Source organism: Paraburkholderia sp. DD10, assembly GCF_049177125.1.
Lineage (GTDB): Bacteria > Pseudomonadota > Gammaproteobacteria > Burkholderiales > Burkholderiaceae > Paraburkholderia > Paraburkholderia terricola.
The window spans coordinates 620972-734830 of sequence record NZ_CP185392.1; the positions used below are offsets into that span (position 1 = coordinate 620972).

102 protein-coding genes and 5 pseudogenes (2 of these 107 only partly in view) are annotated in these 113859 nt (G+C 62.1%); 48 read left to right on the forward strand and 59 right to left on the reverse strand.

Features of this window, described 5'->3' with window-relative positions; all coding sequences use genetic code 11:
- Both ACOCG7_RS02905 and ACOCG7_RS02910 read left to right on the forward strand, forming a co-directional pair.
- Nucleotides 1–667, forward strand: partial view of a sugar-binding transcriptional regulator gene (locus ACOCG7_RS02905; protein ID WP_310312440.1) — the 3' portion only. It extends 314 nt beyond the left edge of the window; only the last 667 of its 981 coding nucleotides appear in the window; its start codon lies beyond the left edge, outside the window; the stop codon is at nt 665–667.
- A 108-nt stretch (nt 668–775) separates the two neighbouring features.
- Nucleotides 776–1810 (forward strand): NAD(P)-dependent alcohol dehydrogenase, encoded by a 1035-nt coding sequence (locus ACOCG7_RS02910; RefSeq protein WP_421376753.1) that lies wholly within the window; start codon nt 776–778, stop codon nt 1808–1810.
- Here the strand turns inward: ACOCG7_RS02910 and ACOCG7_RS02915 are convergent.
- Together ACOCG7_RS02915 and ACOCG7_RS02920 are read right to left on the reverse strand one after the other, a co-directional pair.
- Nucleotides 1785–2714 (reverse strand): LysR family transcriptional regulator, encoded by a 930-nt coding sequence (locus ACOCG7_RS02915; RefSeq protein ID WP_114163896.1) that lies wholly within the window; start codon nt 2712–2714, stop codon nt 1785–1787. The genes ACOCG7_RS02910 and ACOCG7_RS02915 overlap by 26 nt on opposite strands.
- A gap of 102 nt (nt 2715–2816) precedes the next feature.
- Entirely contained in the window at nt 2817–3770 is a 954-nt protein-coding gene (locus ACOCG7_RS02920; protein ID WP_421376756.1) for a 2-hydroxyacid dehydrogenase, read from the reverse strand.
- A 358-nt stretch (nt 3771–4128) separates the two neighbouring features.
- On the opposite strand from ACOCG7_RS02920, the gene ACOCG7_RS02925 reads away from it, so the two are divergent.
- Nucleotides 4129–5529, forward strand: coding sequence for an MFS transporter (locus ACOCG7_RS02925; protein WP_421376758.1), 1401 nt, complete (start codon nt 4129–4131; stop codon nt 5527–5529).
- A gap of 6 nt (nt 5530–5535) precedes the next feature.
- On the opposite strand, the gene ACOCG7_RS02930 is transcribed toward ACOCG7_RS02925, so the two are convergent.
- From ACOCG7_RS02930 to ACOCG7_RS02945, 4 genes are all read right to left on the reverse strand, one after another.
- Nucleotides 5536–6534 carry a GlxA family transcriptional regulator gene (locus ACOCG7_RS02930; RefSeq protein WP_421376760.1) on the reverse strand — a complete coding sequence of 333 codons (999 nt, stop codon included), beginning with the start codon at nt 6532–6534 and terminating at the stop codon, nt 5536–5538.
- Nucleotides 6525–7007 carry a hypothetical protein gene (locus ACOCG7_RS02935; protein ID WP_421376762.1) on the reverse strand — a complete coding sequence of 161 codons (483 nt, stop codon included), beginning with the start codon at nt 7005–7007 and terminating at the stop codon, nt 6525–6527. Before ACOCG7_RS02935 ends, ACOCG7_RS02930 begins: the two co-directional genes overlap by 10 nt.
- Before the next feature lie 417 nt (nt 7008–7424).
- The gene (locus ACOCG7_RS02940) at nt 7425–8003 is read right to left on the reverse strand and encodes a phosphatase PAP2 family protein (protein WP_073430424.1); all 579 of its coding nucleotides are present in this window, start codon (nt 8001–8003) and stop codon (nt 7425–7427) included.
- 507 nt (nt 8004–8510) lie between these two features.
- Nucleotides 8511–10088 carry an alpha-amylase family glycosyl hydrolase gene (locus ACOCG7_RS02945; protein ID WP_421376764.1) on the reverse strand — a complete coding sequence of 526 codons (1578 nt, stop codon included), beginning with the start codon at nt 10086–10088 and terminating at the stop codon, nt 8511–8513.
- A 34-nt stretch (nt 10089–10122) separates the two neighbouring features.
- On the opposite strand from ACOCG7_RS02945, the gene ACOCG7_RS02950 reads away from it, so the two are divergent.
- A complete protein-coding gene (locus ACOCG7_RS02950; protein WP_083082714.1) occupies nt 10123–11787 on the forward strand; it encodes an alpha-amylase family protein in 1665 nt (554 codons plus the stop codon).
- Between the two features lie 29 nt (nt 11788–11816).
- Here the strand turns inward: ACOCG7_RS02950 and ACOCG7_RS02955 are convergent, their stop codons facing one another.
- From ACOCG7_RS02955 to ACOCG7_RS02970, 4 genes are read right to left on the reverse strand one after another with little or no spacing between them, the layout of a single operon-like run.
- Nucleotides 11817–13289: an efflux transporter outer membrane subunit gene (locus ACOCG7_RS02955; protein WP_421376767.1), complete on the reverse strand. Its 1473-nt coding sequence runs from the start codon at nt 13287–13289 to the stop codon at nt 11817–11819.
- 12 nt (nt 13290–13301) lie between these two features.
- Nucleotides 13302–14444 (reverse strand): ABC transporter permease, encoded by a 1143-nt coding sequence (locus tag ACOCG7_RS02960; protein WP_073430420.1) that lies wholly within the window; start codon nt 14442–14444, stop codon nt 13302–13304.
- Nucleotides 14441–15385: an ABC transporter ATP-binding protein gene (locus ACOCG7_RS02965; protein ID WP_073430419.1), complete on the reverse strand. Its 945-nt coding sequence runs from the start codon at nt 15383–15385 to the stop codon at nt 14441–14443. Before ACOCG7_RS02965 ends, ACOCG7_RS02960 begins: the two co-directional genes overlap by 4 nt.
- Entirely contained in the window at nt 15382–16338 is a 957-nt protein-coding gene (locus ACOCG7_RS02970; protein ID WP_421376770.1) for an HlyD family secretion protein, read from the reverse strand. The genes ACOCG7_RS02965 and ACOCG7_RS02970 overlap by 4 nt, the downstream gene beginning before the upstream one ends.
- 122 nt (nt 16339–16460) lie before the next feature.
- On the opposite strand from ACOCG7_RS02970, the gene ACOCG7_RS02975 reads away from it, so the two are divergent.
- Nucleotides 16461–17135: a TetR/AcrR family transcriptional regulator gene (locus tag ACOCG7_RS02975; RefSeq protein WP_073430417.1), complete on the forward strand. Its 675-nt coding sequence runs from the start codon at nt 16461–16463 to the stop codon at nt 17133–17135.
- A gap of 32 nt (nt 17136–17167) precedes the next feature.
- Here ACOCG7_RS02975 and ACOCG7_RS02980 read toward each other — a convergent pair whose 3' ends face one another.
- Nucleotides 17168–17878: an autoinducer binding domain-containing protein gene (locus ACOCG7_RS02980; protein WP_114163886.1), complete on the reverse strand. Its 711-nt coding sequence runs from the start codon at nt 17876–17878 to the stop codon at nt 17168–17170.
- Nucleotides 17879–18414: 536 nt separating this feature from the next.
- On the opposite strand from ACOCG7_RS02980, the gene ACOCG7_RS02985 reads away from it, so the two are divergent.
- On the forward strand, nt 18415–19038 hold the full coding sequence (locus ACOCG7_RS02985; protein WP_083082706.1) for an acyl-homoserine-lactone synthase: 624 nt from the start codon (nt 18415–18417) through the stop codon (nt 19036–19038).
- Nucleotides 19039–19132: 94 nt separating this feature from the next.
- On the opposite strand, the gene ACOCG7_RS02990 is transcribed toward ACOCG7_RS02985, so the two are convergent.
- From ACOCG7_RS02990 to ACOCG7_RS03000, 3 genes are all read right to left on the reverse strand, one after another.
- Entirely contained in the window at nt 19133–19690 is a 558-nt protein-coding gene (locus ACOCG7_RS02990) for an inclusion body family protein (RefSeq protein WP_073430415.1), read from the reverse strand.
- 151 nt (nt 19691–19841) lie between these two features.
- Nucleotides 19842–20399, reverse strand: a complete 558-nt coding sequence (locus ACOCG7_RS02995) for an inclusion body family protein (RefSeq protein WP_083082705.1) — start codon at nt 20397–20399, stop codon at nt 19842–19844.
- Nucleotides 20400–20542: 143 nt separating this feature from the next.
- Nucleotides 20543–21868 carry a PQQ-dependent sugar dehydrogenase gene (locus ACOCG7_RS03000; RefSeq protein ID WP_083082703.1) on the reverse strand — a complete coding sequence of 442 codons (1326 nt, stop codon included), beginning with the start codon at nt 21866–21868 and terminating at the stop codon, nt 20543–20545.
- Nucleotides 21869–22097: 229 nt separating this feature from the next.
- Here ACOCG7_RS03000 and ACOCG7_RS03005 point away from each other — a divergent pair, with 229 nt between their 5' ends.
- Complete coding sequence (locus ACOCG7_RS03005) at nt 22098–23282, forward strand: acyltransferase family protein (RefSeq protein ID WP_083082702.1); 1185 nt, start codon at nt 22098–22100, stop codon at nt 23280–23282.
- 36 nt (nt 23283–23318) lie between these two features.
- Here the strand turns inward: ACOCG7_RS03005 and pncA are convergent, their stop codons facing one another.
- Together pncA and ACOCG7_RS03015 are read right to left on the reverse strand one after the other, a co-directional pair.
- A complete protein-coding gene (gene pncA, locus ACOCG7_RS03010) occupies nt 23319–24068 on the reverse strand; it encodes a bifunctional nicotinamidase/pyrazinamidase (protein ID WP_143326546.1) in 750 nt (249 codons plus the stop codon).
- A gap of 827 nt (nt 24069–24895) precedes the next feature.
- Nucleotides 24896–25057 carry a hypothetical protein gene (locus ACOCG7_RS03015; RefSeq protein WP_421376774.1) on the reverse strand — a complete coding sequence of 54 codons (162 nt, stop codon included), beginning with the start codon at nt 25055–25057 and terminating at the stop codon, nt 24896–24898.
- Nucleotides 25058–25161: 104 nt separating this feature from the next.
- Between ACOCG7_RS03015 and ACOCG7_RS03020 the strand changes: the two genes are divergently transcribed.
- A complete protein-coding gene (locus tag ACOCG7_RS03020) occupies nt 25162–26883 on the forward strand; it encodes a hypothetical protein (protein ID WP_421376776.1) in 1722 nt (573 codons plus the stop codon).
- Between the two features lie 191 nt (nt 26884–27074).
- Complete coding sequence (locus tag ACOCG7_RS03025; RefSeq protein ID WP_073430409.1) at nt 27075–27332, forward strand: hypothetical protein; 258 nt, start codon at nt 27075–27077, stop codon at nt 27330–27332.
- Between the two features lie 13 nt (nt 27333–27345).
- Here ACOCG7_RS03025 and ACOCG7_RS03030 read toward each other — a convergent pair whose 3' ends face one another.
- From ACOCG7_RS03030 to ACOCG7_RS03040, 3 genes are all read right to left on the reverse strand, one after another.
- Entirely contained in the window at nt 27346–28422 is a 1077-nt protein-coding gene (locus ACOCG7_RS03030) for an MBL fold metallo-hydrolase (RefSeq protein WP_083082698.1), read from the reverse strand.
- 11 nt (nt 28423–28433) lie between these two features.
- Entirely contained in the window at nt 28434–29312 is an 879-nt protein-coding gene (locus ACOCG7_RS03035; RefSeq protein ID WP_227470557.1) for a quinoprotein dehydrogenase-associated SoxYZ-like carrier, read from the reverse strand.
- Nucleotides 29313–29377: 65 nt separating this feature from the next.
- Nucleotides 29378–30658 carry a quinoprotein relay system zinc metallohydrolase 2 gene (locus ACOCG7_RS03040; RefSeq protein WP_421376779.1) on the reverse strand — a complete coding sequence of 427 codons (1281 nt, stop codon included), beginning with the start codon at nt 30656–30658 and terminating at the stop codon, nt 29378–29380.
- A gap of 67 nt (nt 30659–30725) precedes the next feature.
- Here ACOCG7_RS03040 and fae point away from each other — a divergent pair, with 67 nt between their 5' ends.
- From fae to ACOCG7_RS03070, 6 genes are all read left to right on the forward strand, one after another.
- Nucleotides 30726–31259 (forward strand): formaldehyde-activating enzyme, encoded by a 534-nt coding sequence (gene fae / locus ACOCG7_RS03045; RefSeq protein ID WP_073430408.1) that lies wholly within the window; start codon nt 30726–30728, stop codon nt 31257–31259.
- A 173-nt stretch (nt 31260–31432) separates the two neighbouring features.
- Nucleotides 31433–32746 carry an MFS transporter gene (locus ACOCG7_RS03050; RefSeq protein ID WP_083082695.1) on the forward strand — a complete coding sequence of 438 codons (1314 nt, stop codon included), beginning with the start codon at nt 31433–31435 and terminating at the stop codon, nt 32744–32746.
- 81 nt (nt 32747–32827) lie between these two features.
- The gene (locus ACOCG7_RS03055) at nt 32828–33652 is read left to right on the forward strand and encodes an AraC family transcriptional regulator (RefSeq protein ID WP_083082693.1); all 825 of its coding nucleotides are present in this window, start codon (nt 32828–32830) and stop codon (nt 33650–33652) included.
- 88 nt (nt 33653–33740) lie between these two features.
- Nucleotides 33741–34142, forward strand: coding sequence for a cupin domain-containing protein (locus ACOCG7_RS03060; protein ID WP_073430405.1), 402 nt, complete (start codon nt 33741–33743; stop codon nt 34140–34142).
- 407 nt (nt 34143–34549) lie between these two features.
- Nucleotides 34550–35404, forward strand: coding sequence for an SDR family oxidoreductase (locus tag ACOCG7_RS03065; protein ID WP_073430404.1), 855 nt, complete (start codon nt 34550–34552; stop codon nt 35402–35404).
- 47 nt (nt 35405–35451) lie between these two features.
- On the forward strand, nt 35452–36399 hold the full coding sequence (locus ACOCG7_RS03070) for a quinone oxidoreductase family protein (protein WP_073430403.1): 948 nt from the start codon (nt 35452–35454) through the stop codon (nt 36397–36399).
- Between the two features lie 144 nt (nt 36400–36543).
- Here the strand turns inward: ACOCG7_RS03070 and ACOCG7_RS03075 are convergent, their stop codons facing one another.
- Nucleotides 36544–37020 (reverse strand): MarR family winged helix-turn-helix transcriptional regulator, encoded by a 477-nt coding sequence (locus ACOCG7_RS03075; RefSeq protein ID WP_073430402.1) that lies wholly within the window; start codon nt 37018–37020, stop codon nt 36544–36546.
- A 103-nt stretch (nt 37021–37123) separates the two neighbouring features.
- Between ACOCG7_RS03075 and ACOCG7_RS03080 the strand changes: the two are divergent.
- From ACOCG7_RS03080 to ACOCG7_RS03090, 3 genes and pseudogenes are all read left to right on the forward strand, one after another.
- Nucleotides 37124–37493: pseudogene (locus ACOCG7_RS03080) on the forward strand (antibiotic biosynthesis monooxygenase family protein).
- A 32-nt stretch (nt 37494–37525) separates the two neighbouring features.
- On the forward strand, nt 37526–37972 hold the full coding sequence (locus tag ACOCG7_RS03085; protein WP_073430400.1) for a hypothetical protein: 447 nt from the start codon (nt 37526–37528) through the stop codon (nt 37970–37972).
- A gap of 388 nt (nt 37973–38360) precedes the next feature.
- Nucleotides 38361–39178, forward strand: a protein-coding gene (locus tag ACOCG7_RS03090) for an IS5 family transposase (RefSeq protein WP_421376784.1) whose coding sequence is annotated in 2 segments (ribosomal slippage) — nt 38361–38709 and nt 38709–39178 — 819 coding nt in all. Because the reading frame shifts where the segments join, the coding sequence is not laid out codon by codon here.
- A 74-nt stretch (nt 39179–39252) separates the two neighbouring features.
- Here the strand turns inward: ACOCG7_RS03090 and ACOCG7_RS03095 are convergent.
- The 4 genes and pseudogenes from ACOCG7_RS03095 to ACOCG7_RS03110 form a co-directional block, all read right to left on the reverse strand.
- A complete protein-coding gene (locus tag ACOCG7_RS03095; protein ID WP_421376786.1) occupies nt 39253–39633 on the reverse strand; it encodes a copper resistance CopC family protein in 381 nt (126 codons plus the stop codon).
- Nucleotides 39634–39647: 14 nt separating this feature from the next.
- Entirely contained in the window at nt 39648–40544 is an 897-nt protein-coding gene (locus ACOCG7_RS03100; RefSeq protein WP_073430398.1) for a hypothetical protein, read from the reverse strand.
- A gap of 102 nt (nt 40545–40646) precedes the next feature.
- Entirely contained in the window at nt 40647–41030 is a 384-nt protein-coding gene (locus ACOCG7_RS03105; protein WP_083082686.1) for a DUF2946 domain-containing protein, read from the reverse strand.
- Between the two features lie 262 nt (nt 41031–41292).
- A pseudogene (locus ACOCG7_RS03110) lies at nt 41293–41711 on the reverse strand (DUF5131 family protein); the annotation flags it as partial.
- A gap of 86 nt (nt 41712–41797) precedes the next feature.
- On the opposite strand from ACOCG7_RS03110, the gene ACOCG7_RS03115 reads away from it, so the two are divergent.
- Nucleotides 41798–42241: a hypothetical protein gene (locus ACOCG7_RS03115; RefSeq protein WP_083082685.1), complete on the forward strand. Its 444-nt coding sequence runs from the start codon at nt 41798–41800 to the stop codon at nt 42239–42241.
- Between the two features lie 38 nt (nt 42242–42279).
- Here the strand turns inward: ACOCG7_RS03115 and ACOCG7_RS03120 are convergent, their stop codons facing one another.
- From ACOCG7_RS03120 to ACOCG7_RS03130, 3 genes are all read right to left on the reverse strand, one after another.
- Nucleotides 42280–42666 carry an ester cyclase gene (locus ACOCG7_RS03120; RefSeq protein ID WP_421376788.1) on the reverse strand — a complete coding sequence of 129 codons (387 nt, stop codon included), beginning with the start codon at nt 42664–42666 and terminating at the stop codon, nt 42280–42282.
- Between the two features lie 107 nt (nt 42667–42773).
- The gene (locus tag ACOCG7_RS03125) at nt 42774–42938 is read right to left on the reverse strand and encodes an FmdB family zinc ribbon protein (RefSeq protein WP_073430801.1); all 165 of its coding nucleotides are present in this window, start codon (nt 42936–42938) and stop codon (nt 42774–42776) included.
- Nucleotides 42939–43174: 236 nt separating this feature from the next.
- Complete coding sequence (locus ACOCG7_RS03130; RefSeq protein ID WP_421376791.1) at nt 43175–44044, reverse strand: NmrA/HSCARG family protein; 870 nt, start codon at nt 44042–44044, stop codon at nt 43175–43177.
- Nucleotides 44045–44211: 167 nt separating this feature from the next.
- Here ACOCG7_RS03130 and ACOCG7_RS03135 point away from each other — a divergent pair, with 167 nt between their 5' ends.
- Entirely contained in the window at nt 44212–45087 is an 876-nt protein-coding gene (locus tag ACOCG7_RS03135; protein ID WP_347143704.1) for a LysR family transcriptional regulator, read from the forward strand.
- Nucleotides 45088–45187: 100 nt separating this feature from the next.
- On the opposite strand, the gene ACOCG7_RS03140 is transcribed toward ACOCG7_RS03135, so the two are convergent.
- From ACOCG7_RS03140 to ACOCG7_RS03150, 3 genes and pseudogenes are all read right to left on the reverse strand, one after another.
- The gene (locus ACOCG7_RS03140) at nt 45188–45703 is read right to left on the reverse strand and encodes a cupin domain-containing protein (RefSeq protein ID WP_421376793.1); all 516 of its coding nucleotides are present in this window, start codon (nt 45701–45703) and stop codon (nt 45188–45190) included.
- Between the two features lie 148 nt (nt 45704–45851).
- A pseudogene (locus tag ACOCG7_RS03145) lies at nt 45852–45963 on the reverse strand (IS5/IS1182 family transposase); the annotation flags it as partial.
- Between the two features lie 52 nt (nt 45964–46015).
- Nucleotides 46016–46522, reverse strand: a complete 507-nt coding sequence (locus ACOCG7_RS03150; RefSeq protein WP_421376795.1) for a hypothetical protein — start codon at nt 46520–46522, stop codon at nt 46016–46018.
- 141 nt (nt 46523–46663) lie between these two features.
- On the opposite strand from ACOCG7_RS03150, the gene ACOCG7_RS03155 reads away from it, so the two are divergent.
- Nucleotides 46664–46804 carry a hypothetical protein gene (locus tag ACOCG7_RS03155; protein WP_347143726.1) on the forward strand — a complete coding sequence of 47 codons (141 nt, stop codon included), beginning with the start codon at nt 46664–46666 and terminating at the stop codon, nt 46802–46804.
- 490 nt (nt 46805–47294) lie between these two features.
- Here ACOCG7_RS03155 and ACOCG7_RS03160 read toward each other — a convergent pair whose 3' ends face one another.
- From ACOCG7_RS03160 to ACOCG7_RS03185, 6 genes are read right to left on the reverse strand one after another with little or no spacing between them, the layout of a single operon-like run.
- Entirely contained in the window at nt 47295–48719 is a 1425-nt protein-coding gene (locus tag ACOCG7_RS03160) for a M20 family metallopeptidase (RefSeq protein ID WP_073430812.1), read from the reverse strand.
- 29 nt (nt 48720–48748) lie between these two features.
- Nucleotides 48749–49615 carry an ATP-binding cassette domain-containing protein gene (locus ACOCG7_RS03165; protein WP_114163873.1) on the reverse strand — a complete coding sequence of 289 codons (867 nt, stop codon included), beginning with the start codon at nt 49613–49615 and terminating at the stop codon, nt 48749–48751.
- A complete protein-coding gene (locus ACOCG7_RS03170; protein ID WP_421376798.1) occupies nt 49612–50601 on the reverse strand; it encodes an ABC transporter ATP-binding protein in 990 nt (329 codons plus the stop codon). Before ACOCG7_RS03170 ends, ACOCG7_RS03165 begins: the two co-directional genes overlap by 4 nt.
- A gap of 14 nt (nt 50602–50615) precedes the next feature.
- The gene (locus tag ACOCG7_RS03175) at nt 50616–51521 is read right to left on the reverse strand and encodes an ABC transporter permease (RefSeq protein ID WP_073430815.1); all 906 of its coding nucleotides are present in this window, start codon (nt 51519–51521) and stop codon (nt 50616–50618) included.
- Between the two features lie 9 nt (nt 51522–51530).
- Complete coding sequence (locus tag ACOCG7_RS03180) at nt 51531–52448, reverse strand: ABC transporter permease (protein ID WP_073430816.1); 918 nt, start codon at nt 52446–52448, stop codon at nt 51531–51533.
- Nucleotides 52449–52505: 57 nt separating this feature from the next.
- Nucleotides 52506–54032, reverse strand: a complete 1527-nt coding sequence (locus ACOCG7_RS03185) for an ABC transporter substrate-binding protein (protein ID WP_073430817.1) — start codon at nt 54030–54032, stop codon at nt 52506–52508.
- 170 nt (nt 54033–54202) lie between these two features.
- On the opposite strand from ACOCG7_RS03185, the gene ACOCG7_RS03190 reads away from it, so the two are divergent.
- From ACOCG7_RS03190 to ACOCG7_RS03220, 7 genes are all read left to right on the forward strand, one after another.
- Nucleotides 54203–55129, forward strand: coding sequence for a LysR family transcriptional regulator (locus ACOCG7_RS03190; protein WP_073430818.1), 927 nt, complete (start codon nt 54203–54205; stop codon nt 55127–55129).
- Between the two features lie 197 nt (nt 55130–55326).
- The gene (locus ACOCG7_RS03195) at nt 55327–56163 is read left to right on the forward strand and encodes a transporter substrate-binding domain-containing protein (RefSeq protein ID WP_073430819.1); all 837 of its coding nucleotides are present in this window, start codon (nt 55327–55329) and stop codon (nt 56161–56163) included.
- A 40-nt stretch (nt 56164–56203) separates the two neighbouring features.
- The gene (locus tag ACOCG7_RS03200; protein ID WP_154872148.1) at nt 56204–56920 is read left to right on the forward strand and encodes an amino acid ABC transporter permease; all 717 of its coding nucleotides are present in this window, start codon (nt 56204–56206) and stop codon (nt 56918–56920) included.
- A gap of 22 nt (nt 56921–56942) precedes the next feature.
- Nucleotides 56943–57593, forward strand: coding sequence for an amino acid ABC transporter permease (locus ACOCG7_RS03205; RefSeq protein WP_083082665.1), 651 nt, complete (start codon nt 56943–56945; stop codon nt 57591–57593).
- The gene (locus ACOCG7_RS03210) at nt 57590–58342 is read left to right on the forward strand and encodes an amino acid ABC transporter ATP-binding protein (protein ID WP_421376803.1); all 753 of its coding nucleotides are present in this window, start codon (nt 57590–57592) and stop codon (nt 58340–58342) included. Before ACOCG7_RS03205 ends, ACOCG7_RS03210 begins: the two co-directional genes overlap by 4 nt.
- Before the next feature lie 30 nt (nt 58343–58372).
- Nucleotides 58373–59134, forward strand: coding sequence for an IclR family transcriptional regulator (locus ACOCG7_RS03215; protein WP_073430823.1), 762 nt, complete (start codon nt 58373–58375; stop codon nt 59132–59134).
- A gap of 214 nt (nt 59135–59348) precedes the next feature.
- Nucleotides 59349–59678: a hypothetical protein gene (locus ACOCG7_RS03220; protein ID WP_073430824.1), complete on the forward strand. Its 330-nt coding sequence runs from the start codon at nt 59349–59351 to the stop codon at nt 59676–59678.
- A gap of 27 nt (nt 59679–59705) precedes the next feature.
- Here ACOCG7_RS03220 and ACOCG7_RS03225 read toward each other — a convergent pair whose 3' ends face one another.
- The 11 genes from ACOCG7_RS03225 to ACOCG7_RS03275 all read right to left on the reverse strand — a co-directional run bounded on the left by ACOCG7_RS03225 (nt 59706) and on the right by ACOCG7_RS03275 (nt 71338).
- On the reverse strand, nt 59706–60206 hold the full coding sequence (locus ACOCG7_RS03225; protein ID WP_421376806.1) for a low affinity iron permease family protein: 501 nt from the start codon (nt 60204–60206) through the stop codon (nt 59706–59708).
- 139 nt (nt 60207–60345) lie between these two features.
- Nucleotides 60346–61785, reverse strand: a complete 1440-nt coding sequence (locus ACOCG7_RS03230) for a sialidase family protein (protein WP_310125368.1) — start codon at nt 61783–61785, stop codon at nt 60346–60348.
- A 603-nt stretch (nt 61786–62388) separates the two neighbouring features.
- The gene (locus ACOCG7_RS03235; RefSeq protein WP_083082654.1) at nt 62389–64131 is read right to left on the reverse strand and encodes an ABC transporter substrate-binding protein; all 1743 of its coding nucleotides are present in this window, start codon (nt 64129–64131) and stop codon (nt 62389–62391) included.
- A gap of 95 nt (nt 64132–64226) precedes the next feature.
- The gene (locus ACOCG7_RS03240) at nt 64227–64508 is read right to left on the reverse strand and encodes a DUF2160 domain-containing protein (protein ID WP_073430828.1); all 282 of its coding nucleotides are present in this window, start codon (nt 64506–64508) and stop codon (nt 64227–64229) included.
- Complete coding sequence (locus ACOCG7_RS03245) at nt 64508–65320, reverse strand: carbohydrate ABC transporter permease (RefSeq protein WP_073430829.1); 813 nt, start codon at nt 65318–65320, stop codon at nt 64508–64510. Before ACOCG7_RS03245 ends, ACOCG7_RS03240 begins: the two co-directional genes overlap by 1 nt.
- Nucleotides 65310–66224: a carbohydrate ABC transporter permease gene (locus tag ACOCG7_RS03250; protein ID WP_073430830.1), complete on the reverse strand. Its 915-nt coding sequence runs from the start codon at nt 66222–66224 to the stop codon at nt 65310–65312. Before ACOCG7_RS03250 ends, ACOCG7_RS03245 begins: the two co-directional genes overlap by 11 nt.
- On the reverse strand, nt 66221–67345 hold the full coding sequence (locus ACOCG7_RS03255; protein ID WP_421376810.1) for an ABC transporter ATP-binding protein: 1125 nt from the start codon (nt 67343–67345) through the stop codon (nt 66221–66223). The genes ACOCG7_RS03250 and ACOCG7_RS03255 overlap by 4 nt, the downstream gene beginning before the upstream one ends.
- On the reverse strand, nt 67332–68426 hold the full coding sequence (locus ACOCG7_RS03260; protein ID WP_421376812.1) for an ABC transporter ATP-binding protein: 1095 nt from the start codon (nt 68424–68426) through the stop codon (nt 67332–67334). The genes ACOCG7_RS03255 and ACOCG7_RS03260 overlap by 14 nt, the downstream gene beginning before the upstream one ends.
- Nucleotides 68427–68998: 572 nt before the next feature.
- Nucleotides 68999–70084 (reverse strand): type VI immunity family protein, encoded by a 1086-nt coding sequence (locus ACOCG7_RS03265; RefSeq protein WP_421376814.1) that lies wholly within the window; start codon nt 70082–70084, stop codon nt 68999–69001.
- Between the two features lie 4 nt (nt 70085–70088).
- Nucleotides 70089–70823, reverse strand: coding sequence for a VRR-NUC domain-containing protein (locus ACOCG7_RS03270; RefSeq protein ID WP_421376816.1), 735 nt, complete (start codon nt 70821–70823; stop codon nt 70089–70091).
- A complete protein-coding gene (locus tag ACOCG7_RS03275) occupies nt 70820–71338 on the reverse strand; it encodes a PAAR domain-containing protein (protein ID WP_421376818.1) in 519 nt (172 codons plus the stop codon). The genes ACOCG7_RS03270 and ACOCG7_RS03275 overlap by 4 nt, the downstream gene beginning before the upstream one ends.
- Nucleotides 71339–71459: 121 nt before the next feature.
- On the opposite strand from ACOCG7_RS03275, the pseudogene ACOCG7_RS03280 reads away from it, so the two are divergent.
- Nucleotides 71460–71576: pseudogene (locus ACOCG7_RS03280) on the forward strand (SDR family NAD(P)-dependent oxidoreductase); the annotation flags it as partial.
- Between the two features lie 43 nt (nt 71577–71619).
- Here the strand turns inward: ACOCG7_RS03280 and ACOCG7_RS03285 are convergent.
- Genes ACOCG7_RS03285 through ptsP form a run of 4 tightly spaced genes read right to left on the reverse strand, consistent with a single transcriptional unit; the run spans nt 71620 to nt 77336 of the window.
- Entirely contained in the window at nt 71620–71991 is a 372-nt protein-coding gene (locus ACOCG7_RS03285; RefSeq protein WP_421377688.1) for a DNA-binding protein, read from the reverse strand.
- 29 nt (nt 71992–72020) lie between these two features.
- Nucleotides 72021–73799: a PTS fructose-like transporter subunit IIB gene (locus ACOCG7_RS03290; protein ID WP_421376820.1), complete on the reverse strand. Its 1779-nt coding sequence runs from the start codon at nt 73797–73799 to the stop codon at nt 72021–72023.
- 13 nt (nt 73800–73812) lie between these two features.
- Nucleotides 73813–74832, reverse strand: a complete 1020-nt coding sequence (locus ACOCG7_RS03295) for a 1-phosphofructokinase family hexose kinase (protein WP_421376822.1) — start codon at nt 74830–74832, stop codon at nt 73813–73815.
- Entirely contained in the window at nt 74829–77336 is a 2508-nt protein-coding gene (gene ptsP / locus ACOCG7_RS03300; protein ID WP_421376824.1) for a phosphoenolpyruvate--protein phosphotransferase, read from the reverse strand. Before ptsP ends, ACOCG7_RS03295 begins: the two co-directional genes overlap by 4 nt.
- Before the next feature lie 224 nt (nt 77337–77560).
- On the opposite strand from ptsP, the gene ACOCG7_RS03305 reads away from it, so the two are divergent.
- Entirely contained in the window at nt 77561–78553 is a 993-nt protein-coding gene (locus tag ACOCG7_RS03305) for a LacI family DNA-binding transcriptional regulator (protein WP_310125390.1), read from the forward strand.
- Nucleotides 78554–78624: 71 nt separating this feature from the next.
- Nucleotides 78625–78828, forward strand: coding sequence for a hypothetical protein (locus tag ACOCG7_RS03310; protein WP_421376827.1), 204 nt, complete (start codon nt 78625–78627; stop codon nt 78826–78828).
- A 125-nt stretch (nt 78829–78953) separates the two neighbouring features.
- On the opposite strand, the gene ACOCG7_RS03315 is transcribed toward ACOCG7_RS03310, so the two are convergent.
- Nucleotides 78954–79283, reverse strand: coding sequence for an ArsR/SmtB family transcription factor (locus tag ACOCG7_RS03315; RefSeq protein WP_073430839.1), 330 nt, complete (start codon nt 79281–79283; stop codon nt 78954–78956).
- 86 nt (nt 79284–79369) lie between these two features.
- Between ACOCG7_RS03315 and ACOCG7_RS03320 the strand changes: the two genes are divergently transcribed.
- A complete protein-coding gene (locus tag ACOCG7_RS03320; RefSeq protein ID WP_073430840.1) occupies nt 79370–80467 on the forward strand; it encodes an NADH:flavin oxidoreductase/NADH oxidase in 1098 nt (365 codons plus the stop codon).
- Between the two features lie 827 nt (nt 80468–81294).
- Here ACOCG7_RS03320 and ACOCG7_RS03325 read toward each other — a convergent pair.
- A complete protein-coding gene (locus tag ACOCG7_RS03325) occupies nt 81295–81759 on the reverse strand; it encodes a hypothetical protein (RefSeq protein WP_421376829.1) in 465 nt (154 codons plus the stop codon).
- A gap of 458 nt (nt 81760–82217) precedes the next feature.
- Here ACOCG7_RS03325 and ACOCG7_RS03330 point away from each other — a divergent pair, with 458 nt between their 5' ends.
- On the forward strand, nt 82218–82640 hold the full coding sequence (locus ACOCG7_RS03330) for a phasin family protein (protein ID WP_073430842.1): 423 nt from the start codon (nt 82218–82220) through the stop codon (nt 82638–82640).
- Nucleotides 82641–83178: 538 nt separating this feature from the next.
- On the opposite strand, the pseudogene ACOCG7_RS03335 reads toward ACOCG7_RS03330, so the two are convergent.
- Both ACOCG7_RS03335 and ACOCG7_RS03340 read right to left on the reverse strand, forming a co-directional pair.
- Nucleotides 83179–84243, reverse strand: a pseudogene (locus ACOCG7_RS03335) (zinc-binding metallopeptidase family protein); the annotation flags it as partial.
- Entirely contained in the window at nt 84240–84593 is a 354-nt protein-coding gene (locus ACOCG7_RS03340) for a hypothetical protein (RefSeq protein WP_244745909.1), read from the reverse strand. The gene ACOCG7_RS03340 and the pseudogene ACOCG7_RS03335, both read right to left, overlap by 4 nt.
- Before the next feature lie 19 nt (nt 84594–84612).
- Between ACOCG7_RS03340 and ACOCG7_RS03345 the strand changes: the two genes are divergently transcribed.
- From ACOCG7_RS03345 to ACOCG7_RS03385, 9 genes are all read left to right on the forward strand, one after another.
- The gene (locus tag ACOCG7_RS03345) at nt 84613–88092 is read left to right on the forward strand and encodes a DUF2126 domain-containing protein (protein WP_244745910.1); all 3480 of its coding nucleotides are present in this window, start codon (nt 84613–84615) and stop codon (nt 88090–88092) included.
- Between the two features lie 64 nt (nt 88093–88156).
- The gene (locus tag ACOCG7_RS03350) at nt 88157–90835 is read left to right on the forward strand and encodes a circularly permuted type 2 ATP-grasp protein (RefSeq protein ID WP_310125411.1); all 2679 of its coding nucleotides are present in this window, start codon (nt 88157–88159) and stop codon (nt 90833–90835) included.
- Nucleotides 90832–91722 (forward strand): transglutaminase family protein, encoded by an 891-nt coding sequence (locus ACOCG7_RS03355; RefSeq protein WP_073430846.1) that lies wholly within the window; start codon nt 90832–90834, stop codon nt 91720–91722. Before ACOCG7_RS03350 ends, ACOCG7_RS03355 begins: the two co-directional genes overlap by 4 nt.
- A 167-nt stretch (nt 91723–91889) precedes the next feature.
- The gene (locus tag ACOCG7_RS03360; protein WP_244745914.1) at nt 91890–92312 is read left to right on the forward strand and encodes a MarR family winged helix-turn-helix transcriptional regulator; all 423 of its coding nucleotides are present in this window, start codon (nt 91890–91892) and stop codon (nt 92310–92312) included.
- 79 nt (nt 92313–92391) lie between these two features.
- Nucleotides 92392–92814, forward strand: coding sequence for a MarR family winged helix-turn-helix transcriptional regulator (locus tag ACOCG7_RS03365; RefSeq protein WP_073430848.1), 423 nt, complete (start codon nt 92392–92394; stop codon nt 92812–92814).
- Nucleotides 92815–92900: 86 nt separating this feature from the next.
- On the forward strand, nt 92901–93992 hold the full coding sequence (locus tag ACOCG7_RS03370) for an HlyD family secretion protein (RefSeq protein ID WP_193615223.1): 1092 nt from the start codon (nt 92901–92903) through the stop codon (nt 93990–93992).
- A 7-nt stretch (nt 93993–93999) separates the two neighbouring features.
- Nucleotides 94000–95571: a DHA2 family efflux MFS transporter permease subunit gene (locus ACOCG7_RS03375; RefSeq protein ID WP_073430871.1), complete on the forward strand. Its 1572-nt coding sequence runs from the start codon at nt 94000–94002 to the stop codon at nt 95569–95571.
- Between the two features lie 10 nt (nt 95572–95581).
- Entirely contained in the window at nt 95582–97015 is a 1434-nt protein-coding gene (locus ACOCG7_RS03380; RefSeq protein WP_244745916.1) for an efflux transporter outer membrane subunit, read from the forward strand.
- Between the two features lie 207 nt (nt 97016–97222).
- On the forward strand, nt 97223–97696 hold the full coding sequence (locus tag ACOCG7_RS03385; protein ID WP_244746106.1) for a VOC family protein: 474 nt from the start codon (nt 97223–97225) through the stop codon (nt 97694–97696).
- Between the two features lie 99 nt (nt 97697–97795).
- Here the strand turns inward: ACOCG7_RS03385 and ACOCG7_RS03390 are convergent, their stop codons facing one another.
- Nucleotides 97796–98638, reverse strand: coding sequence for a DMT family transporter (locus ACOCG7_RS03390; RefSeq protein WP_244745918.1), 843 nt, complete (start codon nt 98636–98638; stop codon nt 97796–97798).
- A gap of 99 nt (nt 98639–98737) precedes the next feature.
- On the opposite strand from ACOCG7_RS03390, the gene gcvA reads away from it, so the two are divergent.
- A complete protein-coding gene (gene gcvA / locus ACOCG7_RS03395) occupies nt 98738–99652 on the forward strand; it encodes a transcriptional regulator GcvA (RefSeq protein ID WP_244745920.1) in 915 nt (304 codons plus the stop codon).
- A 537-nt stretch (nt 99653–100189) separates the two neighbouring features.
- Here the strand turns inward: gcvA and ACOCG7_RS03400 are convergent.
- Entirely contained in the window at nt 100190–106531 is a 6342-nt protein-coding gene (locus ACOCG7_RS03400; RefSeq protein ID WP_421376835.1) for an NACHT domain-containing protein, read from the reverse strand.
- Nucleotides 106532–107250: 719 nt separating this feature from the next.
- Here ACOCG7_RS03400 and ACOCG7_RS03405 point away from each other — a divergent pair.
- Nucleotides 107251–107784: a GNAT family N-acetyltransferase gene (locus tag ACOCG7_RS03405; protein WP_114163848.1), complete on the forward strand. Its 534-nt coding sequence runs from the start codon at nt 107251–107253 to the stop codon at nt 107782–107784.
- 203 nt (nt 107785–107987) lie between these two features.
- Nucleotides 107988–108620: a LysE family translocator gene (locus ACOCG7_RS03410; RefSeq protein ID WP_154872124.1), complete on the forward strand. Its 633-nt coding sequence runs from the start codon at nt 107988–107990 to the stop codon at nt 108618–108620.
- Between the two features lie 132 nt (nt 108621–108752).
- Here ACOCG7_RS03410 and ACOCG7_RS03415 read toward each other — a convergent pair whose 3' ends face one another.
- Both ACOCG7_RS03415 and ACOCG7_RS03420 read right to left on the reverse strand, forming a co-directional pair.
- Complete coding sequence (locus ACOCG7_RS03415; protein WP_421376838.1) at nt 108753–110393, reverse strand: hypothetical protein; 1641 nt, start codon at nt 110391–110393, stop codon at nt 108753–108755.
- 188 nt (nt 110394–110581) lie between these two features.
- The gene (locus ACOCG7_RS03420) at nt 110582–111274 is read right to left on the reverse strand and encodes a phosphatase PAP2 family protein (protein ID WP_073430855.1); all 693 of its coding nucleotides are present in this window, start codon (nt 111272–111274) and stop codon (nt 110582–110584) included.
- Nucleotides 111275–111536: 262 nt separating this feature from the next.
- Between ACOCG7_RS03420 and ACOCG7_RS03425 the strand changes: the two genes are divergently transcribed.
- The 3 genes from ACOCG7_RS03425 to ACOCG7_RS03435 all read left to right on the forward strand — a co-directional run.
- Nucleotides 111537–112280, forward strand: a complete 744-nt coding sequence (locus ACOCG7_RS03425; protein ID WP_073430856.1) for a hypothetical protein — start codon at nt 111537–111539, stop codon at nt 112278–112280.
- 61 nt (nt 112281–112341) lie between these two features.
- Nucleotides 112342–112716 (forward strand): VOC family protein, encoded by a 375-nt coding sequence (locus ACOCG7_RS03430; RefSeq protein WP_083082596.1) that lies wholly within the window; start codon nt 112342–112344, stop codon nt 112714–112716.
- 97 nt (nt 112717–112813) lie between these two features.
- On the forward strand, nt 112814–113859 hold the 5' portion of the coding sequence (locus ACOCG7_RS03435; RefSeq protein ID WP_244745928.1) for a NupC/NupG family nucleoside CNT transporter. 232 nt of this gene lie beyond the right edge of the window; only the first 1046 of its 1278 coding nucleotides appear in the window; the start codon lies at nt 112814–112816; the stop codon falls past the right edge of the window.

Below are 113859 nucleotides of genomic sequence, written 5' to 3' on the forward strand. Positions count from 1 at the left end.
GGCCGCGATCGGGATTGGCGCGGCGAACTACCTGGCGCGGCAGATCGAGGCGGGGCAGACCATCGGGCTCGGTTGGGGCCGCACGATCCGCGCCGTATTGCGGGCGCTGCCGCATCGGGCTTATGGACCGTTATCCGCGGTGTCGTTGCAGGGTGGGCTGTCGCATTGTCCGAGCATCAATACGTTCGACATCGTGTCCGACTTCGCCGACTTATGTCAGGCCGATGGTTTCCTGTTCCCGGCGCCGATCTACGTGAGCAGCCAGGCGGTGCGTGACATGCTGCTGCGGGAAGATGCGGTTCGCGAGACCTATGAACGTGCCCGGAAATCGGATCTCGCGCTGCTGACATGCGGCGACCTGGCGGAATCGCTGGTGGTGACATATGGCATCACCGATCCCGAGCAGGTTCGGGCACTGAAGAAAGCGGGCGCGGTGGGCGACATGCTCGGCCACTTCATGGACGCCGACGGCGAGGCCATCGACCATCCGCTGAACCGTCGCACGGTTGCCGTCACGCTCGACGATCTGCGCAAGATTCGCCGCGTGATTCTGGTGAGCGGCGGCGCGAAAAAGTTTGCCGTGACGCGGGCCGCGTTGCGCGGACGATATCCGTCGGTGCTGGTGACCGATGAAGACACGGCTCGCCGTCTCTGCGATGAACCTTGAAGCAATGATGAACCGGTTTTGATGCATTCAGCGCATGGATCGAATGCAGGAGAGCACGGCCTTCGACGCGGTTCTATTTCCTTTATCCCTTAGTAGAGGGCTTTAGCCATGGAAGCACTGGTTCTCGAAGAAGCGCATCGCATCAGCCTGCGCCCGTTCACGCTGCCGCAAGTCGTGGGTCCGCGCGACGTGCGCATCCGTATCAATACGGTGGGTATTTGCGGCAGCGACATTCATTACTATCAGCACGGGCGCATCGGACCGTTTGTCGTCAACGAACCCATGGTGCTCGGCCACGAAGCGGCCGGCACCGTGGTGCAGATCGGCGACGAGGTCACGCATCTAAAGGTGGGCGACCGCGTCTGCATGGAGCCCGGCGTGCCTGACATGGAATCGCGCGCGGCGCGCGAAGGCGTGTATAACCTCGATCCGAGCGTGCGCTTCTGGGCGACACCGCCGGTGCATGGCTGCCTCACGCCCTCCGTCGTGCATCCCGCCGCATTCACGTTCAAGCTGCCGGACAACGTCAGCTTTGCCGAAGGCGCGATTGTCGAACCGTTGGCGATCGGCATGCAGGCGGCGACGAAGGCGAAGATAAAACCGGGGGACGTGGCCGTTATTCTGGGCGCGGGCACCATCGGCATGATGTGCGCGCTGGCCGCGCTCGCCGGGGGTTGCAGCCGCGCGATCGTATGCGATCTGGTGCCTGAGAAGCTCGAACTGATCGGCAAGGTCCAGGGCGTGACGGCGGTCGACATCCGCGACCGGAAGCCGAAGGATGTCGTCGCGGAACTCACCGATGGGTGGGGCGCGAACGTCGTCTTTGAAGCCAGCGGCAACGAAAGAGCATTTGATGGCATTGCCGATTTGCTGTGTCCCGGCGGTTGCCTCGTGCTCGTCGGAATGCCGCAGCGCGCGGTGGCCGTGGACATCGTGGCGGTGCAGGTCAAGGAATTGCGCATCGAATCGGTGTTCCGCTACGCCAATATGTTCCCGCGCGCGATCCAGTTGATCGCTTCTGGCCGGCTCGACGTCAAACCGTTCGTTTCGCGTTCGTTCGCTTTTGCGGATGGCGTGAAGGCATTCGAGGAAGCGGCAAGCGGCAACCCCAGCGACGTCAAGGTGCAGATCGTTCTGGAGTGAGCGGGTGAAAGGCGCGTTTCTCGGCGAAGTACTCCGTCGCCATCAGTTTGAAGGCGGTGACGGCGGGGTTGTCCTGATCGGAGCGCCAGGCCATGCTCATTTCGGCCTGAGTGGAGTTGTTGGCAATGGACCTGAACTCGACGTTGTCGTAGTGGAATCGTTGCGCGGAGGCTGGAAGAATTCCCACGCCCAGCCCCGCGCGAACCAGGGACAAGATCGTCGGCGTCTGATCGATGTACTGGGTAATGTTGAGTTGCACGTCCTCGGCGGCGAGCATGCTCATGATCCGGTCATGAAAGTACTTGCCGTGGAGGGGTGAGTGCATGATGAATGGCTGATTGTGCAATTGTTTGAGTTCAATCCGCTTATGCCGGCAGAGTGCGTGCCCTTTCGGTAAAGCGACAATCAGCGGTTCTTCCTCCACCAGCAGAAACTCCAGTTTCTGCCGCGAAGTGATGGGCCGGAGAAATCCCAGATCGATGGTATTCGCGGAGAAGGCTTCGATCTGCGCGACGGAGATCAGTTCGAGCAGCACCACGTCGATGTCGGGCAAGACATTCTTTGCGGCGACCAATAACCCCGGTATCAATTCGTAGCCGGCCGCGCCGGTGAAGCCGATCCGCACGCGGCCCGTTTTTCCCTTGCTCGCGCGCCGGACCGTGCTCTCAGCTTGCTCGGAGAGGTTCAGCAGCCGTGTCGCATCCGCGAGGAACACGCGCCCTTCCGTGGTCAGCTTGACCGTGCGGCCAACCCGCTCAAACAGCTTGACCCCCAGATTGTCTTCCAGCAAGTGAATCTGTCTGCTTAACGGCGGCTGTGTCATGTTCAGCAGTGCCGCGGCGCGTCTGAAATTCAATTCAGTCGCCGCGGTGACGAAGCAACGTACCTGTGCGAGATCGAGCATTCTGTGTCGACGTGAAGGGATAAGTCGACGGTCATTATAGGTGCGGACGTTGGAATACGTGCCGTGGCCTTCGCCGGCGCGACGCGCTAGCCTGCTCGACGGTTACGTGGTCAGGCTGCCTTCGGGTCGTTGCCCGGCGAGCGCCTGCGACAAACTCGCCAGCACCATTTCGCCCATCGCCGTGCGCGATTCGACGGTTGCGCTCGCGCGGTGCGCCTGAAGCACCACGCGATCCATGCCTAAGAGGGCGGCAGGCACATTCGGTTCGTCGACGAACACGTCCAGGCCCGCGCCGGCAATGGCGCCTTTGGACAACGCTTCCACCAGATCGCTTTCCACCACCAGTTTTCCGCGCGCTACATTCACCAGGTAGCCGTCTTTCCCGAGCGCGTCGAGCACTGCCGCATCGACGATGCCTTGCGCCTTGTCGGCGGCCGCGGCCAATACGAGGATGTCGCAACCGCGCGCGAGCGCCAGAAGATCAGGAACAAATTGATGGGGGACGTCCTCCATGCGGCGCAAATCCGTATACGCGATCGGGCAGCCGAAAGCGCAAGCGCGTTGCGCGATAGCGCGGCCGACTTTTCCCATGCCGACAATGCCGACGCGTTTTCCGCTGAAACGATGGGACAGCGGCAATGCGCCCGGATGCGGATTTTTTTTCCAGTTACCCGTTTTCACGAAATCATTGCCCGTGCAGATTTCGCGGCAAACCGCCAGCATCAATCCGATGGCGAGATCCGCCACATCCTCGGTCAATGCACCGAAGGTCGCGGTGACCGGAATGCCGCGGGCACGCGCAAACGCCAGATCGACTGCATCCGTGCCGACGCCGTTGACGGCAATCACTTCCAGTGCGGGAAGTCTTGCGATCAGATCGTTGGAAATGCCGGTATGTCCGCCGGTAATCACGCCCCTGATCGAGGCGCCGTGTTCACGAATGAAGGCATCCTTGTCGTGCTGTTCGAACAGGCGATGCACGGTGTAGCGTTCGCCCAATGTGTCGTTGATTGCCGGAATCAGGATGGGATTCAGTTGCAGGATGTTCGGCTTCAATTCAGACGCTCCTTGTTGACGGACAACGTGTTTGAGTCAGTGTCGCCGCGGATGATGTGCCATTTGCAGAATCGCGTCCAATCCGAAAAGTCTATCAATTGATCCACGAATCGATGGGACCGTGCCGTGGTTCGCGATCGATTCAATCCGGGCATCAAGTAATAGCGAGAAAAGATTGGACGGTGGGCTCGCCGATCAACAGAATTGGTCCTGTCATCAGAGAAGATCATTAAAAAAGCCTTTTCAATTAGATCGGAGACAACGTCGTGACAATGCCTCTCGGTACATCCCTATCCCTATCGGTCGCCGTTCTCGAACACAGTGCCGGATTCCGGCCGGAGAATCGGAGGGAAGCAGAATGAACAATGCTGACAGCGTTGTCGCCACTCCCGAAGCGGGCTCCGTCGCCGAAAGACGCACGGGCCACCGTTGGATAGTCATGGGCCTGATCTTCTGCATCTGGGCGATCGCCTGTGCCGACCGGGCCAACTTCGGTATCGCCTTGCCCTACTTGAAAAAGGAGTACGGCATATCCAACACGCAAGCCGGCTTGATCGTCAGCCTTTTCTCGTTCGCATACGGCTTCGTGCAAATTCCCGTCGGCCTGCTTTATAAGCGGCTCAGTGAAAAGACGACTGGCTTTCTGTTCGCGGTCTTCATGATCTTCACTTCGATTTTCACAGGCCTGATGGGAACGACTTCGTCGGTCTTTCTGATGCAGGTGTACCGCGTCGGCCTCGGCTTATCCGAAGGTCCGCTGGGCATCGGCTGCACGAATGTGATCAATCGCTGGTTCCCCGCCAGGGAAAAAGGCACGGCCACAGGTCTTTGGATTGCCGCATCGAAGCTAGGCCCATTGATCGTGCCTTCGGTGTGCATCGTCGTGATCCAGTTGTGGGGATGGCGAGAGATCTTTTATGTTTTCGCCGTACCGGGAATATTGTTTGCGATCGTCTGGATGCTGCTGGTCACGAACTCGCCCAGCGAGAACAGGTTTTGTTCTCCGGCGGAACGCCGCTATATCATGGACGGCGCGTCCGTTGAGAGCAGCGGCAGAGAGTCATTACGCCGTCATCAATGGGCAAGCATTCCGTATCTGGACGCCTTCAATCGTACCAGGCGTGTACCGCAACTCGAGACGATTCGCCAGGTGTTCGGTTCATGGAATATCTTCGGCGTGGCTATCGGCTATGGCTGCATGATCGGCATCAGCAACATCTTCATGTCTTGGATGCCAACCTACCTCGTCACGGTCAAGGGCTTTGCCTCCGTGAAAATGGGCTTTCTTGCGTCGGCGCCCTTCATTGGCGCAGTGGCGGGGAACATGCTCGGCGGCGTCATTTCAGATCGCATCCTTGGCGGACGACGCAAGCCGATGATGATTCTCGGCGCGCTGGGAACAATGCTCATGATGCTGCTGCTCATCGACGCACCCGACAGCGTCGCCTTTCTTGGCGTGGTGCTGGTGATGTCGGGTCTCATGCTGGGTATCGGTTTCGCGGGATATTCCGCCTATCCGATGGGCCTTGCCACTAAATCGACATACCCGACGGCATTCGGCATTGTGAACTGCGTCGGGCAAATCGGCGGCGCATGCGCACCGTTGGCCGTCGGCATGCTGCTGGATGCCTATAGCTGGACCAGTGTGTTTCTGTATATGGTCGGGACGGCGCTGTTGTGTGCGGTGCTGTTGCTCAGCGTCGTGGAGCCGGTGGCGGGGGAGACGGGTGCGAGTGGCGGAGTGCGGAAACCCAAATAGACCGCGTTACGGGACGATGTTCTGCACCGGCCAGCAATGCGGATCACTTCCACACTGTCCCATGAGCGCGCGGTATTGCGTCGGTGTTGTCGACAGATGCTTGCGAAACAGTTTCGCCAGCCGGCCGCCACCGCCGATCCCGCAGTGCCTTGCAATCTTCTCGACCGGCAGGCTCGTCTCAACCAGCAATCGCCGGCTCATGTCGAGACGTGCCTGAAGCAGATGATCGGACGGCGTTCTCCCCATCTCGTTCTTGAAACGCCGCAGGAAGTTCCGTTCGCTCATCATGGCGACGCGCGCCGCTTCGTCCATGGTCACGGCTCGGCCGATGTTCGCTTCCAGCCAGCGCGCGGACTCCATGATCTGAGCGCTGACGCGCGCCTCCGGCACCGTGTGACCACGTGTTACCGACTCGGCAACCCGTCGCGCGACGGCGGGCCCGAGATCGTCTTCGACAATACATAGAGCCGCGCGTATTCGATGCGGCACGTTCGAGCACAGCCCCTCGGCAAATCGCGACCAGGTGACGTCGTCGTCGAAAAAGCCGGTTGTTCCGGCGCGGTCGATACCCGCCGCCTCGAGCAACAGGCGGCCCTCCGCGATGGGATGGATCGTCTCGCCGCGCCTCGACGCCTCGCGTAGCCAGGCGATCAGGCGAGCATCGCGCAAAGCGCCGTCCGCGCCCGTCCCTCCCACGACGAAAAGGGCACGGGATTCGCCCGTGGGACCATGGGAAGCGAAACTTTCGGTCCACACGAACACCGACGACGAACTCGCGATCCGCCCGCCCGAAGCGGAGAGAAGCGTCGCCTCGTATTGCACGGAGCCGGCGTGCGCCTCACGATTCAGCGCATTCGCGGCCTGAAACAGTTCGACAATCGACGCCGCGTCCGGCAGCGAGAACCCGTTGAACACTGCGATTTCGATGCGTTTGACGGTGCTCGTTTGCGGCAAAACGACTGACTGCCGCGCATGGTGTGATTGCGCATATTGAATCAGTCCCATGAACTTCCCCGGTGACAAGGTTTACCCTGCTTGAGCCGCCTAACGCCTCGATTCAGCGCTTCGTCCACGACCGCGATTGCTACGGAATTGCTTTTGGGGCCGTGGGCGAGCACGCGCTGCGAGGCAAAAAAGGCGCTTGGAAAGCGGGCAGAAGATGTGGAGATTTTCACGCCGGCTTTAACGCATCCAAAGATATCGGCGTGCGCCTCGATTGCTAGCCTTATATTGCAATGGAATATGAAATATGCATTGAGAGCGCCGGTTGCGATTCGCAAACGTTTTACGCCGATAAATTGTTCGAAACACCCGAATTCAATGACACGGCGGGTTTGAGAATGCCCGATGCTTAAATTGACGCCGGCAATATCATGCATGGCAATTTGAAATGGCATTCGGGTTTTGAATCGGACCAGGCCCGCAGCGGAAAGCGCTCGGATAATACGCGAACGTTCGTTCGTCGCGCCATCGGGCATGCGGTGCTCGGCTGCGGAGCAGCAAATCGTCCTCAGATTGCCATACCAGATTGCGCGAAGCAAGAGCGCTTTCACTTAGTAAGAAAAGGCTGGGCGCCGCGTAAATGCGACTATGTTGCATTGCCGCAGGTGTTTAGTGTTTCGGGCGTTTAGGCGCGTCGGTTCATGTGGCGGATTCCGCCATCCAGCGGTTTATCGCTGGCGTAAAAAGAACATAGAAATAACTTTGCAATGAATTGAATATCAGTTATGCGCGCTCTTCCTGAATTAATTGGGCAAAGATTTATCTCATCCATGAAGAGCGCCTCGCGAAGACGTTAATCTTGCCAATCGTCTGCATCGGCGGGATAACCGCGATTATTACGACCTGCTTCTCGTCTCCGCCAGGCGCATTCAGGAAGTAACGACCGAGGCGCGCTAAATGCCACGCCCGCACAAGAAGGGCGAATACGTATCGATCGCCTCCTGGATCGGCGCGTGGTGTCCATATGCGAGGGTCGAGATGCCGAGCAGCGACGCGATAGCGAGCGGCCGAAACCGCGCCGGCAGCACGGGAGCATTCTTCCAGCACACGAACAGCACGGTAACGAGCGAGCCGACCCCCCAGCCTGCGATGACCTCGGACACGGTATGCGCGTCGTCGAACACGCGCGCGGTGCCGATGCCGGCCGCCAGTGCGAGTCCGAGGGTAAGCGCGAGGCGGGGCTGCGCGTTATCGCGACGAGGCAGACACAGAATGAGCGCCATCGGCCACACGGCGGACGCGAGCATCGTGTGGCCGCTGATCACGCGAAAGTCGATAGCGCGTATCTGTATGCCGCAACCGGCATACAGGATCTTCGTCACGCCGACCATGAACGCGCCGGCCGCCAGCAGCGTCAGCCACGATGTCGCCGAGCGCCAGCCGGCCAGCGACATGGCCAGCCACGCCGCGCAGGCAATGGCGAGCGGCAGCGTGAGCGCCGCGTCGCCGAGGTTGCTGAGAGCAGACCACATTCGGATTCCTTTTTGGTTGGGCGGCGCTGCAAGCGCCCGCCGTTTTCGGTCAAATATGCATCGTCGCCATGCAGGCAGCGAAGTGGTGTTCGAAATCCGCCGCCACTTTGGGGTGCTGCAGCAGTCGAAACGAGCGCCATCATACCGGTAAGCGAATAGCCGCTCGTTCTCGCCCGTCGGCAACGACTGGATTGCATCTGTCAGTTGCAAGGCATCGCCGCTAGCGGGCCGCAACGCAAGGCACTCGCGGAAAGACCGGAACGGGTGTGCCAGCTACGCATCGACGCTGCGCCAGGACGCGCGTGACTTTACCGGCATGGAAGAAAAAAAGCCTGTCGGACGGGAGTGTCGACAGGCTAAGCGTCCAAGCGGGGTAACTTCCAATCAGAGAAGCTTCTTGGACGGACCAAGGCGGACTATAGGCGAGTTGCCGATGGAAAACGACATGACGGCGGCATACAACAAGTTCTTGGCGGAAGCAGTCAAAACCTGGCAGTACCAGCGCGACTAGCCGAGCCGGACAATGAGCGCCTCGCCGCCCGCAAGACAATCGACGCCTTCGGTAATCGGTCCGCTATCGCGGCTCGGTATCGTCGACAACAACACGATGCCCGGCGGCAAATGCACGGCTGCGTCGGCGGCACTCATGTTCAGCGCAATCAAAAGCCGTTGAGTTCCCGAACGCCGCTCATAAGTCAGCACGTCGCCGTTCGCGGTGACGTGTTCAATCGCGCCGTCCACGAGCGCCGTATAGCCGCGTCGAATCGACAAGAGCCGGCGATGCAGCGACAGCATGCTCGACGCATCATCGCTTTGGCTGGCGACGCTCGTCGTCGAGTTCACCGGCAACCATGGCCGGCCACTCGTGAAACCCGCATTGGGCAGGGACGAATCCCATTGCATCGGCGTGCGCTCAGGGTCGCGGCCCTGGCCGATGCCGGGCTGCCGAAGTTCGGCCGGGTCCCGCACCTGTTCGGGCGCAATGGCGCTGTCGGTCATGCCGATCTCGTCGCCGTAATAGAGCGTTGGCGTGCCGCGCAGCGTCAGCAACAGCACCGCGGCCACGCGTGCTTGCGCGGCGCCAAGGCGCGACGCCACGCGCGGGTTGTCGTGATTGCCGAGCACCCAGTTGGGCCAGGCGTGTTCCGGCAATGCGCGATCGTAATCGCAGATTATTCTGCCGATGTCGGCCGCATTCCACGCCGCGTTCAGTAGCTGAAAATTGAACGGCATGTTCGCGCCATCGCCGCTCGCGCCGTAGTACCGCATCAATTGCGGCACGGGCAGATAGATTTCGCCGATCAACACGCGTTCGCCGTATTCATCGAGCGTGGCGCGCATCGAGCGCACGATCTCGTGTACCTCCGGTTGATCCTCGGTATAGGTCTGCAATAGCCGATGATGCTCGGGCTCGCGCGGCGTGAAAGCAGGGTTCGGCGGATTATCGCGGAACTGGGCGTCCTTGATCAGCAGCCACAACACGTCCACGCGGAACCCGTCGACGCCGCGAGCCAGCCAGAAGCGCAGCACCTCGTCCATCGCGCGGCGCACCTCGGGATTGCGCCAGTTCAGGTCGGGTTGCTCGCGCAGGAACGCATGGTAGTAATACTGGCCCGTATGCACGTCCCACTGCCACGCCGGCCCTCCCATGCGGCTCAACCAGTTGTTCGGCGGGCCGCCGTCGGGCGCGGGATCGCGCCACAGATACCAGTCGCGCTTCGGGTTATCGCGGGAGGATCGGCTTTCCTCGAACCACGCATGACGCTCCGACGAATGATTCGGCACGAAGTCGAGCAGCACTTTCAGCCCGAGTGCGTGGGCGCGGTCCAAAAGTTGCTGGAAGTCGTCGAGCGTGCCGAAGATCGGGTCGATATTGCAATAGTCGGCGACGTCGTAGCCGAAATCCGCCATCGGCGAAGGGTAGATCGGGGAGATCCAGACTGCATCGACGCCAAGCGCCGCGAGGTACTCGAGACGCGCGCCAATGCCCGCCAGGTCGCCGATGCCGTCGCCGTTGCTGTCCTGAAACGAGCGCGGATACACCTGATAGATCGCGCCGCGTTGCCACCACGTCAGTTCGGGCATTGCCGTTCCTTTCACTGATCGATCGTTTAGACCTATGCTAAATGACCTCTGGTACAAGAATGCAATCGTCTATTGCCTCAGCGTCGGCACTTTCATGGACTCGAACGGAGATGGTGTCGGCGACTTTCAGGGCTTGGTGCGCCGGCTGCCTTATCTTCAGGGACTCGGCGTCACGACGATCTGGCTAATGCCGTTCCAGCCGTCGCCCGGTCGCGACAACGGCTACGACATCTCCGATTACTACAACGTCGATTCGAAGTACGGCACGCTGGGCGACTTCGCCGAGTTCACGCATGCGTGCCACGAGCGAGGCATGCGCGTCATGGTCGACCTCGTGATCAATCACACGTCCGACCAGCACCCGTGGTTCAGGGAAGCACGCAGCGATCCCGCCTCGAAGTATCACGACTGGTACGTATGGGCCGACAGGCAGCCGCCTCATGCCAGGGACGGGGTCGTGTTTCCCGGCGTTCAGAAGTCGACCTGGACCTTTGACAAGCAGGCGAAGCGCTGGTTTTTCCATCGCTTCTACGATTTCCAGCCGGATCTGAATACCGCGAACCCGCAAGTGCACGCCGAACTGCTCAAGATAATGGGCTTCTGGCTTCAACTGGGCGTGTCGGGATTCCGCATGGACGCCGTGCCTTTCGTGATTGGCACGAAGGGCGCGAAGGTACGCCAACCCGTCGAGCAATACGACATGCTGCGCTCGTTCCGCGAGTTTCTGCAATGGCGCACGGGCGACGCGATCATCCTTGCGGAAGCAAACGTCCTGCCCGATACCGACCTCGATTACTTCGGCGACGAAGGCGAGCGCCTGCAAATGATGTTCAACTTTCAGGTCAACCAGAACACGTTTTACACGCTCGCGACCGGCGATACGGGTCCGTTGAAGAAAGCGCTGACAGCGACGAAAGCGCGTCCCGCGACCGCGCAATGGGGCGTATTCCTGCGCAATCACGATGAACTCGATCTCGGCCGCCTCGCGCCCGAACAACGCGCGGCCGTGTTCGCCGCGTTCGGCCCGGACCCCGACATGCAGCTCTACGGGCGCGGCATTCGCCGCAGGCTTGCGCCGATGCTCTCGGGCGACAGGCGCCGCGTCGAACTCGCTTACAGCCTGATGCTGACCTTGCCGGGCACGCCGGTATTTCGTTACGGCGATGAAATCGGCATGGGCGAGGACCTGAGCTTGCCGGAGCGCGAATGCGCGCGCACGCCGATGCAATGGTCGACTGAACCCCACGGCGGCTTCACGAAGCACCCCAATCCTTCGTCGCGCGTCATATCGGGCGGCGCATACGGGTTCGAGCGCGTGAACGTCGCGAGTCAGCGGCGCGATCCGAATTCGTTTCTGAACTGGACCGAGCGCATGATCCGCATGCGCCGCGAAGTGCCGGAAATCAGTTGGGGCGATTTCGCGATATTGCGTGCGTCGCGCAACGATGTTCTCGCCTTACGCTACGACTGGCGCAACAACTCGGTGGTGTGCGTGCATAACTTCGCAGCCGAGGCCTGCACGGTGAAATTCCGCTCGGGCTGCAACGGGCCAGGCGAGAACCGCCTCGTCAATCTTCTCTCCGACGACCACAGCGAGGAGGGCGATGATGGCCGGCATACGGTGGTGCTGGAGCCGTATGGGTATCGCTGGTATCGGGTGGGCGGCCTCGATTATCTGTTGAAGCGAAGCGAGCTTTAGGCGCACGCGTTGCGGGCGCGCAGGATGCCTCACGGCGCGCTTTGCAGCGTCGTTTTCGTTTGCGTGTCCGTAGTGCCGCCGCCTAGCGACTGAAACAACGCCGCCGTATCCGTCAAGCGGCCCGCGTGCGCGCGCGTTCTGTCCAATGCGGTTTCCAACGCCTCGCGTTCGGCATCGAGCAGGTTAATGTGACTGATGCCGCCAGCCGAATAACGCCGGCGCGCGACGTCGAGGCTGGCCCGCGCCTCGTCGGCGGCTTCGTCGCGTGCATGGAGTTCGTGCGCGTCGTTTTGCAACGCCGTCAACGAATCGGCTACTTGCTGCAATGCCTGCAACACCGTCTGCTGGTATCCGGCAAACGCGGCGTCGTAAGCCGCCTGGGCCGCGCGTCGTTCGGCGCGCAGTTGTCCGCCGCGAAAGACGGGCTGCGTCAGGTTGAGTCCCACGTTCCAGATGTTCAGGCCGTTCACGATGTCCTGAATGCGGGTTCGCTCGGAGCCGATACCCGCGGACAACGAAAACCGCGGATACAGATTCGCGGTCGCCACGCCGACGTTGGCGCTCGCCTGATGCAGCAGCGCTTCGGCGGCTCGAATGTCGGGACGCTCGCGGGCGAGTGTCGACGGCAACGTGACGGGCACGTCGTCGGGCAGATGCAGCGCGTCCAGCGTGAGGTCGCTGAAATCCGCCTTCGACGGCGCGACGCCCGCCAGGATCGCGAGTTGATGATCGGCCTGGGCGAGTTGCGTCGCGAGTGGCGGCAACGTTGCCCGTGTCTGTGCAAGCAGCGTGCGCTGACTGTGAACGTCGAGTTGCGAAACGCCGCCGGCCGCCAAACGTGCCTCGATGATTTCAAGTTGCAGCGCCTGTGCGTCGGCGAGGCGTTGCGTCAGCGTAATCTGCTCCTGCAATGAAGCACGCCGTACCGCCGTGGAGACGATATTGCCGGCGATGGACAAGCGCGCCGCGTCGAGTTCGAACGACTCGTAATCCACTTGCGCGAGACTCGCTTCGAGTGCGCGACGATTGCCGCCAAACAGATCGAATACATAAGACACGCTTACCGACGCATTGAACAACGAAAACGGCCCCGGATTTTGCACATTCGGAATGCCGAAGGCAGCGGGATCGACTTTTTGCCTGGCGGCGGAGAAGCTTGCATCGATCGCCGGAAACTGCGTCGCGCCCGCTTGCGCGGTGTAGTTTTCGCGGGCCTGGATCAGTTTCGCGCGAGCTTGCGCGAGGGTCGGGCTTTGATGCAGCGCCTGGTCGACCAGGCGATCGAGCGCGTCCGAACGGAACTGTCGCCACCACATCGGCAGCGCATTGCCGGCGGTGCTGAATGTTTGCGCCGGCTCCGCCGCGCTGCTCTTCAATGTGGCAGAGCCGGGCGCCGTGTCATGCAGATAGCCTTGCGTGTCCGGGGCCGCCGGCGCCTGAAAATCCGGGCCGACCGCGCAGCCGCACAGCGCCAATGCGTAAAAGATAGCGAGCGGTTTCATGGGCGTATTTCCCTAATCGAGCGTGCGGCGATAAAAGCGCAGCGCGATTGCCATCACGATGACCGTAAACAGCATCATGGGCCATACCGAAGGCCACAGGTCCGTCCAGCCATTGCCCTTGAGCAGAATGCCGCGAATCAGCCGGTTGAAATACGTTAGCGGCAACAGGTTGCCGATCCAGCGCGCCCATTGCGGCATGCCCGCAAACGGAAACATGAAGCCCGACAGCAGGATGTTCGGCAGAAAGTAGAAGATGGTGAGCTGCACCGCCTGCAACTGATTTTTCGCGAGCGACGACAGCGTGATGCCGACCGTCAGGTTCGCGGCAATAAAGAGCAACGCCGCGAGGTAGATCGCCACCGTGCTGCCGACAAAGGGCACATGAAATACGAAGCGCGTCGCGACCAGAATGATCGATACCTGAATCAGGCCGATCGCCACGTAGGGGACGATCTTGCCCGTCATGACCTCGACCGGCAGCACGGGCGTGGCGAGCAGGTTCTCCATCGTGCCGCGCTCGCGTTCGCGCGTGACGGCGAGGCCCGTCATCATCACGAGCGTCATCGTGAGAATCACGCCCATCAAGCCGGGAACCACGTTGTATTGCGTAATGCCTTCCGGGTTGTACAGGTTGTGAACCTGCACGCCGAACGCGCTTTGACCGCCGCGCAGCGGCGCGAGCGGACCGGTGATGTCTCGTTGCGCGACGGTCTGGGCCAGATTCGGCAACGCGGCGACCGCCGCGTTGGTCGCGGTCGGATCGGTGGCATCGGCTTCGACCAGCAATGACGGATGCTCGCCGCGCAGCAGTCTCTTCGAGAAATCGACGGGTACGTTCAGCACGAATTGCACGCGGCCCTGCGCGAGCGCGCGGCGCCCGGCCTGCTCGTCGGGCAGGGTTTCGACGATGTCGAAATAGGCCGAATTTTTCATCGCGGCGACGAAGCTGCGCGAGAATTCGCTCTGGTCGTGAACGATCACGGCGGTCGGCAGATGCCGCGGGTCGGTGTTGATCGCGAAGCCGAACAGCGCCAGTTGAACGATCGGCAAGCCGACGATCATGCCGAAGGTGACGCGATCGCGCCGTAATTGAAGAAACTCCTTGAGCACGATGCTCCACCAGCGGCTCAGCGAGAACACGACGCGCTCGCTCACGATGCCGCTCCGAAATTGTCTTTCGCGTGGCTCATCAAATAGATGAATACGTCTTCGAGACCGGTGGCGATCGGCTCGATGCGCAGCGGCATGTTTTCGGTGGCTTGCCTCACCGCGCGTTCCAATGCCGCGTGGTCTCGTCCGCTCGCGTGCAGTTCCGCACCGAATACGACGGTCTGGTCGACGCCGGGCGTTGCGCGAAGCCGCTCCGACAGCGCGCTCAGGCGCTCGCCGTGAATCGCCCAGGTGGCGAGATTCTGCGATTCGATTACCTCGCTCGACGTGCCTTGCGCCAGCAGCTTGCCATAGGCGATATACGCGAGCTTGTGGCAACGTTCCGCTTCGTCCATGTAATGCGTGCTGACGAGCACCGAAATGCCGCGCGCCGCGAGCCGATGCAGTTCCTCCCAGAAGTCGCGCCGCGCGGTGGGATCGACACCGGCAGTCGGTTCATCCAGTAGCAGCAGTTTGGGCTCGTGCAGCATGCACGCGGCGAGCGCGAGACGTTGTTTCCAGCCGCCGGACAACGAGCCCGTCAACTGATGCGCGCGGCTTTGCAATCCAAGCGATTCGAGCGAGCGGTCGACGGCTTCGCGCCGGTTGCGCATCTGATAGAGGCGTGCAACGAAGTCGAGGTTCTCGCGGATGGTCAGATCTTCCCAATACGAGAAACGCTGCGTCATGTAGCCCACATTGCGTTTGATCTGCCCGCTCTCGCGCTGGATGTCGTAACCGAGGCAGGTGCCGGTGCCCGAGTCGGGGGTGAGCAGGCCGCACATCAGCCGGATGCAGGTTGTCTTGCCGCTGCCGTTCGGCCCGAGAAAGCCGAAGATCTCGCCACGCGCGACGCGCATGGATACGTCGTTGACCACATGCTTGTCGCCGAAACGCTTGTTCAGATCATGAACGTCGATGGCGTAGTCGTACTTTTTTTCTGTCATTTCAACACCACCGTCACGGGTTGCCCCGGATGAAGCATGGCGGCGTCCGCAACCTGTGGGTGCGCTTCGATCAGAAAGACCAGCTTGCTGCGGCTCTCGTTGCTGTAGATGACGGGCGGCGTATATTCCGCCTGATTCGATAGGTAGGTGATTGTCGCGGATATGTCGGCTGCGCAGCCGTCGCAATGTATCGCCACCGCACGCCCCGGCGCGAGGCCGCCGACGATGTTCTCGGGAACGAAGAAGCGCACCTTGATGTTCCGCGGCGGCAACATCTGCACGACGGGGCTCCCGGCGGGCACCCACTCACCGATGCGATAAAGGGTGTCGTAAATCCGTCCCTCGGCTGGCGCGCGCACGTGTTTTTGATCGAGCTTCCACTGGGCTTGCGCGAGAGCGGCTTCGGCGGCGGCGACCTGCGCTCGCTGGGCGGCGATCTGCTGAGCGCGGCCCGGCAAACGCGCCACTTCGACCTGGTTGGTCATTTCCCGCACTTGCGCGGCGGCGGCTTCCGCGTTCGCGCGCGAATCGTCGAGTTGGGCTTTCGCAATGCCGCCTGCCTTGAACTGCGCCTCGTCGCGCACGAGCTGCAATGACGCTTTGCGCGCGTTGGCGACGGCCTCGGCGAGCTGCGCCCGCGTGACGTTCACTTCGGGCGCACGCTTGCCCGTCTCGATGTCCGCGAGTTGCGCGCGCGCCGACGCGAGCTGCTGCCGGGCTTGTTCGAGCGCGGCTGTTTCGTCCACGGATTCCAGCGCAAACAGCGGCGCGTCCGCTCTCACCATGTCCCCGCGTGCGACCGGCAACTGTGTCAGCCTGCCCGCTTGCGACGACCCGAGATAAACGTATTCGCCCTCGACGTAGCCCTGATACGCAGGTGTCTCGTGACGCGAGCAACCCGCAAGCATGCCGCCGACCAGCAGCGGCAATACGATGAAGAGAACACGGGTCATGCCATCCTCCACGAAGCGGGGCATGGGTTCTATTCCCACACAGACGTTGTCGTCCGAAGTAGAATCGATCATATGCGAATTTGAATTCGTATTCAAAGTGTTTGCAGCCTGACGCTCTGACCATGCCGACGTCCCCGAGAAAAACCGCAGCGAAACCGCCACGGCGCGCCACGCGGCCCGACGGCGCGGCCACGCGTCAACATCTGCTCCACACCGCTGGGCAAGTGTTCGCCGAACGCGGTTTCGCGGACGCGACGAGCAAGGAAATCTGCGAGCGCGCCGGCACGCCGATGGCCTCGGTCAACTATCACTTCGGCAGTCGCGAGGCGCTTTATGAAGCGGCGCTGGTCGAGGCGCACCGGCAGGTGGTCGGCCTCGAGGAACTCGCGGCGCTGGTTGAGGGATTGGACGACCCGAGAGACAGGCTTCGCGCGGTGATTTCGCGGTTTGTCGGTCTTTCAACCAACGCGGCCACGCCGTGGGGTTTCATGCTGATGCTGCGCGAGGCGTTTTCCCCGTCGCCCGCCATGCCCGCGTTGATCGAGAAAGCGGTGCGGCCCAAGGCCGTATTCCTGTTGGGCTTGCTCAGCGAGGTCTTGGGATTGAATCCGCTGGCGCCGGTCGTGCAGCGCGCAATGATGTTCACGATCCTGCCGTGCATCGCAATGATGATCGCGCCGAAGCCGATGAAAGAGGCCTTGCTGCCGGCCGTGGCACAAGACGCGAAAGCGCTCGAGCAGGATCTCGTGTGCTTCGTGATGGCCGGGCTCGACGCGATTGCCGCGGCTCATCGTTAGCGCCGCGCCAACGCATGAGATTGCCCCGCCGGCTAGATCAGCCCAGTTGCGATGGCCTTGACGACGGCTTGCACCTTGTTGGTGGCAGCCAGTTTCGATAGCACGTTGTTGACGTGAAAATTGACCGTGCGCTCGGAGATGCTGAGGATTTTCCCTATCTCATAGGACGTTTTGCCGTCGCCGGTCCAGCGCAGCACCTCGCGCTCCCGGGCGGTCAGCATGATGCTCGCCTCGGCTGCGAGCTTGCTTTGAAGGAACTGACTCATCAGCATGTGACAAACATTCGACAGCCAGTTAGCCGGCATTTGCAACTGCTCGATCTCCGCGGGCGTCAACGGGTCTGCGTGGCGCGACATTGTCAGCAACCCGAAGGCGCCATGCGTCGTCCAGCTCGGGTGGGCGACGCCGACCTTGATGCCGAAGTCGCGCGCATCGGACCACAAACGTTGAGCCTCGTCATGCGTCGATTGAGGCCAGACGATCAGATCGGCGCTGCGCATGCCCGCGCGTACGGTCGGATCGATGTCGAGAAAACGATTGACGTGGTAGTGCGTCATCCAGCCCGGCGGATAAGTATCGAAAATCGCGACCGTGGGTTTCGATACCGGCAACGGCATGCGAATGCCATAGCAACAATATTCGAATCCAAGACGCTCCGCGAATGACGCAATCTTCTCGAACAGCTCGTATTCGTCTTTTGCCGAGCGGAATAGCTGGTAAGCATCATCAAAGTACGATTCCATTGCGTCCCCGAACTAACCGTTTTTATGAGCAAGCCCGTCCAGGGGCTACATAGAATGGCAACGCGCAATCCCTCCATTGACCGGGCGGGCGTCAGGTGGGCGGGATGGGTGTATCGACGGTACGTGAGGCACTTTCCTGATCGCCCGGGGCGACGTGCGAAGCAAGCTCATGGGCGTTGATCGCATGGGCGTCGATCTGGAAATGGGCGGTGCCGCATAAGCGCTTGCACACCGGCTCATGCGCTTGAACTGGCCGCATACGGTGGCGGCCACGATTCCGCTTACCGTCAAGGAGCCGCAGTCCATTGTCTCCTCCGTTTGCCGACACTGAGCGTTGCATCTGAAATGCATGGATCTCGAACGTCGCCGCACTCATTTATAAGCAAAAGCGGATCGCTTTTCAATCATGGGTAGTTACTAGCCGAGCATTTCAGGCGATGGCGATTTTTTGCCGTCATGCCCTGTCAACTCTATCAGTTACCCCACGCCAATCCCCGCGCTTTAATGCGCTCGATAAAAAGAAACGGGGATGCATGATGGAGACTTTCGTTCACGACAATGGACGGCTGCCTGAGGCCGTGGGCGACGCGCTTGCGCAGTATCGGCATGCGGTATTCGTCAAGCAGTTGGGATGGCGCCTGCCCATGGCACACGACGGCTTCGAACGCGATCAATATGATCGTGACGATACGGTGTACGTCGTCGCCAATGACGAGGCCGGGTCGATTTGCGGCTGCGCCAGGCTTTTGCCGACAACACTGCCGTATCTTCTCAAGGACCTGTTTCCGTTTCTGCTTGCCGAAAGAATGTCGGCGCCGGAATCGCCTGACGTGTGGGAACTGTCGCGCTTCGCCGCGAGTACGCTTAGCGCCGGTCATGTGGCGGCCGGCAATCTTGCGTGGGTGTTTCGCCCGATGCTCGCTGCCGTCGTGCGATGCGCGGCGCAGTTGGGCGCGCGGCGCCTGATCGGCGTGACTTACCTCAGCATGGAGCGGCTATTCCGGCGCATCGGCGTGCAGGCGCACCGTGCCGGGCCCGCGCAATGCATTGATGGAAGAATGGTCGTTGCATGCTGGATAGATATCGACAATCAAACGCTTTCGGCGCTCGGTGTCGAAGTCGCGCATGGCGGAATTCGCCAACTGGTCGCGCCCGTTTAATGCGAATTCAACGTGCGCTGGAACCTGTTGGATCCGTCCTCGTGAATCCAACAGGTACATGCGGATTGTTATGAAGCTCCGCTAGTTCAGCACATTACGCGACGGTAATGTACGGGTCCCACCAGAAGTAGCCGTACAGTTCCTGGTCCTGTCCATTGTCGGCCAGTTTATAAAGTCCGAAGGCGATGCCGAATCCTTCCCTGCCGCTCGAGCGGACTTTCGAATCGAACACCGAGAAGTTCGTCTGCTTCCGAATGGGTGGGAGTCCATTCCGGCTGGGTGAATCGGCGTTGGGTTGTACCGCGCCGTTTCGCACGACCATGTCCGCATTGAACTGATTGAAGACCTGATCGCCCGAGAAATGCTTGACGTCGTACACGATCACGGCGTCGTCGGAGTTGTTGTAAATCGAAACGCCGGTGAAGGCCACGTTGTCCCCCACGTTCGCCCTGAATTCCAGATCGCCCGTGCCCTGGCCGGAGATGATGCCTCGCGAACCCGTGCACAGCATGAACTGATGATCGTGAGCGATACCGGTCGGCGTGTTCTGGTCCTTGCTCGGGTTCGGATACGCTTGCTTGATATATTCGGTGTCAACGACGACGAGCACGTTGATGTCCACACCGCTTGCTTTCAACACTGTTTCAGCCATGATGTTCCTCTCCAGTTTCCTTTGTTTGTCCGAGACTGCCTGGCGACACCTGGTCTAAGTGTCACGTGCAATGTCCTCTTATTTCCGGGTTCACACAGCTCGCAAAGTAAACAGGAGAGGGAGTAGATCGACAGCGGTCAAATCACTTTTTTCATATCGAGGCGATGACAAAGTGACAGGCGTAATAGCCGAAAGTCTTCTGGGTCTGTCCATCGTCAGCCAGCGTATAGAGCGCGAAGGCGAGCTCCAGTGTCTCGACACCGCGTTCGAGAACGGTCGATGAGATACGCGAGAAACTGGCTTCCCTGTGGGTGGGCGGCAAACCGTCGCGATCCTGCGAGTCCGGGTTAGGTTCGACTGCCCCCGATCTCGTGAGAACGACGAGTTGTGGCGGCGCGACAATGCTTCCGTCGACGGAAGGTCGCAAAGAATAGAGCAGCACGGCATCTTGCGAATTGGCGGAACTGGAGGTGCCCGCAATCGAGACGATGTCGCCAATATTTGCGTTGAGCCTCGGCTTTCCTGTTGCCTGAAAGCGGATTGCGTCTCGCGCGTCCGTGCAGATCGAAACCGGGCAATGGTGGCCCAAAACCTTCGGGTGCGATGCGTCGCGATTGGGTCGATAGGCGCTGGTGATTTCGTCGGTGTCGACGACGACAAGCACATTGATGCGCCGCGGGGCCGGTCGTATCGGATATTCGGATTCCATATGCGCTCGATAGGTTCGCCACTCGCCGTGGCGTGAACAACACTGGTGGAACGTGTCGAGCCAATTTTGCGCTTAGGCCCTCTCTTGTGAACCTGTCAGTATCGTCAGGGCGAACCCGGCCCGCGCGCCATTCGCCGCGCTATTCATGGCTGGCCGCCCGCGCCAGCCGGTGCGACACGCCAGACGGTATTGCCGACGTCGTCCGCGACCAGCAATGCGCCTTTTGCATCGATCGCCACACCCACGGGTCTGCCTTGTGCATGCCCGTCGGGTGTGAGAAAGCCGGTCAGGAAATCTTCGGGTCCGGCGCCCGGTCGTCCGCCCGAAAACGGCACGAACACGACTTTGTAGCCGCTATGCGGCTTGCGATTCCACGAGCCATGCTGGCCGATGAATGCGCCGTTCCAGTAATGTTTCGGGAATAGCCGCGCGGTATAGAAAACCAGTCCGAGCGACGCGGTGTGATTGCCCAGCGCGTAATCGGGCACAACCGCCTTCGCGACCAGATCCGGGCGTTGCGGTTTGACCCGCGTGTCGACATGCTGGCCGTAGTAGCTATAGGGGAAGCCGTAAAACGCGCCGTCGTGCACGGCGGTCATGTAGTCGGGCACGAGTTCATTGCCGAGATCGTCGCGTTCATTCACGACGGTCCATAGCGCGCCGCTTTCGGGTTGCCACGACAGGCCATTGGGATTGCGCAAGCCGGTCGCGAACGGCCGCAGGGTCTGCGTGGCGATATCGAATTGCAGAATCCGTGCGCGGTCCGCTTCGGCCTCCATGCCGTTTTCGGCGACATTGCTGTTCGATCCGATCGTCACGTACAGATGCTTGCCGTCGCGGTCCGCGACAATGTTCTTGGTCCAGTGATGATTGATCGGCCCGGCCGGCAGATCCGCCACTTTCACGCCCGGCGAGGTGATCGTCGTTTCGCCGGTTCGATAGGGGAAGCGAAGCAATGCGTCCGTATTGGCGACATAAAGCTGATCGCCGACGAGCGCCATGCCGAAGGGCGAGTGAAGGTCCTTGAGAAAAACCGCTTGCGTTGTCGCAGCGGCCCCGCCGCTTCTAGCACGCAGAAGAATGATCCGGTCGGGGCTCGGCACGCCGGCTCCGGCGCGTTTCATCACCTGCCGTGTGATCCAGCCGAATACGCCGCTTCCCTGGTCGTGCGCCTTCGGCGCATTGCTTTCGGCAACCAGAACGTCGCCATTCGGCAAGGTATACAGCCAGCGTGGATGATCGAGGCCCTCGACGAATGCCGTGACGGTGAAGCCCGGCGGCGCGGCCGGCGCGGTGCCGGGTGTGCGCGGTTGAGCGGGCGCGATGTTGAGGGTCGGCAGCAAGGACGACTGCGGGGCCGGCAGGACAGGATTCGGGCCGAAGCCCGTTTCGACCGATGCCGAGGGACCGATTGCGCACGCCAGCAGGGGCAGTGCCAACACGGCGATGAGATGAGCAGGCACCCGCATGGCATCTCCGGGAATGATTCGTTGAGTTCACATCCTCGGTAGCAAGATATCTGCCCGGCGGTTCGGGCCATCAGGCATGCCGGCGTGCAAGTCGCACAAGCTGTTTCGGATCGTGAGAGCCGGGATAGTCGAGATTAGCGAAAAAAACAGGAACTTCCGCGGAACACGTCTTGTCCACGAAGCTCGCGGCCCCTGACCGGGCGGCACGAACCGCGAGGAGGATGTATCGATGGAAAAAGGACGCGTTGCCGCGCTCGACGTCGGCCGGGCGCTCGCGATCGTCGGTGTGGTTGCAGTACACCTGTCGTTTCAGTTTCCGAATCTGCCGCATAGCGTCACGTTATTGGCGCGCATGGGTCAATACGGCGTGCAGTTGTTCTTCGTGATCAGCGCCATCACGATCTTCATGACGCTCGAGGCGGACCATGAGCGTTGCGCGGGCGCGCGGCACGTCACATTGCGTTTCTATATCAAGCGTTTCTTTCGCATTGCCCCGATGTATTACGCGGCGATCGCCGTCTATGGACTGATCAGCTACGGCGCGACGCAGTCGGGCTACGAGCGCGCGTGGGTGCTCGGCGCGCACGGCGCAACGGACATCCTGCTCAACGTACTGTTTCTGCACGCGCTGTCGCCTACCGCGATCAACAACGTGGTGCCGGGAGGGTGGTCGATCGGCGTCGAAATGCTGTTCTATCTGATCGCGCCGCTGCTGTTTTTTGTCGCGATGAACCGTCTGCGCTTATTGATCGCCACGGTGCTGCTACTGGCGCTTTCTCTCTTCGCGTTGTCGATCGGCGATTGTCGCGGCACGTTCGTTTGTCATGTGAGCAATAACTCGTTCAGCTATTTCTGGCCGCCGGTGCAAGGGCCGTGCTTCATCGTCGGCATGTGGGCGTGGTACGCGTTCCGCTCGCATCTGACGGGCGCATCGAGCGTGACGCGGCGCACGGCATGGTTATTTTTCTCGCTCGCTTCGGTCTTCGCGCTCGCGACCGCGGCGCTCGGCGTGTGGCTTGCGAAAGCCCATGAACTCGCGCCGATTTTCGCCGCATGCAGCGCGGTCGCGTTTCTGCTGTTCGTCTGCTCGCGCCGCCATGACGCGCGTGGCGGCGAACCGCGCGGCGCGTTGATTCGCCGCTGTGCGGACGCGCTTGGCCGCGAAAGCTACGGCATCTATCTGTGGCACTTCGTCTGCGTTTATGCGACGTTGCATTTCTTCGAGGGCGTGTTCGGGCAGAGCGACCGCAAGACGTCGCTCGTGCTCTTCATTGCGACGGTGCTGGCGGTACTCGCCGCGTCGTATGCGTTCTCGCGCGTCTCCGACCGGATGATTCAGGGACGCGCGACGCGTCTGTCACGCAGCATCCTCGCGCATGTGGACCGGCGCTTTCATGGCGGTGGCCGGGCGTGATGGTTGATGCGGCAAGGCCTGTTGCGAGGCCGCCGGCTAGGCCGACAAAATGTCCTTCGATTGAATCCGCTTCACGCCCGCGCGGTCCATGTTCTTCCACGCGGCCGCTAGCGAGCCGTTCAGGTCGATGGCGCGCGTCGCATCTTCGATCACATAGGCCTTGAATCCCGCCTTGCGGGCGTCCAGTGCCGTCCATGCAACGCAGAAGTCGGTTGCCAGGCCCGTCACGAACACGGTGTCGATATGCCGCTGCTTGAGGTATCCCGACAGGCCGGTTTTCGTCTTGTGATCGGCTTCCTCAAACGCGGAGTAGCTGTCGATGTTCTTGTGAAAGCCCTTGCGGATGATCAATTGTGCCGTGGGCAGCTTGAGATTCTTTTCGAGCGCGGCGTCTTCGGTGCCTTGCACGCAGTGGTCCGGCCACAAGACCTGCGTGCCGTACGACAACTGCGCCGTCTCGAACGGCTTCTTGCCGGAATGGGAGCTGGCGAACGACGCGTGCCCCGCTGTGTGCCAGTCTTGCGTGATGACAATGTTCTCGAACTTCTCGGCCAACTGGTTGATGAGCGGCACGACCTCGGCGCCGCCCTTCACCGGCAAGGAGCCGCCTTCGATAAAGCAATTCTGGACGTCCACGACGATCAATACGGACTTGCTGTCGGGCTTGATCGTCGTTCCCGATGACGCCGACGCCGCAAAAGCGCTCAAACCTCCCAGGCCGAAAAGATGAGTCAGACCAAGCGCGGTGGTCGATTTGATGAGCGCCCTGCGATGGTTTGCTATCACGACGAATCTCCATTCTGATCGAAACCTTAATCATAGCGGCGCCAAATTCATGTCGCGCGTTGCCGTCATTCCGAGCATGGCGTCAGGATATCCCTAGCGGCCATTCCGGATACCTGTCGTTTTTTTCCGTGCTTCCTGACTGCGTGAGATTCGCGCTGCAATTAGCATCGGGTATCGATACACCCCTGCGGTTGCCTTTCGGCGATTTCCCATCTTTCCAGGCGCGAGAACAAAGCGGAGCCGGCGACGCACGTCTGCGTGCGCCCGTTCCGCACGTGCCGTGAAGAAAGCGAGCGCGCCGCCCTTGGCTTATCTGCCGCATTGCTGTCCGTTCGTGGAATGTTCATGCGAGCGGATGACGACACATCTAAACACCGGCTTCACCATCAATAGAGCGCAGTCAGCGCGCCCTCTGGTTTTACTTCTCTACTCGATAACGCCAAAGCGGGACGACTTTGATCGATCCGGCTGAATCCTTGGGGCTAACCGGCTTTTTAGCGAATACATACAGGCGATGATGAGACATCCAAGATTACTTCAGGTCGCCGCGGCGACAGCGTTGGTGTGGTTTGGCGCGGAAAACGCATTGGCTCAAACCAGCACGATTACCGTTTCGGGACTGCAATACGCGCTGTGCGGACAGGAGAATGGCAATTGCACATTCTCGGGAACCGGTTCGGTGGTGTTCGGGGCCGTTCCGCCCAATTCGCCGTCGGTCATGCTGACGGCGCCGCGTACCTTCAGCAATGGGGTGGGCTGTTACGTCGGCGCGGTTTCGCAGACGGATCCCGCATTCGGCTACGGCAAATCATGCTGGGTGAGGCTGGCTACCACCGCCACGCCGACACCGGCACCGGCACCGGCACCGGCACCGGCACCAACGCCAACGCCAACGCCAACGCCAACGCCAACGCCAACGCCAACGCCAACGCCATCACCAACTCCATCACCAACTCCATCACCAACGCCCGCACCAACAACAACGCCATCACCGGCTCCATCACCAACTCCATCACCAACGCCCGCACCAACAACAACCTCGACACTCTCCTGCGGCACGCCGACCCAAACGGCGGGTGGCAGCACGAACGGATTGATCAGCGCGGACACCCCCACCACCGATGGCCTGCGCATCTTCCAGAACAACGCACCGTTCAAGCTCGCGATCACGACGAATTCGCAGAGCGCGGATACGGTGATCTGGTCCGTTGCCGACACGAATGGCGCGATCAAGGCGCAGGGAAGTTTCGCGGTGAGCGCCGGCGCGCAGACCAATACGATTCCCTGTACGTCGACATGGTCCGGCTACGGCGCGCTTACCGCGACGCTGCGCGCGAATGGCGGCACGCTGCCGAGAAGCGGAACGCGCCCGATAGGTATCGCGACATTCGGTGTATTGCCCAATCTCAAGCCGGTATTGGGCACCGTGACGTACGCGCACCAGGATCAACACCGTTTCGGCATGCAGGGTTTCAACGGCAATATCGCCGCGCTGCGCGCTCTGGGGATCTCGTGGACGATCGACGACCGTCAGCAGTCGGTCATGGAGCCCAATGGCCCTAACACCTACACGCCGAGCGTGAACGATCTCGATCCGTTCTATAAAGCCAATCCCGATCAGATGCGCATCGTGCGTCTCGATGGACTGCCCGCCTGGAATTCGAAGACCGGCCAGTACACCGACAGCTACTATGCGCCGCTGAACATGCCCGAGTTCCAGAACTTCATGGCGAGAGTCGGTAGCGATACGAGCCTGATCCGCGCGGCAAACTATCCGAACCAGCAGAAGAACTACTATCAGGTGACGTGGGAGCCGAGCCTCGGCTGGTCGGATAGCGACGCGAATTTCGTCGCCATGTACAAGGCTGCTTACGAAGGCATTCACTCCACCGATCCGAACGCAGTCGTGATGGGCACGGCCAATCCGTTCGCCGCGAATTGCGACACCTGCACCACCGGCTATCTGAAGAAGTTCGGCGCGCTGGGCCTGTGGAATTACATCGATGCCGTATCGACGCATGGCTACTGGAATGCCGGCACCTATCCGGCTCATCCGCCCGAGTTGCAGGATTCCGATCCCGATCCGGCGAACCAGGCCAACGCGCTCGACAAACAGATGGCGCAGTTGCGCTCGGTGATGCAGGCGGGCAAGCCGAACATGAAGCTCTTTTTCACCGAAGCAGGCGCGAGCTACGATCCCGGCCTCAGCTACGGCCCCACGGTGCCGTCGCAGAACCAGTTGTTCGCGCATGCCGCGGTTGGCGTGCGGGCGCACATCATCGTGCTCGGCGGCGGCGCACAGCTCACCACGTTTTTCTATGGCGCTGACTATCCGGGCGAAGTGGGATACGGCACGTTCTTCGACCTGAATAACGCACAGGGCGCATTCGGCGCGACGAATCTTTCGCCGAAGCCCGAAGCGATGGCCTTCGCCACGATGACTCGCGTTCTGGACGGCACCAACACCTTGGGCCGGGTCACGGGCGCGCCGTCGGGAACCTTCGTGTATGCGTTCCAGCAACTCGGCAACGGCAAGGTCGTGACCGCCGCATGGACGCACAGCAACGCGCAGTGGCCCACCAGCGGCGGCGTGTATAGCCAGACGTACTCGACCGGTTATTCGCTTCAGGTCGACAGTCCGGGGACGTCGGGTAACGTGACGAAGATCGACGGTTACGGGAACACGAGCACGCTCCCCTATACCGACGGCCGGGTCGCGCTGACACTCACGGAGGTGCCGCAGTACATCGTGTCGAATAACGCGACGATTGCGAAAAGCAATGCGACGGTGCCGCTCGGCTATACCGGTCAATAAACGCCGACGATAAACGCCGACGAGAAACGCCAATAAGAGAGCGTTCAGAACCATTGACGCGCCGCTCGCGAACGGCGGCGCGTCGATAACCTCGGTTGGATTTCCCGTTCGTCTCAACGGTTGCTGGCACGCGTGATGCTGATATCACTGTGCCTATACGGCGACGAGACAGCTTCGAATGGGAGACGACCATGAACATGATCAGAATAGCGAGCGGCGCGATAGCGATCGCCGCCAGCGTCTGCGCGTTTGCGCAAGGCGGAACCGATAAATCGACCACGCAGGCCCAGCCACGCGAGGAACCGGGAAAGGCCGGACAGCAGATGCAGGAAGAAGCCGGCAAGGGCGTTCATGGCAACGCGTCGGGCACCCTGATGGACAAGCGCGCGAAAGCGATGTCGCCCGAGGGAGCGTCGGCGTCGAGCGAGACAGCACCGATCAAGCAATGAGTTTCCTTATCGCTCAGCGCTGCTCCAACTCCAGATAAACCCGTTGCACGTTTTGCGGGTGCGCCACCGAATACAGTTTCCATGTACGAAAGCGCGGTGTTTGCGTGCGCTCCTTCGCGCTCACGAGTCCGTCGCCGGAAGCGTACGCGTGACGCACCGCCGCATCGAGTGCGCGCAGATACTCGCCGGTCTCGCCGATGCGCGCAGGCGCGACCACCGGACCGAAGGCGGGCACCACCTTGGCGACGCCAGGCGTATTGTCGATCTGCTTGAGCGCGGCGAGCCAGCCGGGAATCGACTCGTTGCGAAGCTCGGGAATACGTCCGATGTTCACGAGCGCGCCGGCGAACAGCACGCCGGTTTGCACGTCGCGCACCGCGAGGTCGCCCGGCGTCGCGGCGGCGCCGAAGTAGAGCAGTTCGAGTTCGCGCCCGCCCACCTGGAGGCGCGTCGAATCGTCGACGGTGCGATCGGGCACCGTCACGCGCGAGCCGGCCATTTCGTCCTCGCCCAGCGTGCGGCGCAGATTCTTCAAACAGATCGCGCAGCGTGCGGCGATCAATTCGGCGGTGCGGCGGTGCGCCAGAATCGGCACGCCCGCATCGCGAAACGCGGCCGCGCCGAACACGAATTCGGGCGCTTGATGGGTGAGAATCACCAGATCGATCGGCAAGGGCGTGACGCGATGAATCGCTTCGATCATCGCGCGGCCATAGCGGTACGACGAGCCGGTGTCGATCACCACCACGCCGCTCGGGCCCACCAGAAAGCCGTTATTCGCGACGATGCCATGATTGCGCGGCGCGACCGCGTCGCCGTTGCCGAGCATCGCGTAGACGCCCGGCGCGAGTTCGACGGGCTTCGGAATGTCACGCCCCGTCGCGACCGCGGGCAAGACAGCGCTACCCGATGCCGCCATCGCGGGCGACGCTTGCGTGGACGCTGCGTCGGCCTCGGCCGGCTGCGCGTGCGCGGTGCGCAACGGCAGGACCAGCATCAGCAATGCGAGCCATGTACGGGCGAGCGCTGCCGCCGTGCACCGCGAGATGCGCTGGGTCGAAGCGGCGCGCGCGTGACGTGCCTCGCTCATCCGCTTCTTCGTCACATGTGCGCCGGCGCGGGCTGGGCCGCGACGCCCTGCGCCGGCACGCTGATCGCGCTTTCGAAGACGTGTTTTTGCGTGTCCTGTACGGCCGCCTTCAGTTCGCCGCTACCGCGCGGCATGAAATAAAAGCGGAAGTTCGGATTCTCGCTGATCGAGAAATTCACGTTCGCGGTCATCACCGGTTTGCCCGCGTAGGTCACGTCGATCTTGCGAACGTAATAGGCGGACGCATACATGCGGGTGATCTGGTTCATCGCCATGCCGGTGCGATTGGGATGGCTGATCATCAGCTGCGCGAGTTGCGGTTGGCCGGCGGGCGCGGCGCCCTCGGTGCGCAGACGCATCTTGCCGACGTTCGCCGCGGCGGCTTCATCGTCCTTGCCGGCCGGCGCCGAACAGCCGCCCGACGCCTTGACGAAACGCACCGCGCTATACAGGCGGCCGTCGTTGGTCTCCGCAATGGCGCGCATGAACGTGTAATCCTCCACACGTACACGCGTTTCGATGCTGGCGCGTCCCGACTCGGGCGTGAACTCGAACCATCCCGCGTAGGGTTCGGGGTTCTGGTCAATGAACAGATAAATCTTGCGGATGTAGCGCGTGGGCGTTTGCGGGAATTGCGCGGTGATCGAGATCGGCACGATCGCGGCGTCGGCGGCGCGCTTCGGCGCGTCGAGCTTGATGACCGCATCGCCGTGGGCGTCGATCGGCCGGTCCTGGAAGGTGCCCGCGCGGAAATCCAGCCAACTGGCCACCTTGTTGGGGTCGTCGTCGGGCGAGGACTGCGCCGCCTGGGTCACGTGGCCCATCGTCAGCATGCTGACGAGCGCGAATCCTGCGGCCCATGTCACCGCGTGAGGTTTCATGGCTTGCATCTGTCGTCTCCTTCATTCGCGGCGCGGGCACGGCATGCGCGCGGCGCTCATGGGTCCTGCTACTGCTACTGCTCCCACTCGAGTTCGGCATACGCCGCCGTCACATTGCGGCGGTGATAGACATCGACCAGCCGCCACCGGCCGCGCTGATCGACGCCGATCGTATCGACGGCCTGCTGCATGGTCTGGCCGGCACGGATTGCCGCGCGGACATCGCGCGCGAGGCGAGCCAGATAGTCGCGTTCGGCATCCAGCGCCTGGGGCCATTGAACGCGCAGGGGACCGTGCCCCGGCACCACACGCCGCACGCCCGGCAGTGCGCGGATTGTCGCGAGGTCGTCGAGCCAGCCGAGCACGCTGCCGTCGATCACCGGCAGACAGCCCGCAAACAGCAGATCGGCGAGCCACAGCGTGCCTGTTCTTTTATCGTAGACGGTCAGATCGTTGTTCGTATGGGCAGTTTTCCACGTGCGCAACGTCAGGACGCGCGAGCCGAGGTCGAGATCGAGCGTGTCGTGAACCGGCAGCGTGGGCGGAATCACGCGGCTGCCGGCGGCGACGTCGCCCAGTTCGCGCGTCAGCACGCGCAGATAGTTTGCCGCGTGCGACATCTCCGCTTCCGCCAGTTTGTCGCTGCCGACGAATTGCGGATGATCGTCGACGAACGCGGCGTTGCCGAGAATGTGGTCGGGATGCATGTGGGTATTGATCACATAACACACCGGCAGCGGCGTGACGGCGCGAATCGCGGCGCGCAGCGCGCGGCCCTCGGCGGCGGTGCCGCCGGTATCGATTACCGCGACGCAGCGTGTGCCGATCACGAAGCCGACGTTGGCGATGTCGCCGCCGTTCTGACGCGTCGCAACATCGTCGTGGCCGCGGTGGGCGTAGAGCCCCGGCGCCAGTTGCGTGACGCTCAACACGGCCGGCTGGGATACGGCCTTGGCCGTGGATGGCGCCGCATCCGCTGACGGCGTTGCTGCGGCGCACAGCAACGCGACGCATAACGCTGCGATGAGCGCGCGGATCTCCGGGCGGATCAAGCCGTTTATTTCCGCGACCATAAGGAACCGGAGATGGGATGCACTGCGGTCTTCACCGTAAGTTGATAAAGAAGTGAGGCTCGGCGAAATCATAGCGCGGGCTTCCGCGAATAACCTAGCGACTTCCCGTGGCTTGCTGTAACGAAAGGCTGACACTTTGCTCACTGTCACCTTCCACGGCCGCCCGTCATGCGTATCCGTGCGCCGTGCCGCCAGAAACAAAAAAACGCCGTAGCGCCACGACTTCGCGCCGATATCGCGGCATGTGCGCCGGTCGCGCACTCGATCGCGCGCCCTGGGCATTGTCCTTGCATTCAGCCGTCTTTTCGACCAGCGATTTATCCCTGCAACACAGCCAAGGAGCTTACCCATGAGTACCGATCTGACATTCCGCGCGGGCGAAGCGACCGTGTTCGCCGCCGACGGCCAGGCGACCGACGCCATGCCGGAGATCCTGATCGGCCGCGTCGACGGCCCGGTCGGTCACGCGTTCGCCGGCATGATGGCGCAAAGCAAGGGGCACACGGCGATGTTCGCGATTCGCGCGTGCAATCAGATGGTGCGGCCCGCGACCATCATCGTCCCGAAGGTCACGCTGAAGGACATGGCGACCATCGATCTGTTCGGCGGAGTCGTGCAGTCCGCCACTGCCGACGCGGTGGTCGATTGTTTGATCGAGGGTATTCTGCCCAAGGACCAGGCCAACGACCTGTGCATCATCAGCCTCGTATGGATCGACCCGCGTTGCGTGACGGACCCCAACCTCGACAAGAAGGACATGTACCGCACCAACTACGAGGCGACGAAGCTCGCGATCCAGCGCGCGATGAACAACGAGCCGAGCGTCGAGACGCTGATCGCCAATCGCCACAGCATCAAACACGATATGGATGACTGGAGTTGAGCGGCGGCGAGCCGACTTGTGAATGCTCGATGAAAGCCGCCATTCGATAACGCAAACGCTATCGGCCCATCCGGTTTCGACATTGAAGCCGGAGCGTTTCCATTCGTACACTTTCCGTTCAGTCACCCACGACCAAAAATGGCCGCGCGAGGCCATCTGAACGGAGACGCGATTTGGACAAGGACATCATCACCGCATCGGCCGCCGCAACGCGGCCCGCGCGCCTCAATTACCGCTGGCATGTGCTGATCTGGCTGCTGCTTGGCGGGATCATCAACTATCTGGACCGCGCGAGCCTGTCGATCGCCGCGCCCGGAATGATTCAGGAACTCGGGCTCACGCGCACGCAGATCGGCTTGCTCGGCAGCGTGTTCGCATGGACTTACGCGGTGATGCAGTTGCCGGCCGGATGGGTGATCGACCGCTTCGGCGCGAAGCGTGCGTACGCGCTCGGCATGATCTGGTGGAGCGTGGCGACCTGGTTGACGGGCGTGGTCGGGTCGATCTCGGGGTTAGTGGTCATGCGTGCGCTGCTCGCGGTGGGCGAGGCGCCGTGCTGGCCGACCTCGGCGAAAATCACCGCTGCATGGTTCCCGGCCAAGGAGCGCGGCTTCGCGACCGGCGTGTGGGACTCGTCGTCGAAATGGGGACCGGCGCTCGCGCCGGCCATGCTCGTCGCATTGATGATCGCGTTTGGCTGGCGCTCGCTGTTTCATGTGACGGGTGCGTTTGGCATCGGCTTTGCGCTGCTGTTTCTGCTGCTTTATCGCAACCCGGTCGACAGCAAACGCTTGTCGAAGGAAGAACTCGACTATATCGAGGCGGGCGGCGGCGGCCGTGAACGATCGCTCGCGACGTCGTCGCTCAAGTGGCGCTCGCTGTTCACTCGCCGCAGCGTGTGGGGGATGATTCTCGGCTACTTCTGCACGATCTGGCTGTGGAATATTTTCCTCGTATTTTTACCGTTGTATTTGCTCGACCGCTTTCATATCTCGTTCGCGCAACTCGGCATGTATGCGGGTATTCCTTGGGTCGGCGGCGCGTTGGGTGAAATCGCGGTGGGCTATCTGGCGAAGAAGATCGTCGATCGGGAACTCGCGTCGCCCATCGGCGCGAAGCGGCTGTTGATCGCGTGCTGCGCGGCGGGCGCCGCCGTTTGCGCGATTGCCATACCGTTTACGCATGCGCTGAGTGTGACGCTCGTGTTGTTTACCATCGGCCTTGCTTTCATTGCCGCGGTGATTGGTTCGGCCTGGGCGCTCGCGGCGGATATTGCGCCGTCGTCGATGATTGCGTCGGTGAGCGCGATTCAGAACTTCGGCGGTTATTTCGGCGGGGCCTTCTCGCCTGTTGTCGCGGGTTTTATTGTCGACCGGACGGGATCGTATGCGCTCGCGTTTATTTCAGGTGGCGCTATCGCAGGGTGTGCGGCGCTGTTCTACTGGTTCATGGCTCGGCAACCGATTAGCGACGATGCCGCTGCGTAGAGCGGCAAATCGCGGCTGCGTTATTATCGAATGCCTTAGGAGACAGGCTCAACTTTCGATCGCCGGCGTGCGATAACCGCGATGAAGCAACGAGACAATGTTCTGAAACGCGCTGATTGGGTGCATCGGGCTGAACCGATGGAAGGGATCGAACGCATCGAAGCCTTCTTCGAAGGCAAGGCTTATGCGCTGCATCGGCACGATACGTACGCGATCGGCCGCACGCTGGCCGGCGTGCAAACGTTCAACTACCGGCGCGGCATGCGCCACAGCTTGCCCGGCCATACGATGGTGCTTCATCCCGACGAACCGCACGACGGTCAGGCCGGCACGGGTGAAGGCTTTCATTACCGGATGGTTTATATCGAGCCGGCGCTGTTTCAGGACGTCCTGGGCGGCCGGGCGCTGCCGTTCATCGAGGGCGGCGTGACGACGGACGTCCGTTTGTCGATGGCGACCGAGACCCTGCTGCAGCAACCGTCCCATCGCATCGAGCCGCTCGAACGACACGACGCGCTCGCTGAACTGGCGCTTGCGCTCGCCGCGGTGTCCGGCACGCCGTCGCCGCGCGCCGGCGGAGATTTCGCCAGCGCCCGACTCGCGCGCGACTATCTGCATGCGCACTCGCAACGGATCGTCACGCTGGAGGAAATCGAAACAGCAACCGGACGGGACCGCTGGAGCCTGTCGCGCGATTTTCGAACGTTCTATGGCACGAGCCCTTATCGCTACCTGACCATGCGCCGGCTCGATGCCGCGCGAGCGATGATGCTGCGTGGCGTCACGCTAACCGACGTGGCCGCGGCCGTCGGCTTCGCCGACCAGAGCCACATGACGCGGCACTTCACGAAGACATACGGCATGCCTCCGGCTCGCTGGCTGCAAATCGCGAAAGGCGTGCGTTAGCGCCGAGCCGGTACGCACGATCGTTCAAGACGGGCTTCGCTGCGAGTCGTATTCTCTGCTTCATGTTCAACAGCAGACGGAGCAGATCATGACGCAGATAATCGGACCCGCGCCCGCATCGCGTGGTCAGGGCGAGGCAATCAATCTGATCGGGAAGATCGGCCTGATCGACGGTCATTGGCAGCCACGCGTGGTTGCCGAAATGAACGACTATCAGTTCAAGGTGGTGAAGATCGAAGGCGATTTCCTCTGGCATCGGCACGCTGAAACCGATGAAACTTTTATCGTGCTCGCGGGCGAATTGCGGATCGACTTTCGCGACGGTTCCATCCTGCTGCGCGCGGGCGAACTGGCGGTGGTGCCGAAGGGCGTCGAACATAAGCCGTATGCGGAGTCGGAGGTCAAGCTTTTGCTCATCGAGCCGCGTGGTGTTGTCAATACTGGGGATGCGGCGAGCGATCGGACGGTGATGAATGATGTGTGGGTTTGATGTGGTGCCGGCGAGGGGGAGTTAGCGGGCGAGTTTCGTAGGGCGCGGCGGCGGCTCGCGCTCAGGAATGTGGGGCTCGCGGGGCAAGCATCTAAAGACGGTGGGCGAACGATCGGGGTTGGCCGGACCAGGGCTGAAGCGAGTCCGATTGTTTGTTGATCGTGGCGAATAGGGCGGTTGGGGGAAACGATCCACAAGGAACGGTCGAGGCAGAGGGAAGCGGACGTTCCCCTCTTCACCAACAATGTCTCAATCGCGATATGAGGCTTCTTCCATCCTTGGCGTGTCGGTATCAGCGATAGCAGCCCGAATGTGCGGTATTTCTTATTTGATACAATGTACCCTTGTTGACATCATGATGTCAACAAGGGTACATTGCTCAGAATGGCATTTACCTCGGAGGCCCTTTGATCGCAGTTACCGGCGCTACTGGCCAACTGGGCAAACTCGTTATCGACGCTCTTCTGAAGACCGTTCCCGCAGCGGAAATCGTTGCCGTCGTTCGCAGTCCCGCCAGGGCCGATGTCTTGAAAGCCAACGGTGTAACGGTCCGTCAGGGAGACTATGACAACGCGCAGTGCCTCGAGCGGGCCTTTGCCGGCGTGGACAAGCTGCTTCTGATCTCATCCGCCGACACCGGCGAGCGTGTGCATCAGCACCGCAACGTGATTGATGCCACAAATAAGGACAAGGTCGGCCTGATCGCCTATACAAGCTTGCTGCATGCCGACAGTTCGCCGCTCGGCCTTGCCGCTGCGCACAGGGAAACAGAGGCGATGCTCAAGGCAAGCGGTTTGCCATATGTGCTGCTCCGCAACGGCTGGTACACGGAAAACTACCTGGCGTCGCTCTCGTCGGCCCTTCAGCGCAATGCCTTCATCGGCTGCGCCGGCAACGGCCGGATCGCCTCGGCGACCCGTCGCGATTATGCCGAGGCCGCGGCCGCGGTTCTCACATCGGCGGGACAGGCTGGAAAGGTCTACGAACTGGCGGGGGACGAGCCCTACACGCTAGCTGAGCTTGCTGCCGAAGTGGCGCGCCAGACCGGCGGATCCATCGGCTATACGAATTTGCCCGAAGGGGAGTTTCGCGCGGCCCTGATCAGGGCCGGTCTGGCCGAACCGGTAGCCAATAAGCTCGTGGAATACGATGTCGCCGCCTCAAAAGGCGCCCTGCATGATGACAGCCACAGCTTGAGCCGTCTGATCGGCCGCTCCACCACATCGCTATACGATGCCGTAGCTCAAGCCCTGAAAGGCTGAAGGCGGTTTTTATGAAATTGAGATGCTTTTCGTAAAAGGATAGGCAAATGCGGGCTGCAGTCGTTCATGCATTTGGATCGCCACCCGTCTTCGGCCATTACGACGAACCAGAGGCGGGTGAGGGTGAGACGGTCGTCAATGTGAGTGTCGCACCGCTTAGCCCGATCGTGAAAAGTCTCGCCGCCGGCAAGCACTACGCCAGTGGTGCCGCGGCCGGTTTTGTGCCGGGGATCGATGGCGTCGGGACCGACGCTGCCGGTCGGCGGGTGTACTTCCTGTTTCCAAAGCCGCCGTTCGGATCCATGGCGGAGAAAACGCTCGTTGCGACGAGTTCCGTCGTTCCCGTGCCCGAGGGCGTCGCCGACGAGCGCGCGGCGGCCGTCGTGACCGCAGGGCTCTCCTCCTGGGTTGCGCTCAGAAGCCGCGCCGAATTTCAAGCAGGCGAAACTGTGCTGATCAATGGGGCAACGGGTTCCGCCGGCGCACTCGCCGTCCAGATCGCGACAAATCTCGGGGCGAGCCGGATTATTGCCACTGGTCGCAACGAGACCAAGCTGGCCTCACTGCCCGAGGCAGTCGATAAGATCCCTCTGGACCAGAATGCGGATGAGGCGCTGCGTCGCGCCTTTTTGGAGGGGGTCGATGTGGTGCTGGACTACCTTTGGGGTGAACCGGCCACTCGCATAATCGCTGCTGCGACGGCCAATCGCGGCTCAAGTGCCGGAGAGCCACGGCTTCGCTACGTCCAGATTGGTTCGATCGCGGGAGAGTCGATTGCGATCAGCGCTCACAGCCTGCGTAGTTCAGGACTGGAGATTCTCGGATGTGGCATCGGAAGCCTCTCGATGAACGAGCTGGTTGCAGGCGCTGGCGAGTTGCTTGCCGCGATACCGGAGGCTGGTTTTGACACGCCGGTTAGAACGTTGCCGCTTTCGGCTGTCGCTGAAGCGTGGGAAGACGGCGCGGACGATTACCGGCTCGTACTGCGTGCCTGAAACCGCCAACCGCGCCCCATTCTTCGGGACGCGATGGCGGTCACCACCGCGCGCGCCAGCGTTGTCGTCAAGGCAGCGAACTGGCCAGTCGCGCCGGTCTAGCGCCTGCCTACATCCGCTTCGCGGCCGTACGCGCCGCTGGGCTCAGCTTTCTCCTCCCGCACCTTCATCTCCTTCGAGTCTCTTCCGCAAGGCCGTCATGACACGGCCGGCGATTTCGATGTCTTCGAAGGTGAATTCGTCCGCGAGTGCGTTCACCTGAGGGTCGTACAGGCTGATGGCGGCGTCGTATGTCCGCTGTCCCTTGTCGGTTAGCACGACGAGTTGCGCGCGGCGGTGATGCGGATTGGGCTCGAAGCTGATAAGCCCTTCCTTACCCAGATCGTTGACGATGCGCTGCACGTTCTGGCGATTGGCGCCGAGATCGCGTGCGAGCCAAGCCACCGGCTGGGGGCGATCCGCCGCCACAATGGCGCCGAGAATCTGCCAGCGGGCGCTTGTTAGTCCAAGAGGAGCGACAAGGCGGTCGCCCCACGCCAATGTAAGATTATTGGCCCGAAACATGCCGAGGATGAGGTCAGTCAGAGCCGTTCCCGCCCGGGTTCGCTTGGTTTTTTTCATTTGGTTACCAGAAATCCAATATGAATCAAAGTTTACCAATTGACAACATAGTGTCAACATAGGAAGCTTCGTATCGTTATCCACTCATCTTCCGGGTCCAATCATGCCATCCATCCGCCCTCTGGATGCTGCCTTTCCGCTTGAGCGTCAGATCGCCCTCGACGTCTCCCCCGTCATCCTGGTGAATGTGTTCACGTTGGACAGAAGCGACGAGCAGGTATTCCTCCAGGCTTGGCGAGACGACGCGGGGTTCATGAAGCAGCAACCGGGTTTCATTTCGACCCAGCTTCACCGGGCGATCGGCGATAGCCCGGCCTATCTCAACTATGCCGTCTGGGAGACGACGTCCCATTTCCGGGCAGCGTTTACACATCCGGAGTTTCGGGCAAAGCTCTCGACGTATCCGTCCTCGACCCGTTGCCAGTCCGCATCTGTTCCAGAAAGTTGCAGTGTCGGGCATCTGCGTCGCATAGCGAAAACAGGTTTGCGGAAAAGGAAGGACACCATGCTCAAAATGATTCATCCAGTTGCCGGCATGCTCGCGATTCTCACGATTGCGGCGTTCTGGATGTCAACGGTTCTTGCGGAACTGTTCGCGTCTCACGCGACCGTTGCTGTAGTCAAAGCGGCCATATGCTGGGGCTTCACGCTACTTGTTCCGGCGCTCGCAGCAACGGGAGGCTCAGGGTTCGCTTCCGCCAGGGGACGGCGACCGATGCTGGTCGACGCGAAGATCAGGCGCACACAGCTGATCGCCGCCAACGGCATTCTGGTGCTCATGCCCGCGGCCTTTTTCCTCGCGGCCAAGGCGAAGGGGGGCGAGTTCGATGCTGTCTTCTATAGCGTTCAGGCTCTCGAGCTTTTTGCGGGAGCTGCAAATATCGCATTGCTCGGCTTGAACATGCGCGATGGTCTGCGAATGAAAGGTCGGTTTCGCCGACGACCAGCGTAAACACGCAAACAGCGATGGAGCGACTTTGGTTGTCAGCGATCCGCGCAGGCGTGTGGAATCGGTGAGATTGGGCGGTCACCGCTCTGTCGCCGATTCGCGGCACGCGACCGACCCGTTGCTGCCTCTCAATTAAAAGTGGCGGGCGTCCGCTTGCCGGCTCGAATGAATCGGTCAGGGATAAAGTAATGTCCTGCTCAATTCTCACGGTCACACACAAACCGCAAGTCGCGATCTTTGCAGACCCTCGACCCCGATACGAAATTCGACGAGAAGATAGTCGAACACGTCTTCAACGCCTTAAGAGAGTGTTTCAAAAAGAGCTTTAGTCCCCTGTTAACTCAAACGCAAAGCTGTTAACCTCGACCGTTGTGACAAGCGGAACGAGGAGATGGCCAAGCCAATCATCGACGACGAATTGTGGGCATTGATCGAACCACTCTTGCCGCCAGCAAGGCCGAGGCGCTTCCGGTATCCGGGGCGCAAGCCTGTGGCCGATCGGGCTGCGCTGACCGGAATACTGTTCGTGCTCAAGAGCGGCATTCGCTGGAGCGAACTACCCTCCGAGATGGGCTGCGGATCGGGCATCAGTTGCTGGCGTCGCCTGCGCGACTGGCAACAGGCTGGCGTTTGGGACCGGCTGCACGAGATCCTGCTCGCGAAGTTGCGCGCTGCCAATCGGATCGACTTCTCTCGCGTCGTCATCGATTCCACTTCTGTTCGAGCGGTTGGGGCGGGCGAAAAACTGGACCGAACCCCACCGATCGTGCGCGACCCGGTTCCAAACATCACGTCGCCACCGACGCCAACGGCACACCGCTCGCGATCATCCTGACGGGCGCGAATCGCAACGACATCACGCAACTGCTTCCACTGGTCGACGCCATCCCACCGGTTCGCGGCGTGCGTGGTCGGCCACTGCGCAAGCCAGGCCGAATCTATGCGGATCGGGCTTACGATCACGACCGGTATCGCCGGCCGTTGCACGCTGCCGGGATTCCTACATCGATTGCCCGGCGCGGCGAACCTCACGGCAGCGGTCTTGGCAAAGTACGTTGGGTCGTCGAGCGCACCAATGCGTGGCTGCACGGATTCCGCCGTCTTCGCACGCGATTTGAGCGTCGTGCCGACATCCATGAAGGGCTCCTCAAACTCGCCTGTTGCCTGATCTGCTGGCGAACGCTTCAGCGCTCGGAAGACTCTTTTTGAAACACGCTCTAAAGGCCGGACGGCACCGCAAACTGTACGAGAAAGAATTCGACATGCTGCGATGCCGCCGACGCCTACTTGACTTCGAACGTGTAATCGCCGTGGCTGCGATGCCCGTCCGAAGCGACTGCCACCCAGTGCACGATATAGCGCCCGGTCTGCAGAGGAGGCAGTGCAACGGTGATCGCTTCTGGCTGATGCGGGTCGACCAGGGACTTATCGGCGTTGACCTGCTTTCCTGCGGCATTGGTGATCGTGAGCGATGAAAATGCCGGCTCCAGCGGCCCGTCGAAGATGATTTTCACCCCCGACGGTGCAGCAACGCTCGCGCCGGCTCCCGGTTCCTGTTTCTGCGGAAATACGTGTGCAAACGCGGTGTCGGCGAAAACAAGGCCGGCGAAGAAGCCGGCCATGCCCGCGATGGCCTGTCTCCGGGTGCCTCGATTCCGGTTCATCGTGGACTCCTTCATCACTGGAACAGCGGTTTGCCGAGTGTTCTCGGCGCGACATCATCGAGGAAGATGTGGGCCTGTACGAGAATGCCCACGTGCGAGCCGCTGGCGCGGTTCACTGGGATCTGCGCTTCGACGCCGAATTGACCGTAGCGGTTGACCCAGATGAAACCAGGGTTGACCGTGCCAGTTGTCTGCCCCTGGCTTCTCGACAACGGAACCTCGACTATCGGAATGATATTCGCAAGCGGTTGCGGCAAACCCAGGTCACGTACATGCTGCTGCAGGTACGGCAGGCTGTACTGGAACGTGAAGCCGTAGTTGAAGGCGTTAGGCTGTCCCGCGCCCGTGGTGAGGGCGGGTGCGGCTTCGGCGGTAAGCGCGATAGGACGCAGGTAGGCCAGCGAATCAGGCAGGTCTCCCATGCCCTTGCCGACATAAACGGTCGGCGAAATGGTCGAGAAGTTGTCGGCAATCGCGCGGCTTCCCGTGCCGCCAAATTCGGCATTGACGCCGACAGACGTCATGAACTCGTGCGCCTCGTTGACGTACAACAGGTACTTCAGGCCGAGACCGAAGTTGTTGAAACCACGGGCGGTCGGGTTGTTTTGCATCTCATAGGAGCCGGTGACCGAGAGGGCCAGCCTTGGTGTGATCAGCTTGTCGTACTCGAAATCAAAGGTATTGATACTCTGATCGCCATCGTCACCGGGCACGCGCTGGTGGCCGTATACAAGGTTGGCTTCGTCGCCTACGCCGGGATCATCCACGGCCATGGTGGCCGGAAAGACGCGGTCGCCCGCAATCGCATGAGCAGATGCGAGCGAGGGGAATAGCAGAAGTGAACTGATGGCAGCCGAAAGGATGGCTGCCGCGAACAGCGGTTTACCGCCGCGCCTTGAAATGGTGTGCATGATTCATTCCTGTTTGAAGTCGTCGTCAGGCCGCCGCCTGTCTGGTGACAGGCGCGCGACACACTGCGATGCGGCTAATGCATCGCGTCGCTAAGACTTGATTCAGAATGACGCTGGCGGGGCGCGGGGCTGGGCAGCGACGAATGGCAGGACGCGCCGGATGCTATCGAACCGGGTTGCAATGCGATGCTGGATTGCCCAGACCACAACGGCAAACGCGACTTGAACGCCTGGCAACGCTGGCATGTGCGCAAGCAGGTTGCAGTATCCGCAGGCCTGCAAGTGGGACGCCAGCGAGTGGGAAGCACCATGGCTATCCGGCGCGTCGTCTGGCGACGATTGCGCGGAGCAAAGCGTGGCGGAAAAAAGAGCCGTCCCATCGCGGCTCGCGGCGAGCGTCTGGGACACGGTCGGCGCGAATGTCGCCATCAGGATCGCCAGCAATCCCAGAAGGCTGCCAATCTTCAGGTGGAAACGCGCGAGCATGGGTCGGGCCGGTTGGGGCGACGCTGTCGTCATGGTGCGCGATTATGGCACCCAGCGTATAAGGCGCGTATGGGGTACATCACATTTGTTGATGGGACGATTCCGCGAGATCAATATCCTGGCGACATGCCGTCGAGACGTACGTCAGCGTTGCCACGCAATGCTCACCGATATCGCCTGCCGGCTACCTCGTCTGATTTTCTCGCATCTGGGAAAGCAATCGGCCGCACCGATCGAGGTCCGGCCCGGGCATTGGCCGTTCGACATCGACCGGACCGACCAGTAGTTCCGCGCAAAGGATCGCGCTCGCCGGCATCGCGAGTGACTGGGGATGTCACAGATCCGCTTCTGTTTGGTTTACCACTGTCGCGCGGAGCCAGACGTTCGACAATGGCCACGGTGCGTTGACGTCCCGCCCGACGAGGCGAAGGCTCTTCTCGATCATTGCCGCTGCATTTCCGATCCGCTTCGTGAGCAGAAGCCAGTCTGGACCACTGCAGCGGTTTGCGCCGGTTCGCTGCCGACGTGCGGCGCCGCAAGTACGCCCGCGGCCGTGCCGTCAGAGAAGCGCGCGTTGTGCGTTTGAGCGTAGCGGTGGTCGCAGCCGGGGCCGACCTCCTGACAACCCTCCCACGGGTCGAACGTGTGGTCAATCCATGCGATTTTGCTGTTCTCGCTCATGACAGGGTTGCCCCTCAACAAGGGCCGCGAGACCTGGGTCGCCCTTTTCGCTGCTGTCGTGGCCACCTGACGGAGGTGTCTGCAGAATGAATCGACTTATTGGTCATCTCGTAGTCGCCGCAAGCTTCTGGTTTTTACCCGACCAGATAGCCACCTGGATGCCCTTCGAAAATGAAGTTACTGTTTACATGTTGTCTTGTGATGGAGAACAGGTAAACGGCATTTGCCGCGGCAACGAAAAGACCGACATCCCGATGACTTACAAGGTTCTGATTGATCAGAATTTCGTGTCGGCTCGGAGGATGAATGATATGAGCCGACCCCAGCGCTTCCCGTACTGTCTTGTTGGCGATACGAAGAACTGGTGGTGTCAATGGTCAGAGGACGAAGTTCCAGACTCGCGGTTCGGAATGGTGGCTGGAAAATACGCTGAGATCACGACCTGTATGTCTATTACAACCACTCAGCTTTATCATCAGGTACCGATGTGGCGTTGGTGGATCGTATGGTTGCACGAGAATCTTGCCTGACCGAAGTCAGCCAACCCGGCGCCGGCGCCCATGCGCCGCTACAATTGCCTCTCAATCGCAGCCTTATCGATAACCGACCAGACTTCCTGAATTTTCTCTCCGCGAAACTGATAGAAGACGTTTTCGGCGAACGCCACCCGTTTCCCTTGCACGGGAAGCCCGAGAAACGTACCGACCGGCGTACAGTCAAAATGCAATCGGCTTGCGATGTGCGGCGGCTCGCAAACGAGGAGCTGAATCTCGAAGCGTAGATCCGGAATTTCGCGGAAATCTCTTTCAAGCATCTCGCGATAGCCTGATAAGCCGATCCGTTGGCCGTTGTATTTCACGTTGTCGCCAACAAAGCGTCCGAGCTTCGACCAGTCCTGCGCGTTAAGGCAGGCAATATAGCCCCGATAGACTTCCGAAAGATTGGGTTCGCCCATCGCAAGCCCCCGTGCGTTAACGGATCAGCTAAGTGATAACGATCCGGGCCATGATGTCGAACGGCCGGCTCTGGCCGGATTTTTACCTTTGCTCGGCCAGCCGGATTTCAGCTCTTTCTGGATGTCTTCGCGACAAATGGCGTGGGTGTGTGCTGAACCTGCTGGCTGCCGCACTTCGGGCAAGCCGGATGAGCGGTTTCATGTTCAGCAAGATGCTCGGCATGTTCGAACATTTCACCGCACTTCTCGCACCTGTACTGGTAAGTCGGCATGGCATTCCTCCAACGAGAATCCCGCACGTCGTGCTGGCCAGATATTGCCGGCGACGGCCCGCAGCCAAGAATAATCCATTCTAGTGCAGGAACGCGCAGGAAACGCCGGCGGACGCGTCTCACGCCGCGCTCAGCGTATGCGCCGCAGGCAACGCCGATATTCCCGTTCACGACCTGTCGCCGCAATATCCATGAGCTGAACGGACCGTGCCCGCGTCTCACCTCACCTGCGCCGTCTAGCCCGCAGTAGTGGCCTCCGCCACAAAATCGACGTACGTGCGCAAGGGCCGCCCCAGAATCGCCTGCAGGCGATCCACCGCGTCCTGCGCGCCATGCATCCCAAACTTCTGGATGCCTCCCATCATCAGACGCATGTCGTACGCGAGCCAGGCGGGACCCCACGAGGCTATCTGCGCCTCGAACGCCGCCACGTCATCGCCCCCGTAAGTCACCTCGCGTCCCAGCGCGGAACTCCAGATCCGCGCCGCCGACGCGCCCGTCAATGCATCCGGGCCGACCAGTTCCAACGTGGTTCGCGCAAGCGGAGCCGAAGCCCGGTCACGGCGCAGGAGTTCCGCGACGGCAACGTCCGCGATGTCTCGCGTATCGACCATCGCGACGCCGGCCGAGCCGATCGGCATCGGATAGACGCCATGGTTTTGGATCACCTGCTGGACCATCTGCTCGTTCTGCATGAAATAGGCCGGACGCAGGATGGTCGCGGGAATATCGAGGCTCTCGATCATGCGCTCGACCGTGTGCTTGCTCGTGAAGTGCGGCACGTTCGTGTACTTGTCCGCATGGATCACCGACAGGTACACGATGCGCTCGATGCCGGCCTCGCGAGCCAGGTTCAGCGCGATAAGGCCTTGTGTCAACTCGTCGGGCGTGACGGCGTTCAGCAGGAATAGCGTTCGTACCGACGACAGCGCTGAGCGCATCGAGGGTACGTCCGTCAGGTCGCCGGCCACTTCGGTGACGCCCGCGGGGAAGCTCCGCTTGCCCTGCTGGCGAACGAGCGCCTTGACCCCGGCGCCAGCGTCGGCCAGGCGTTGAACGATGAGAGAACCAATGGTGCCATTCGCACCGGTAACCAGAATGCTCATGTGAATCTCCAGAAAGGGATGGATTAGCGCGAGAAGTCCGCCACGACCTCGCCGCTGCGGGAGTCGTTTGCGCTCTCTATCGAGTTGCGGTAACGAGAAGATAAGCTGTTGCACTCTTAAAACGAAGACGTGAAAATGTAGACACCTTGTTTCAAAAGTGAAACACCATGGATCTGAACGCTCTGGCCGACTTCGCGCTTGTCGCAATACATGGCGGACTGGGAAAGGCAAGCCGTGCAAGTGGCAAGTCGAAGGCGACGCTGTCCCGGCGGATTGCCGATCTGGAAGAGCAACTCGGCGTGCGGCTCATCGAGCGCGGCGTCCGCGGGCTGAAACTCACGGAAGCCGGCGAGATGTTGATGGCTCGAACCGAAGGGCCGATGTACGAGGTGGCCGAAGCCATGACCGCGGCCAGGGAGGGACTGTCGGCGCCGCGCGGACGCTTGCGTGTCGCAGCGCCGATGCTGTTCTCGCAGCTCGCGATGGGGCGGATTTGCGCCGGGTTCTGTGCGGCCTACCCGGAGATCACGATCGAACTGGTGGCTGAGGATCGCCTCGTCGACCTCGTCGAGGAGCGGTTCGATGTCGCGATCCGGATCAACCCGAGCCCGGATAGCAGTCTGGTGGGCCGGTGCTTCGCCAAGGACCGGCTCGTCGTGGTGGCCGCGCCCTCGGTACCCATGCCCGACCCGGGCGCGGTCAGCGCGGTTCCCGGCATCGTGTTTTCGAACTTCGAACCCACCAACTGGATCCTCGATGACGGGCGCCTGGTTTTGCAACCCGTCCCAAGGCTCAGACTTTCCTCGTTCCTCATGATCCGCGACGCGGCTGTCGCGGGCGGAGGCGCTGCCCTGCTGCCACAGTCGATTGCATGGAGCCAGCTTAGTCGGGGGGAGTTGGTCCAGTGGGGCACGGTTTCGGGGGTGGAAGCCGCGCTATGGGTCTTGCACACCTCAAGGCGTCTTTCTTCGCCGAAGGTTCGTGCTTTTGTCGACTTCATGTGCGATCAATTCCCGGAAGCGTCGCTCGTGCTGAAGGGATAGAAGGCAACCAACGTACAACGGCCATTCCCGCCATCGCGGATTGCGCATCGGCTCGCCCTGAATGTCTGTCGTCACGATCTCGAACGACGCGGCCTGCCGCTCAGCGATCGTTGATCGTTTCGTGCTCCGCCGGCATCAAAATCTCGAGCAATTCGCAATCATCTGACCAGCCGACAACGGTATGGCGGATGCCCGGTGGCTGAACCCAGCATGATCCGGGCACGAGCCGTTGCGGCCCAATGCCTTCGAAGTCGGTTTCAAACCAACCCTTCAGACAGTAGACCCACTGGAATTGCACGTTGTGATGATGCCGCACGCTGAGTTCCGGACGGAACGGAGCGATCATGCGGATCACATGCGCTTTAACGAGCCCATTCGTTGCCGCCGCGACGCCGAGGTCTCGATAAGCGGAATAGTCGCGCAGGCCGCCGGTCTTGAAGTCGGTCTCGGCGTCATGGCTGATAACGAAGCGCTGTGGCGCGTCGGGAAGTGGATGTTCCATGCGCTTCTCCCAAGGATCGTCAGAAGAGAATGAAACGGCGAATGGGTCCGAAAAGCAATCGGTAGCGTCACGCACGTAAAGCGCGCACGCCATGCCAACCTGCGAGCGCGGCAATGTAATGTTCTTGTGCCTGAATTAGTCCCAGCAAAGTACTCGATCGAGCGCTTTTCTTCAGTGCTGACGCGAGTGTCGGTTCCAACGGAGCGCGGCGTTGTTGCATTAATCGGGCGTAATGACGAGGTAAGGGCCTATGGTCATGATTTCAGGCAATGCGAACGGATTGCGGACGTGAGGTCCGCCATGCGGTTCAGCATGCCCACGCGGATGGCAACCTCGGCTGCCTGCGATTCGGTGCGTCGTGCCCACAGGCAGTTACGATGGTGCGCCGAATAAGTAAATCTGCGCACCATCGAAGCATGGGTCAGGTCACTTCTTGAAAGAATCCTGGGGGACCGGAACCGGGCTCCAGATCTCCGCATCCGATGCGTTTGCCGCGAATGTCCAGATGGGCGTGCCCTTCGCGACCGTTCTCCATTTGAGGTCGAAGACAAGTTGCGAATTGGTCACGTTTTCGATGTAGCCCGATTGCGTGTCGTCCGCTTGCGGGTCGAATTGCCATTGCTGAGAGGCCGACGCGTGGTTTTTCACGTAGGTGTTCAGGGCAAGGTATTGCTCGTCGGATACCGTTCCGCAGTCGATGGCGAGCGTGGGGTCGCTGTGCAGCGTGATTCCGCCATCCGATTGGAAGTCCCACTCGGTATACAGGTGCTCCGTACTGGCGGGAACGAGCACCACCCTGTTGCCTTTGACGCGATCGGTGACGCCGATGAGCCAGGTGGTATCGGCCGTGTAATAAATTTTTGCCATTTTTTCCACTGAGGGGTAATTGGATGAGTCGATAAATGAATGCTTCCTTTCCGACAGCAGCCTCACACAGAAATCATCCTTGCCACAAGATCCTTGATGTATCTGCATATAATCGACGAAAAATCGTCGTCGCTTTATTGGCAAGGTTTGAGGATGGGCTTCTGCCTGGAATAAACATTACGTCCGTCACATCGCTGAATCAATTACATGCGATTACACGACAGGATGGCGTTGTCGCATAAATCGGGCGAAGGCGAATGGAAGGTGCGCCAGCACGGTTACTCGAAGCGCCGCACGGGGCGCAAGGTGCATCTCGGGCTCGACGCGAATACCCCAGCATCACAGTAGAGCCGCCGGGGCCGGGAAGCTTTTCTTGCCCATCCGGACAGAGTTGGTGCTGGCGTGCGTAAGCTACACCGATGTCCTGCTTACCGATACGACAAATAACCTCGAAGTCGTTCCGACCGGAACAACCAGCAGGGCATTTATAAGCGCGAAGAGAATCAGTTGCGCTTAATGCAATTCAACATAACGCAACACAAAATTCAGACGTAGGGGACCGCCGAACTTCAACCGAATCTTTGGTCAGGATTGGGTCTATACCAGAGCAATGGGATTCACTAATTGATTTGTTCTGCGTCGTTCAAAACAGGGATGTAAATCCGAATCCATACGAGGACACGCTCCTGGAAAAACGGGGTGCTACGCGACCGGCCGGGAGCATGATGAAGTGAATGGGATCTGCCCAATCTTCTGCGCCCTGGCGGCGTCGTCTGCGCCAGGGTTCTCCGTCCTGCCAATCCCTTACTCCCTGGATGAATCGCAGCCGCTTCCCCGCCTAACCCACCGCCGCCCCCGCCACCCGCACTCCCTCGCGAACTCCCGCCCCCTGTTCCCCCAGATCCCAAAACAACCCCGCCATGATCTGCAACGCCTGCCGCGCAACGCTACCCAGCAAATGCTCATTCGGCGCATGCTGCGAGCACGCGGCATACGAATGCGGCACCCACAGCGTCGGCAAACCGAGAATCTCCGCGAACACGTCGTTCGGCAGCGATCCGCCCAGGTTAGGCAAGAGCGCCGGCTCTTCCCCTGTGGTCGCCTGAATCGAAGCGAGTCCCCAGCGCACCCACGGATCGTCGGGATCGAGCCGCGTCGCCTGCATCGGCGTGCCGCTCGTCGTGACCTCGATATCGGTGAAGCCGTGCATGTCCAGGTGCTCGCGAATATGCCGCAGCAGGTTCTCGCTATCGCTGCCGACCACGTAGCGCAATTGACAGTGCGCGAACGCATAGCCCGGAATCGCATTGACCGGCGACTCGGGATTGCCGGTCTTGAACGCCAGCACTTCGAGCGCGTTCCAACCGATCAACCGCTCGACGGGCGAGAGTCCCGGCTCGCCCCAGTTCGGATCGATCTCGGGATCGTTCGGACCGCCGCCGACCTCGATCGAGCGCAGCGCGTCGCGCACGCTTTGCGGCAGCGATTCCGGCAGCAGCGTCTTGACGAGAATCCGCCCGTGCGCGTCGACCATCGTGGCGAGCGCGTTGGCGAGGCGGATGCCGGGGCTGCGCAGGAGGCCGCCCCAATTGCCCGAATGATGCGCGCCCTCGCGCAATTCCAGCCGCATCGTGAAGTTGAAATTGCCGCGCGAGCCGAGGAAGATCGTCGGCCGCGACGCCGCCACGCGCGGACCATCCGACGCGATGAACAGGTCCGCCGCAAGCGCCTCGCGATGGTCGGCGCACACGCTCGCGAGGCCGGGCGAGCCGGTTTCCTCGCCCATTTCGATGATCGCCTTGACGTTGTAGCCGAGCCGGCCGCCGCGCGCGTCGATCACCTGCGCGAGCGCGGCGAGGTTGATCGTGTGCTGCCCCTTGTTGTCGGCCGTGCCGCGTCCATACCAGCGGTCGCCGTCCACGACGATACGCCACGGGTCGAGCCCCGCGCGCCACTGCGCGTCGTAACCGGGGACCACGTCGCCGTGTCCATAAGTCAGCACGGTCAACGCCGACGGGTCCTCGATTCTTTCGGCGATCAGAAACGGGCTCTTGTCGGGAATCGGGTTGTCGACGATCTGCCAGGTGAAACCGAGCGCCTCGAGTTCCGGGACCATCTGCTCATGCAGGTACGCGTAGAGTGCAGGCCGGCTCGACGCCAGTTGGCTTTCCGTATGCAGCGCGACGCGTTCGGCCAGTACGTGCATGAAGCGGCCGTCGTCGAAATAGGAGGTAGCCATGTCGATGGCGTGGCTGCGGTTCATCGTGTCGATCTCCAGGAAAAAGTAGGTGTTCAGGCCGCGTCGCGGTTCAGTTCGGGCAGGCCGAGGCCCGGCTCCGGCGTCAGCACGGAGGACAGCAGGGTCCGCGTGTACGGATTGCGTGGATTGGCGAAAATTTCTTCGCGGCTCGCCTGTTCGACAATGCTGCCGCGGTACATCACGGCGACGCGGTCCGCGAGATGTTCGACCACGCCCAGGTCGTGGCTGATGAACAAATAGCTCAAGCCGAACTCGGCCTTCAGGTCGAGCAGCAGGTTGAGAATTTGCGCCTGCACGGAGACGTCGAGCGCGGAAGTCGGTTCGTCGCAAATCAGAATGCCGGGCCGCAAAATCAACGCGCGGGCAATGGCGACGCGCTGCCGCTGTCCGCCGGACAACTGATTCGGGTACTGCCGGTGCGTGCGTTCCGGCATGCCCACGAGGTCGAGCATCCGTTTCACTTCGGCGGCCTGGCTCGCGCGTGTGCCGCGACGGTGCAGCAGCAAGGGCAGGCCGACGATCTGCGCGACGGTCTTGCGCGGATTGAGCGACGAATACGGGTCCTGAAAGATCGGCTGGATCTTTTGCGCCATTTGCAGCGACGCGCGCGGGTCGATCTGCTGGCCGTCGATCAACACGCTGCCGGTGGTGGGCGCGAGCAGGCCGAGCAGCATCTTCGCGAGCGTGCTCTTGCCGCATCCCGATTCGCCGACCAGACCGAGCGTCTCGCCGCGATAGAGCCGCAGCGACACATCGTCCACGGCCTTGAACAGGCGCGGCGCGCGAAACAGTCCGCGGCCCAGTTCAAAGGTGCGGCCGAGCGCGCACAACTCGAGCGCGATGTCGTTTCGCGCAGCGTTTCCCGCTGATGCAGCGGGAGAGGGCATGACGGCATTCATCGCAACACCTCCTCGGCGCACGCTTCGGCCAACATGCAGCGGGCGTGATGACCGGCCTCTGTTTCGACGAACGGCTGCGTTTGCGCGCAAGCCTCGCGAGCAAGCGAACAGCGGTTGCGAAACGCGCAGCCGTCGATCTCGCCGACGAGCGAGGGCACGACGCCGGGAATCGCATCGAGATGACTTCCCGGCGCCGTCTTGCCGCGCACGGGAATGCTGTTGAGCAGGCCGCGCGTGTACGGATGGTCCGGCCGCGCGAAAAGTTGCGCGACGGGCGCGGTTTCCACCACCTGTCCCGCGTACATCACGGCGACGCGATCGGCGATTCGCGCGACCACGCCCAGGTCGTGTGTGATGAACAGCACGGCGGTACCGAATTCACGCTGCAAATCGCGCAGCATGCGCAGGATTTGCGCCTGGATGGTCACATCGAGCGCGGTGGTCGGTTCGTCGGCGACGATCAGATCGGGTTCGCACATGAGCGCCATCGCGATCATGACCCGTTGGCGCAGGCCGCCCGAGAGCTGATGCGGATACTGGCCGAGCCGCTCGGCGGCGTTGGCGATGCCCGTGCGTTCGAGCAGATAGACAGCGCGGTCGCGCGCCTCGCGGCTCGATACGTTGCTGTGTTGCCGCAGTCCTTCGCAAAGCTGGTTGCCGAGCGTGTACGACGGATTCAGCGACGTCATCGGCTCCTGGAAGATCATCGCGATGCGGTTGCCGCGCAGCTTGCTCATCGCGCGGTTGTCGAGCGTCTGCAAGTCGATGCCGTCGAACGCGAGCCGGTTCGCGCGCCGCGTCGCGCGACGCGGCAGCAGGCCCATCAGCGCGAGCGAGGTCATCGATTTGCCGCAGCCGGATTCGCCGACGAGACACAGCATCTCGCCGCGCTCGATCTGGAAGTCGATCCCGCGCACCGCGTGCAGCATGCCGTTTGGCGTGGGCAGATCGACTTGCAGGTTGTTGACATCGAGCAATACGTCCATCGTCTGTCTCCTCGTTAGCGGCCGTCGGGGGTCGTCAGATCGCGCATGCCGTCGCCCACCAGATTGATGGCGAGGACCAGCACCGCGAGCGCGCTGCCCGGAATCAGGATCACCCACGGCTGGAAGAACATGTACGCCTTGCCTTCGGAAATCATCAGCCCCCATGACGGCATCGGCGGCGGCACGCCGAGACCGAGAAACGACAGCGTGGCTTCGAGCAGGATCGCGTGCGCCATTTCGAGCGTCGCCACGACGATCAGCGCACTCATGATGTTCGGCAGCAGTTCGCGCAACAGGATGTAGAACGTGGATGCGCCCACGGCCTTGGCCGCGGCGATGAATTCGGCGTCGCGCAACTGCTGCGTGACGGAGCGCGATACGACCGCGAAGCGGTCCCACAGCAGCAGGCCGAGCAGCAGGATCACGGTCTTGAGCGAACCGCCGATCAGCGACGACATGGCGAGCGCGACCAGCACGACCGGCATCGCGAGCCGCGTCGTGATGACGTAGCTGATCAGGCCGTCGACGCGGCCGCCGAAATAGCCGGCGAGCACGCCGAGCGTCGTGCCGATCAGCCCGGAGATGGCTGCCGCGGCCGCGCCGATCATCAGCGAGACGCGCGCGCCGTACAGCAGCCGGCTCAGATAATCGCGGCCGAGTTTGTCGGTGCCGAGCGCATGCAGCCAACTGCCCTTGGCGTGCCACACCGGCGGCAGCAGACGGCGCGACAAATCCTGGCCGTAGGGATCGTGCGGCGCGAGCAGCGGTGCAAACAGCGCGGCCATGACGATGATCGCGAGGAGCGTCGCGCCGATCGTCAGACCGTGCTGGCCGAGCACACGGCGCAGCGCGCGGCGCCACGGCGGCACCGGCGCGGTGTCGACGCGCAGCGCGGGCAAGGTGGGGGAATGCGATGCCATGAGCCGTTCCTAGCGAGTGCGGATGCGAGGGTCGAGCGCCGCATTGGCGACGTCGGCGAGAAAGGTCAGCGCGATATAGAACATGGCGATGATCAGCACGACGGCCTGCACGACCGGAAAGTCGTTGCGGGCGATGGCGTCCCATGCGAGCTGGCCGAGACCTTGCAGCGAGAACACCGATTCGATCACCACCGAACCGCCGAGCATGAAGCCCAGTTCCACGGCGGCGAGCGCGACCACCGGAATCAGCGCATTGCGCAGCGCATGCTTGAACACGACGCGAGCCGGGCTCAGACCCTTGGCGCGCGCGGTGCGGATGTAGTCCGCGCCGAGCACGTCGAGCATGCCGGCGCGCGTGAGCCGCATCATCGCGGGCGTCGCGTAGTAGCCGAGCGCGATGGCCGGCAACACGAAATGCTGCCAACTGGCGTTGCCCGCCACCGGCAGCCATTTGAGGCCGACCGCGAAGACCAGGATCAGCGTGAGGCCGAACCAGAAGCTCGGCATGGCCTGGCCGATCACCGCGATCAGCAGCGCGAGGCGATCGACCCAACTGTCGCGGTAGAGCGCCGCGATCACGCCTAGCGGAATCGCGACCAGCACCGCGATCAGCAGCGCGATGCCGCCAAGCTTCAGCGTGATCGGCAGGCGCTCGGCGATCAGTTCCATCACCGACGACTGGAAGAAGAACGAGCGGCCGAAGTCCAGATGAACCGCATGCCACAACCAGTCGACATATTGCGCGGTCACGGGACGGTCGAGGCCGTATTGCACGCGCAGCGCATCGACCTGGGCCGCGGTCGCTTCCGGTCCCGCGATCGCGGTCGCCAGGTCACCGGAGAAGTGCAGCAGCGCGAAGCTGACGATCGACACGGTCAGCGCGACCGCGATTGCGAGACCGAGCCGGCGAAGCACGTAGGCAAGCATGAGCGCTCCAGCAAAGTGAGGTAACGAAACAGCGCGTCGGCAAAACGCGCGCGCGGCTTATTTCCAGCTCGCCTCGTAAAAGCGCGGCAACTCGTCGGGATACGCCTTGAAGTTCAACGACGACGTGAACGCATAGTTCGTCGAATAGGAAAAGAGCGGCGCCCAGTACGCTTCCTTGCTGATGCGGTTGAGCGCCTGCGCGTAATCCGCCTTGCGGACCGCGGGATCGTTCGACGTATCGGCGGTATCGAGCCACTTCGCCACGGTCGCGTCTTTCGCGCTGTCGTCGGGGCCGCCCTTGAAATAGACGCTCACGAAGGCTGACGCATCGTTGACCGAGAACGAACCCCACGCCTGGAACGTCAGCGGCGTCTTGCCGGAGCGCTGCGCGGTGCGCAACGCGGCGTACTGCAAATAATGCAGCCGCGCGTTGATGCCCACTTTGCGCAAGTCGCCGATCAACGCCTCCGCGTATTCGCGCTCGCGATACGCATAGAGATCCGTTTCGAAGCCGTTCGGATAGCCGGCGGCCTTCAGCAACTCGCGGGCTTTCGCGGGGTTGTATTCGTATTTGACGACGCCCGACGTATCGCAGCCGAACTGCGTGCGAAAGCACGCCGCGTAGACCGGCTGGCTGCCGCCGCGCACCAGGTCCTTCGAGAGCGAGGCGCGGTTGATCGCATAGTTGACCGCCTGGCGCACGCGGGCGTCCTTGAACGGCGAGTTCGGCGCGGAGGTGCCGGCGGCGTCCATCGACAGATAGCCGACCCGCATGGTCTCGCCGCCGATCACCGTCAGATCCGGCGACGCCTTGAGCGAATCGGCCTGGTCGGCGGGCACGCGCCAGATCCAGTCCACCGCGCCGGTCATCAATTGCGCCGAGCGCGTTTCGGGATCGGGAATCACGACGAACTTGACGGTGCCGATCTTCGGCGTGCCGAGCGGGCTGCCCTTGAAGTAAGCGGGGTTCTTCACCATCGTCACGCCGACGCCCGGCGTGACGGCGGTGATCTTGTACGGGCCCGTGCCGATCGGCGCCTTGCTGAAGCCTTCGAGGCCGACCTTCTTGAAGTAGGCTGCGGGATAGATGGGCGTGGGGCCGGCGAGATATTCGAGCGCCGCCGGGAACGGCGCCTTCAGGTTGATGCGAACCTGGTAGTCGCCGACTTTCTCGGCGCTCCTGATCCAGTCGGTGTTCTGCCGCGTGACGACCTTCGAGTCGGGCGAGACCACGTAGTTGAGCGTGAAGACGACGTCGTCGGCGGTGAACTTGTCGCCGTTCTGGAACGACACGTCGCGGCGCAGATCGACCAGCAGCGCGGTCGGCGATTCCCATTTCCACGCGGTGGCCAGTTCCGGCTTGTAGCTGCCGGTGGCGGGGTCGCGGTAGACCAGCGTGTCCCACACCATGTGCGCGATGATCACGCCTTCGCGCAAATTGTTGTGATAGGGCGAGATGTTCTCGGGCTCGCTGTCGGACGCGTAAATGAGCGTGTCGTTCGACTTGCCCGCATGGGCATGCAGCGAAACCGACAGGCAAACAGCGAGCAGCGCGAGGCGCAAGGGTTCGGCACGACGATTCATTGCAAGCTCCCGTGAAGAGGTTGCCGCCACGACGCGACGATTCACGTCATGCGATCACAGGAGAAGACTAATCGGGGAATTTTGTTGCGACTATTATCGAAACAATAAATCTCCGTTGCCGAAACGGCATCGCACACGCGGCATCGCACACGCAGCATGGGACGACCGGCATGAAACATCACCATCTTCAGGAAACCTCGCTGCGCTATTTTCTCGAGGTCGTGCGATGCGGCTCGATCAGTGAAGCGTCGACGCGGTTGAATGTTGCCGGCTCGGCGATCAGCCGCCAGATCGCCAACCTCGAACAGGCGCTCGGCACGCCGCTGTTCGAGCGCCGGCCGCGCGGCATGGTCGCGAGCGCGGCGGGCGAAATGCTCGCCGCTTACGCGTTTCGCATGGCGCTCGAAGCGGACCGGCTGGTGCAGGATGTCGATGCGTTGCAAGGCTTGCGGCGCGGCCTGGTGCGGGTTGCGACCTCGGAGGGCTTCGCGATCGAGTTTTTGCCGCAGGTGATCTCGGACTTCCGCGAAAAGTATCCGGGCATGATCTTCCAACTGTTGGTGAGCGCGCCGGCCGAGGTGACGCGGCGCGTGCGCAAGGGCGAAGCGGACATCGGCGTGACGTTCAGCCGGACGCCGCAGAGCGAAATCAAGGTCGAGCACCGGCAGGCGGCGCCCGTCATGGCGGTGATGCGCCGCGGTCATCCGCTCGCGCGCTTCGAACAGGTATCGCTGTCGCAAGTGAGCGCTTATCCGCTGGCACTGCCCGACACCGGCACGACGATCCGGCAAGTGTTCGATATCGTCGCGAGCCAGTTGCGCCTCGTGATCGAGCCCGTCGTGGTGAGCAACTACATCGTGTCGCTCCATAATTTCGCGCTTGCGTCGGACGCCATTTCGATCGCGGGCGAAGTCACGGTTCGACACCGGCAACTGCGCGGCGAACTGGCGGTGATCCCGATTCATGACCTCGGCATGGACGCGCGCTGCATCGAATTGCAGACGCTCGTCGGCCGCACGCTGCCGAAGGTCGTGCAACTGTTTCTGGAGTTTCTGCGCGGCCGTTTCGCGGAAGCCGAGGCCGACAGCACGCGTTAGCGCATCGCGCTTCGCACGCGTTGCGCGTGCATCGCGTACCCGTTGTCCACCCCATTGCAACGGTTTTTTTTCCGTGAAACACTGCGCTCCATCTGCTGTGCCGGATTGCATTCCGGTATATCGGACAGCCGCGCGCATGAGCGCCTCAGCGTCGATTTAATCGCGCCGACCTTCTTTCTTTCCGAGCGGAACCCAAAATGAGATTTGTCAGAGAAAGCGCCAGATTCGCTTGTTTGTTCGCTGTGACCGGTCTGCTGGTGTTCGCCGGATGCACGAAGGTCGCGCCGTCGGATCAGCCTGGGGCCGCGGCCGATTCGACGCTGAAACAGGTGCTTCAGCGCGGGACGTTGCGAGTGGGCGATTGCCTGACGTTTGCGCCGTTCGGCTTTTATGACAAGGACGGCCAGCCCGATGGCTACGACGTCGATCTTGCGAAAGAACTGGCGAAGCAGATGGGCGTGAAGCTCGAAGTCGTGAATACGACGAGCGCGAACCGTATTCCGAATCTGCAAACCAGCAAGGTCGACGTGGTGTTCTGCAACTTCACTCGCAATCTGGAACGGGCGAAGGAAATCGCGTTCACCAATCCGTATGTGGTGGCGAGCGAAGCGCTGCTCGTGAAGAAGAGCAGCGGCATCAAGTCCGTCAACGACATGGCGGATCGCACGATTGCCACCGTCAAGGGTTCGACCAATGGCGACGAAGTGCGCTCGCTGAACATGAAGGTGAAGATCCAGGAATTCGACAGCTCGCAAGCCGCGATCCTCGCGGTGAAGCAGGGCCAGGCCGACGCGATGATCGAGGACAACAACTTTCTCGCGTATCAGGCATCGCTCGATCCGAACCTGACCGTGACCGACGAAGCGCTGGTTCCGCTCGAATACAACGCATTCGGCGTCAAGGCGGGCGATCAGATCTGGCTCAACTACCTGAACCTGTTCCTGTTCCAGATCAACGCGTCGAAGATGAACGCGCAACTCTACAAGAAGTGGTTCGGCGCAGAGCCGCGCTTTCCGCTGAATCCGCAATACTGATCGGCGGTGGGCCGAATGCCGCGCGAGAGACGGAGGAATCATGAGCTATGAATGGGTGACCCTCGCGGGTTATTCGAACGATTTCGTTCGCGCCGCGTGGCTGACGCTCCAGGTCACGTTGCTCGCCTTCGCCATCGCCATGCTGCTCGGCTTGCTGACGGCGCTCGCAAGCGCAGCGCGCATCAGGTTGTTGCGAGTGGCCGCGCGTGTCTATATCGAGGCGATTCGCAACACGCCGGTGCTGCTGCAAATCTTCATCGTGTTCTTCGGTCTTCCTTCGCTCGGCGTCACGCTTAATGCCTATACGGCCGGCGTGATCGCGCTGGGCGTCAACGTCGGCGCTTATCTGGCTGAAGTGTTTCGCGCGGGTATCCAGTCGGTGCCGCGCGGCCAGTTGGAGGCCGCGTCGATTCTCGGGTTGGAACGCTCGCAGATTTTCATGGAGGTCGTGCTGCCGCAGGCGGCCCGCGCCGTTTATCCGGCGATCGTGAATAACCTGATCCAGCTTTTGCTCGGCACCTCGCTGCTGTCCGCAATCGCGTTGCCGGAGTTGAGCGGAACCGCGACCGTCATCAATGCGCGCACGCTGCTTTACATTCAAACGTTCGCTATCACGCTCGCCGCGTATCTGGTGCTGAGCAACGTGCTGTCATGGGCGGCGGGCCAACTCGGCGCGCGGATTTTTCATCCGCCGCTCGTCATGAAGAAGCGCGCGCGCCGGCTGTTCTTCGCCGCGCGGCAAGCCGACCGCACGTAAGCGCCTCAACCGGAGATCGAACATGTCTAGCGACTTGCTGTTGACCAGCCTGTCGATCCTGCTGCAAGGATTATTGATGACGTTGCTGCTTTCAGCGGCATCGATTGTCGGCGGCACGTTGATCGGACTGCTCGCGGCGGTATTGCGCTCATTCGGGCCGTGGGGCACGCCACGCATCGCGCGGCTCTACACGGAACTGTTTCGCGGCACGCCCGTGCTGATCACGCTGATGCTGATTTATTTCGGCGTGTCGTATTTCGGCTATGCAATCGACGTGTTCGCGGCGGGAGCGTTGGGTTTGAGCATTTATCAAGGCGCCTATATCGCCGAGGTGTTCCGCTCGGGTATCGAGGCGGTCCCCAAGGGCCAATGGGAAGTCTCGCAGATTCTCGGCCTCAGCAAGACGCAAACGTTCTTCTCGGTGGCGCTGCCGCAAACCGGGAAGATCGTCATGCCGCCGCTCATCGGCCAGTATCTGTCGCTCATCAAGGATACGTCGATCGTCAGCATGATCGGCATGTCGGAGTTGATGCACGGCGGCCAGGCCATCGTCGACCGGGTCGGAAAGCCGGTTGAAATCTATGGACTGGTCGCCGTGCTGTATTTCATCGTGTGCTTTCCGCTATCGCAGTGGGTGCGCCACCATGATCGAAGAAGGAGCGTGTTGTCATGACCAGCGTCATTACGTCGAAGCCGATCATCAAACTTGCCGGCGTCAGCAAGTCGTTCGGCGCCACGCAGGTTCTGAAGAGCATCGACCTCGGCGTTAGCCCAGGAGAAGTCCTCGTGCTGATCGGCGCGTCCGGTTCCGGAAAAAGCACGGTGCTGCGCATCATGAGCGGTCTCGAAACCGCCGATGCGGGCGAGGTCTGGGTCAATGAAGTACCGCTGCACGACGCGCGCCGCGCGCGCGACATTCGCGGCCACGTGGGCATGGTGTTTCAGCAGTTCAACCTGTTTCCGCACAAGACCGCGCTCGGCAACGTGACGCTCGCGCTCATCAAGGCGCGCAAGATGAGCGCGGCGGACGCGCGCAAGCGTGGGCTCGAAGCGCTCGACCGCGTGGGTCTCGCCGATCGCGCCGAGCATTACCCGAGCCAGCTTTCGGGCGGACAGCAGCAGCGCGTGGCGATCGCGAGGGCGTTGGCCGTCGAGCCCGGCATCATGTTCTTCGACGAAGCCACGTCCGCGCTCGACCCCGAACTGGTCGGCGAAGTCACCGAGGTCATGCGCGGCTTGGCGCGCGACGGCATGACGATGGTTGTCGTCACGCACGAGATGGGCTTCGCAGGCAAGACCGCTGATCGCGTCGTGTTCATGGACAAGGGTGTGATCGCGGAGCAGGGCGCTCCCGAACAGATTTTCGTGAATCCGCAGAATGAACGCACGCGCCAGTTCCTGCATCGCGTACTCGACCACTAACGAAAACCTGTCGCCGACGGAGTTGAATGCATGCCTGCACCTGAATCATCGAGGGCGAGGGGAGTCGACCGCGTTGTCGGCATACTCAAGCAGTTGCATATCGCGCGGCGTCCGCTGACGATGCGCGAGTTGATCGAAGCGACCGGTGCGCCGCGTTCGAGCATCTACGAACTGGTCACGATTCTGACGGAAGCGGGATGGCTCGAAACCGCCGCGGACGGTAGCGTGTTTTTCGGCCGCGAGATGCATTACTACGGGTCCGACTATGCGGTGCACAACGATCTGATCAGCCGCGCGCATCAGGCGATTCTCGCGCTGGTCCGCAATCACGATGAGACCGCGCAACTGTGCATGCTCGAAGGCAACAAGTACACGGTGGTGTTGTCGGAGAACAGTTCTCGGCCGTTCAATATCAGTTCCGACATCGGCGTGAAGGTGCCGATTCCGTGGACCGCAACGGGCCGCCTATTGCTCGCGCACCTGCGCGCGAACGAGATTCGCGCGTTGATTCCAGACGAAGACTTCGTGCTCGACAATGGCCGGCGCGTTGAATTCGAGGCGTTTCTCAGCGACGTCGAACGCGCGGCCGAATTGGGTTACTGCTGCACCGAAGGGCTCTCGCACACGTTTCGCTACTGCATGGCAGCGCCCATTCGCGACCGCTCGGGCCTGGCCGTGGCCGCGCTTTGCTTCATGACGAGCCGCGACACCGCGCCGGAAAAGCGCGCGACGATGCTGGAAGATCTCATTCGTTCCGCCAAGGCGTTATCGCAGCCTTATGCGCGGTTGTAGCGGCCACGAGTCGTTGGGCTTTTGCCCGGAGCATTGCCCGAGTGCTGCCGCTGTCAGGTCTGAGCCGAGTTTTGTCCGCTTACCTTGCATGATCTTCTCCTTTCATCGACGAGTATGTCGCCCGGCATGGGTAGTCGCCCCATGTCGTTTGCTCCATGGAAACGCGCCGCGACGCAAAAGACAATAAAGACGCGTCAACCACCAGGAGAACGACATGCTCAGATTTATCTTTCTTTGCGCTGCACTGCTTTTCGCCGGCACGCCCGGCTACGCGGCGATTCAATTCAAGGACGGTTGGGACAGTCAGGAGAACAGCAACGTCGCGCAATACACGAAGTCGGAGGCGACGGAGTATTTGCGGAACAAGAGCACGGCGCTTCAGAAGATCATCGACGGTCCACAGGCCTGCGTGCTGGAAGTGACGAAAGGCTGTCATCAACCCGGCGACGCGCACTTCACGGTCAACGGCGCGAAGTCCACTTCCCGATGCAAGGTGGACAGCATCTATGTCGGCTCGAAGAGCGACCATGTCGCTTGTCCATAGAAGCACGGGCGACGCGCGGCGCGTCGCCTAGCGGCGTGGCGGCGGGGCGCCCGGCTTGCGATCGCGGTCCTCGTTGTCGCGGCGCTCATCGCCATCCTTATGCTCATCGGCATCCCTGTTGTCGATGAACGGCGAATCGGTGTCGGTGCCGCCTTCGCTCAGCGCCGTGCGCGCGGCCTCGGCCAGTTTTTCATACTGCTTGCGGAAACGGCGTAGATCTTTTTCGTCGAGTTCCTCGAGATCGAGCAGCGCGTTGTGCGCGCCTTCCATTGCGCGGATCAGTTCGTCGAGCTTGATCTGCATGGCGGCCGTATCGCGGTTCTGCGTGTTCTGAATGAGGAACACCATCAGGAACGTGACGATCGTGGTCGATGTGTTGATCACCAGTTGCCATGTGTCGCTGAAGCGAAACAGCGGGCCGGTCAATCCCCAGGCGACCACCAGCCCAACGGCGACGACAAAAGTGGTGGGCCGTCCAGTCATTGTCGAAAGGTAGCTGGAGAACCTCGAAAACCATTTGCCGTTCATCCTGATCTCCGTTATTCGGTTTGATATACGGGATCATGGCATAGACGGCGGCGTGGCTTTCCTTCCCATCGACGCTCATGCAAGGCACCGGCCGCCCAGTTGCATGGGGGCGGTCGGCGATTCGTCAGACTGACAGGAACTAGGGCGCCACGAAAAAGACATCCGTGCGATTGGACGTGTTGCCCGAGTTGGTTTGAACGAAGAACGAGAGGAACGACGTCCCTCTTGCATCCAGGCCCGAATAGTCACCGAGGAAGAATCCCCCGGCAACGGGCGCGGTCATCATGTCGAACGGACCGGACAGCTTCAACTCACTGCCGAAACTGGCGCCGCCGTTGGTCGACGTGGTCTGCCAGTAGTTGGTCGGCAGCGTCGTCGTGTTGCCCGCCGCGAGGTCGCGGAAATCGTAATACGTGACGGCGACTGTTCCGGCCGAATTGACGCGAACCGACGGATTGAACGCGGGTTTTCCAGAGGGCGTGTTCACGCGAATCGGTGCGCTCCACGTCCGCCCGCCATCCGTCGACGTCGACAGTGCGATCTCGTCGTACTGGCCGCCGTTGAAACGCGAGTCCTGCCAGACGACATAGAGTTGCCCTGTCGCCGGATCGATCGCCGGTTCGGGGATGATGTCGCCGGTGCGTACCGGCTGTCCCGTGTTGGGGTCCGTGACCGAAACGGTTTGCAGACCCGAGATGATCTGCGGCTTGCTCCATGTGGCGCCGTCGTCGGTCGACCTGACGAACGCGACCTTGCCGGCCGCCTTGCTGAACGGCGGGCTGATCAGATCGAAGAAGTTGTACAGCGTGCCGTCCTGCGAGTTCACCACGATCTGATTGCCGATCGTCTGCTGGCGTGCCGGCGTGTCCACGATGACTGACGGTGAACTCCAGGTCACGCCGCCGTCGACGGTCCTGGCGAACATCGCCGGGCCCCGGAAGGCGGCGGTATGCAGGTTGGCGTAGGGATTGCCGTTCGGCAGTTCGAGCCGGTCCCAGACCGCATAGGCCACCCCGGCCTTGATGGGATTCGCCGTCACCGATTCCTTGTCGTTGAAGAATTGCAGTGTCGGCTCATTGTCGGCGATGAGAACACTCAGATTCCCCCAGCTCTGGCCGCCGTCCCGGGAAACGGCCGCGCCCACCGCATTGCTGTTGTTGGACTGGTTAAATGAAATGGACACGGAGTAGGCGGTGCCGTCCGGACCGATGGACACCCACGGGTCGGAAGCGCGCTCATATCCGAGACCGTTGGCGCAAGCGCTGAAGGGCAGCGGCGTCTGCCTCCACGTCAGGCCGCCATCGAACGAGAAGCCTGCCACGAGCCCATGCGCGCCGCCGTTCGACCATCGGTCCTGTTGCCAGACTCCGATGAGATTGGAAGGATTGGTGGGATTCACGGCCAGCCACGGTTCGACCTCGGCGTTCACGTAGAGCGTGCCGGGCCCGCCAATGTTGCAGCTTGCAAACGGACTGGCGCCCGAAACAAGCGTGGGCGCAGCCCAGCTCGTGGTGCTGGCCGCCAGCATGACGGCGAACGGAATTCCGGCCAGATACTGAACAGACTTGTTGCGTCGCATGAAAGACTCCTTTTTATATGCGACCCATAACAGTTGGAGCGGCAGCTTCCACGCAGCCTGAAAGGAGAGATTCGCATTGCTCGGCTCGGCTGATACGCCCGCGATGAACGTCTCGAAAGCGCCCGCCTGGTTCGCCATTTTTTTCGTCGGTTCTACTGCCGCTTCAATGCTACGGGCCGCAAGCGCTGGATACCGTCAGCGCGTCGGCTACGGACTTCGTTACGAACACGGTCTGCGTTGCTGGCCTATGGACGTGCGTCCGCCTTGGCGTCCATTTGCGCTAACGACAACCATCAGGGAATGACAAGGAATTTAGGTCGTACGAACCGCGCCGCCAGCGATTTTTTGTAACATGCCGCGCGGCGCTGCGGCGCGCAACGCTGGCGGCCCGTGTCCACACAATGAAAATGCATGGGCGGCGCGAGCGCGCGAGATGCTATGGGAAACGAGGCGAAGTAAACGAATGGAACATGTGGCGTCACAACGCTGGTTTGCCCGAGCGGGGAATGCGCGCGGTGCAGCATAAGCCCGTGCGCCTCAGTCAACAAAAAAGGCGGCACCCAAAGTGCCGCCCCCTCAAACCTTCCCGCCATACCGCCGCGGTTACCGCACCTTGCCCGCCTTCCACGCGGACAGCAACTGCTCGTACTTCACCGTTTCGCCCTTCGGCTTTTCGTTAGCGAGCTTCTTCCACGGCGCGTGCTGATCGGACAGCCACTTCGACGGATCGCTTTCCGCATTCAACTGCGGCGCGCACACCTTCATGCCCGCGCGCTGCAGCCGGCTCATGACCTGGTCCATTTCCTTCGCCAGATTATCCATCGCGGCTTGCGGCGTCTTTTCGCCCGCCACCGCGGTCGCGACGTTCTTCCACCACAATTGCGCCATCTTCGGATAGTCCGGCACGTTGTTGCCGGTCGGCGTCCACGCGACCCGCGCCGGGCTGCGGTAGAACTCGATCAAACCGCCGTACTTGTCCGCGTTCTTGGTGAAGTAATCGCTATGAATGTCGGAATCGCGAATGAACGTGAGACCGGTGATCGACTTCTTCAGCGACACGCTCTTGGACGTCACGAACTGCGCATACAGCCACGCGGCGGCGCGCTGGTTCGGCGGCGTGGACTTGAAGAACGTCCACGAGCCGACGTCCTGGTAGCCGTTCTGCATGCCGTCCTTCCAGTACGGACCGTGCGGCGACGGCGCCATGCGCCACTTCGGCGTACCGTCGGCATTGGTCACGTTGCCGGGCTTGAGCATCGACGCCGTGAACGCGCTGTACCAGAAGATCTGCTGCGCGATCTTGCCTTGCGCCGGCACCGGGCCCGCTTCGCTGAACGTCATGCCCGAGGCTTCGGGCGGCGCGTATTTCTTCAGCCAGTCGATGTACTTCGTCGTCGCGAAGACGGCGGCCGGGCTGTTGGTGCCGCCGCCGCGCGAGACCGATGCCCCGACCGGATGACAGCCATCCGGCGTCACGCGAATGCCCCATTCGTCGACCGGCATGCCGTTCGGAATGCCTTTGTCGGCCTCGCCCGCCATCGAGAGCCACGCATCGGTGAACCGCCAGCCGAGCGACGGATCTTTCTTGCCGTAGTCCATGTGCCCATAGACCTTCTCGCCGTCGATCGTCTTGACTTCGTTCGTGAAGAAGTCGGCGATGTCCTCATACGCGGACCAGTTCACCGGCACGCCGAGTTCGTAGCCGTATTTCGCCTTGAACTTGTCCTGCAAGTCCTTGCGCGCGAACCAGTCGGCGCGGAACCAGTAGAGGTTGGCGAACTGCTGGTCGGGCAACTGATAGAGCTTCTTGTCGGGCGCCGTCGTGAAGCTCGTGCCGATGAAATCCTTCAGATCGAGACCGGGATTCGTGTACGGCTTGCCTTCGCCCGCCATGTAGTCGGACAGCGGCACGATCACGCCATAGCGATAGTGCGTGCCGATCAGATCCGAATCCGAGATCCAGCCGTCGTAAATGCTTTGACCGGATTGCATCGACGTCTGCAGTTTTTCGACGACGTCGCCTTCCTGGATGATGTCGTGCTTTACCTGAATGCCGGTGATTTCGGTGAACGCCTTGGCCAGCGTTTTCGATTCGTACATGTGCGTGTCGATCGTTTCCGACACCACGTGAATCTCCTTCACGCCCTGCGATTTCAGTTTCGCGGCCGTGTCGACGAACCACTTCATTTCGTCCATCTGCTGCTGCTTCGACAGCGTGCTCGGCTGAAATTCGCTGTCGACCCATTTCTGCGCCTCGGGCATGCCGGCCAGCGCCGCGTGGTTCGCAAAGGCCCCCGCGACAATGCCCGCGACCGCGAGCGCGACGATCCGTCTCCTCTGTTGCATGGTCTTCTCCTGTGTCTCCACACCCCTTGGATCATCTTCCTGCGCCCGCCCGGGGCATCAACGGGAGCCGGTATTTTTTCAGTTGCGCCGCGGCGTCAGCCTTTCCACATGATCGCGAGAAGCACGAGCATCGAGGCCGCGAAGCCGGGCCACGCGTTCGCGCCTTCGGCGCCGATGCCGATCCACGCGAGGTTGATGTACGCGGCGGTGAGAAGGCCAATGAACAGCCGGTCGCCGCGCGTGGTGGCGATCGGCAGAAAACCCTTGCGTTCGATGGTGGGCGAACGGAGCTCCCACACGGTCATGCCGGCCAGCATCAGCACGACGCAGCCGAAGAAGATCGCCACCTCGGGCGTCCAGTACATCCACGTCAGCATCACACTCTCCCCATTGCGAAGCCCTTGGCGATGTAGTTGCGCACGAAGTAGATCACCAGCGCGCCCGGCACGATGGTGAGCACACCCGCCGCCGACAGCACGCCCCAGTCCATGCCCGCCGCCGACACCGTGCGCGTCATCACGGCGGCGATCGGTTTCGCGTTGACGGTGGTGAGCGTGCGCGCGAGCAGCAGTTCGACCCAACTGAACATGAAGCAGAAAAACGCCGTCACGCCCACACCCGATTTGATCAGCGGCAGGAAAATCTTCACGAAGAAGGCGGGGAACGTATAGCCGTCGATATAAGCGGTCTCGTCGATTTCACGCGATACGCCGGACATGAAGCCTTCGAGAATCCACACCGCGAGCGGCACGTTGAACAGCATGTGAGCGAGCGCGACGGCGATATACGTGTCCATCAAACCGACGCTCGAATAGAGCTGGAAGAACGGCAGCAGGAACACGGCGGGCGGCGTCATGCGGTTGGTGAGCAGCCAGAAGAACATGTGCTTGTCGCCGAGAAAGCGATAGCGCGAGAACGCATACGCGGCGGGCAGCGCGACCAGCACCGACATCACCGTGTTCATCAGCACGTAGATGATCGAGTTGATGTAGCCCCAGTACCACGACGGATCGGTGAAGATCACCTTGTAGTTCTCGAAGGTCACGTGATGCGGCCAGATGGCGAACGTCGACATCGTTTCCTCGTTGGTGCGCAACGAGATCGACAGCATCCAGTAGAGCGGAATCAGCGCGAACAGAATGTAGACGAGCAGCACCAGCGTGCGCGTCCAGCGGCGGTCATTGCGCATGGTCGTCTCCGGTCGTGGCCGCGGTGCCCGTGGTGGCGGGGCCGCCCTTGCCGACGCGCTCCATCCAGTTGTAAAGGATGAAACACAGCAGCAGGATGATCAGGAAATAGATCAGCGAAAAGGCCGCGGCCGGGCCGAGGTCGAATTGGCCGACCGCTTTTTGCGTCAGATACTGGCTCAGGAACGTGGTGGAATCGCCGGGGCCGCCGCCGGTCAGCACGAAGGGCTCGGTGTAGATCATGAAGCTGTCCATGAAGCGCAGCAGCACCGCGATCATCAGCACGCCGCGCATCTTCGGCAACTCGATGTAGCGGAACACGGCGAAGCGGCTCGCGCCGTCGATTTCGGCGGCCTGGTAGAACGCGTCGGGAATCGCGCGCAAACCGGCGTAGCAGAGCAGGGCGACGAGCGGTGTCCAGTGCCAGATGTCCATCACGAGCACGGTGACCCACGCGGCGGTGGGGCTCGCGGTGTAGTTGTATTCGATGCCCGAGACGTTGAGCACGTAACCGAGCAGGCCGATATCCGGGCGGCCGAAAATCTGCCAGATGGTGCCGACCACGTTCCACGGAATCAGCAAGGGCATGGCGAGCACGACGAGCGCCGCCGACGCGCGCCAGCCCGAGGCCGGCATCGCCAGTGCAAGGCCGACGCCGAGCGGAATCTCGAACAGCAGCACGCACGCGGAAAAGATGATCTGCCGGCCGAGCGCGCCGCGCAAGTCGCCGTCGTTCATGATCGCGCGGAACCACTCGGTGCCGACGAACACATGCTGCGTCGGGCTGATGATGTCCTGCACCGAATAGTTGACCACGGTCATCAGCGGCAGGATCGCGGAGAACGCGACGCAGATGAACACCGGCACGACCAGCAGCCACGCCTTCTGGTTGATGGGCTTGTTCATCGTGCGATCCTTTCGTCGTTGGCGAAGAACACGGTTTCGGGCGCGGCGAGACGCAGCCAGAGCGAGCCTTCATTCAGTTGCACATGAGGATCCACCTTCGCCTTGAACACATTGCCGTCGCATTGCGCGGTGACCAACTGGTAGTTGCCGAGTTGTTGCGTGCGCAGCAGTTGCGCCTTCACCGCGCCGGCCTCGCCGCTGTCGGCGAGCCGCACGAACTCGGGGCGGATACCGAGCGTCAGCGTGCCGTTCGCATGCTTGAGCGTGGCGAGGGTGTTCGCGTCGAGTTGCAGGCGCTGCGAGCCGACCTTCACGCCATCGGCATCGAGATCGACCGGGCACAGATTCATCCCCGGACTGCCGATGAAATAGCCCACGAACGAATGATCGGGCCGCAGGAACAGCGCTTCCGGTCCGCCTTTCTGGACGACGCGGCCATTGGTCATCACGACCACTTCGTCGGCGAACGTGAGCGCTTCGACCTGATCGTGCGTGACGTAGATGAGCGTGAGCTTGAGTTGCTGATGGATCTTCTTGAGCTGACGGCGCAGGATCCACTTCATGTGCGGATCGATCACGGTGAGCGGTTCGTCGAACAGGATCGCCGCGACGTCCTTGCGCACGAGTCCGCGCCCGAGTGAAATTTTCTGCTTCGCGTCCGCCGAGAGATTGTTCGCCTTGCGCGGCAATTCGCGCGTCATGTCGAGAATTTCCGCGACTTCATGCACGCGCTTGCGCACTTCGGCGGCGGCGATCTTGCGGTTGCGCAGCGGAAACGCGAGGTTGTCGAACACGCTCATCGTGTCGTAGATCACCGGGAACTGGAACACCTGCGCGATGTTGCGCTCGCGCGGGCTCATCGCGGTGACGTCGCGTCCGTCGAACAGCACCTTGCCTTCCGACGGCGTGACGAGTCCCGAGACGATGTTCAGCAGCGTGGACTTGCCGCAACCGGAGGGCCCCAGCAGCGCATACGCGCCGCCGTCTTCCCAGACCATGCTCATCGGCTGCAACGCGTAATCCTCGAGCGACGCGGGAGCGGGGCCGTGGTGCGCGCCGGGTTTCACACCGGGTTTCACACCATAAGCGTGCGCGAGATTCTGAAACTCAATGCGCGCCATGAGTCGCCTCCGGGCCGGACAGCAGTTTGGTGTCCGCGCCGAATATGAACAGTTCGTCGGGGTCGATGAACACGTCGAGCTGCGTGCCGAGTTCGATCTGATGCACGCCCTGCAACTGCGCGATCAGGTCGATGCCGCCGGTGTGCGTATGCAGGTGCAGGAAGGTTTCGGAACCGCTCAGTTCGGCGAGTTCGAGCCGGCACGGCACGGCGACCGATTGCACCGTGCGCGGCGCGAGCCGCAAGTGGCCCGGGCGAATGCCGATGCGGCACGCGCCGGCGCCGTTCGCCGCCTGCCTGACCGGCACCTCGATGCCGATCGGCAGACGCGCGGTGCCCTGGGCGGTCAGATCGCTGACGAGCATGTTCATCGGCGGATCGTTGAAAACGGCGGCCACTTCGACGCTGGCGGGCGCGTTGTAGACGTCGAGCGTCGGGCCGTGCTGCAACACGCGCCCCTTGTCGACGATCGCCGTATAGCCGCCGAGCAGCAGTGCCTCCAGCGGCTCGGTGGTCGCGTAGACCACGGTCGTCTTGCCGTCGGCGAAGAGCGTGGCGAGTTCCACGCGTAATTCCTCGCGCAGCTTGTAGTCGAGATTCACCAGCGGTTCATCGAGCAGCACCAGCGAAGCGCGCTTGACGAGCGCGCGCGCGAGCGCGCAGCGCTGCTGCTGGCCGCCGGACAGTTCGGCCGGACGCCGTTGCAGCAGATGTTCGATATGCAGCCTCGCCGCGACTTCATTGACGCGCCGCGTCACTTCGTCGGCGGCGGTCTTTTGCAGTTTGAGCGGCGATGCGATGTTGTCGAACACCGTCATCGCCGGATAGTTGATGAACTGCTGATAGACCATCGCGAGGTTGCGTTGCCGCACGCTCACACCGGTCACGTCCCGGCCGTCGGCCAGCACGCGGCCCGTGGCCGGCTTGTCGAGTCCTGCCATGACGCGCATCAGCGTGGTCTTGCCCGCCTGGGTCGGCCCGAGCAGCACGTTGATGGCACCGGGGACGAGCCTCAGATCGACGCCGTACAGATGCGTCTGCCCGCCCGAAACGACGGTGACCCGCTCCAGTTCCAAGACCAAATTGCTCTCCTTTTTTGTGTCGCTTTTCGGTGCTGCGGTTGCTGCTGGACGTCAGATAGCCGCGCTGGCGGCGTCGCGTTCATGGCCCGTTCAAGCGGGCGGCATTCGCCTGCGCGCCCGGCGCGCGAAACGAACTTTCAGCGCGCCGTGAGGCGAAAAGTTGCGGGCTGGACGCTTGCTTGAGGTGGTGTTGCTCATCCATTTGTCTCCGGCTTTTTTATGCCGCTGCTCTGTATGCGAGGCGGGTACTTATGTTCAGAATGGAAATCAAAACAACAAATAAGATGTTCCTTTTTGTTCGTTTACGTATAAATCGGGGTTAACCATACAAATGCGAAACATTTGTGGTCGATACCCCTTACGAGCGATGGAATAACGGATTACGCAGCCGGCATGCATGCGCGGCGGTCTGAAAGTTGGCGGTCAGCGTAGCAGAAAGAGGCGGCAAGAGGAGATCGCATGGGATGCGATATTTGGTGGGGCGCCTCACGGCCACTGAATAGGCCGTGAGGCGGATTTCAGGCGAGCATGTAAGCAGCGGCGCGCGCGAACACTGCTTGCGCGCGCACATCCTACAGTCGGTCCGGCAGGGTGCTGTCCGGCTGCAGTGGCGGCATTTCCAGCAGGGCTGCCTTATATCCGAGAAGGTCGGCTTCCGGTACATCGAAGCGCGCCAGCCATTTGTCGCTGTGACCCGCCGTGTTGAAGAGTGGCGCGTCCCCGGTCGACGTACCTTGCTGCAGCGGGCCAACGCTCGTGGCCCGTATTTCGCGCAAAGCGGCGTTCTCGATGACATAGCTGGCGGGCATGGTCGGCCGCCCGCCCTCCTTGTCGGCCGCACCGGCCTCCGGTTGCGGTCCTGCCTGAATCACTATTCCGTCGCCGCAAGGATAAAGGGCAAACCAGTCGGGCGGCAGTTCGCTTCGAAGAGTTGGCAGACCTCCTGCCTCCTTCACGAATTGGGCGTCCAAGGCGGTCAACCAACTCACGCCCTTGATCCGTTTAGCCAGATCCTCGGCCAGCATGAACGGATGCCCGACGTCCAGACCGCTGAACTGCTGTGCCAACCAGTATTCGGTCGCTTCGTTGGGTTCCCGGCGAGCGACGCTAAGATTGACGCCGTAGCCACCATATCCATGTATGGCATTCAACCGGCGGGCGAAGTCGACGAAGAGCGTCTGAAAAGCGAGAGGATTTTCAGCGACGTGAAGCAGTGGCATGGTGAACACAAGGGCATTCGGCCCCCAAGTTCCCATTTTTTCCTGCCATTGAGCGAATCCGAACGCGTGGAACTCCCAGAAACCCGCATCGATGCTTTTTTCGCCGCTGGTGACGTAGACGCCGAGTGGTTCATCCTTCGTCGACGCCGCAAGGATGCTTGCGTCCAGATGGCCCTGTCTCAACGGGACGCCGTCCTTACCGTCCTGCCATAGCCACTTCAGATGGTCTTCGGCAAGCTCCGCATAACCGTCAAAGCAGGATTGGAGCGCATGACGCACTTCCGGGCGGTACGCATCCCGGAAATATAGAACGCCCTTTACAACCAGCGCTGCGCCGACGTAGTCGTGAGGGTAGCGCGGTTCGAGCAACGCGCCCTTGATAAGCGCCTCGCCCTGATGTTCACGCGCCCACTTGAGGAAAGATGGATCAGAAGACATAGGTTTACGGGACTGGAAAAGGAACGGGCGGTAGAGGCAAGCCGCCACCAGGAACTGAAGGAACCCCTCGGTTCAGCAGCGCCTTGAACTGATCGAACAATGCGGACGGCGAGGAGTCCGTGGCCTCGGACGTTTGCGGCGCCGTCTCCGGCTGGGTATGCGAACAGTCGCAGTCTTCGGGTCCCATCACGACGGCACCTGCGTTACGACCGGCAATGCGGCGATCAAGCGCACGCTGCATTGTGGAGGGGCGGTCGGGGGGAAACTTCATTTCCACCACTGTCTTGATGTTGTCCTGTGTCGCAGGCACAGACGGGTCTTTCACGATGACACAGTCCGGCCTGCGAATATTGCCGACGCCGCTTTCATACTGTGACAGGCCACCGGGCCAGTACTTCTCTATCCACGCGGGCAAGAACGGATGAGGCGTCATCGGGTCTTTGCTCAGTGTGATGGGTTCAGGTGGCGTTTTGGACATGTCGTAGTTGATTTCTGGCTTATAGACGCTTCTGCCACCCATCTGCTGATCGCGCGCGGCCAGACGCTTGCTGACACATTGCTGCTTGAGCTTTCCGCCCGATGTGCTCACATCAGGCGACTGGTTACATGCGCAAATTTGAGCGCAGAGAACGGCTTTATCTTTCGGGTCCAGCGGTAGGCGCGGCAAGCGGACTTCCGTGGTTTGTCCGTCGCCTTCGGCCATCTGTCCGTGCGCGCTGACCTTGCCGTATTCGCTCATGATGCAGTGCTCGGGCCGAATACCAGTGACGCCGGTTTGGCCGCCTCATGCCACTGCGTGTAACCGTTGGCATCCGTCGTGCCGCTGACCTCCTGACCATCTGCGAGGCGTAGTGAATATGAATGACCGGAGACTGGCTGGCCAGTGTCCTGGTCCAGCACCTGAAAACGCCCGCGATACGATTGCATGGACTCGTCGACTTGATGCCCTGCGGTCAGGCTCCTGGCCGTCGCGCCCGCACCGGTCGGCACGTTGGCGGCCGACAGTGCCTGCGAAGGCATAAGGTTCGCACCACAGGCGGTTTTGTCGCCTTCGAATGCCGCCCGTCTTCCGCTAAACGACATACCCGGATTTTTGCTCGTGACGATCGGGAAGATGCCGCCGCACTTTGGACACGAGACCATTGTCCCGACGAAAGCGATCGGCCGCCCATCAACCACCGTGATCGCTCCGGAGTTCAGTACCGTACCGCCGTGTGACGTTTGATCGCCTTCGCGAATAAACGCATAGCTCATGCACCGTTCCAAATAGTGTGAACCATTCGATGGTACCGCATTCCTCCGATGAAACTGCTCGCATATGCTGCCGCTCTGCGTGCCATGCTCACCGATTGGTGATGAGCAGCTCGCAGGCGGCGCGGCACTGCTGCATATGAAGGTGCGCAAGAGCGGGCACATCATCAATGTGTCGTCGGTGGCCGGTCATAAGGCGCGTCTGGGCAGCTCGGTCGATGCGGCGACCAAGGCGGCAGTGCCGCATGTGCGATTCGTGAAGCTGCTTATCGTGCTTGTTGTGCTTATCGTGCTTGTTGTGCTTGTTGTGCTTGTTGTGCTTGTTGTGCTTGTTGTGCTTGTTGTGCTTGTTGTACTTGTTGCGCGCGCGTGCGGGCTGGCTCGGCGCACGTGTCTTGCGCATAAGCCGGATGCCAGCCACCGAGCAATCGGTCGATCGCCTCCCGAGCGTCGCGCAACGCGTCGGCCAGAGACTCGCTGCTCGACGCGAGGTGGGAAAAACCGGTCCCGCCGCGCTCCCGCACGGCCATCAGGCGTCCGCCCAACTGCCGCGTGATCGTGCGGCGCAAGCGCACGCCGTGGCCGTGGCCGTCGTGCGGCACGGCTTCGATCAGTACATGAAATCCGCGATACGTTTCGCTGAGTTGTTGCGCCATGTTCGAGCCGTCGTCAGGAAGAGTGAGCGTCAGACGGCAGCCGCCGCCTCGACGGGCCGCTTGAGCAGCCCCACGGCGAGCGCGGTCACGATGGTGCCCGCCGCGATCGCCACCACGTACATCGCCAGATGCGTGACCGCGTTCGGAATCGGCAGCACGAAAATCCCGCCGTGCGGCACCTTCAGTTCGACGCTCGACGCCATCGAAATCGCGCCCGTGATCGCCGAGCCGATCACGCACGCCGGGATAATCCGCATCGGGTCGCGCGCGGCGAACGGAATCGCGCCTTCCGTGATGAAGGCCATGCCGAGCACCGCGGCGGCGTTGCCGGCTTCGCGTTCGTCGGTGACGAAACGGTTGCGGAAGATCCACGTGGCGAGCGCGATGCCGAGCGGCGGCGTCATGCCGGCGGCCATTGCGGCCGCCATCGGCGTGTACACCTGACTCGCGATCAGGCCGGTGCTGAACGCGTAGGCCGCCTTGTTCACGGGACCGCCCATGTCGAACGCCATCATCGCGCCGAGCAGCAGGCCGAGCGTAACCGCGCTGCCGGTCTGCATCGAGCGCAGCCAGTTTTCGAGGTTGTGCAGCGCGGTGGCGACCGGCGTGCCGACCACGTAGATCATCAGCAGGCCGACCACGAGCGTCGACACCAGCGGGATGATCAGCACGGGTTTCAGTCCTTCGAGATTGCGGTGCAGTTTCAGCTTGCGGCTGATCAGCAAGGCCGTATACCCGGCCAGAAAGCCGGAGATGATGCCGCCCAGAAAACCTGCCCCGAGGCTCGCGGCGAGCATGCCGCCCACCATGCCCGGCGTGATGCCCGGCCGGTCGGCGATCGAATACGCGATATAGCCCGACAGCACCGGCACCATCAACGCGAAGGCGGACTTCGCGCCGATCTGGAACAGCGCCCATGCAAGCGTGCCTTTATGAGCGTCGTCGAATGCGTAAATGCCGCCCAGGGCGAACGAGATCGCGATCAGCAAACCGCCCGCGACCACGAACGGCAGCATGAACGACACGCCCGTCATCAAGTGACGATAGGGGCCGGACGACTTCGCCGAGCGTTGTTTCTTGGCCGCCGCGACCTGGTCTGCAAGGGCGCCACCGCCCGCGCTTGCGCTCTGTGCGGCTCCGTCGACGGTCGCCTCGGCGATCGCCCTTTCGATCAGCGCCGCGCCTTTGCCGATTGCGCCTTTAGTGCCCGTTTCATAGAGCCGCTTGCCGCGAAAGCGGCTCTTGTCGACCTGCGTATCGGCGGCGATCACCACGAGGTCCGCCGCCGCGATCTGCTCGTCGCTCAGCGTGTTCTGCGCGCCGACCGAGCCTTGCGTTTCGACGTGAATGTCGTGTCCCAGCGACTTCGCGCCTTGCGCGAGTCCCTCGGCGGCCATGAAGGTGTGCGCGATGCCGGTCGGGCACGAGGTAATCGCGACGATCTTGAGCGCGCGAGTCGCCGTTTGCGCCGCCGCAGCGTTCCTCGGCGCATCCGCGCCGACGCTCGCCGTCACGCGCGCCAGCACCGCATCGGCTTCGCGGATCGCATCGTCGAGCGAAATGCGATGAATCGTCTTGCCCGCGAACGGCGTTTCGTCGACGCGCTCGCCCGCGTCGGCGGCGATCAGCACGGCGTGCGCCGCGTCGATCTGCGCGGCGTTCAACGGCTCGTGAACGCCGAGCGCGCTGCGCGTTTCCACCGCGAGCGAGGCGCCGCGTTTTTGCGCCGCGCGGTTCAAGGCTTGCGCCGCGACCATCGGCGACGCGCTTCGTTGCGGGGACGATACCAGTCCAATCAGCTTGTCCATTGCTCTCTCTGGCTTACACGGCTTGATGTTGGGTGACGCGCGGCGGATTCGCGGCGACGCTGAAGGTGACGAGTTCGACTTGCGCGGCGAGGGCGTCGAGGCTCGCGTGATCGGGCAAGTGCGGGCCGACCCGCGCGAGCTTGCCTGCCGCGAACGCGGTGGCCCGTTGGCCGACCGAGGGCCACGGGCGCGCTTCGATGAGACTCGCGACGAGGCCCGCCACCAGCGCGTCGCCCGCGCCGACCGTGCTGGACACCGGCACGCGTAAAGGCGCGGCGCGCCAGCCTTGGTAGGAAGAGGCCTGGTCGCCCGATGCACGCGTCACGCCCAGCGCGCCACGCTCGCCCAGCGAAACCACCCCATACGCGATGCCGCGTTCCACGAGCTCGCAGGCCGCGTGAATCAGTGCGTCGTCGTCGGCGAGCGAGCGGCCGAGCGCCGCTTCCAGTTCCGCGCGATTCGGCTTCACCAGATCCGGCAGGCCGTCCGGCTCGCCGGCGCGCAATGCGTCGGCGAGCGGCGCGCCGCTCGTATCCAGCGCGACGCGCGCGCCCGCCGCATGCAACGCACGCGTGATGCGTCGATAGAACGACACGTCGACACCCGGCGGCAGACTGCCCGCCAGCACGAACCAGCGCCCAGGCTCGGCCAGTTCGACCACGCGCCGCTCCAACGCGTCGACATCGGCCGCGCTCGGCACCGAGGTCGCGAGATTGATGTCGGTGGTTTCGTTGCGCGCGGTATCGACGAGCTTCACGTTGATGCGCGGACGCCCCGCGATTCGCACGAAGCGGTCGACGATGTGCTTGTCGGCGAACATCGCGTCGAATGCGGCGGCGTCCTCGGCGCCGAGCAGGCCCGTGGCGATCGTCGTCATGCCGTAGTCGGCGAGACAGCCCGCGACGTTCACGCCCTTGCCGCCCGCGTTGAATTCGAGCGACGCCGCGAGATTCACCTCGCCGAGCGCGAGGTTGGCGACGCGCACGGTTTGATCGAGCGCCGGATTCGGCGTGACGGTGACGACGGTTTTCATGCCGCCGCCTTGATCTCGGTGTTGTCCAGCGCGCGGACCGCGTCGACGTCCTCGCAATCCAGCGCGCGGCGCGCGAGCGCCTGCATCGCGTCGAGCCGCGACGCGCGCAGCCGCGATTTGACGGCGGGAATATCGCGCGAACTCATCGACAGTTCGTCGACGCCGAGACCCGCGAGAATCGATGCGCCGAGCGGATCGCCCGCGAGGCCGCCGCACACGCCGACCCATTTGCGATGGCGGCGCGCGCCGTCGACGGTCTGCTTGATCATGCGCAGCACGGCGGGGTGCAGGCTCTCGGCCATGCGCGCGAGTTCGGGATGCTCGCGGTCCACGGCCAGCACGTATTGCGTCAGATCGTTGGTGCCGATCGAGAAGAAATCGACCAGCGCGGCGAAGTGATCCGCGAACGCCGCCGCCGACGGCGTTTCGACCATGATGCCGAGCGGCACCTTCGGCGCGTCGAGTTCGGCGCGCACGGTTTCGGCGAGCGCGATGGCCTGGCGCGCCTCGTCGAGCGTGGAGACCATCGGGAACATGATCCACAGCGGGCCATCCTTGGCGGCGCGGTAGAGCGCGCGCAATTGCGGCACGAACAGGTCCGGGCGGCGCAGGCACAGGCGCACGCCGCGCACGCCGAGGAACGGATTCGATTCGTGCGGCAGGTTCAGATACGGCACCTGCTTGTCGCCGCCGATGTCGAGCGTGCGAATGATCAACTGACGCCCGCCGCTCGCTTCGACCATGCGCCGATAGCAATCGTATTGTTCGTCTTCGCTCGGCGCGTCGTGGCGCTCCAGAAACAGGAACTCGGTGCGCATGAGTCCGACGCCGTCCGCGCCGTTGGCGAGCGCGTCGCGCACCTGGTCGGGCCGCGTGATGTTCGCGCCGATCTCCAGCACGTGGCCGTCGAGCGTCGCGGCGGGCAGCGCGCGGTTGGCCGCCGCGCGCTGCGCTTCCTCGGCCAGTTGCAATTGCGTTTGCCGCGCGCGCTCGCGGTCGCGCGCCGACACGCCGACATAGAGACGACCGCCGCTGCCGTCGAGCACCGCATCGCTGCCGTCGGCGATCTCCATCAACGCCGCGCCGCACGCGACTGCCGCGGGCACGCCGAGCGTGCGCGCGAGAATCGCGGTGTGCGACGTGGGTCCGCCCGACACCGTGCAGAAGCCGAGCGTGACGGCCGGGTCGAGCATTGCGGTGTCGGAGGGCGTGAGGTCTTCGGCGATCAGGATGGCGGGCGTATCGAGCCGCGTGTCGGTCGCCACGTTTTCGCCGAGGTGCTTCAGCACGCGCCGCGCGACGTCGCGCAAATCGGTGGCGCGCGAGGCGAGCAGCGGATCGGGCAGGGCGGCGAGGCGCGCGGCCTGTTGCTCGGCCGCCTGATGCCAGGACCAGGCCACGCCGTGGCCGTCGAGCAGCAGACGCGCGGCTTCGGTGAACAGGTCCGTGTCGTTCAGCAGTTCGCGGTGCGCCGCGAAGATTTCGGCTTCCGCCGCGCCGAGGCGCGCGGCGGTGTCGCGGGTGAGGGCGTCGAGTTCGTCAGCGGTTTTGCGCAGCGCTTCGTCGAGCTGATGCGTGGCTTCGACGGTCTCGCCGGGGCGGTCCTGAATTTCCAGGCGCGCGGTGCGCAGCACGCGTACCGGTCCGATCGAAAAGCCGGGACCGGCGCTGACGCCTTCGAACACCGTCGCCGGCTCGAGCGGCGTCCAAGAGACCGGCTGTGCTTTTTGACGGCGCGCGCGAGCCGCCGCGGCGCGCTCGTGTTCTTCCGCCGACAAGGCTTCGATGGTGCGTTTCAACGCGGCCAGCGCGTCCGCCGCATCGACGCCTTGCGCGGACAACACCAGGTGCGCATTCGCGGTCGCGCCCAGTTGCAGCAGGCTGACGAGGTTCTTCGGGTCAGCGGCGAGCTTGCCGTTGCGCACACGCAAGGCGGCCTGATAGCGCTTGGCGGTCGCCACCCAGGCGCTGGCCGGGCGAGCGTGCAAGCCGTGCGGATAGTCCAGCACCAGTTCGACGCGCTGCTCGAAATCCGCGGGCGTCGCGTCGATCACCGCGGCGGCGGCGTTGGCGGCGGCGCCGTTCAGCGCGTCGACCAGCACCTGTGGATCGCGCGCTTCGACCAGCGCCTGCAATTGCCGCGGATCGCCGATCAGACGCGTGAGACGTTGCAGCAGCGCGATGTGTTCGTCGGATTGCGCGGCGATCGCGACCACCAGATTGGCGCGCTCGCCGTCGTGCCATTCGACGCCTTCGGGCAATTGCAGCACGGCCACGCCGGTGCGCCGGATCAGATGGCGGTCTTCCTGCATGCCGTGCGGAATCGCGACGCCGTTGCCCAGATACGTGTTCGAGACTTTTTCGCGGCCCTGAAGACTGTCGACGTAAGCGGGCTCGATATAGCCGGCGGCGGCCAGCAACTGGCCGGCCTGGACGATCGCCTCGTGTTTCGAGCTTGCACGTGCGTTCAGTCGAACCAGCTCTGCGGTAAGCAGCGACGGCATCGCGTCTCCTGAAATCGAATCGTTGAAGTGTGCCTATTGGAATCGATACCACTTTGCGCGTCAAGCCTGAACCGGTGTTACGGATTTCAGTGAAAATCGCGGAAAGCCAGGTAGAATGGCCGGAAAACGCCAATCGGCCGGTACTCGCCGCGACGCGGCGAATTCGCTGGCATGAAGGCAATCCAGGGAAAATACCGAGCGGTTCAAGGAATCGATACCACTTCATGAATCTACGAATCAAGGATGTTGCCGAAGCGGCAGGAGTGTCGGTCACGACCGTCTCGCGTGTGCTGTCGAACAACGGGCCGGTGCGCGATGCGGTGCGTCAGCGGGTGCTCGGCGCCATCGAGCAATTGGGTTATCGCCCGAACGCCGCCGCGCGCCGCCTGCGTTCGGGCGACACGGCCACCATCGGCCTGATCGTATCGGACGTGCGCAACCCGTTCTTCACCGAGGTCAGCCGCGCGGTGGAAGACGCAGCGTATCAGCAGGGGCTGCGCGTGATTCTCTGCAACACGGACGAAAACAGCGAGAAGGAGGCGATGTATCTGCGGCTCATGGAAGAGGAGCGCGTGACGGGCTGCATCTATTCGCCGACTCACGACGCCGCGCAGCGCTTCAAGGCGCAGGCCTACGATTTCCCGGTGGTGATGATCGACCGCGCCGGTCCCGCGGGCAGCGCGGATGCGGTGGTGCTCGATAACCGCGACGCGGCGGCGCGTCTCGTCGAGCATCTGGTGGAGCGGGGCTATCGGCGCATCGCCGGGCTGTTCGGCAACGCCAGTACCACGGGCCGCGAACGTCACGACGGTTTTGCGCAGGCGCTGGGTCGGCATGGCTTGCCGGTGCGGGCGGAGTTCGTCGAGCCGAACCCGGAGAGCGCGCTGCGGCATGTCGGCGCGTGGCTTGCCGACGATCCGGCGTCGCGGCCGGATGCGATCGTCGCGAGCAACGGCTTGCTGCTGCTCGGCGCTTACCGTGAAATGCGGGCGCGCGGCGCGACGCCCGGCGCGGACATCGCGCTCGCCGGTTTCGACAACGACTCGTGGACCGATCTCGTGACGCCGGGCATTACCGTCATCGCGCAGCCGGTGTACGAGATTGGCAAGATCGCCATGCAGTTGCTGACACAGCGGCTCGCGGACCCGTCGATGTCGACGCGTTCGCTGGTTCTGCCCGGCGAGTTGGTGATTCGCGGGTCGACGGCGGCGCGGTAGGTTGGGGAGTAAGGCGGCGCCTTGTTCGACGCGCATCCCACGTTTGTATCGCGTCGGTGTTCGGGAGCGCTTTGCTGTTCGATTTCGGTTATGTCGGGGCGGCGGTCTCTGTGCGCGCTGTGGGCCGCAGGGCTGATTTCATCGAGCGCGGGTTGATGACGAAATTCGCCGCGGGCGTGACCGGCGGCTTTGGTTTTGGCTTTGGCTTTGGCTTCCGCTTCGCGCTTGCGGCGAGCGCGTTCTTCGCGTTCATGCGCGTGCTGGGACGAGGCTGAGCGCAAGGCTCGATGCTCGCCCGACCCCTTCGGCTAGTTCGGCCTCTTCGACTCGTTCGACCCCTTCGGCTAGTTCAACCCCTTCGACTAGTTCGAACCCTTCAACCAGTTCAAACCGCGACATCTCAAGCCGACTCACTCAACGCCGGCTCCCTGACGATCTGCTCGAGGATCGCCTGCATCAAGCCCGGAAAGCGGGCGTCCAGTTCCGCGCGCCGCAGCGAATTCTGATGCACGGTGCCGGCGACGCGCGTGCGCACCAGCCCCGCTTCACGCAGGATCCGAAAGTGATGGGACACGCTCGACTTGGGGCGCCCGCCGTCGAGTTCGCCGCAGGTGGCTTCCTCGACCAAGGCGAGCCGCCGGACGATATCGAGCCGGGCGGGGTCGCTGAGAGCATGAAACAGCCGTCCGAGCGTCAAGTCCTCGGCGGCGGGATGGTTATAGGTGCGCATTGTGCAGATGATAAAGGTTTCTGCGATACTCATAGTTCGATGTTTATCGAACTACCGTACGAGCTTATACATAGGAGTTTAGCCCGATGTCCGCATTGTTTCAGCCCTACAAGCTCAAGGACGTCTCCTTGCGCAACCGCATCGCCATTCCGCCGATGTGCCAGTACACCGCCGAAGACGGCCTGATCAACGACTGGCACCGCGTGCACCTCGCCGGTCTCGCGCGCGGCGGCGCCGGCCTCGTGATCGTCGAGGCCACGGCGGTGTCGCCGGAAGGCCGCATCACGCCGGGCTGCGCCGGCATCTGGACGGACGAGCAGGCGCAGGCCTTCGCGCCGGTGGTCGCGTCCATCAAGGCGGCGGGCGCGGTGCCGGGCATCCAGATCGGTCACGCGGGCCGCAAAGCCAGCGCCAATCGTCCGTGGGAGGGCGACGATCACATCGCCGAGGGCGACAGCCGCGGCTGGCAGACCATCGCGCCGTCGGCGATCGCGTTCGGCGGCAATCTGCCCAAGGTGCCGAAGGCGATGACGCTCGACGACATCGCCCGGGTTCGCGAAGACTTCGTCGCCGCCGCACGGCGCGCGCGCGACGCGGGCTTTGAATGGCTCGAACTGCACTTCGCGCACGGCTATCTGGGCCAGAGCTTCTTCTCAACGCACTCGAATCAACGCGACGACGCCTACGGCGGCAGCCTCGAAAACCGCAGCCGCTTTCTGCTCGAAACGCTGGCGGCGGTGCGCAAGGTGTGGCCGGAACATCTGCCGTTGACCGCGCGCTTCGGCGTGATCGAGTACGACGGACGCGATGAGGAAACGCTGGCGGAGTCGATCGAACTGGCGAGGAATTTCCGGCGCGAAGGGCTGGACATGTTGAGCGTGAGCGTCGGCTTCTCCACGCCTGGCGCGGCGATTCCGTGGGCGCCGGCGTTCCTCGCGCCGATCGCCGAGCGCGTGCGCCGCGAGGCCGGGATTCCGGTGTCGTCGGCGTGGGGTATCGATACGCCGGAACTCGCGGACCGCTCGGTGAAGAACGGGCAACTGGATCTGGTGATGGTCGGCCGCGCGCATCTGGCCGATCCGCACTGGCCGTATCACGCGGCGCGCAAGCTCGGCATCGAACGGCCTTCGTGGACACTGCCGGCGCCGTACGCGCATTGGCTCGAACGATACGCGGTGGCGTAAGCCCGGAGCGCAAATCGCTTGCGGGGGCGTGACTGCACGCGGCCACATGGGATACCCGTTCATGGCTCCGGCGCTGTCGTTCGCTAATAAGCGGAGCGCGATATAGGTTCGCCCCGAGGATACGAGAGCGCAAAAAAGCGCGCGGCGCAGTGAGGTTCGCTTCACTCGCCGCGCGCTTTTACGCTTAAAACTATCGCTGGGGACCAGCCGCTTAGACCCACCGCCCAAACCCACCGCTGAAACCCATCACATCACTCAACCCACCGCGCTTCACAACCGCTCACGATGCTCCGTCGAAGGCCTTCGAATGACGCTTTCGATGATCGGGCAACCGTGGGCTCGTTGATCGTAGTCGAGCTCATTCGCACGTGAAACACCCTTGATCTCATGCGTTCTGTTTTGCACGCGCCGGCAGGGAAACGAAGTATGAGTGAGCCGCTCGTCGAACTCCATTCAACAATTATTTCGCGCGATGTCATCGCGCAAGCGGCTCCGGGCATCACTTCAGGGCGAGCTTGATGATGCAGCCAAGAACGAAGATGAGTAGGGCGGCGGCAACGGCCATGTTCAGTGGGTAGCGCATTCTTCTTCACCCAGGCACTAACGTTAAAGTGCTTTCATCCTCAATCACCTGACGGAAGATGAAAAGTGGGCAGTGAAGCGGCTATGTGGGACAGCTAACGCTGCGCGCCGAACGGGCTGCGCAGCGTGTTGGCGGGAGCGCTTCCAGTTTGCGCCTGGCTCGTTTCAAGGCGTTGCCGTGGACGCCGCGCTGACGCAAACAGGCTGCGGCACGGTTCCGGCGCAAACTCATCGCGCATGTTTTCTCACTGCGATTGAGCCGGCGGCTGCATCGCTGGCGGCATGCCGCGCGGCAGCTTGTTCGCCGCGGCGAGATCTTCCGCGAGACTGGTGCGCAGCGTCGCGATCGCCTGGTCAGGATTGGCGGGCTTCAACTGCTCGCGAGCCAGCGAGTCGTACACGAAGTGATGCAGCATCGGATCTTGCGTCTTGTTCAACACCTCGTGATACACCGCGATGATGTCGGCTTCGCGGCCGGTCATGGCATACAGGCGGCGTAACTGTTCCAGGTCGTTGATCACCGCGAAGCCAGGACCGATCGGTCCCATCATCGGACCCATCGGTCCATGCGGCGGGCCGTCGCCGCGCTCCGGCTTGCCATGCGCAGGGGTGAACATGGCTGGCGGCGGTGAGGCTTCCTCGGCAAGCGCGGCCGTCGCCGACACGGTCAACAGGGCGGCCAGTGCCGCGCTCGCAAATCTCTTGTTCATGATGTCGCTCCCTCTGGACAGCGTCGACGCAACAGTGCGTCGGCATGGGAGCAACGATAGTCGACGTGCCGGTTTGCCGCGTTACCAAAGCGGCGCGGATCGCTTACCGAACCTTGCATGCGCTCAACCGCAACCGCAACCGCAACCGCAACCGCAACCACAACCGCAACCACAACCACAACCGCAACCGCACCGCAACCGCAACCGCAACCGCAACCGTACCGCAACCGCAACCGCAACCGCAACTGCCGTGAAGCGCGCGGCATCGAGGCCAGGGTGCGCCCGCTGGCGCAATCATCCTGGATGGCGCATGATTGAAGCAATGTGCCGTCCGACCCCACAACGTTCACGCGTCGGCGGGGCGCGCGGCGCACGCGAGGCCATCGGTGCATGCGTGAGAGAAGCACATCGCGGCGATGCACCGCGGGCGAGTACTCAACCGTGAAGGAGGATTTCGCATGGACCGACCTGACGCCGCCAATCCGTTTGGCGATTTCACCAAAATGCTGGAGCAGTTCAAGCTCCCCGGCTTCGACGTACCCGCCATCATGGAAGCGCGACGCAAGGACGTGGAAGCACTGGTTCAGGCGAATCAGACGGCCTTCCAGGGCATGCAGTCGCTCGCGCAGAAACAGGCCGACATGTTGCGCACCACGCTGAGCGAATTGCAGTCGCTGACGGGGCAGTTGTCCGCCGGCGGCGCGCCGTCGCCGAAAGCGGCGGAGTTGATCCAGCAGAGTCTGCACAAGTCGCTCGCCGACATGCAGCAACTCGCGCAAGCCGCCTATCAGACGCAAGCCGAGTCGTATGCGGTGATCGCGAAGCGCGTCGAGGAAAATGTTGCGGAGCTCAAGTCGCTCCTCGAGCAGCAGAAAAAGTAGCCGGCGCCCGCGCGTTCGATCGCGTCGACATCGTGAAGAAGGTAAGCCGATGCCGCGGATAACTCCGAGTTGTCCGCGGCGTTTTTATTGGGCGAAACGATTCATGTCGCCGCTTTCGTTTCGCATGAAAGGCTTCGCATGAAGGCGTCCCTTTAGCCTAGCTGCGCCGCGCTGTCCGCTTGGGCCGTGTTCCCTTGACGGCGGCTGCGTCTTCCGATTGCAACGGCGGTGCCGCCAGTACGGAAGCTTCGGACACTACCGCTCGATCCGCTGCCTGCACCACGATCGTCGGCGCGACCGGTTCCGCGTTCGACAGCGGCGTTGCCGGCTGCTTTGCCGAAGGCAATGGCAACGGCAACGGCGCATGCGGCGCGACCGTCCGCACGTCGGTCTGCACCACAGCCTGCGCCGCCGGCTGCGCAGCAGTTTGCGTCGCGGATGGCGCAGCCGCCTTGCGTCCCGCGCCGGTCCGCGCGACGCGCCGCGGCGCCGACGGCGGCGTGGCCTTCGTCGGCGGGGCCGCCGCTTCGCGCGGCTGCGACTTGTCGCCGGCCTCCGCGATCACCCGATGCACGAAGCGCAGCTTTCCCACCACCGGCGCGGCCAGCGTGAACGGGTAGCCATCCGGCATGCCGAGGCTGCGGTTCAGGCTGTTCAGCGCATACGTGAGCGGAAACCAGCGCTTCATCAGATTATCGAAGCTCGCGTCTTCCACCGGCGTGCGGTCGGTCAGGGTCGGTTCGCTCGGGTCGTCGGGCAGCAGCGCGACACCGTACGAGGTCGCGGTGTCGAGCACGTCGACGATCAGCATGTAATGCGCCCACGTCTCCGCCCAGTCTTCCCAGGGATGCATCGTGGCATACGCGCTGATGTACGACGCCTGCCATTCGGCCGGCGCGCCGTCGCGATAGTAGGCGGTCAGCGACTCGCCGTAATCGGCGCGCTCGTCGCCGAACAGCTTGCGATACGGCTCGATCCAGCGCGGGTTGTTCTCCACGAGCTGGCTGAAGTAGTAATGGCCCGTCTCGTGACGGAAGTGGCCGAGCAGCGTCCGGTAAGGCTCGCCCATCGCGCTGCGGATCTTCTCGCGGTAGGCATCGTCGGCTTCGGCGATGTTCAGCGTGATCAGGCCGTTGTCGTGGCCGGTCATCACGCGCGAACCGTCGTCGCTGTCCTCGAGGAATTCGAAGGCGAGCCCGCGTTCGGGATCGGTCTCGCGCGATTTGACGTCGAGGCCGAGCGCGGCCAGCGTGTAAAGCAGACGCCGCTTGGCCACCTCCAGCCGATACCAGTAGAGCCGGTTTTCCGGCGCGCTCAGATTTGGAATCGTGCGGGTTAGCTGACAGGCGCGGCACAGCGTGTCCGGCGAGTCGGCGGGGATCATCCAGTTGCAGACGTTTTCGACGGCGTAGTTGTGGCACTGGCGGAACAACGCACCTTCGGCGCCCGGATGCAGGCTGCGCCAGCGTCCCTCGCCGGCGTCCTCGAACGCGCTGATCTCGGCCAGTTCAGGCACGTAGCCCAGCAACGCCTCGCAACGTTCGCAGCGAACGTTTTCGTAGAAGACGAGATGCGAGCAGCGGTTGCAGTGGAAGGTTTTCATGGGTCGAGCCCGAGTAGTGAGTGGCGGTCATGGTGAGCATGGCGTGCTTCGGCCGCGGGCGGCGCGCGGCGGCCCCGGCGCTTCTCGAGCGTCGCAATCGTCGTACCGCATTTGCCACAGGTCACTGCTTTAACGCACATTACGTGCATGATCGTGCATCGGCGCTGCGCCGCTTTGGTGCGCCGCCTTGTAAAAGGCAGTGGAAAGACGCGCTGTTCGATCGACCGGACGATCGGCGCACGCGGCAAACTTTGCAGCAGGCTGTCATCCGGAGCAAAGCAGACGGTTCGCGCGGTTTTTCGCGCTTGTTCCACAAACGGCATGAAGCTTGCTTTTTGGCGGGCTGCCATCCTTCGTCCAGGAGTCCGTGTGTCCATACGCGTCGCGTTGAATCATGTCACACATTACCGCTACGACAGGCTGGTTTCGCTGTCGCCCCAGGTCGTGCGTCTGAGGCCTGCGCCGCATTGCCGGACCCCCATTCTGTCTTATTCGATGCGGGTCGAGCCGGCCGAGCACTTTATCAACTGGCAGCAGGACGCGTTCGCCAACTATCAGGCGCGGCTCGTCTTTCCCGAGAAAACGCGCGAATTCAAGGTGACGGTGGACCTGGTCGCCGAGATGGCCGTCTATAACCCGTTCGATTTCTTTCTGGAACCATCGGCCGAGCAGTTTCCCTTCGACTATTCGCCCGACCCCGCGCTCGAACTCGCGCCGTACCGCGTCAAGCGCGCGATGACGCCGCGCTTCAGGGAGTTCGTCGCGAGCATCGACCGCACGCCGGCTGGCACCGCCGACTTCCTCGTCGCGCTGAACCAGCGGCTGCAACGCGAGATTCGCTACCTGATCCGCATGGAGCCCGGCGTACAGACGCCCGAGGAGACGCTGGTGAGCGCGGCGGGGTCGTGCCGCGATTCCGGCTGGCTGCTGGTCGAGACGCTCAGGCAACTGGGCCTGGCGGCGCGTTTCGTGTCCGGCTATTTGCTGCAACTTGCGCCGGACGTCAAATCCATCGACGGCCCGAGCGGCACCGAAGTCGACTTCACCGACCTGCACGCGTGGTGCGAGGTGTATCTGCCGGGCGCGGGCTGGATCGGGCTCGATCCCACTTCCGGCCTGCTCGCCGGCGAAGGGCACATTCCCGTCGCCTGCACGCCCGAGCCCGGCAGCGCCGCGCCGATCTCCGGCGCGGTCGACGAGTCCGAGGTCGAGTTCGAGCACACCATGTCGATCGAACGCGTGCTGGAGACGCCGCGCGTCACCAAACCGTTCAGCGAGGACGTGTGGAGCGACGTGCTGAAGATGGGCGCGCAGGTCGACGAACGCCTCGCCGAAATGGACGTGCGCCTGACGATGGGCGGCGAGCCGACCTTCGTCTCGGTGCGCGACCGCGACGCCGCCGAATGGAACACCGACGCGCTCGGCCCGACCAAGCGCAGCTACGCGGTCACGCTGATGGAGAAGCTGCGCTCGCGCTACGGCGCGAACGGCTTTCTGCATACCGGCCAGGGCAAGTGGTATCCGGGCGAGCAGTTGCCGCGCTGGGCGATGTCGCTGTACTGGCGCGCCGACGGCGAGCCGTGCTGGCAAGACGCCACGCTGTTCGCCGACGAACGCGAGCCCGGCACCTACACCGCCGACGACGCGAAACGCTTCCTCGCGCACCTGGCCGCGAAGCTGGAGCTCGACAAGGACTGCATCCACGCCGGTTTCGAGGACGTCTGGTACTACCTGTGGCGCGAGCGCCGCTTGCCGGTCAACGTCGATCCGCTCGACGCGCGACTCGACGACGAACTGGAGCGCGTGCGTCTGCGGCGCGTATTCGACGCGGGCTTGGGCGGCGCGACCGGCTATGTCCTGCCGCTCGCGCGCGAGCGCGACGTGCCGCACGAGCCGCCCCGGTGGGTCACCGGCCGCTGGTTTCTGCGCGACGAGCACATGTTCCTGATTCCCGGCGACTCGCCGATGGGTTATCGGCTGCCGCTCGACTCGCTGCCGTGGGTGTCGAAAACCGACTATCCGTATCAGCACGCGCACGATCCGTTTGCGCCGCCGGTGCCGTTGCGTTCGGCCGCGCAGTTGCGCATGCAGTTCGACGGCGACTCCCGCAAGATGACCACCGCCGACGCGCGGCGCGTGGCGGGGTTGTCGTCATCGGCGGCGGAGTTGTTGAGCGGCATGGCGGGCAGCGGCGCGCTGGGCCATGCAGCCGACGCCGACGCGGCAATCCCGCAGCCGCCCGCGCGCGGCGAATCGTCGAAGGACACGGTTCGCACGGCGATCTGCGTCGAGGCGCGCGATCCCAAACGTGCCGCCGGACCGAAGGCCGAAGCCGAGACGTTCGGCAGCGGCCGCACGCTCCTGCATGTGTTCATGCCGCCGCTCACCGAACTGGACGATTACCTCGAACTGCTCGCCGCGATCGAGGCCACGGCGGCCGAGTTGCGGATGCAGGTGGTGATCGAAGGCTATCCGCCGCCGCGCGATGCGCGTCTGAAGGTGCTGCAGGTGACGCCGGACCCCGGCGTGATCGAGGTGAACATTCATCCGGCTTCGAACTGGGAGCAACTGGTCGATCACACCGAGTACCTGTACCAATCCGCCGCCGAGAGCTATCTGAGCAGCGAGAAGTTCATGACCGACGGCCGCCATACCGGAACCGGCGGCGGCAATCACTTCGTGCTCGGCGGCGCGACGCCCGCGGACAGTCCGTTCCTGCGCCGTCCCGATCTGCTCGCGAGCCTGATCGCGTACTGGCACAACCATCCTTCGCTGTCGTATCTGTTCTCGGGGCTCTTCATCGGGCCGACCAGCCAGGCGCCGCGTATCGACGAAGCCCGCAACGACCAGGTGTATGAACTGGAAGTCGCGTTCCGCGAATTGCAGCGGCAGATCGATCTGCTCGGCGGCCGCGACAGCGCGAACCTGCCGGCGTGGATGATCGACCGCTCGTTGCGCAACATTCTGATCGACGTGACGGGCAACACGCACCGCAGCGAGTTCTGCATCGACAAGCTCTATTCGCCCGATGGCCCGACCGGGCGCCTCGGCCTGCTCGAATTGCGCGGCTTCGAAATGCCGCCGCACGCGCGCATGAGTCTCGTGCAGCAGTTGCTGCTGCGCGCGCTGGTGGCGCGCTTCTGGCACACGCCGTACACGCAGCGGCTCACGCGCTGGCGCACCGAACTGCACGACCGCTTCATGCTCGGCACCTTCGTGAAGATGGATTTCGACGACGTGCTCGACGAACTGAACCGCGCGGGCTTCGCGTTCGACAGCGGCTGGTTCGCGCCGCACTTCGAATTCCGCTTCCCGCTGGTGGGCGAGGCGACGGTAAACGGCGTCTCGCTGACGATCCGCAACGCGCTCGAACCCTGGCACGTGATGGGCGAGGAGGGTTCGCCGGGCGGCACGGTGCGTTACGTGGATTCGTCCGTTGAGCGGCTCGAGGTGCGCGCGCTCGGTTTGAACGATAACCGCCATGTGCTGACGGTCAACGGCGTGCCGGTTCCGTTGCAACCCACTGGGCGCGTCAGCGAATATGTGGCCGGGGTGCGCTTTCGCGCGTGGTCGCAGCCATCGGCGCTGCATCCGACCATCGGCGTGGATGCGCCGCTCACGTTCGACCTGGTCGATACATGGAGCGGCCGCTCGGTCGGCGGATGCCAGTATCATGTCGCTCATCCGGGCGGGCGCAACTACCAGACCTTCCCGGTCAACGCTTACGAGGCGGAAAGCCGGCGGCGTGCGCGGTTCTTCGCATCGGGGCATACGCCGGGGCCGCTCGCGGTCGATACGCCGCAGCGCAGCCTCGAGTTTCCGTTCACGCTGGACCTGCGCTATTGGTAACCTGGTAGACTGACACGCCGCGGCATATCCAGCACGCCGCGGCACACTAAAGAACGACACGACCTTGGCCTTTCAATCGACTTTTCCCTTCGAAACGTCCGCGGCGCGCGCGGACGCTTCGTCCTTGCTGCGGCTGTTGCCGGCCCACGAAGGACACTGGGACGAGTTGCGCGACGCGTCGGGCGCCTTGCGCGAACCGTGGCGGCAGTTCTTCGAGCGGCTGGGCGAAGACGGCATCGCGCGGCTCGACGATCACTGCGCGTCCATCGCGCAGCAGATCCGCGATAACGACATCAGCTACAACGTCTACGCGGACAACGGCGAGCCGCGGCCGTGGGCGCTCGATCTGCTGCCGTTCCTGATCAGCGAGGCCGAGTGGGCGCATATCGAGCGCGGCGTGACGCAGCGCGCGCATCTGCTCAATGCGATCGTCGCCGATATCTATGGGCCACAGACCTTGCTCGAGCGCGGGCAGTTGCCGCCCGCGCTGGTGTTCGGTCATCCTGGCTATCTGCGCTCGGTGAAGGGCTATGCGCCGCCCGGCGGGCAATTCCTGCAAGTGGTGGCGGTCGATCTCGCGCGCATGCCCGGCGGCGACTGGACCGTGATGGCGCATCGCACCGAAGCGCCCTCCGGGCTCGGCTACGCGCTCGAAAACCGGCTGATCGTGTCGGCGTTGTTCGCCGATCCGTTTCGCGCGATGCGCGTGAGCCGCCTCGCGCCGACCTATTCGCAACTGATCGCGACGCTCGCGCAGGCGGCCCAGGCCACGATGCGGCACGATCATGACGGCGCCGAGACGTCGGCGCATATCGCCTTGCTCACGCCGGGGCCGTTCAGCGAAACTTACTTCGAGCACGTGTTTCTCGCGCGTTATCTGGGCGTCACGCTGGTCGAGGGCAAGGACCTCACGGTACGCGACGACATGCTTTATCTGAAGACGCTCGCCGGTCTCGAACGCGTGCACGTCGTGCTGCGCCGTCTGGACGATGCGTTCTGCGACCCGGTCGAACTGCGCGCCGATTCGAGCATCGGCGTGCCCGGCTTGTTGCAGGTGATGCGCGCGGGCAACGTGATCGTCTCCAACGTGCCGGGCTCGGGCTTTGTCGAATCGCCGGCCTTGCACGGGTTTCTGCCGGGCATCGCCGAAGTGCTGCTCGATGAGGATCTACTGCTTCCGAGCGTGGCGACCTGGTGGTGCGGCGAAGAGGCGGCGCGCGAACACGCGTTCGCGCGCCTGGACGAAGCGTTGATCGTGCCGACGTGGCCGCTCGCCGCGCGCGACGCGCCGCCCGGCATCGAGCACGGCAGGCAACGGCTTTCGACGTGGCGCGAACGTATCGAAGCCATGCCCGACAACTACACGATCCAGCAGTCGCAACGTTTCTCCTGCACGCCGCGTTACGAGGAAGGCACCATTGGCCGCCGTCCGTCGGTGTTGCGCGTCTATGCGATCGCCGATGTGAACGGCGGCTGGCATGTGATGCCGGGCGGCTTCACGCGCATGGCCGCCGAGCGCCAGCCGACGGTCTCGATGCAATACGGCGGCAGCAGTGTCGATACGTGGGTGCTCTCGAGCCAGCCGACCTCGACCTTCACGCTGCTGCCTTCGCCGATGCAGCCCGCCGATCTCGCGCGCAAGCATCGCACCGTGTCGAGCCGCGCGGCGGAAAACCTCTACTGGGCCGGGCGTTATGGCGAGCGCGCCGAAAACAACGTGCGGCTGTTGCGGCTGATTCTCGGCTCGCTGGAAGGCAACGACGCCGACGCGATGTTCCCCACGCTCGTCGAGCTCGCGAATTACTGCGGGCTCGTGCAGTCCGGCGACATGTTTTCGCCGCATTCGCCGCAAGCTTTCGAGCGCGCGCTGGTCGCGAATCTGAGCGAGAGCACCGGCGCGTCGAGCATCGGGCAGAACCTGCAGTGCCAGGCGCGCTCGAATGGTGAAGTGCGCGGGCGCTTGTCGAACGATCATTGGCGCACGATTCTCGCGGCGCGCAACGACTTTCGCGATGCGTTGCACATGCTGATGCCGGCGCCTGGTTTCAGCGGCGGCGCGTCGCAGGGCAATGGCAATGGGTCTAGCAACGGGTCCGGCAACGGACAGGGCAACGGCGGCCTGAATGGCCGCGGCGAACGCTACGATCGTTACGACCGCGTGACGCTGATGAACGCGCTCGAACATCTCTCGGTGCAGTTGTCGGCGATCAGCGGCGCGCAAGGCGACCGCATGACGCGCGACGAAGCCTGGCGTTTGCTGTTCGTCGGGCGGCATATCGAACGCGTGTCGGCGATGACGTCGTTTCTCCGCGTGGTCGCCGATAAGGGGCAGCTCGCGACGCCCGCCGGTTTCGATCTGCTGCTGCAATTCTTCGACTGCACGCTGACGTATCGCTCGCTTTATCCAGGCCGTTTCGAAGTGCCGGCCCTGCTGGATCTGCTGGTGATCGAGCCGACCAATCCGCGCGGTATCTACGGCGTCTATGAGCGTTTGCGCAAGAAGCTCGATGAGATCGCGGTGGCGGCGGGCAGCGTGCGGCATCGTCCGTTCGCGGAACTGATGCCGCACGCCGCGTCGCTGCCGACGCTCGAAGCGCTGTGCGCAACCGATGAAAACGGCGCCTACGTCGAGTTGATTGCGATGTGCGATCAGATCGGCGGTTTTGTCGGCGCCGCCGCGCATGAGATCAGCGCGCGCTATTTCAGTCACGCGAGTACGGTGGCGTCGCAGGTGTGGTCATGAAGCACACGCCGACCGTGCTGTCCGTCTCGCATCGCACGACCTACCATTACTCCACGTATGTGGAAACGGCGCAGCATCTCGCGACCATCCGGCCGATCGCGTGCGCCTGGCAACGCGTGGTCTCGCACGAGGAACGCATCGAGCCGGAACCGTCGTATCTGCATAGCCGGATCGACGCGTTCGGCAACGACGTGCTGTACTTCGCGCTCGATGCGCCGCACGAGCGGCTGCAACTCGTCAGCGAAACGACGGTGGCGCTCATGCCGCGCTGGACCGATCTCGATCCCGATGCGACGCCGCCTTGGGAAGACGTGGCCGACGCGCTGCGCTTTCGCGTGGGCGGGCAGTTCCGGCCCGAGGTCGAGTTCTGCTTCGCGTCGCCGAATATCGTGCCGCGGCCGTCGCTGCGCGCGTATGCGTTGCCGAGCTTTGCGCCTGGCACGCCGATCGCCGCGGGGGCGATCGATCTGATGCACCGGATTCACGAAGACTTCGCATACAAACCTTCGGCGACGATGTTCGACACGCCGGCCGAGCGCGCCTTCGAATTGAAGAGCGGCGTGTGCCAGGATTTCGCGCAGGTGATGATCGGCTGCCTGCGTTCGCTCGGTTTGCCGGCGCGCTATGTGAGCGGTTATCTGCGCAACGATCCGCCGCCGGGGCAGCCGCGTTTGATCGGCGCGGATGCGTCGCATGCGTGGGTGTCGGTGCATTGTCCCGAGAGCGGCTGGATCGATCTCGACCCCACCAACGACGTGCTCGCGGATAGAGATCACGTGACGCTCGCGATCGGCCGCGACTACAGCGACGTGTCCTTGCTGCGCGGGATGATTCTCGGCGGCGGCGCGCATCGGGTGGAAGTGGGCGTGACCGTTCTCGCGCTTTAGCCCCTCGCCATACTTCATTTCGGTTCGGCAAGCCGCTTGTCCGCCGCTGCGGATTCGCTCGCGTGCCCGCGCATGTTCGCCAAAAAAGCGCCGCTTGCCGTTTTTGCAACACTGCAGTGCTGCAATTGAACTTGACGCTGTGCGTATGCACACCTACACTGCCGATCATGAACCGCCCCCTCTCTTACGACGAATGCAACTGTTTCGCGCTGCGCCAGGCGGCCCGGCGCGTCACGCAAATGTATGAGCGCCATCTTCGCCCGATCGGGCTGACGGCCGCGCAGTTCACGATTCTCGCCAAGCTCGCGCGCAAGCCGAACCTGCCCATCGCGGATCTGGCGGACTCGATGGTGATGGAGCGCACCACGCTGGTCCGCGCCATGAAGCCGTTGCAGCGCGACGGCCTCGTCGCCGCCGAATCGGCGGAACATGACGGCCGCACTTATCTGTTCAGCTTGACGGAGAAGGGCGAAGCCACTTTCGATCAGGCCGCCATTGCATGGCGCGCCGCGCAGGACGAATTCGAATCCAGGTTCGGGCACGGGCGCGCCAAGGTGCTGCGCGCCGAATTGTTCGGCATCACCGGTTAACAACGCACGCGTGTTCGCTTTGGCGAGCATCGTTGCGTCCGTGTCTGTGCATACGCACTTTGAATGAGGGAAGCGCGCAATGGAAGGGCCATTCGACGACGACTGCTTTGCGATCCGTCAGGCCGCACGTCACGTATCGCAGCTTTACGACCGCCATCTGGCGAATGTCGGACTCACTATCACGCAGTTTTCGCTGCTGGGGCGCCTGAAGCGCGCCGGTCCGATGACGATGAAGCAATTGGCCGACACCATGCGCATGCAGCGCACTACGCTCGTTCGTACGATTCAGCCGCTGCGGCGCAACGGCCTGATAGCGAGCGAGGCGCTCGGCGCGGATGTGCGCACACTGTCCATTTCGCTCACCTGTGCAGGCGAAGAACTGTTGCAAGCCGGACGTCAGCATTGGCATGCCGCGCAAGCCGAATTCGAGCACCGTTTCGGCGTGCAGCGCGCGGCGGCATTGCGCAGTGAACTGTTTGCAATCATTCGAGATTCAGTCTGAAGCTTCGTATCAGCTAACGCATGGTCGGCGCAATCCAACGCGCCGTTTTTTTTAACGCAACGAGTGCATACGCACACACCGACATCATGTCCACTACCCCTTCGACTATCGCGCCGTCCGGTGCGGCGCCCTCGGCCACATCGGCGCGGCGCAGACCCTGGATGCTTCTCGCGATCATCTCGGTGCTTGCCGTGCTGGCACTGGCGGCGTCGTACTGGTTCTTCGTCGGCCGCTTCGTGGAAACCACCGACGACGCCTACGTGGGCGGCGATGTCACCGTGATGGCGCCGAAGGTGAACGGATTCGTTACCGATGTACTCGTGCGTGACAATCAGTTCGTCCACGCAAACCAGGTGCTGATCCGGCTCGACGCGCGCGATTACGACGCCCGCCTCGCGCAAGCCAGCGCGGAAGTGCGCAGCGCGCAAGCGGCGGTCACCGAATTGCAGGCGAAGAAATCCTTGCAACTCGCGACGATCAACCAGCAGGCCGCCGAGGTACGAGCGTCAGGCGCCGAGCTGACGCGCAGCGCCGCCGATCGCACGCGCTATCGCGAACTGGTGAAGGACGACGCGGTGTCGAGCCAGGTGGTCGAGCGGGCCGAGGCCGATCTGACGAAGGCGCATGCCGCGGTCGATCGCAGCGGCGCGGCGCTGATCGCGGCGCAGCGTCAGATTGCCGTGCTCGACGCGCAGATCGGCGACGCCGAGGCACGCATCGCCACCGCGCAAGCGGCACAGCGCGTCGCGGCATTGAACGTGGAATACACGACGATCCGCTCGCCGATCGACGGTTATGTCGGCAACCGCACCGCGCGCGTCGGCCTGCTGGCGAACACGGGCGTGTCGCTCTTGACGATCGTGCCCGCGAGCGGACTGTGGATCGACGCCAACTTCAAGGAAGACCAACTGAAGAAGATGCACGTCGGCGATCGCGTCGACGTCGCTCTGGACGCGTCGAGCCAGCGGATCCGCGGCGTGGTGGAGAGCTTAGCGCCGGCCACCGGCGCGACCTTCAGTGTGCTGCCCGCCGAAAACGCCACCGGCAACTTCACGAAGATCGTGCAGCGCGTGCCGGTTCGCATCCGCCTCGACGTGCCCCGCAACGTGCAGGGCGTGCTGCGGCCCGGCCTCTCGGCAACGGTGAAAGTACATGTCGACGCGCCGGCACGCGGATAAAGCGATCATGACTCAACCCCTCGCCAATCCCGCCGACCAGCCGATGCGCACCAAGGTTTTCGCGTTCGCGCTCATGTGTCTCGGCTTTTTCATGGCGACGCTCGATATCCAGATCGTCGCGTCGTCCCTCAAGGACATCGGCGGCGGATTGTCCGCGAGTCAGGACGAACTCTCGTGGGTGCAGACGTCGTATCTGATTGCCGAGATTCTCGTGATTCCGATGTCCGGCTGGCTCACGCGTGTGTTCTCGACGCGCTGGCTGTTCGCCTTTTCCGCACTCGGTTTCACGATCACCAGCATGCTGTGCGGCCTCGCATGGGACATCAACTCGATGATCCTGTTTCGCGGCTTGCAAGGCGCGCTCGGGGCCGCGATGATCCCGACCGTGTTCACCACGGCGTTCGTGTTGTTCCCCGGCAAACAGCGGCTGATCGCGGCCACCACCATCGGTGCGCTGGCTTCGCTCGCGCCGACCATCGGGCCGGTGATAGGCGGCTGGATCACGTCGCAATGGTCGTGGCATTGGCTGTTCTATCTGAACCTCGTGCCGGGCATCGCCGTCACGCTGATGGTGCCGAAATACGTTCACGTCGACAACGTCGATCTGTCGCTGCTGAAAAAAGGCGACTACCTCGGCATCCTGCTGATGTCCGGCTTTCTCGGCTGCCTCGAATATGTGCTCGAAGAGGGTCCGCGGAAAAACTGGTTCGGCGACGACGTCATCATTCTATGCACGTGGGTGTCGGCCATTTGCGGCTTCTTGTTCCTCGTGCATGCGTTCACCGCGAAAGAGCCGATCGTCGATTTGCGTGCGTTGGCGGTGCGCAACTTCGGTATCGGCAGTTTGCTGTCGTTCATCACGGGCATTGGCATCTTCTGCACGGTGTTCCTCACGCCGTTGTTTTTGTCGCGCGTGCGTGGCTTCGATTCGTTGCAGATCGGCCTGGCGTTGCTGTCGGTCGGTTGTTTCCAGTTGATCGCGCTGGCCGCGTATTCGACGCTGGCGCGGATTGTCGACATGCGCCTGCTGATGGTGTTCGGCCTCGTGCTGTTCGGCGCCGGCTGTTATCTCTACGTGCCGTTGACCAATCAATGGGGCTGGCAGGAACTGCTGATCCCGCAGGCGCTGCGCGGCATCGGTCAGCAGTTCAGCATCGCGCCCATCGTGACGATGGCGCTCGGCTCGTTGCCGCCGTCGCGGCTTCGTTCGGCGAGCGGCTTGTTCAATTTGATGCGCAATCTCGGCGGCGCCATCGGCATCGCGGTGAGCAGCACGATGCTCAACGACCGCTTGAATCTGCATTACGAGCGGCTCGATGAACATTTGAACGCGGGCCGCCCGCTGGTCGAATCGATCTTGCGGCAGCAGAGCGCGCATTTCGCGGCGGTTGGCGGAAACGCGCTGAATGCGGCCAACGCGGGGCTCAGCGAGTTGCATTCGCTGCTGATGCGCGAGGCGCTCGTGCTGACGTTCTCCGATACGTTTCTCGCCGTGTCGCTGTGTTTCGCGGTCGGTTTGCTGAGCGTGCTGTTCTCGCGGCCGTTCGGCCACAGTGCGCCGCCGCCCGATGCCCATTGAGGAATTGAATATGAAACCGATCATCATCAAGGTACTGGCGAGCGCCGCGCTGCTGACGCTCGCGGCGTGCGCGGTGCAACCGGAAACGCACGCGGATTTGCCGAAAACGGTTGAAACCGTCGCTCCGGCCGCGTGGAGCGTCGATGCGCCGCAAGACAGCGTGAGCGCCGACACATGGTGGACGCAATTCGGCGACCCCGTCCTGCATCAACTGGTCGAATCCGTATTGACCGGCAATCTCGACGTGCAGGCGGCAGCGGAGCGCGTGAAGCAGGCGCAGAACCTCGTGACGCAGAATCGCGCGGCGTTGATGCCGGAGTTGAACGCAAGCGCGAGCGCTTCCGATTCGCGCCAGAACACGCCGCCGCCGCTCGGTTATGTACGCCAGGCCGGTGTCGGTTTGACGGCGAGCTGGACGCCGGATGTATTCGGCGGCGAACGTCTCGCGGTGCTCGCGGCGCAGGCGCAGGTGTCGGGACGTCAGTCCGCCTTGAACCAGTTGCGCCTCGCGCTCGCGGCCAACACGGCCGCGGCATATGTCGATCTGCGTTGGGCGCAATCGCAACTGCGGATTCTTAGCGAGAATGAGCAGATCCGTGCCCGCGCGTTGAAGCTCACGCAGCAGCGTCTGCGATACGGCTTGTCGACGCAACTCGACGTCGCGCGCGCGCAGAACCAGCTAAAGGATTTGCAGGCGCAGATTCCACGCATGCAATCGACGGTGCAGCATCAACTGAGTTTGATCGCGGTGTATTCGGGGCGCACGCCCGAGAGCGTGGATGGGTTGACGCTCGCCGATGCTCGCGACATTCCGGTGCCCTCGCAAGGCGTGCCGCGGGTGTTGCCGTCCGAAGCACTCCTGCAGCGCCCCGACGTTCGCAACGCCTATGCGGCTGTCGAACAGCGCGCGGCGGAAGTGGGCGTGTCGAAAGCGCAGCGCTATCCGCAGTTCAGGCTCAATCTCGCCGACGGCTTGTTGGCGTCGTCCTATCTCGGCCTGCCGACGCTCACCGACAATCTCTTTAGCGCCGCATTGAACGCGACGAGTCCGATCTTCAACGCGGGCCGCATTACCGCGAACATCGACGCGAGCGAAAGCCGCATGCGCGAATCGCAACTCGGCTTGCAGCAGACCATGTTGCAAGCGCTCAAGGAGATCGAGGACAACCGCAGCGATCTGGTGAACGGCGCGGTACAGGTGGAGCGTCTTGGCGGCGCGCTCGATGCATCGAACCAGGCGCTGCGTTTGTCGAGTGAACTGTACAAGGGCGGGGCATCGAGTTTCCTCGACGTGCTCGCGGCGCAGGAGGCGTATCTGCGCGACGCGGAATCGTTGAATCAGGCGAGGCGCGAGCACGCGCTCGCGGCCGTGGCGTTGTACCGGTCGCTCGGCGGCGGCTGGAATGCGCGTGAAACCGTCACGACGGTATCGTCGGAAAACTGATCTCCGCGGTCGTGGTTCTTGCGGCGTTGAGCGCGGCTCCTCGTCGGAGCGGTTCGGGAATACAATCGCGACAATTGCGGGCGAAGATGCGTCGACCACCGTCAGGGCCGATATTGAAGGAACCCGCATAGACGGAGGAGATTGTCGTATGCGTTACCGGCGTGCGGCTCGCCTCCACATCCAGTGGAAACTGACAGGAGATTTGCGATGACAATTCAGAAGATCACGCCTTTTCTCTGGTACGCCAACGAAGCCGAGGAGGCCGCTGCTTTCTATGCGAATATCTTTCCGGATTCGCGCGTCGTTCGAGTTACCGGGGTGCCGAGCGCCGGCTCGACGAAGGTTGTCGAGTTCGTTCTCTTCGGGCAGCCTTTTATCGCCATGAGCGCCGGGCGACTCGACCCGTTCAATCACGCGATATCGCTTATGGTCAACTGCAACGATCAGGCGGAACTCGATCGCTATTGGAACGCGCTTCTAGAGGGCGGCGGTGCGCCCGAGGAGTGCGGCTGGCTGAAAGACCGCTTCGGCGTTTCGTGGCAGATCGTGCCCAACGATCTGATTCAGATGATGGCTGATGCCGATCCGGTCAAGGCCAAGCGTGTTGCCGACGTCATGTTGACCATGGTGAAGTTCGACGTTGCGGCGCTGAAAGCCGCGTATGCGGGAACGACGGGTTAGGGCGACGTTTCATCTCCTACGTGTTTGCAAATTTCTTGTCAGTGTCGAGCGATCGTGGTGGTTCGTGCGCTCGACACGGAGGCCGCGCTTGAGCTCATGTCAAAGCCCGAGACAAACCGCCCCGGCCGCGACGATCATGCAGGCGATCCAGCGCTTTGCACTTACCGCTTCACGTAAAAACACTCGCCCGATCAGCACCGCGAATACCACGCTGGTCTCGCGCAACGCCGATACCGTTCCCGTCGCGCCCGACTGCAGCGCCCATATCACGATGCCGTACGCCGCGATGGATACCAGGCCGCCGACGAGCGATGAGCCGATCGATACTGGCGCGGACCGTACCGGCGGCCACAGCGCGGTGACTCCACGCAGCGCGACGAACAGTACCGGCATCAGCCAATAGAACAGGAACATCCATGCGGTGTAGGCGAGCGCCTCGCCACCGGACAAGCGCACGCCGATGCTGTCGATCACGGTATAGACGGCGATCGTCGCGCCGGTCGTCAGCGCGGCCCGCAAACCTGCTCGCGATACATGAAACCGCTCCAGCGCGATCGCGATGATGCCGCCCGATATCATCAAGATGCCAAGTACCTGCGAGGGACGAATCGTCTCATGCGCGAAGAGCGCCGCGCCGAGCGTAACGAGCAGCGGCGATGAGCCGCGCGCGATCGGATACGCTTGTGCCAGGTCGTTGCGGCGGTACGACCGCACGAGGGTCACGTTGTAGACGATATGCACGATCCCCGATGCGACGATGTACGGCCAGGCCGCGCTGGCCGGCAATGGCGTGAACAGGATGACCAGCGTGGAGACCGCTGCGATGGCGATGCTCATCCATGTCATGGACAGGAACCGGTCTTCGTTGCCATGCAGCATCGCGTTCCAGCTCGCGTGGAGCAGGGCGGCGAGAAGGACGAGACCGCCGGTGTAACTGAGCATGCGGGCCCCGGGGAAGCTGTGTTGCAAGAAGAATATCTATCTTGTTGCCGACCGGCAAACCAGATAAATTGCGCTTTCGAGTTAGAGAAACTATTTCGAATGAAGCGGGCATTGCCTCCACTCAACGCACTGCGCGCCTTCGAGGCCGCTGGCCGGCTCGGCAGCTTCAAGGAAGCCGCTGCGGAATTGCACGTCACGCATGGTGCGGTGAGCCAGCACGTGCGGCTGCTCGAGGCGTGGCTCGGCGCATCGTTATTCGAACGGCACAACCGGCGCGTGTTGCTGACGCCGGCGGCAAAGGTCTACCTCGCGGAAGTCGGCCCTCTGTTCGAGCAGCTTTCGCAGGCAACCGCAAGATATGGTTTTCCGGAAACCGTCTCGCGGACACTGTCGGTGAATGCGCCTGCGACATTTACGTTGCGCTGGCTGGTGCCGAGACTGGCGCAATTCCGCGCGGCATATCCCGATGTGGATGTCAAAGTGGAGACGTCGAACGAGTCGGTGGAGAGCCTGGCCGAGACCTTTGACATCGTCATCCGGGGCGGCCCGGACACGTTCTATGGCTACTCGATGCGACTCTTCCTCGCTGAGGAAAGGCTGCCGGTTTGTAGTCCCGCGCTCTTGCATCGACTGCCGCTTCGGGTGCCGGACGATATGCGGCAGCATACGTTGCTGCACACGTCGAGTCTGCCGCGACTCTGGCCGGACTGGCTAACGCTGGCGGGGATTCCTGAACTGCGGCCGGCGGCCACGCTGACCTTCGATCACTTCTATCTGACCTTGCAGGCCGCCATCGAGGGGATAGGCGTTGCAATGGGACCGACTGCGCTGGTATCCGACGATCTCGCGGCTGGCCGGCTTGTCACGCCGTTCTCCGGTCCTCGTCTGCCGTCTCGAAGCTATTGCACTTATGTCCCGGATGGGAAGTCCGGCGATGAACTGGTTGTGCTGTTTCGATCGTGGATCGAGCGTGAGGGGATGGGTTCGTTAGCGGAGACGGGTCCTCGGGGGTGAGGTCGCGGAGTGCTGTTGGCGCGGGGCAATTGCGAATGGGGCGGGTGCGGGGGTGAGGGTGGTTGGTGGTTTGATTCGACGCGCGGCTGAGTCGTCGGCGGTTTGCTGATAGGTGATACGGAGGCGATCGGGGCCATCGGGGCCATCGGGTCGCTTGCCGTCGATCGATGAAGGGCGGGGATCTGCCGTGAGGCGTTGGCTGCCAGATGGACGTTCGTGCGGCCGCTTCGCGCCATGAACAGCCGTTCGACCGCCAGCGATGTGAGGCATGTCGTCGGCCATTGCGGTCATTGGTCCGATCCTCGGCCAAGGGGCGACTCTGCGATCGTTGGACTGCATGTCAGTTCGAGTGACAGCCTTACGCCCTGTCAGAGGACGGCACCCGACCCCGAACAGCCGCTCCTATTAACTCAGACGCATGACGGTTTGAGCTCAAATGGATACGGCAAACTCAATGAGATACCTTTCATCTATGATCTCGGTCAACTCAACGGTTTTGAAGTTCACACGCAGGGGGGGGGGCTCAATTCGATTGCTTCAATAGTCTTGCTTCGTAGTCTTCTTTGCTTGCCAAAGCCTAAACCTCCTGTTATCAGTTCTTAGCCCAACAAGAACGGATTTGACGCCGCTTGAGGGGTCGTAGTCACGCGACGAGCGGTACTTCCACAGCGTCACCGTGAAAACAAGTCGCCGGTCGAGGGCGGACAATGTTGCGTCAAGCCAATCGGGCGAAGCCCATAGAATCGCGCCATCATCCTGATGGCGATGTCCGCTGTGATCGGGATCGGGCCTCCAACTACCCCAAACCTGGCTTCTCAGAGCGAGACGTCCATCTGTCTCACGCCAATCATCGCAGTTTGGCTCATTCGCCAACTCTAGGCTCTTCGTCAGGGTGATCCCAAGACGCGGTCGCCCACCCGGCCCCTTCGCCGCGATCTCGTCACCCACATCTATACCGAGACTGCGGGTCTCCGGAGCCCACACCAATGGAGCGAAAGGGCTCTCTTGGCGATAGCGGTGGTCGTAGTACCCCTCGTCCCAAAACTCCGGTAACCAAAGCTCATGGCTGGGCCGCTTGGCGAATGCCATACAGCGACCTATGGAACCCTTTCGCTCCGTCAGCGCCGACGTGATCCGTACATTCACGCCGTCAGGCGATGACCAGCATCCATATAGCGGAAGCAGTGCATCAGCGGCGGTCTCCACAAAGCCCAATTTCCGCAGCACTTCATTTTGATCCTGTAGCGTTTCCTGCTGGCCGATTCTCTCACCTAACAGACCTTCTTTCGCCTGCCGAGGGACGGAATCCTTCCGGTCGGACAACCACGAACCATCATCGAACGTGAGGTCGTAGCGATCACGCCACTTCAGCCAAGGTGAGTCGCCTCGGGTCTCGTAGCTCCGAACGACCACGGGCAGTGTCTTTGACAGTCTACTGGCAGCGCTAAGCAATGCGTGTCTTTGAATATGCTCCCGATAGGTTTCGTACCGGTCGCTCTGGTCCCGCTGGTACCGCTCACGGCCGGGAAAATAATCTAGCGAGGTGGCATCGGGCCATCGGCGCGTAATCTCTGCCGCAATTGCGTCTTCGACCGTTGCCTGTGCGACATTGAACAGATGAGCCAGGGTGCTGATCTCGATTTTTGCAAACTCATAATCGAAGCGAAAATCTGATGTCGGTTTCGCCGCACTCGGGTAGACGTCGCTGATGACAATGCCGCACTGAGGCCGGTTGATCTCATCAAGCAACGCCTCCAACTCTGCGTCGCGCCGTTCCCCGTTGCTAATGTGACCCAGACATCTAGCGATATGGACTTTTTCTATGACGTGCAGGTCGTCTCGTCCGGAGAGAGCAAGCAGCTTGGGCCGAAGGGCACCCATGGCTTGTCCATGGTGCAAAGCGGCTCGCGCCAACCCCATCAGCAACCACTGCCGGGAATTTTGGAAAGAAAGCTTCTTATCCGCTGACGCTAGGGTCGCGACTTCTGTTTGATCGAAACGGTCAAGCAATAGCGCTAGGTCGTCGTTGAGCCCCAACTCGACAAGCGTCTTCAGTCCCCTCGCGACCGACCAGCGGACATAGGCATCGTCCTCGCCAAGGAGGTGCCACGTGACGTCTGAAATCAACTCCGCGTCGTTTCCCGCGATTTCCTGTTCAGGGCGGAATGGTCCCTCTCCGATCTCGTCGGCGATGCGAGCGGCCGGACCGGAAAGTAGCAACTCCAACGCGTCGAGACCGGCTCGTCCTGAGGTTACATCGCATAACACGGTGGCCAGTTGAAGCCACTCATCACCGTCGAGTTCGACTTCATCCTCTGCGACCTTGCGGAGGACGAGCTGTAGCACGAAGGCCTTGTCATTGCAGAGATCCGACAGTCGGCGGATATCGCGCGCAATACTGGAAAATTGACCTTCGAACAGTTCGGCGCTCTTGCACTCAAACAGTCGCTCAACCAGCGTTTTCGCCTTGGAGCTTAGGTGCGTGGATGAATTGTTCCAAGCAGCGAAACACTCGGCTAGGATTTCCAATGATTGAGTGAGGCTCAGCTGGGACGCGGAGCAGATCGCGGACAAAAAGTTCAAACGCTCGGGGTACGGGCACGCAGCACGCAATCCGGCGATAAATTGCTGTCGAGCAGAGTAGCGAAGATTATTGTCTGCAGCGATGGCCTTCAGACTTTCGTCAATCGAAGTTGCTGAGGCCAGATCGCAGGCCGAGACCAACGCGGCGATGGCGCTGTCAATATCCTCTTTGCTTGGCTTTAGGGTTTGAGTAGTCAGGAAGGCCGGCGACGAGTTATTGCGACTGTTAGACTCATCCTGCTTGCGCTTAGCCTCTGCCCTGAGCCGTTCGATCTCCTCCCGCTCTTCGGTGGTGATTGCGTTTGGGTACAGATTACCCGTCGTCTCCAGGAAGCCTTCCCAAAGAGACGGCCAAGCACCGAACGGGTACTCAGCGCGCAGTTTTGTGATGATCGCCAAGAAGATCCGCCTCTGGTCCGCAGGCCGGGACATTTTCAGCAAGTCGGCGACCCCATCGCCGGTACGCCAGTCCCACCAGCCGTGCTCCTCACAAATTGTGAGAACAAAGGCGGTACGGCGTGGATCGAGATTTCCATTCTTTGCCAGAAAGCATGCAAGCTGCGGCAATCCGTAGGACAGGTCTGCAACGTCTTGGTCATACCAACGCACGAGCTTGGCTATTGCCGGAAAACCAATGGAGTTGGCTGCGGCATGCGCGAACAACGTCCATCCGAACTTTCTTGGTTCGTTTCGCACGATGGTTTGGCAAAGGTTCATTAGCCGTTGCGCCAGTGCGGGTCTTAAAAAACCACCTTGCTGAGCGCTTGCAAAATGAAGTAGTGAGTAGATCTGCTCGTAGCTTTCTCCACCTATCTGGTCCAGCTCGGCCAGACCTTGCCGATAATACTCACGGGCCTCATCGATACTCATGGGCACAAGAGAAGCAGCGAGTTTTACGTAGGAGTCGCCGCGTCGTCCGATATTGTCATCCTGACGGATTTGTTCCGCGACGTGGCGTGCGAATTCGCCCGCAAGCTCATGGAGGACCGGTCGCTTAACAAGCAGCGCCAACACTTCGATCTTCTCTGGAACGAAGAATCGTCCGGCGGAAATCAGACCAATCAGTGTCTTGGCCTGGTCGGCCGAGATATTGGACGCGTGGTTCAGCACAATGCAGGCACAACCGAGCCCAACGGTACGGACTAGCGAATCCGCTGCGCTTTCAGCTCTCCAGTGCACGCCCTCGCGCAAATGTCTGCTCCAGACATTTACGAAGTCGGTGACACTCGCATCTGAGAGAGGATTACCAGAGAGGACAGCATCTTCGATTGGCTTGGTTAGCTTGCGCGCAAGCTCGATGCCTTCGCTGATGTCCTTACGTTCTCGGTCGTTGAATTTCGCCCTGAGTTGCTTTTTGCCTCCACCCTTGGCATTGCCGCCGGACGCCGGTTCGCGGAGTTCCTTCAGAAACGTCACCAGCGCTGCCTGAGTCGTGACAGCCTTTGCCTGCTTGGTAAGCTTTATTCCGTCCGGGAGTAAGTCACGATAGGCAACCGGCCTTCCAGCAGACCAGGCGCGAATACAGGCTCGGAGGATTGGAGACCAAGCTCTCGAGGGACCGTAACGCTCGCCGTAGTCATAAGCCGACGGACGGGTACGTGGCACACGGCGAATGATCGCGGCGGCGGCAGCTCGCGAGCTGTGGAAGAGCGTTGTCAATGTCGCCAACTCGATGGCATCGTTACTCCCACGCTCGGCGTCGGAGGAGAAGCTTTCATCCTCATCGTCTTCGTCGGGTGCGGGCTTAGCAATCGCCTTCGCGAGCACCTTCACCTGCTTTTTACCGAGATAGCGAGAATACGAGAGAAGCCGCAGCTTGAGCGCTTGAGATGCGCAGTGGTCGCTTACCGCAAACGACACCAAATCCAAGAGCGCCGCTGTGCCGTTTGCTTGGTCAAACAGCGCTAGCAATTTCAAAAGTTCACAACTGGCGGACAGCGAGAAGCGATCACTCCAGCGAGCGAGATTGCGATCGACGATGCTGAACTCGCCTTCGGCGGCATGTTGGAATAGCACCGCTGCATAGTCGTCAACCCCAGGACCGGCGCGGTCGCGATGTATCTCGTCATGCGGCTGCGCTGTATGCCAGTTAATCCACCGAACTGTGCTCTCGCACTGAATTTGTGCTTCTTCGGCATCCCCTGCAAATCGATGTGCGACCGTCAGTCGCGCACTTCTAGCACCGCGCCACCCTGAGCGGTCCGAGACAAGGCGGCGATAGGAGTCAGCGTCACCGAGTACGATCGCCAGAGCAGGCCAGCCTCGAATAAACTCGTCTCCTCGCATGTTGGCTGTTGCGGCCTGAGATAGCCGCATGCTGAGGGCAAGCACCCGATCGAAGTCATCTTCTGATACCGCCAATCGAAAGGCCGCACGAAGTCGTGCAAGCGTTAGCCTACGGCGGCCGAACTCCGACTGAACCGTTGTTGGGAAGCCGGTTGAATCGGCGAGCGCGAATGCTCGATCGCTATCTTTGATAACGACTAGAAAGTGTGGCAGTGCTTCGGCGGCATAGGTTGATGTTGCCTGCGAAGACAAAAGGCGGTCGGCAATGGCACTTTGAGCCATTGGTCGATCAGAGTATGTCTCCCGAACATATGTCTCCGTGGGCTCGTCTCTGAAAATCGCACCGTGCGACGTGATCTCGAGCATTGGAGCCAAATCCGATGCTGCAGTATTCACCTGAGGCGCAGACCACCCGAGCGCGTTTGCCAGTTCCTCTAGCGGAATCGGCGGAGGAAGGAGTGACAGCGCGACGAAGAACTCGGTTACCTCTGAATCCGGCCATCCTGCAACATGAAGATCCGAGACAATCTTGGTGCAACGCTGAGCGATGATTTCGCGGACAGTGATAGGGGTAGCCGAAGTTTTGCCGAGGACATTTGTGTCCCAGGTCTGAACAACGTAGTCGAGTACACGCGCGTTCCGACCAGAGCGCGCTAAGGCGGTAGCGATCTCCAGGCCGGAAGCACTTGGCTTGCGATCTTTCAGAAATTCACGTGCCTCCGAATCGGTGAATGGTCCTAGCTCGATTTCATTCACTGTGGCGCGACCAATAACCTTGTCTTTGCGGTGCGTGCGCGCCGTAAGCAGCAACATCACGCCATCAATCGGATCTTCATCGATAGCTGAGAGAAGAAGCTTTGGAAATGCTGTTTCGTGGCGGTCATCGGCTTCGAGCTGGGCGTTATCCGCAGCATCGACAATGATAAGCAAATCAAGCTTTTTCGATTGAGTTCGGATCGCGGCCGCAGCTTGTGCAAGTCGTCTACGCGCCGCTTTGATAATTTTGCGATTGTCATCGCCGCCTGGCAGCATCGGGTCACATAGTGTCCGCGATGACAGCTCGTTGACGATCTGCACCAGCCCAATTCTCGGGAGGTGCCGAGAATGATTGTCCGAGCGGTATGAGCCACCACCGAAGCAGTCAAAAACGACGACCTCAAATTCGTTCGCCATCCTCTCAGCGAGGCTTTGGATAAACACGGTTTTGCCCACCCCACCCTCGGCGTGGACGAGGACGGGTAGATTCGACGCCTTGACCAAATCCCCGACTTTCGAAATTTCAGCTCGCTCAACGACGGCACCCACGTCGATGAAGCGGGTGTCGGCCGGAAAAAGATTCTCTGGCTCGCAATCGAGGGCATCCAAGACATCTTCGCGGCGGATCAGGTTCTTGCCCTGACCGCTTGGGCCCGCCTTCTTCAGGACGAGATCCTGGAGCCCGTGAAGCCGGAGCCTGGCCTCTGAATCCGCGCCGGCAGACCAGTCGGTGAGTGTTCTCCTGAGCGCATTGTCTTGACCGGCAAGGCTCTTCTCTCCGGCTCGAAATACTATCCTCGAGAAGAGGCGGCTTGCGTCAGATAGGCCGCGATCGGCACACCACTTCTTGATGTTTCGAGCCTGAGTGGCTGAGCCGGGAGCTGAAGGCGTCGTTCCCTCGATGAGGGACTGTATCGCGTCCCAAAGACTGTCCGTGAATTCAGAATTCGTGACGAAGATGAACGACACCTTGTTGTCGACGTCGGCTGCTGAAAACTCCTTTTCGTAGCCGAGGATCGTGTCGGAGAACTTCTCGACCGTCTTTTTTAGATAAGCTGCTGTGACAGCCTCTTCGCGAAGCTTGTATTTGAATTGAACGGTCTCGAGCCGCTCGCAGGTCTGAAAATTGTCTCCGCGGCCATAATAGAGGATGAGGTCAGCTATCTCTTCGGCCCGAGCTCCGGGGCTCGCAGTCTCGGTCGATGAAATCCCCTCTACGGCGATCGCAAATAGATTGTCATTCGGGAAGACCAACTGCAGCGCTCGCCTGGCGGCCCACCGCTCGTGGAATGTGTGGCCGGCGCGAGATGCGCGAACGTTATCGATGTCTGCGTCAATATTCGGCATTTTTCTTACTTGTGCTCTTTTTCTCAGCGGCGCTTACTTTTGGGATTTCACCAATTATATATAAGCCGAGGGTGCCCCCTAACGCCATCGCGCCACCCGCCGAGAGACCCGATGGCGTAACGAGTCTAGGCGAGGGAACGTGCCCGTCCCAAGCCGGAGGTGTGCTCCATCTCCCGACGGGGTGGCACGCTATCTTCCTCTGCCCGCCCGGCCTTGCAGGGAATTCTCAGATACGTAAACCTCTTGCTTTCGGTCCGCTTCGGGTCCGGGAAAGACTCACTCGTCCCTAACGGGGCCAACTTTCGTTGGCACCTGTTTGCGAATGTCGGCGAAGTGAAGAGCAGATGCCGCACATCGGCAGACCGGCGACCGTCGGCTAAGGCCGAATTGCCGGCGCTTTCGAATGTCGGATCAAGGCTGTTGTACCTCGAAAGCCGTCATTGACATGCACTCGTCGCGAACGACGGCAATGGGCAGGTCGCATGCTGCCGATCGCAGGCATGCGCAGTTTAAACTGCGCATGCCTATTGCATGAGGCGACCCGCAGGTCATGAAGAGACGTTCGACACACGTTTCTGATTCGTCGACAATTGGAGAATACAAACAACTTCCACGGAAAACTTAAGATGCCGCTGCGGCCGACAGAAATCCAGATTGAATCAACCCGGCTCTTGATCAAACCGTTCTCGGCCGACGACGCAGATGCCACGTTCGCATGCATCACCCCTTCGCTCACTCGCCACATGGCGTGGGAGCCGCCAGCATCACGGCATGACTTCGATGGTGTTTGGCGGTCGTGGATACCGTCGATAGACGACGGGTCGGACTATGTATTCGCGATACGGCAACGCGCTGACGGGAGTTTCCTTGGTTTGGCCGGACTTCACCGCGTACGTACTGAGAGTCCGGAACTCGGCATCTGGATTCGTGAAGATGGTCATCGAAATGGCTTCGGTTGCGAAGCCGTCACTCTGATTGCACGTTGGGCAACGCGAACCATTGGCTGTGAAAGCTTTACCTATCCGGTTGCCGAAGAGAACCGCCCCAGCCGGCGCATCGCCGAATCGTTAGGCGGCGTGATCGTGGGAAGCCAGGTGACGCCAAAGTACAAGTCCGTCGTTTTCCGAATTCCTCGGCAGCCAGTTACGAGCGAGATATAAGCGGTTCAGTCTTCCAACTGACATCCGTCGGCCACGAGCCGCCGTTGCCGATTATCGCGTGAACGTCCGCTTGCGAAAAGCTGCATGGCATTTCCACGCTAGCAAGGGCGACCGGGGCCATGTGTGACTTGCAGGTGAGAATGCGGATCTATACTGGGTGGCTATTTGACATATCCCATTCACTCACAACGGAGAAGGCCATCATGAGTGAAAGTACATTGCTAATTTTTGCCGCTGTAGCCTTTGTAGGTATCGTAACTCCCGGACCGACAGTTCTGCTGGCGTTGACCAATGGCTCGCGCTATGGTCTTCGCCGTGCCGCGTATGGGTTCGCTGGCGCAATCGCATCCGACTTCGTGTTGATTTTCGCCGTGGCGCTTGGCCTTGGTGCGTTGCTGGCAGCGTCGGCATTCTGGTTTAACGTCGTCAAATGGGTGGGCGTGGCCTACCTGGCGTACATTGGCATCAAGCTGTTGATGTCAAAGGGTTCGTTGAGCGTCGCGAGCATGCAGGGCGAAGTAAGCCGCGACAGCAACTCGGCGATTTTCCTCAAGAGTTTCCTGACCGCAGTCACGAACCCGAAAGGATATCTGTTCTTCTCCGCATTTCTGCCCCAGTTTATAGCGCCGTCCGCCCCACTTGCGCCGCAGTACCTGGCACTCGCTATAACGTTCGCGATGCTGGATTGCTCGATCATGTTCGGCTATTCACTGCTCGGCGCACGGGCAATTCGCCTGCTAAAGGAGTCGGGCGCACTATGGCTCGAACGTTCTTGTGGTGCTGTGCTGGTTGCCCTCGCGGGGTCTCTGGCACTGTACCGACGTCACACGGCTTAGCGGGTTTGCCTGGAAGCAGACCATGAAATTCGGCATTTGAATGGCCGAAACGGGTCCGTTTATGCTTTTTATATTCGCAGCGAATGGCGATCGGTCGAGGGTCTGCGTCGGCGTCGGCCAGTAAGAGATCAGCTAAACCGGCGCACGCGACGAACCAGGCCGCGCCGTATCCGCCGCGCGCGGCGGCAGGCCAAGCTCCTCCGCATAGGAGTGAGCGCCGCCCGCCTCGCCGAGCGCGTATTGCAGGGCGTGCCGGATTCGCAGCATTTCCAGCGGCGTGGACGCCCGCGCGACCAGCTTCAGGCCCGCGCCCAAGGTGCCTTTCTCATGAGCGGGGCGGATGAGCGGCTCCGAGATTCCGTGCTTGGCGAGCAACTGCAAACCCGAAACATGCAAACGGCCCCCGCACGCGGCGTCCAGCGTGCGCTCGAAATCCTTCAGCACGTTGGCGTCACGGTGGTCCTCGCCCAGCATCTTCGTCGCGTCGGGCCATGCACCCCACAGCGCCTTTGCGATGAGCCGGCCGTGGTTGGCATGCTGACCTTGCGAACAGACTTCGTGAATAGCTTGCAGCACGCTCGCCGCATCGCCGCGCGTCGTGATGCGGCCGTCGTGCATCGCAACGAGTCCGTGCAGGTCGTGTCCCGTCCGGGCCGCGAGTTCGGTGCGCAGAAGCACCCACGGGTCCTGCGGCGCGGCCTCGAGTCCCGACGCGACATGACCCAGGAAGGAGCCGGTGTTCGCGCGCCGGATCACGCTCAGCGCGGCGATCAGCCCCGACCGGTAAGCCATGCTTTCGATCAGTCCGACCGTGGCTTCATAGCGCGTCTTGGGCTCGGGCGACAGCTTGAGCAGTTGCAGCGTATCGGCGTCGAAGTTTTGCGTGTGCTGCCGAACGTGGACGGCTTCGTGAAACACGCCTTCGGCCAGCGTCAGGAAGCCTTGGCGAAACGCGGGATCGAACACGTCGACGCGCGCACTGCGGTCGTAGGTTTTCATCAGCGAGCCTTCATCGGCGACCGACTGCTCGCCCGCATACCGGACCTTGCTGCGGATGCCGAACGCGTCGTTGACGTGCCGGCCGAATGCGTTGATCGCCTGCTCACGCTGCCGCGCGTTCCACTGCGACGGCGGCGTCGCGCGCAACTGGCTCAATTCGGGATCCGCGTCGATTGCGGACGCGTAGTGTTCCGCGCTGCCGAAGATGGCGCCGGCAATCGCGGCATCGAACACGCCCTTGGTCGTCGCCTCGCGCGCCCATGATCGGGACGTGCCGAACGGCTTCGCAATGTCGATCATCCGGGCGACGCCGCGCAGGCTGAGATGCTCGAAACCTTCGTGCGACTGAATCCGCGCCGACACGTCCTGCCAAGCGGGAGAACGGCGCAGCGCCTGAAGCTCGCGCAGAACGGTCGGATGCGCGGCGGGCAGCGGGCCTGGCGATTCGGCGCCCGCCAGCGCGCCGGCGTAAGCCGCCGCGGCGTCACCGGATTTCAGCCCGTGCAGCAGCATATTCCACGGGTTGACGGGGAGCGGCGAGGGCGCGGCGGTCCCCAACTGCCTGAGCCTTGCGAGCGCCTCGCCGCGCTGCGCGTGTCCGCCGGCGGCCGTCCTGACGGGCGCGTGCGCGAGCGGTTCCAGCGCCGCGTCCGACGACGACGCGCGGCGGGATGGCGACGCCTTCGAACCGGTCGCGCGGTTCGGCGATTCGGGCGCGGTGCCCGACACCGGCAGCGGAGTAGACGACGGATTCTGGATTCGGGAATTGAACATGGTCACACCGGCAATGTCGCGTAGTGGCGATATTGCGGGCAACGGGCGCGCGGGATAGGGGGGCGCGGCGAAACACTATGCGGGGGAGCGAACCGAGCGGTGCTCGCGGACGTCCGGCTCGCATGGGAGCGCCGCGCCGGTCGCGCGAGGATGTTATGACCGACGGAGCCGAGCCAATGAAAAAGGAGTCACAGAAACCTGGAAGCGGAGCTTACGAACTTGCGCAGTTCGTCGAACTGGGTGACCAGTTCGAGACAGAGGATAAATGCCAGCATCGCGGACGGGCCGGGATGGCGTTCGATCCATCGCAACGATTGAGTCGCGTAACGCGCTCTAACGGAGCGCCGCGTCATGACATAGGTAATCGCGATGCCGATGGCGGCGCCCGCCAGGATATCGGTCGGATAGTGATAGCCGAGATAAGCGCGCGGAAGGCAAATGAAGATGGCGGTGTACAGGAGCGCAAGCACGCCGATTCCGCGCCAGACAATGAAAATGCCGGTCGCGACGGACATCCACAGCATGGCGTGATCGCTCGGAAACGAACTCCACGCCGTCAGCATGGCGTCCTGTTGCGCGGCGAATGGAAAGTGCAGATGAAGGTCGGGGTTCTGGATAGGACGTACCCGGAATGGCAACAGATCAGCGAGAAGCCTTCCCACGGCGAGCGCCAACAGACCGCTCATGATCGTCGCAATGACCATTTCGCGTTGCCGCTCGCGATGCTCGCCGGGTCGAAACCATATCCACCACAAAATGGGTATGAGCACGAGACCCTTGAACATATACAGATCGGCGACGGCTTTTATTGCATGGTTAACCAGAAGGCCGAAGCTCGGCCTGGTAAGCCACGTCTCGATGACCGCATCAAAGTTGTTCATGTTCTTGTCGGCAGTATGGAGCAGCGCGAGCAGGACGATGGCGCGGGGAACCGGCGGCCGTCACTGGGTAACCCAGACTACCTCTGGTGTTGTGGCGTTGCAATCGATGCATTCGCTACTATGACGAATGATCGTAAGAAAATGATCTCGTGAACACACCGATGCAAGCCGAATAACCGCCGAGCAAGGCCATATCGACGCTGCTCGTTGAACGTGCGATTATCGCAATCGGCATAGAGCCATTTGACGCGACGCAATTAGCATGACCTACGCCAAGGAATTTTTTGATCTTCAACTCCATTTCGCGCGAAGCGTCGCGGAGTTGAGGGGCATGCCGCTGGAGGAAGCCCTTCTTGACTACACGAATCTCTACGTGCGGTTTGTTGCCGATCGGAGGTTCGATCGCGACCATCCCATCTGGTCGGCTTACCTCGCCGGACTGAGAGAGAAGGTCGATCCGGGCGATTGGACTTATCACTTCTATCGTAGTCGCCCGCATCATGTCCAGCCGGCGTCGACTATCAAGACGTTTGGTTGTTTCTCGTATGCGTTGGGCGAGCCGGGTCAAATCCGCCTTCACTTCCATAACGCGGACGGGCATTTACAGGGGCCATTGAGCGGGGAACGCATGCCGTCACGGCTCTCCGAGCTAGCTTCGCTCGTGCACCACGTCCGCGCGCAACGGGAAACTGTCAAGCAGGTAGCAGGCGTTTCATGGCTCTACAACTTGACCGCGTATAGACGATTGTTTCCCGAGTCTTACATTGCCGAAGCGACAGTGGCTACAAACAGATTCCGCAACATGCCGCTGTGGGGGCAGTTTTTGAATCGTCACGGCGGGGTCAGAAAAGACGCTGCGAGTTTGTTCGTTCACCGGCTTTACGATCAGACCAGCGCGGACGACCTTGCACGATGTTTTCCGCTGCACCCCCTGGCCGTCTCGGCCCCGATCGACGCCTTCCACGAATTCTATGCGCAGGGATCTACAATAAAGTTCGACCGTTGAAAGTAGATCGCCACAAAGCGCTCTCCGCAACACAACCCACTCACCCCAAGAAAGAAAGCCCATGTTCGATCACGTCAAATTCGGAGTCAGCGACTATGCAGCAAGCAAAGCGTTCTTCCTCAAGGCACTCGAACCGCTTGGCGTAGCGATTGTCTCGGAGGGGACGCCGACGTACGGTGTCGAGCTTAGCTCTCAGGGTGACGCTTCGTTGTGCCTGTACCAAACCGAGGAGAAGCCGGCGCATCTTCACCTGGCCTTTACGGCTGAGAATCGCCAGCAAGTCGAGGCTTTCTATCGCGCGGCTCTGGAGGCGGGTGGCATCGACAACGGTGCGCCTGGTCTGCGCCCGCACTACCACGCGAACTACTATGCAGCGTTTGTCATTGGCCCGGACGGGCATAACATCGAAGTGGTTTGCCACCAAGCCGAAGCCTAGGCCCGCCAAATAGAAAGCCACCCCCAATCAATCTTTTTTCTCCATGCCAAGTTTCGTTTAGCATCACTGCCACTTTCACAAGAAACACCACGAGACAATGGCACTCATCGCACGAAACATCCTCGGTATCGCCGTACTTCTTTTCATCGCCTACCTCTTCTCGACCAACCGACGCGCCATTCGCTTACGGACTGTAATCAGCGCACTGCTGGTACAGATCGGAATCGGCGCATTCATTCTCTTCGTGCCGCTCGGCAAGACCATCCTCGCGGCGGCGGCCTCCGGCGTCAATCATGTACTCGGCTACGGCAATGCGGGCATCGAGTTCCTGTTCGGCGGGCTCGTGCAATCGAAGATGTTTCAGGTATTCGGCGACGGCGGTTTCGTATTCGCCGTGCGCGTGCTGCCGGCCATCATCTTCGTTACCGCGTTGATCTCCGTGCTGTATTACCTCGGCGTGATGCGCTGGATCGTGATCGTACTCGGCACGCTGTTCCAGAAGCTGCTCGGCGTGTCGAAGCTCGAATCGTTCTCCGCCGTCACCACGATCTTTCTCGGCCAAAGCGAAATGCCCGCGGTGGTCAAGCCGTTCGCGCGCGACATGACCGGCGCCGAACTGTTCGCGGTGATGTCGAGCGGCATGGCGGCCGTTGCCGGCTCGGTGCTCGCGGGTTACGCGGGCCTCGGCGTGCGGATCGAGTATCTGCTGGCCGCGTCGTTCATGGCGGTGCCGGGCGGCCTGCTGTTCGCCAAGATCATTCACCCGACGACGGAACCGAGCCGCGTGCAGCTCGACAACCTCCACTTCGATGAAAAACGTCCCGCCAACGTGATCGAAGCCGCGAGTTCCGGCGCGACCGTGGGCCTGAAAATCGCGGTGATGGTCGGCGCGATGCTGATCGCGTTCGTCGGCTTGATCGCGTTGCTGAACGGCGTGGTGAGCGGCATCGGCGGCTGGTTCGGCCATCCGCAACTGTCGATGCAAGCGGTGCTCGGCACGGTGTTCGCGCCGCTCGCGTATCTGATCGGCGTGCCCTGGAACGAAGCGGCCGTCGCCGGTAATTTTCTCGGGCAGAAGGTCATTCTCAACGAGTTCGTCGCGTATGCGTCGCTCTCGCCGTATCTGAAGGACGCCGCAAGCGT

Excerpts from the sequence above, each read along its gene's own strand:
- ACOCG7_RS03320 (WP_073430840.1), top strand. The coding sequence starts at position 79,370 with ATGTCCGCATTGTTTCAGCCCTACAAGCTCAAGGACGTCTCCTTGCGC.
- ACOCG7_RS03305 (WP_310125390.1), top strand. The coding sequence starts at position 77,561 with ATGAATCTACGAATCAAGGATGTTGCCGAAGCGGCAGGAGTGTCGGTC.
- ACOCG7_RS03220 (WP_073430824.1), top strand. The coding sequence starts at position 59,349 with ATGCTCAGATTTATCTTTCTTTGCGCTGCACTGCTTTTCGCCGGCACG.
- ACOCG7_RS03165 (WP_114163873.1), bottom strand. The coding sequence starts at position 49,615 with ATGAATGCCGTCATGCCCTCTCCCGCTGCATCAGCGGGAAACGCTGCG.
- ACOCG7_RS03120 (WP_421376788.1), bottom strand. The coding sequence starts at position 42,666 with ATGGGCGAACCCAATCTTTCGGAAGTCTATCGGGGCTATATTGCCTGC.
- ACOCG7_RS03175 (WP_073430815.1), bottom strand. The coding sequence starts at position 51,521 with ATGGCATCGCATTCCCCCACCTTGCCCGCGCTGCGCGTCGACACCGCG.
- ACOCG7_RS03240 (WP_073430828.1), bottom strand. The coding sequence starts at position 64,508 with ATGCTGACGTGGATGTACTGGACGCCCGAGGTGGCGATCTTCTTCGGC.
- ACOCG7_RS02930 (WP_421376760.1), bottom strand. The coding sequence starts at position 6,534 with ATGGGACTGATTCAATATGCGCAATCACACCATGCGCGGCAGTCAGTC.
- ACOCG7_RS03210 (WP_421376803.1), top strand. The coding sequence starts at position 57,590 with ATGACCAGCGTCATTACGTCGAAGCCGATCATCAAACTTGCCGGCGTC.
- ACOCG7_RS03070 (WP_073430403.1), top strand. The coding sequence starts at position 35,452 with ATGCGGGCTGCAGTCGTTCATGCATTTGGATCGCCACCCGTCTTCGGC.
- ACOCG7_RS03075 (WP_073430402.1), bottom strand. The coding sequence starts at position 37,020 with ATGAAAAAAACCAAGCGAACCCGGGCGGGAACGGCTCTGACTGACCTC.
- ACOCG7_RS03375 (WP_073430871.1), top strand. The coding sequence starts at position 94,000 with ATGACTCAACCCCTCGCCAATCCCGCCGACCAGCCGATGCGCACCAAG.
- ptsP (WP_421376824.1), bottom strand. The coding sequence starts at position 77,336 with ATGCCGTCGCTGCTTACCGCAGAGCTGGTTCGACTGAACGCACGTGCA.
- ACOCG7_RS03115 (WP_083082685.1), top strand. The coding sequence starts at position 41,798 with ATGAATCGACTTATTGGTCATCTCGTAGTCGCCGCAAGCTTCTGGTTT.
- ACOCG7_RS03205 (WP_083082665.1), top strand. The coding sequence starts at position 56,943 with ATGTCTAGCGACTTGCTGTTGACCAGCCTGTCGATCCTGCTGCAAGGA.
- ACOCG7_RS03055 (WP_083082693.1), top strand. The coding sequence starts at position 32,828 with ATGAAGCAACGAGACAATGTTCTGAAACGCGCTGATTGGGTGCATCGG.
- ACOCG7_RS03030 (WP_083082698.1), bottom strand. The coding sequence starts at position 28,422 with ATGAGCGAGGCACGTCACGCGCGCGCCGCTTCGACCCAGCGCATCTCG.
- ACOCG7_RS03265 (WP_421376814.1), bottom strand. The coding sequence starts at position 70,084 with ATGTCTTCTGATCCATCTTTCCTCAAGTGGGCGCGTGAACATCAGGGC.
- ACOCG7_RS02975 (WP_073430417.1), top strand. The coding sequence starts at position 16,461 with ATGCCGACGTCCCCGAGAAAAACCGCAGCGAAACCGCCACGGCGCGCC.
- ACOCG7_RS03000 (WP_083082703.1), bottom strand. The coding sequence starts at position 21,868 with ATGCGGGTGCCTGCTCATCTCATCGCCGTGTTGGCACTGCCCCTGCTG.
- ACOCG7_RS03100 (WP_073430398.1), bottom strand. The coding sequence starts at position 40,544 with ATGCACACCATTTCAAGGCGCGGCGGTAAACCGCTGTTCGCGGCAGCC.
- gcvA (WP_244745920.1), top strand. The coding sequence starts at position 98,738 with ATGAAGCGGGCATTGCCTCCACTCAACGCACTGCGCGCCTTCGAGGCC.
- ACOCG7_RS03200 (WP_154872148.1), top strand. The coding sequence starts at position 56,204 with ATGAGCTATGAATGGGTGACCCTCGCGGGTTATTCGAACGATTTCGTT.
- ACOCG7_RS03355 (WP_073430846.1), top strand. The coding sequence starts at position 90,832 with ATGAAGCACACGCCGACCGTGCTGTCCGTCTCGCATCGCACGACCTAC.
- ACOCG7_RS02970 (WP_421376770.1), bottom strand. The coding sequence starts at position 16,338 with ATGACCCGTGTTCTCTTCATCGTATTGCCGCTGCTGGTCGGCGGCATG.
- ACOCG7_RS03370 (WP_193615223.1), top strand. The coding sequence starts at position 92,901 with ATGTCCACTACCCCTTCGACTATCGCGCCGTCCGGTGCGGCGCCCTCG.
- ACOCG7_RS03230 (WP_310125368.1), bottom strand. The coding sequence starts at position 61,785 with ATGCGACGCAACAAGTCTGTTCAGTATCTGGCCGGAATTCCGTTCGCC.
- ACOCG7_RS03295 (WP_421376822.1), bottom strand. The coding sequence starts at position 74,832 with ATGAAAACCGTCGTCACCGTCACGCCGAATCCGGCGCTCGATCAAACC.
- ACOCG7_RS03360 (WP_244745914.1), top strand. The coding sequence starts at position 91,890 with ATGAACCGCCCCCTCTCTTACGACGAATGCAACTGTTTCGCGCTGCGC.
- ACOCG7_RS02945 (WP_421376764.1), bottom strand. The coding sequence starts at position 10,088 with ATGCCCGAACTGACGTGGTGGCAACGCGGCGCGATCTATCAGGTGTAT.
- ACOCG7_RS03095 (WP_421376786.1), bottom strand. The coding sequence starts at position 39,633 with ATGAACCGGAATCGAGGCACCCGGAGACAGGCCATCGCGGGCATGGCC.
- ACOCG7_RS03215 (WP_073430823.1), top strand. The coding sequence starts at position 58,373 with ATGCCTGCACCTGAATCATCGAGGGCGAGGGGAGTCGACCGCGTTGTC.
- ACOCG7_RS03060 (WP_073430405.1), top strand. The coding sequence starts at position 33,741 with ATGACGCAGATAATCGGACCCGCGCCCGCATCGCGTGGTCAGGGCGAG.
- ACOCG7_RS03170 (WP_421376798.1), bottom strand. The coding sequence starts at position 50,601 with ATGGACGTATTGCTCGATGTCAACAACCTGCAAGTCGATCTGCCCACG.
- ACOCG7_RS03180 (WP_073430816.1), bottom strand. The coding sequence starts at position 52,448 with ATGCTTGCCTACGTGCTTCGCCGGCTCGGTCTCGCAATCGCGGTCGCG.
- ACOCG7_RS03425 (WP_073430856.1), top strand. The coding sequence starts at position 111,537 with ATGACCTACGCCAAGGAATTTTTTGATCTTCAACTCCATTTCGCGCGA.
- ACOCG7_RS03385 (WP_244746106.1), top strand. The coding sequence starts at position 97,223 with ATGACAATTCAGAAGATCACGCCTTTTCTCTGGTACGCCAACGAAGCC.
- ACOCG7_RS03315 (WP_073430839.1), bottom strand. The coding sequence starts at position 79,283 with ATGCGCACCTATAACCATCCCGCCGCCGAGGACTTGACGCTCGGACGG.
- ACOCG7_RS02995 (WP_083082705.1), bottom strand. The coding sequence starts at position 20,399 with ATGGAATCCGAATATCCGATACGACCGGCCCCGCGGCGCATCAATGTG.
- ACOCG7_RS03125 (WP_073430801.1), bottom strand. The coding sequence starts at position 42,938 with ATGCCGACTTACCAGTACAGGTGCGAGAAGTGCGGTGAAATGTTCGAA.
- ACOCG7_RS03330 (WP_073430842.1), top strand. The coding sequence starts at position 82,218 with ATGGACCGACCTGACGCCGCCAATCCGTTTGGCGATTTCACCAAAATG.
- ACOCG7_RS03025 (WP_073430409.1), top strand. The coding sequence starts at position 27,075 with ATGAACATGATCAGAATAGCGAGCGGCGCGATAGCGATCGCCGCCAGC.
- ACOCG7_RS03185 (WP_073430817.1), bottom strand. The coding sequence starts at position 54,032 with ATGAATCGTCGTGCCGAACCCTTGCGCCTCGCGCTGCTCGCTGTTTGC.
- ACOCG7_RS02950 (WP_083082714.1), top strand. The coding sequence starts at position 10,123 with ATGCTAAATGACCTCTGGTACAAGAATGCAATCGTCTATTGCCTCAGC.
- ACOCG7_RS03250 (WP_073430830.1), bottom strand. The coding sequence starts at position 66,224 with ATGAACAAGCCCATCAACCAGAAGGCGTGGCTGCTGGTCGTGCCGGTG.
- ACOCG7_RS03040 (WP_421376779.1), bottom strand. The coding sequence starts at position 30,658 with ATGCCCAGGGCGCGCGATCGAGTGCGCGACCGGCGCACATGCCGCGAT.
- ACOCG7_RS03410 (WP_154872124.1), top strand. The coding sequence starts at position 107,988 with ATGAGTGAAAGTACATTGCTAATTTTTGCCGCTGTAGCCTTTGTAGGT.
- ACOCG7_RS03365 (WP_073430848.1), top strand. The coding sequence starts at position 92,392 with ATGGAAGGGCCATTCGACGACGACTGCTTTGCGATCCGTCAGGCCGCA.
- ACOCG7_RS03285 (WP_421377688.1), bottom strand. The coding sequence starts at position 71,991 with ATGGCGCAACAACTCAGCGAAACGTATCGCGGATTTCATGTACTGATC.
- ACOCG7_RS03035 (WP_227470557.1), bottom strand. The coding sequence starts at position 29,312 with ATGCAAGCCATGAAACCTCACGCGGTGACATGGGCCGCAGGATTCGCG.
- ACOCG7_RS03225 (WP_421376806.1), bottom strand. The coding sequence starts at position 60,206 with ATGAACGGCAAATGGTTTTCGAGGTTCTCCAGCTACCTTTCGACAATG.
- ACOCG7_RS03255 (WP_421376810.1), bottom strand. The coding sequence starts at position 67,345 with ATGGCGCGCATTGAGTTTCAGAATCTCGCGCACGCTTATGGTGTGAAA.
- ACOCG7_RS03130 (WP_421376791.1), bottom strand. The coding sequence starts at position 44,044 with ATGAGCATTCTGGTTACCGGTGCGAATGGCACCATTGGTTCTCTCATC.
- ACOCG7_RS02990 (WP_073430415.1), bottom strand. The coding sequence starts at position 19,690 with ATGGCTGAAACAGTGTTGAAAGCAAGCGGTGTGGACATCAACGTGCTC.
- ACOCG7_RS03135 (WP_347143704.1), top strand. The coding sequence starts at position 44,212 with ATGGATCTGAACGCTCTGGCCGACTTCGCGCTTGTCGCAATACATGGC.
- ACOCG7_RS02980 (WP_114163886.1), bottom strand. The coding sequence starts at position 17,878 with ATGGAATCGTACTTTGATGATGCTTACCAGCTATTCCGCTCGGCAAAA.
- ACOCG7_RS03405 (WP_114163848.1), top strand. The coding sequence starts at position 107,251 with ATGCCGCTGCGGCCGACAGAAATCCAGATTGAATCAACCCGGCTCTTG.
- ACOCG7_RS03195 (WP_073430819.1), top strand. The coding sequence starts at position 55,327 with ATGAGATTTGTCAGAGAAAGCGCCAGATTCGCTTGTTTGTTCGCTGTG.
- ACOCG7_RS03015 (WP_421376774.1), bottom strand. The coding sequence starts at position 25,057 with ATGGCGTTGTTGTTGGTGCGGGCGTTGGTGATGGAGTTGGTGATGGAG.
- ACOCG7_RS03190 (WP_073430818.1), top strand. The coding sequence starts at position 54,203 with ATGAAACATCACCATCTTCAGGAAACCTCGCTGCGCTATTTTCTCGAG.
- ACOCG7_RS03380 (WP_244745916.1), top strand. The coding sequence starts at position 95,582 with ATGAAACCGATCATCATCAAGGTACTGGCGAGCGCCGCGCTGCTGACG.
- ACOCG7_RS03275 (WP_421376818.1), bottom strand. The coding sequence starts at position 71,338 with ATGAGCTATGCGTTTATTCGCGAAGGCGATCAAACGTCACACGGCGGT.
- ACOCG7_RS03105 (WP_083082686.1), bottom strand. The coding sequence starts at position 41,030 with ATGCTCGCGCGTTTCCACCTGAAGATTGGCAGCCTTCTGGGATTGCTG.
- ACOCG7_RS03415 (WP_421376838.1), bottom strand. The coding sequence starts at position 110,393 with ATGTTCAATTCCCGAATCCAGAATCCGTCGTCTACTCCGCTGCCGGTG.
- ACOCG7_RS02915 (WP_114163896.1), bottom strand. The coding sequence starts at position 2,714 with ATGCTCGATCTCGCACAGGTACGTTGCTTCGTCACCGCGGCGACTGAA.
- ACOCG7_RS02940 (WP_073430424.1), bottom strand. The coding sequence starts at position 8,003 with ATGTGGTCTGCTCTCAGCAACCTCGGCGACGCGGCGCTCACGCTGCCG.
- ACOCG7_RS02985 (WP_083082706.1), top strand. The coding sequence starts at position 18,415 with ATGGAGACTTTCGTTCACGACAATGGACGGCTGCCTGAGGCCGTGGGC.
- ACOCG7_RS03085 (WP_073430400.1), top strand. The coding sequence starts at position 37,526 with ATGCTCAAAATGATTCATCCAGTTGCCGGCATGCTCGCGATTCTCACG.
- ACOCG7_RS03340 (WP_244745909.1), bottom strand. The coding sequence starts at position 84,593 with ATGGCAGCCCGCCAAAAAGCAAGCTTCATGCCGTTTGTGGAACAAGCG.
- ACOCG7_RS03270 (WP_421376816.1), bottom strand. The coding sequence starts at position 70,823 with ATGAGCGAATACGGCAAGGTCAGCGCGCACGGACAGATGGCCGAAGGC.
- ACOCG7_RS02935 (WP_421376762.1), bottom strand. The coding sequence starts at position 7,007 with ATGCCCGATGGCGCGACGAACGAACGTTCGCGTATTATCCGAGCGCTT.
- ACOCG7_RS02955 (WP_421376767.1), bottom strand. The coding sequence starts at position 13,289 with ATGAAACCGCTCGCTATCTTTTACGCATTGGCGCTGTGCGGCTGCGCG.
- ACOCG7_RS03160 (WP_073430812.1), bottom strand. The coding sequence starts at position 48,719 with ATGAACCGCAGCCACGCCATCGACATGGCTACCTCCTATTTCGACGAC.
- ACOCG7_RS03155 (WP_347143726.1), top strand. The coding sequence starts at position 46,664 with ATGCGATTACACGACAGGATGGCGTTGTCGCATAAATCGGGCGAAGGC.
- ACOCG7_RS03005 (WP_083082702.1), top strand. The coding sequence starts at position 22,098 with ATGGAAAAAGGACGCGTTGCCGCGCTCGACGTCGGCCGGGCGCTCGCG.
- ACOCG7_RS03290 (WP_421376820.1), bottom strand. The coding sequence starts at position 73,799 with ATGGACAAGCTGATTGGACTGGTATCGTCCCCGCAACGAAGCGCGTCG.
- fae (WP_073430408.1), top strand. The coding sequence starts at position 30,726 with ATGAGTACCGATCTGACATTCCGCGCGGGCGAAGCGACCGTGTTCGCC.
- ACOCG7_RS03390 (WP_244745918.1), bottom strand. The coding sequence starts at position 98,638 with ATGCTCAGTTACACCGGCGGTCTCGTCCTTCTCGCCGCCCTGCTCCAC.
- ACOCG7_RS03245 (WP_073430829.1), bottom strand. The coding sequence starts at position 65,320 with ATGCGCAATGACCGCCGCTGGACGCGCACGCTGGTGCTGCTCGTCTAC.
- ACOCG7_RS02965 (WP_073430419.1), bottom strand. The coding sequence starts at position 15,385 with ATGACAGAAAAAAAGTACGACTACGCCATCGACGTTCATGATCTGAAC.
- ACOCG7_RS02910 (WP_421376753.1), top strand. The coding sequence starts at position 776 with ATGGAAGCACTGGTTCTCGAAGAAGCGCATCGCATCAGCCTGCGCCCG.
- ACOCG7_RS03235 (WP_083082654.1), bottom strand. The coding sequence starts at position 64,131 with ATGCAACAGAGGAGACGGATCGTCGCGCTCGCGGTCGCGGGCATTGTC.
- ACOCG7_RS03430 (WP_083082596.1), top strand. The coding sequence starts at position 112,342 with ATGTTCGATCACGTCAAATTCGGAGTCAGCGACTATGCAGCAAGCAAA.
- ACOCG7_RS03325 (WP_421376829.1), bottom strand. The coding sequence starts at position 81,759 with ATGAACAAGAGATTTGCGAGCGCGGCACTGGCCGCCCTGTTGACCGTG.
- ACOCG7_RS02925 (WP_421376758.1), top strand. The coding sequence starts at position 4,129 with ATGAACAATGCTGACAGCGTTGTCGCCACTCCCGAAGCGGGCTCCGTC.
- ACOCG7_RS03420 (WP_073430855.1), bottom strand. The coding sequence starts at position 111,274 with ATGAACAACTTTGATGCGGTCATCGAGACGTGGCTTACCAGGCCGAGC.